The organism is Rhodococcus sp. 27YEA6 (assembly GCF_044908235.1).
Lineage (GTDB): Bacteria > Actinomycetota > Actinomycetes > Mycobacteriales > Mycobacteriaceae > Rhodococcus_F > Rhodococcus_F qingshengii.
The window spans coordinates 745,992-830,629 of record NZ_JBIYCY010000002.1 but is presented as its reverse complement, the minus strand read 5'-3'; the positions used below and the strand labels follow the sequence as shown (position 1 = coordinate 830,629).

Below are 84,638 nucleotides of genomic sequence, written 5' to 3'. Positions count from 1 at the left end.
TCGGTTGATGTTGATGTGGTGAAGGTGGGTGTGGGGGAGCGGTTGGCGTCGTATATGGTGCCGTCGCAGTTTGTGGTGTTGGATGCGTTGCCGCTGAATGCTTCGGGGAAGTTGGATCGGAAGTTGTTGCCGGAGCCGGTGTTCGAGGTTGCGGTGTTCCGGGCTCCCACTACCGAAGCTGAACTACTTGTCGCAAGCGTCTTTTCGGAGATTCTCGGTGTCGAGCACATCGGAGCGGACGACAGCTTCTTCGAGTTGGGTGGCAACTCATTGGTCGCAGCGAGGGTTGCTGCTCGGCTGAGCGCAGCAGTTTCCGTGGAGGTCCCACTGCGACTCATCTTCGCTACTTCGACGGTCAGCGAACTTGCAGAACGAATTGCACTCGGAATTCGGGTGGGCTTCGATGCGAAAACCGATGATGCACTACGAACGCTTCTGCCGCTGAGAACGACAGGGAGCGATGTGCCGTTGTTCTGTGTTCATCCACTCGTTGGACTGGCGTGGCCTTTTGCGCCGTTGGCGGCTGTTGTGGACCGTTCGATTCCGCTTTATGGATTGCAGAGCCCTGTTCTGACTGATGAGGCATTCCAAGGACGATCCCTTGACGATTACGCGGATCGCTACGTGGATGAGATCACCCGGGTTCAGCAGTCAGGCCCGTACCGAATTCTCGGTTGGTCGCTCGGCGCGATCATTGCTCAAGCGGTTGCGGCGAAGATGGAGGAGCGAGGCGAGATCGTTGAGGCGTTGATCTTGTTGGACGGTTCGCCGGAAACACGCGACGAATCAGAGCACGCTGTCCAGGTGCGCGCTGAGTTGGCTGCAATGGGGATTGTCTTCGGCGAGAACGAAAAGCTCGATGAATTGTCGGTCGAAAGGTCTGCAGAGATCTTGACGGCTGTCGACGGAGAGAGAATCGGACTCGATGCGTCTGCGATCAAGCGGTTGCTCACAAGCATTGCGATTTCGGCGAAGCTGATCAACGCCCATCGGCCGCAGTCGTTCGGGGGGCCGATCACCTTCGTGAGTTCGTTGGATCGTTCGGACGCAAAGCAAGCCGATAAGGTTTGGGGTCCGTACGCGCAAGGAGAACTGACGGATGAATTGGTCGACGTTCACCACCTGGAGATGATGTCTCCTGAAGGCGTTCGCGCTATCGGGCTAATCATTGAGCGTGTGTTGCGCGGTGGCGCCGCTGATTGATCAACCGGCGTATACGAGCCTGGTCGGGTGACGGCCAGGCTCGTATGCTTCGCTCTTCGTGATTGGCCTTGTAGGAGGTCATGTTCACCCGTGACAGCGCACGCTTGTCGATCGGAGTTTGTCGAGCGTGCGATTTCGACCGCTGCGGCTGACCATCTCGACGTCTGGGGTAGCTATGCGCAGGGGATCGGCGTGAATTCCGGATCGAGCGCGGATTTTACGAGGTCCAACGAATGCGCGTCACGAACCAGCCCCGCATGCGAGGCAGTGTTGCCTGGGCATCCATCCTGGACCCAGACGTTGTTTACAACGGAATTGGGGCCTGCGGTAAGGAACGAAGCTTCCGGAGGGGTTGAAATCTGGTCGTGAGCGGTCGCGATTACGGTATATGTAACTCCCGGTTGGGTTTCCGAGCCCGCATTGAGCTCAGTCAACAGCGGTGTCCCTTGAAGTTGTTGAACACCGGCTGGTCCCCAAATCGCCTGAACCAAGAGGTCTCCAGGAAGCCCCATATCTGAGAGTTGTTTGGCGTTTGCTTGCAAGCCGCCGAAGGTCGTTCCGTGGTTGGTAGCGCCGAGGGTGACCAGAGAATGGACGGCGTTTTTCGACGGATCTTCCGGAGTCGAACCACCGTCGAACTTCAGGTACTGGCGAGCGACGACTCCCCCTTGGGAGTGGCCTACGAGATCCACCTGGCCTGCACCCGTATGACGGCGAACTGAATCAACGAAGGTTGCAAGCTCTTTCGCTGAAGTCGCAATGTCCCTGATACCCCATTGGAGAGCGTTGGGATTGAAGATTTCCCGTGCCCCTCCATAATTGAGAGCAAATACGCAGTAGCCGAGATCAGCAAGTTGCGGGGAAAGTTCAGCCCAGGTATCAACCATGTTCGCGGTTGTTCCATGGATGAGAACTACCGGACGAGGATGATCGGCGCTCGGAACGCAATTCCAGTTGTTGGAGCCCGCCGGCGATGGACCCATAGTCGCGAAACCAGGGCTGGGTTCTCGATCATCCGCCAGGGCACTAACTGAGGTGCCAGACAGCAGGAAACACGTTCCCAGTACGACCAGCATGATCCGAATGAACCGCACCGCTGATTCCTCCTATGAAGCTAATCGGTGCCTCGTGCTGGAGTTGAAGCCAGCACGAGGCACTTGAATCAGACGCCCAGAGACTGTGCGATGAATGGCCAGGACTTGTGTAGATCGTCTTGCCAGTATCCCCATGAATGGGTACCTGTTGGTCGGAAATCCACTACTGCCGGAATATTCAGTTCGAAGAGCCGCTTCGCCATGTTGGAGGTACACAGGTTGGTTGCAAGCTCGATCGGACTGCCGACAACGATCTGGTCGAACATCGCAGCGCGGCCGTCCTGGATGCGCGGATTAGCAGGGGTGTCATTGGGGAAACCGGGGAGCCCGCTGCCGGTGCTCATGTAAATCTGTGTGCCACGCAGCTTCTCAGCGTTCACAAGGGGGTCGTGTTCCCGCCAACCGGGGCCGTCGAACGGACCCCACATGTTCTGCACGTCGTCAACGCCGCCGATCCACTCCGTGGTGGTCTTGACGAACTGCTGGCCGAGCGGATCGCTGGTCTGAGCACACCCGCTGAATGCGGCAACGGAGTTGTAAAAACCTGGGTACTCGATCGCCAGGTTGAGCACAGAAGTACCCGACATCGAGATTGCTGCAATCGACTGTTCGCCATTGCTGCCAAGTTGCTTGTTCAGCAACGGGGGGAGCTCCTTACCCAGAAAAGTGCTCCACATGTTCTTACCAAGTTTCGGGTCTTCCTTCTGCCAGTCGGTGTAGTACGACAGGCGTCCACCAACTGGCGTCGCGACGTTGACGTTCTTGTCCTGGAAGAAGTCGACGACATCGGTCTGGTACTCCCAAGTAGCGGAATCTTGTCCACCACCGGCTCCGTTGAGCAAGTACAGGATGGGACGGGGCGCGGAGTCATCGGCAGGAGTGATGACCTGAATTGGAACAACGCGGTCCATCGACGCCGCGTATACATTCACGATCTTTTGGCGATCGTTCACTTGCTCGACTGAGACGACGTAAGAACCACTCGTGACGGGCTCCACCGAATCTCCGCCGCCCTGGTGAGTGACAGGCGACGCAGTTGCGATACCGGCCGGAACCAGAGCGCACACCATCGTCACCGCGGCGACACCGGTAGCGCGCCTCCACATGGACTGCCTTGTACGCGTCAAGTTAGATACCTCTCGTTGCGTGGCACGGGTACATCGATGCTCATCCCTGGTGCCACTTGTTTCTCGAACTGTGAAGTCGGTTTGCGGTCTGTATTCGTTACGACATCGCCGCGGCGCGTCGGTATCCCCGAATTGCTGGGTAGACGAAGACCAGAATCATGCCGATGGACCAGATCAGCGTCTTGACGAGGGGTTCCGCCACAGGACCGCCCAACGACAGCCCTCTCATCGTGTCGATAGCGACGGACATCGGTTGCTCTGCCACCACTGGTTGAAGCCACTTCGGGTAGGCCATCACAGGGACGAATCCGGAATTGAAGAACATCAATAGTGTGCACGAGATGGATACGATTTCGACGAGCGGCAAGTTGTCGGAGACAGTGGCCAGGGCCGTCACCATCATGGCAAAACCGACGCCGAAAATGACGGGCAACGCCAAGATCGCGAAGGCCGCCAGCGGACCTTGATTGAATCGGAACCCCAGCAGATAGCCGACGCCGAGAATCACGATTGACGTGAGAAGAACTCGGACTGCTTCTGCGATCATGCGTCCGACGAGACTCGAGGCGCGATGCGCGGGGAGCGTCCAGAATCGACTCAGCAGTCCGGACGCGCGTTCACCTTTGAGGCCGACGGCGCTCGCAATCGACCCGAACATAGCGCCTACGAGGATGATCAGTGGAACTGTCCCGAAAATACTCGACTGGCCGGTTGCTGCTGTAATCGAATTGCCCAATACGACCCGGAACATGAGCAACATGAATGCTGGGTATATGAGGGCTTGAATGGCCGTCGACGGATCTCGCAGCCAGGTGAGCAGCAGGCGTTTGGCCTGAATCCCACTGTGCACGACCAGCGCCTTGAACGAGTTCTCGGGGAGCGCTTTATCCGGGTAAGGGAAGTTGAACCCCTCGACCGGGCGGACTACAGCCATGAATCGATCTGTCGGTTCGTTCATGACCGCCTCATACTTGCCCAGAACGCGAGTGGCGCGAACACGACGATCAACCCGATAGTCCACGCAACGACGGGAAACAGGACGCTCCAGGTGACTCCGCCTTGTGCAAGATCACGCATGGCGAATGAAAACTGCGATACCGGTTGATTGCGTACAAACGGCCGAATCCACTCGGGAAAGCCGGTCTCGGGCGCAAAACCGCAGGACAACATCCCCAGAATCAACTGTGGCAATGTCAGCGCTTGACTGGTGGCCTGCGGGCTCTTCGACAATGAGCCGATGGCGTCACCAGCGAAGGACAGGCAGGTGCTGAACGCCAGGGCGACAGCGCAGAACAAGACGGCCTGCCCGACTCCGGCTGAGAATCGAAAACCGATCAAGTGGCCGAACGCCAATGCGGCAGCAAGCGAGACTGTTGATCTGACGAACCCACTGGATTGACGGGACAGCAGCGGGATCGGGCCGACGACCGGCATGGTTTTCATCCGGTTGCTGAAGCCGGTGATCGATTCGGTCGAAGACATTTGAGCAGCCGAGATCGATGTGAATGCCATCGCCTGCAGGACAATGATCGGCATCAAGAACTGCGCGTAGTTGATCCCTTGAAGTTGCATGACGAACTTCAAGGGAAGGTAGAACCCGATCGTGAAGATCAGCGGTGCGATGACTGCAACGAGCAGCTCATAGCGCTTGACCATCGATTTGACGGTGCGTGCAGTCAGCACCCACCACTGATTGATCGCTGATGGATGCGGTCGGCGGTGCTTTCCAACGCTTAAAGCCTCGGGGACTGCAATCTTGCTGCGACTTTCCCCGCGGACAGTCACTTGATCGACCCCGAATTTTGTAGTTGTCGTCACGGCGTCTCGCTTACGTGCTGTTCACCTGTGAGTGAAAGAAAGACGTCATCGAGTGACGGGCGACGAAGCGCGATGTCTGCAAGCGGAATCCGTGCGTGGTCCAGACGACGCAGCGCTTCGGAGAGGGTTCCTGCGCCGACAGGTGCGGGGATAGCGATGCGACCGCTTTCTTGTGCCAGATCGAATCTGAAGTCGCGGGGGACCAGATTGCCCAGGGCATGGACCGCATGAGGCAGCTGTTTGAGATCTGCGGGCACAATCTCGCAGAAGCTTGCGCCGGTTCGCGCCTTCAGTTGGTCAGCAGTCCCCTCAGCAATGACTGCGCCTTTGTCGATGACGATGATGTTGTCGCTCAGTAAATCTGCCTCTTCGAGGTACTGAGTTGTCAGGAGCACGGTGATTCCCTGCTCCTTCAGTGACTGGACCAGCGACCAGACGCTCTGCCGACTGCGCGGATCCAAGCCGGTGGTCGGCTCGTCGAGGAAAACGACCTCGGGGCGAACAACCAGGCCACACGCGATATCGATTCGTCGGCGCATACCGCCGGAGTAGTTCCTCACTACTCGAGATCCTGCTTCGACGAGGTCGAATTGAGAGAGCAGGTCGGCAGCGCGCACCTTCGCCGACATTCGGTCGAGACCCATCAACCTGCCGAACAGTTCGATGTTCTCCCGGCCGGTGAGTGAATCGTCCAGGGCGGCGAACTGCCCGGTCATCATGATGGAGCGTCGAACCTCGGGAGCATTGCGCACTACGTCGTAGCCAGCCACCATCGCGCGTCCACTGGTGGGACGAATGAGCGTGGAGAGGACCTTCACCGTCGTCGTCTTGCCTGCGCCGTTGGGACCTAAGATGCCGAGCACTGTCCCACGTGGGGCGGTGAAGTTGATCCCTCGCAGCGCGTGCACGTTCTTGAAGGACTTGTGTACGTCCTCCACTAGTACCGCTGCGTCCGTGGAAAAGGGCATCAACACTCCGCTGTCTGCATTGTCGGAACGGGCACGCGCTCCCGACGGGCGCACAGATGCCTTCTGTCTTCTATCCGTGATCTCCGCTCAGATGTTACCGGAGGGTCAAACCGACACTCGGGCAATCGGACGCGTGAGAGGGAGTATGTGGCTCCTGCCAGCAACTCTCACCTTCGATTTCACCTTGTGGCAAGAATCACAAATATTCTTTGTAACGTAAAGATCTCTTCTAATTGAACGAATGACCAAATAGATTTTCAGCGCATCTGCGCAGGTGGGTATTCGGTTGCGCGGACCGGAGGTCTTTGATTTGACCGGTGACGAAAGTCCCCCGATTCCTTCCGGTTGGTCCCCTGGGCCCGCTGCTCGATGTCTTGTGGAGAGATTCGCGATACCGTTGGGAAATGGCGAACGCGACGTTGTCGGTGGTTGTTCCGGCTTTTAATGAATCTGAATACATCGAAACGTGCATCGAAGCGCTCATTGCTCAAGGTGAATATGTCGACGAAATCATCATCGTTGACAATAATTCCTCCGACAACACTTCCGAGTTGATCAAGAAGTATCAAAGTAGTTGTCCCAAGGTTCGGCTTCTCAAAGAATCCCGCCCCGGGGTGGTGCATGCGAGAAACAAAGGGTTTGACGCGGCGAGTGGAGAAATTATCGGACGTATCGACGCGGATACGATCGTGGGGGAAGACTGGGCCGTTGCGGTTCACGAATTCTTCGAGCGTCGCGACGATTTCTCGGGCGTAACTGGCCTGACTTACCTTTATGAATCTCCGATCGCCGGCCTTCAGCGCCGATGGACGAATTGGCGACTCGGTCGCGGGGCTCAGGGGGCGGTTCGGCCCGTTGTTGCAGTTCCAGGCAGTAACATGGCGATGCGTCGGTCGGCTTGGTTGGCCGTTAGGGGTGCGGTCAGCGATCGAACCGACATTCATGAGGATATCGATCTATCCCTCTGCATGGCGCATGTTCGTTGCGCAGTGGGGCAGATCTCGAGCATGGCCGCAAAGGTTTCGGGTAGACGTGGAGTTAGTTCGCCGCGAGTGTATGCACGATATAATCGAGCATCGAAGAAAACCCTCGAGCATCATGGTGTATCGAATTGGAAGTTAACATTCTTGATTGCAGCAGACAGTATTCTGCATGCAATCTTGTGGCCTCTTTATCGAATTTATGACAAGGATTCCGGACAACTCTCGTCTCGGGTCTTGGGTCGGAGGCAGCGGGCGCGGGATCTTCCCGTCTTTTCTTGATAAATCCGTCCGGTATTTATTCGAGAACGCTCGTGTCTAGCTGAAAAATCGGGAGTGCCCGATAATTGCGGACTATTGCTGGTTCTCGTTCGTTGCGAACTATTTCTTTTATTGCACGGGATTAACTGGCAGAATATTTATCTGCAGCGATTGTTACTTCTGATGTTACTTGTAGCTTTTGGAGCAGGGACGTTATTCCACTGTAGTCCTGCACGAACAGTTCGTTGTGCGGTTCCAATGCGACATCGTCGAGCATCTTCCGTCCTCCAGGTATGGCTTCAATTTCCATGATTGCTCGCCACGCGCCGAAGTCGGTTCCGCTGAAAGCGCGCATGGCGCCCTCGAAGCCTTCCAATAGATAGCTGCGATCTCCACGATCCAGGGAATCCCAGACCAGCACCGCCAGTTCCCCGGCAATCGAGGCATGGCAGTACTCGTCGCGAGCGTGCAACCGGATTGTCGCGCGGTTGATCGACTGAACGCCCGGATCGTCCGAGATCAGGTCGAGGTATGCGGTGATCGACACCTCGGCGACGGTCATGAACGCCAACTGTGTCAGGGCAATCTTGCGAGGCCCCTCGGCTGCGTCGAGGGCTTGCGCCCGGGTGCGGACCGTCAGGACGTCGGGCAATGCCTTGGCCGGCAGCCCCCAGCCCCTGCCTCGACGGGTCGCTGAACTGGCGTTGAAGTGCATGAGCGTGTGATATTGCTCGTCGACCATCGCCTGATTGACCGCCACTGCAGCCCAATCTCCGAGACCGACGTTAAGTCGGTCTTCGGCGAGAACGTCGAAGCCGGGATTGACGACGTACTTCTCGATGTCCATGACGTTCTTGTTGAACGCGATCCATGCCCAGGCTTGCAGGCGTTGCTTCTGCTCGGGGCTCAATGCCAGGTAGATCGGATGCTCCGCGAACGGGAGAAGTGCTTCGGGGTAGTCGGACAACGACGAATCGAAGAGATCGTCCAGTTCCGGCTCCGCCTTCTTCACGGTTGCCCGGCGCGCCCAATTGCTCGCAAGGCGGCGGACGATTGCACTCTCGACCGGATCGGAGGCGTCGTACTCCGGGAGGCTGGGCGGACTCACTCCAGGTCTCATCGTGCCCTACTCTCTGTGCCCTTCGGCGATCTCTCTGTGCCCTTCGGCAATGCGATCGAACAAGCTCTGGCACTCCGCGTTCAATTCGCCTGAGCGATTGTCGAGCGCTGCGTCGGCGGTTTTCATCAGCGTCGTGAAGTCGCCGAGGGTCTCGGCCGCCCTGTCCACCTGTGCGGTGGCATCGAACAGTGCTTTTCGTGTCGCACCTGCGTACGGATTGCCCGCTTGTACGTCCCAGTACACCTCCGGTTCGCCGCCGGCTACACGCGCCAGGAGCGCGAGCAAGGCCCGATGCGGGGGAGTGGCGACCGCGAGGAGATCGTCGGCGGAAACTCCGAGTTCGGCCAGGGCAACGCCGAAAGCCAGCACCGACGCGTGTGTCAGAACCTGGGTGGCCGCAGCCAACCGGTCGTGACGATCGGCGTCCATCACCGCGACCGACGCTCCCCACGAGCGCACGATGTCGAGGAATCTGTCGGACTGCGGACCGCCGACGTACGGCACTGCGATGACGGCCCGACCGCGTGGCCCGAGCGACGGACGGAACATGGGGTTGAGTCCGAGGAATTCCCCTTCTCGGCCGGCGTCGGCGATTGCTGCGTCCATCCGCGATTTGACCGACAGCGTGTCCACAACGAGAGCGCCGGATGTCCGAAGGCTCGGTAGTGCGGCTAGAGCGACCTGTTCGGGAACCGCGAGCACGATGATGCGCGAGGACTCCACGTGCGCGAGGACTTGCTCACTGGGTTTCGTGATGTCTCCGACGACTACATCTCCGTCGGGATCGCTGCCTGCTGGGTCGACGACGGTGACGGTCGACCCCCCGGCGCGAAGCAGTTCGACGAACATGGATCCGACGGCACCCAGCCCGCCGACAACCGTCGCTGTGCCTGATGCCGCCGTCATGGCTGGGTCTACCCGCCGTACTCGAGGACCCGCGAGGACACCGCGTCGAGCGCACGGAGCAGCGTGGACGCCTTGACCGTGGTCTCGTCGAATTCTTCTTCCGGATCGGACAACGCTGTGATGGCACCGCCGATTCCGAAGGTCACGCCGCTCTCGGTGCAGACCAGCGACCGGATCACGATCGAGAGGTCCGCGGCGCCACCGAGCGCGAAGTACCCGATCGATCCCGAGTAGACCCCACGTGGGCCTGATTCGAGGCGGTCGATGATCTCCATCGTCCGTACCTTCGGGGCGCCGGTCATCGATCCACCGGGGAACGCGGCACGCACACAGTCCACCGCCGACGACCCCGGACTCAGGTGTCCGCGCACCGTCGACACCATTTGGTGAACGGACGAGTACGACTCGATCGCGAACAGCCTCGGAACGTGGACACTTCCCGGAACGCAGACCTTGGTGAGGTCGTTGCGGGTGAGGTCCACGATCATCAGGTTCTCGGCGCGGTCCTTCTCGCTGTCGAGCAGGTCCTGCCGTAGGGCAGCATCACGCGCTCGGGTGACGCCGCGCGGGCGGGTCCCTTTGATCGGCTTGGACTCGACGTTGCCGGCCGAGTCGACACGAAGGAACCGCTCAGGCGAGGCCGAGACCACCGAGATACCGGTGAAGTCGAGAAGTGCGCTGTACGGCGTCGGATTGATCGAGCGCAGATACTCGAACGCCTGCTGTGCATCGATCGTCTCGTCGACGCTCGCCATGTTGGTCAGACACACCTCGTAGGACTCACCTGCCCGGATCTCCGAGAGGGCCGTTCCGATCAACGACAGGTACTGATCGCGATCATGCCGAAGGCGAGCCTGCGTCCAGACGGTGTCGCTGATCAGCGGAACGGGGGTGCGTTCCGGAAGGTCCGCGCCGATCCGCGCCAGGGTGTCGACGGTCGATTCGAACCAATCGTCATAGCCGGCGTCCCGGACTTTCTCGCGCAACCTCAAAACGTGAGTGCGGCCCGCGGTGTGATCGATGACGACGGCGCGATCGGCAAACACCAGAGCGGCATCAGGAGTGGGTGCCGGATGGACTGCCCTTCCTCCGGTCTGTGCTTTCAGTTCGTAGCCGAGGTAGCCCACGTAGCCGAGGTTGAAGTCGAGTTCCGGATGCGAGGGCACGAAGCGTGTCGAGAGTTGTGCGTCCAAGTAATCGAAGAAAGGAACTCGAATGTGCTCGTCGGACAAGCCTTTTCGGCTGACAGTCAGTACCTCGGCTTGCACGTCGTACGTGATGAACTCGGCCAGCGGCCCCGACGAATCGCCGAGAATCGAAAAGCGCGCACTCGGCTCTGCGGTTGCCGCGCGGTCCAGCCAGAACGCGTTCGGGCCGTCGGCGAACAGTGCTGCATAGGCCGCCGACGGGTCCACTGCAAAATCGAGAGTCACGTCGTCGACGTCGTAGTTGATCGCCGGCCGCAGGTCGGGTGTTTGCGGAACAGGTTCGGGTCGGATCACCGAATCCAGAGTGCGTCCGACGGACAGATCGCGGAAGTTCGCGAGCAAATCTATGCCGAACTCGGTGCTGATGGACTCCGGATGGAACTGAACTCCCCACATCGGCTTGGTCCGGTGCCGGACACCCATGAGCAGACCGTCGGACGTCCACGCGGTACGAACGAAGGCGTTCGGCAGATTCTCGACGGTCAACGAGTGGTAGCGAACAGCTCGGAACGGCGACGGAAGTCCGGCAAAGATGCCCGAACCGTCGTGATCGATCAGCGAAATTCGGCCGTGCATCGGGACGGGCGCAACCACCACGTCCGCGCCGAACAACTCGCACAGGCCCTGGTGGCCGAGACAGACACCGAGAAGTGGGAGAGGCGCTTCTTCGATGAAACGGCGGCTGATTCCGAAATCACGGTCGCGATCCGGCCGGCCGGGACCTGGGGAGATGACCACGTTGTCGTACGACGCGAGATCGAGGGAATCCCAATCCGCGTCGTTGCGGACCACGGTCGGCACAACCCCGTTGACCTCGGTCAACAGGGTGAACAGGTTGTAGGTGAACGAGTCGTAATTGTCCACCAGAAGGGTGCGGGAACTCATGTCGATGATCCTGATCTCGGTCCGACGGATTCCCGAACAGTGTCCTCCTCCTCAACAGGTGCGTTGATCACCAGGTCTTCGAGTCGACAGGTCTCGGCAATCATCAGCTCGTACAGGGCGTTGAAGAAGTCGGGGGAGAGGTCGTGTCTACGGGCGAATTCACGCGCCCGCTCCTGCACGAGGCGGACACGGCCGGGTTGCATCATCGGAACCTCGCGGGAGCGCTTCCACTCGCCGATGCGCAGGCAGAGTTCCAGCCGCTGCCGCACCGTCTCGAGAAGTAGAGCGTCGATGGCGTCGAGGTCGCGCCGGAAGCTGTCCAATCCCTCGGCCTCGTCCGGATATGACGAGGTCTGCGTGCCTGCTTCGGAACTCGTTGTGGTCAAGAACTCTTCCACGAGGCCTCCCGGTGCTCGGCGTGACGCGAGGTCGACAATGTGGTGCCCGGAACGCAACCCACCTCCGGACACCGGCACCCCGACCGACCATCGCCGTTCGGGGAGGTGTTCCACGATCGTCATTCGCCGAAACCTGCGGTGGTGCCTAATTCTGCGAAACCTGATTGGCGGGCGAATCAGGTTGCGATGCAGGCGGGTTCGTGAGTGCCTACTTGGGGGAGACCCAGGTGGTGATTTCGGCGTGGACTACTTCCTTGCCGCCCCGGTCGAAGATCGAGATGGGAACGAGAAGTTCCGTGCCACTCTCGATCGCCGCGAAGTCCGGCAAAGTCTCGAGTCGGGCGACCGCCCGCAGGCCGGTCTCGGCCTTGGCGAGGTAGTCGACCTTCATCGACTTGGGGATCCAGCGGTGCGAGTTCGGAACCGTCGCTTCGCTCAGCATGCCCATCGCGACCTCCGCGAGGTTGCAGGCAGCGATCGCGTGGAAAGTGCCGAGATGATTGTGGACGCCCCACCATTTGGGGGAGCGGACCTCGCAGAGCCCTGGTTCCAACTTGGTCACCCGGGGGAGAACAGAGGCGAAATAGGGCACGCGAATGGACATCGCCGCCGAGAAAACTGCATGTCCGAGGGCGTTGTCCGGCAATTTCTGCCATCCGCGGTAGGTAGGGCTGGAGGTAGTCATAGGCGTATCTTACTTCTGAGTAAGGTTGTTGTCGCGCAGCTCACTCGGAAAAGGTAGTTTGGGGGAGTTGAGGATTTGGGCCAGGTACGGCATACTGGTCGGGTTGCCTTGTCCGGGACGCGGTCGATTGCGGCCGTGATCGGGTAAGGGTAAGACGTCACAGACGATCGATCGCAGATCCCGTCAGGGTAATCGGGTCAACGACTGTGACCATGCAAGACGAGAAGTAATGCAGGACGGAAGCAGTACCTACTTTGTGTTCGACATCGAACACGTCCGGTACGCATCACGCGCCAGATAATCGAAAGATTGTCCGGCGCAGGATGAGTGAGAAGGCGACACGCCCGACCGCGTGTACCGGAGAACAATGACAAACGAACAGCGGCAGCAGATCCTGATCTCGATCCGAATCTCGGTACTCCCGAGAACTTGGACTTGGTCCCGATCGCTTCAGTGTTCGTCGTGTCATCGTCCAGGCAAGGACTGTGCAGACGAGGTAGCTCGAGCCTGACCAGGCGGGCTACGAAACGCGGCAAGAAAAGGACACTAAGCGTGGCGGGACAAAAGATCCGCATCAGGCTCAAGGCCTACGACCACGAGGCGATCGACGCGTCAGCGCGCAAGATCGTCGAGACGGTAACCCGTACGGGTGCCCGCGTCGTTGGACCTGTGCCGTTGCCGACCGAGAAGAACGTATATTGCGTCATCCGCTCGCCGCACAAGTACAAGGACTCGCGCGAGCACTTCGAGATGCGTACTCACAAGCGGCTGATCGACATTCTCGACCCGACGCCGAAGACGGTTGACGCGCTCATGCGCATCGACCTTCCGGCCAGTGTCGACGTGAACATTCAGTGACGGCGGAGACAAAAACAATGACTGATACCAAGATCAAGGGAATCCTGGGCACCAAGCTCGGCATGACCCAGGTCTTCGACGAGAACAACCGGGTTGTCCCGGTCACCGTCGTGAAGGCTGGGCCGAACGTCGTAACCCAGATCCGTACCGAAGAGCGTGACGGCTACAGCGCCGTTCAGCTCGCGTTCGGCGCCATCGACCCGCGCAAGGTGAACAAGCCGACTTCCGGCCAGTTCACCAAGGCTGGTGTGACCCCGCGTCGCCACGTAGTGGAGCTCCGCGTTGCGGACACCTCCGACTACGAGGTCGGCCAGGAGCTCACCGCCGAGGTCTTCGAGGACGGCGCATACGTCGACGTCACCGGAACCAGCAAGGGCAAGGGCTTCGCCGGAACCATGAAGCGTCACGGCTTCAAGGGACAGGGCGCGTCGCACGGTACCCAGGCTGTTCACCGCCGCCCGGGCTCCATCGGTGGCTGTGCAACTCCCGGCCGCGTGTTCAAGGGCATGCGCATGTCCGGACGCATGGGTAGCGACCGCATCACGACGCAGAACCTCTCGGTCCACAAGGTGGATGCAGAGAACGGCCTGCTGCTGATCAAGGGTGCGATCCCCGGCCGCAAGGGCGGCCTCGTGATCGTCAAGAGTGCAGTGAAGGGTGGTGCACGGGCATGACCAGCACCGAGACCAAGTTGACCCTGGACGTCAAGGTCGCCGGCGGCAAGACCAACGGCACCGTCGATCTCCCCGCTGAGATCTTCGACGCTCCGGCCAACATCGCGCTTCTCCATCAGGTTGTCGTCGCGCAGCTCGCAGCTGCTCGTCAGGGAACCCACTCCACCAAGACCCGCGGCGACGTCCGCGGCGGTGGCAAGAAGCCGTACCGCCAGAAGGGCACCGGCCGCGCACGCCAGGGCTCGACTCGCGCACCGCAGTTCGTCGGCGGCGGAACCGTTCACGGCCCGCAGCCGCGTGACTACAGCCAGCGCACCCCCAAGAAGATGAAGGCAGCCGCTCTTCGCGGAGCCCTCTCTGACCGCGCACGCAACGAGCGCATCCACGTCATCACCGAACTGGTTGCAGGGCAGACGCCTTCGACCAAGGGCGCAATCGCGTTCCTCGGCGAGATTTCGGATCGCAAGAAGCTGCTGCTCGTCGTGGGTCGCCAGGATGTAGCCGCTTGGAAGAGCGTGCAGAACCTGGAAGGCGTGCATCCCATTGCACCCGACCAGCTCAACACCTACGACGTGCTCAATGCAGACGATGTCGTGTTCAGCGTCGAGGCACTCAACGCGTTCATCCACGGGCCCGCAGAGAGCGCTCAGAACAAGGAGGACGCCAAGTGAGCACCATCGCTGACCCCCGCGACATCCTGCTCGCTCCGGTCATCTCCGAGAAGTCCTACGGACTGATCGAGGAAGGCACCTACACCTTCCTGGTGCACCCGGACTCGAACAAGACGCAGATCAAGATTGCCGTCGAGAAGGTCTTCGGCGTCAAGGTGACCAGCGTCAACACCGCCAACCGTCAGGGCAAGCGTAAGCGGACCCGATTCGGTTACGGCAAGCGCAAGGACACCAAGCGCGCGCTCGTGACCCTGTCCGCTGACAGCAAGCCCATCGAGATCTTCGGAGGACCGGTCGCGTAAGCGCCGGGACTTGACGAGACATAGAGGACGAGAAGACTCATGGCAATCCGTAAGTACAAGCCGACAACACCGGGCCGTCGTGGCTCGAGCGTCTCGGACTTCGCCGAGATCACTCGGTCGACCCCCGAGAAGTCGCTGGTTCGCCCGCTGCACGGTCGCGGTGGACGTAACGCACACGGTCGTATCACCACCCGTCACAAGGGTGGCGGACACAAGCGTGCATACCGACTGATCGATTTCCGTCGCAACGACAAGGACGGCATCCCGGCAAAGGTCGCTCACATCGAGTACGACCCCAACCGCACAGCAAACATCGCACTCCTGCATTACGCAGACGGTGAGAAGCGCTACATCATCGCCCCCAAGGGCCTGGTGCAGGGTTCACCGGTCGAGTCCGGTGCAGGCGCCGACATCAAGCCGGGCAACAACCTGCCGCTGCGCAACATCCCGACTGGTACCACCATCCACGGTGTGGAACTGCGTCCCGGCGGCGGAGCCAAGATGGCTCGTTCCGCAGGCGCCAGTATCCAGCTCCTCGGTAAGGAAGGCAGCTACGCCACGCTGCGTATGCCTTCCGGTGAAATCCGTCGCGTCGACGTGCGCTGCCGCGCATCCGTCGGCGAGGTCGGCAACGCCGAGCAGTCGAACATCAACTGGGGCAAGGCCGGCCGTATGCGTTGGAAGGGCAAGCGCCCGACCGTTCGTGGTGTCGTGATGAACCCGGTCGACCACCCGCACGGTGGCGGCGAGGGCAAGACCTCAGGTGGACGCCACCCGGTCAGCCCGTGGGGTAAGCCTGAAGGCCGTACCCGCAAGAACAAGGCAAGCGACAAGATGATCGTCCGTCGCCGCCGCACCGGCAAGAACAAGCGCTAGGAGGGAGTGAAGGATGCCACGCAGCCTTAAGAAGGGCCCGTTCGTCGATGACCACCTCCTCGCGAAGGTGGATGTACAGAACGAAAAGGGAACCAAGCAGGTCATCAAGACCTGGTCCCGTCGTTCGACAATCATCCCGGACTTCATCGGCCACACGTTTGCAGTTCACGACGGCCGCAAGCACGTCCCCGTGTTCGTTTCCGACTCCATGGTCGGACACAAGCTCGGAGAGTTTGCACCGACCCGCACGTTCAAGGGTCACATCAAGGATGATCGGAAGGCGAAGAGGCGATGAGCAACACCGAAACCGCCAACCCGACTGCCAAGGCTGTAGCGAAGCACGTTCGCGTTACGCCGATGAAGGCACGTCGAGTTGTGGACCTGGTCCGCGGGCGCTCGGTTGAAGACGCCCTGAACATCCTGAAGTTCGCGCCGCAGGCAGCGAGCGAGCCGGTCGCCAAGGTGATCGCCTCCGCAGCAGCCAACGCCGAGAACAACCTCGACCTCGACCCCAGCACGCTTGTCGTTGCTACGGCGTTCGTGGACGAGGGCGCGACCCTCAAGCGGTTCCAGCCGCGTGCACAGGGACGTGCGTTCCGTATTCGCAAGCGCACCAGTCACATCACCGTGATCGTGGAGAGCCTGCCGAAGACCGGAACATCGACCCGTAATCGCCGGAAGGGAAGTGCTCAGTAGTGGGCCAGAAAATCAACCCGCACGGCTTCCGTCTCGGCATCACCACCGACTGGAAGTCTCGCTGGTACGCAGACAAGCAGTACGCGGAGTACGTCAAGGAAGACGTCGCGATCCGTAAGCTCCTCGCCACCGGCATGGAGCGCGCAGGAATCGCGAAGGTCGAAATCGAGCGCACCCGTGACCGTGTTCGCGTGGACATCCACACTGCACGTCCGGGCATCGTCATCGGCCGCCGCGGCGCCGAAGCCGATCGCATCCGCTCCGAGCTCGAGAAGCTGACCGGCAAGCAGGTTCAGCTGAACATCCTCGAGGTCAAGAACGCAGAAGCTGAAGCACAGCTCGTCGCACAGGGTGTGGCCGAGCAGCTCTCGAACCGCGTTGCCTTCCGTCGTGCAATGCGCAAGGCCATCCAGTCGGCCATGCGTCAGCCCAACGTCAAGGGAATCCGCGTTCAGTGCTCCGGTCGTCTCGGCGGCGCCGAGATGTCCCGGTCGGAGTTCTACCGCGAAGGCCGTGTGCCGCTGCACACGCTTCGTGCGGACATCGACTACGGCCTCTACGAGGCCAAGACCACCTTCGGTCGCATCGGCGTCAAGGTCTGGATCTACAAGGGCGACATCGTCGGTGGCAAGCGTGAGCTCGCCGCCAACACGGCCGCACCGGCCGGGGATCGCCCGCGTCGTGAGCGTCCGAGCCGTCCGCGTCGTTCCGGTGCCACCGGTACCACTGCGACCAGCACCGAGGCCGGCCGCGCAGCGACCGCAACCGCCGATGCTCCCGTAACTGAACAGAATCAGGAGGGCTGACGCATGTTGATCCCACGGCGGGTCAAGCACCGCAAGCAGCACCACCCGAGCCGTTCGGGTGCCGCCAAGGGCGGTACCCAGGTGACCTTCGGTGACTACGGCATCCAGGCTCTCGAGCCTGCCTACATCACCAACCGGCAGATCGAGTCCGCTCGTATCGCCATGACTCGGCACATCAAGCGTGGCGGCAAGATCTGGATCAACATCTTCCCGGATCGCCCCCTCACGAAGAAGCCGGCCGAAACCCGAATGGGTTCCGGTAAGGGTTCGCCCGAGTGGTGGATTGCCAACGTCAAGCCCGGACGCGTTCTGTTCGAGATGACATACCCCAACGAGGAGATTGCTCGTGAGGCCCTGCGCCGCGCGATGCACAAGCTCCCGTGCAAGTGCCGGATCGTGACCAGAGAGGAGCAGTTCTGATGGCTACTGGAACCCCAGCAGCAGAGCTCCGCGAGCTCAGTGAAGACGAGCTGGTCACCCGGCTCCGTGAGTCGAAGGAAGAGCTTTTCAACCTTCGTTTCCAGATGGCTACCGGCCAGATGGACAACAACCGACGACTGCGCACCGTTCGTCACGAGATCGCGCGCATCTACACCGTCCTGCGTGAGCGTGAGCTCGGACTCGCTGTGGGTCCGGATGCAGGTGACGCGGCATGAGTGAGGAAAAAGCAGTGAGCACAGAAGAGCGCGCGAGCCGTAAGGTCCGTGTCGGATACGTCGTGTCCGACAAGATGGAAAAGACGATCGTGGTCGAGCTCGAAGACCGCGTCAAGCACAAGCTCTACGGCAAGATCATCCGCCGTACGACCAAGGTGAAGGCGCACGACGAGAACGGCGTTGCCGGCGTCGGCGACCGCGTTCAGCTGATGGAAACCCGTCCGCTGTCCGCGACGAAGCACTGGCGTCTGGTCGAGGTCCTCGAAAAGGCCAAGTAAGCCCGATCGAATCCTCGAGCTGATCGAGTATCACCGAATGGCCCGCTTCCCCTTGAGGGAGTGGGCCATTCGGCTTTCCGGGGGCTTTCGGGGCTTTCCGGGCGAAGGGTTCGAGTTGCGTCGAGTACGGCCGATTTGGTATTCGGCGAACCCTTCCCTACAATAGAACGGTTGCCTGTGGCAGAGGTGTGTCTTCACGTGCGCAGCTCGAACGGTGCTTGCAGTGATCGTCTCCCGACGTCAGTCGGTGGGATTGCAGCTCAGACACGACGCAGGTGGCAACAATGACCGCGCGCACCGGGTCGGTAATCCGTTGCGCACGAAATTCCAGGTCTAGGGAGATCAAGTGATTCAGCAGGAGTCGCGAGTTCGCGTCGCTGATAACACGGGTGCCAAGGAAATCCTTTGCATCCGCGTTCTCGGCGGTTCGTCACGTCGCTACGCCGGGATCGGTGACGTCATCGTCGCCACCGTCAAGGACGCAATCCCCGGTGGAAACATCAAGAAGGGTGAGGTCGTCAAGGCCGTCATCGTTCGCACGACCAAGGAGCGCCGTCGTCCGGACGGTTCCTACATCAAGTTCGACGAGAACGCTGCAGTGCTCATCAAGGCTGACAGTGATCCCCGTGGAACCCGCATCTTCGGACCCGTCGGCCGTGAGCTGCGCGAGAAGAAGTTCATGAAGATCGTTTCGCTTGCCCCGGAGGTGCTGTGATGAAGGTGCACAAGGGTGACACCGTTCTGGTCATCGCCGGCAAGGACAAGGGCGCGAAGGGCAAGGTCATTCAGGCCTACCCCGCGACCGACAAGGTCCTCGTCGAAGGCGTGAACCGAATCAAGAAGCACACCGCGGTTTCCGCGAACGAGCGCGGAGCATCCTCCGGCGGCATCGTCACGCAGGAAGCCCCGATCCACGTTTCCAACGTTGCAGTCGTCGACTCGGACGGAAACCCCACCCGCGTGGGCTACCGCACCGACGAAGAGTCCGGCAAGCGCGTTCGGATTTCCCGGAAGAACGGGAAGGACATCTGACATGACCTCCACCGAAAACAAGGTCCAGCCGCGCCTCAAGGCACGCTACCGCGCTGAGATCAAGGACGCGCTCAACAGCGAGTTCGACTACTCGAACGTCATGCAGATCCCCGGCGTCGTCAAGGTTGTCGTCAACATGGGCGTCGGCGACGCCGCCCGTGACGCCAAGCTGATCAACGGCGCTGTCCATGACCTGTCGCTGATCACGGGCCAGAAGCCCGAGATCCGCAAGGCACGTAAGTCCATCGCGCAGTTCAAGCTCCGCGAAGGTATGCCCATCGGTGCACGCGTCACCCTCCGTGGTGACCGCATGTGGGAGTTCCTGGACCGCCTCGTGTCTGTCGCTCTGCCCCGTATCCGCGACTTCCGCGGTCTCTCGGGCAACCAGTTCGACGGCAACGGCAACTACACGTTCGGCCTCAACGAGCAGTCGATGTTCCACGAGATCGACGTGGACAAGATCGATCGCCCCCGCGGCATGGACATCACCGTCGTGACCACCGCAACCAACAACGAAGAAGGCCGTGCACTGCTCAAGCACCTCGGCTTCCCGTTCAAGGAGAACTGAGCGCATGGCTAAGAAGGCATTGGTCAACAAGGCCAACAAGAAGCCCAAGTTCGCGGTTCGCGCCTACACCCGCTGCCAGCGGTGCGGTCGCCCGCACTCGGTGTTCCGCAAGTTCGGCTTGTGCCGTATCTGCGTTCGCGAGATGGCTCACGCCGGCGAGCTTCCCGGAGTTCGCAAGAGCTCTTGGTGATCTGAGGCCCTTGGGCTTCGTCACACCACGCATGTGAATGGGCGTGGGTTCCTTTGGAGCCCACGCCCATTCGTGGTTTTCATCGAGATGTGAATCGTGCCGATCCTGAAAAGAACTGCCCCGCTGCGACTCTGGTTGAAAGCGATCATCGTTCGTCGGTGTCGTTCTTCGGTGCCGAACGAGCAGTTCAGATTTCGGGGTGCGTCGATAGCTTCCCGATCGCATCCTTCGGGCGGCAGTGGGGGAGGCGACATGGGATCCCGGTGGACACCTGCGCCAAAGTTCCCTACACTAGAGCGGTTGCCGTGGCTGACGCATGCGTTCAGCTCGGTGCGGTAACTTACGCCGTCTGACACAAGTCGGACGGCCCAGCCGAATTGCTGGAGGCCCACGATCGGATTCGTCCGGTGTTGCATGGGAACCACAGCGAGAAAGGTGTCGAGGTCGACCTATGACCATGACTGACCCCATCGCAGACTTCTTGACGCGTCTGCGCAACGCCAACACGGCGTACCACGATGAGGTGAAGCTTCCCCACTCGAAGATCAAGGCGAACATCGCCGAGATCCTCAAGCGCGAGGGCTACATCTCCGATTTCCGTACCGAAGACGCAGAGGTCGGCAAGACCCTCATCGTCGATCTGAAGTACGGTCCCAGCCGCGAGCGTAGCCTCGCCGGCGTGCGTCGCGTTTCCAAGCCCGGTCTCCGGGTTTACGCGAAGTCCACCAACCTGCCCAAGGTCCTCGGAGGCCTCGGCGTGGCCATCATCTCCACGTCGTCCGGTCTGCTCACCGATCGCCAGGCGGCCAATCAAGGAGTAGGCGGGGAAGTCCTCGCCTACGTCTGGTAAGGGAGGCCACCACAATGTCGCGTATTGGAAAGATTCCGGTCACCGTCCCCGCGGGCGTTGACGTCACGATCAGCGGCCAGGATGTCACCGTCAAGGGTCCCAAGGGCACCCTCGCGCTGACCATCTCCGAGCCCATCGCAATCGAAAAGGCAGAGGACGGCTCGCTGAGCGTCACGCGCCCCGACGACGAGCGTCGTAGCCGCGCGCTGCACGGTCTGTCGCGGACCCTGGTTGCGAACATCATCACCGGTGTCACCGAGGGTTACACGAAGAAGATGGAGATCCACGGTGTTGGTTACCGTGTGGCACTGAAGGGCAAGGACCTCGAGTTCGCGCTCGGCTTCAGCCACCCGGTGCCGATCGAGGCTCCTGAAGGCATCACCTTCGTCGTCGAGTCGCCCACCCGGTTCTCGGTGTCCGGCATCGACAAGCAGAAGGTCGGGCAGATCTCGGCCAACATCCGTCGTCTCCGTCGTCCGGACCCGTACAAGGGTAAGGGCGTGCGTTACGAGGGTGAGCAGATCCGCCGCAAGGTCGGAAAGACGGGTAAGTGATATGAGCCAGACTGCAAACCAGAAAGCCAAGCGGATTCCGCTGGGCAAGGATGCGTCCACCAAGCGTCGTCTCTCGAAGACGCGTCGTCACTTCCGTCTCCGCAAGAAGGTCTCCGGCACGCCCGAGCGTCCCCGCTTGGTCGTCAACCGGTCCTCGCGCCACATCCACGTCCAGCTCGTGGACGACCTGGCCGGCCACACCCTGGCCTCCGCGTCGACCATCGAAGCAGACGTGCGCGTGGCAGAAGGCGACAAGAAGGCTGCGAGCGCGAAGGTCGGTCAGCTGATCGCCGAGCGCGCCAAGGCTGCCGGCGTGGAAGCAGTTGTCTTCGACCACGGCGGACACGGCTACCACGGTCGCATCGCGGCCCTGGCAGACGCGGCTCGCGAAGGCGGGTTGAAGTTCTGATGACCAACATTTTCAACGGAAGGACAGCCTGATGCCGGGACGTCAAAGGCGTGACGGCGGAAGCGGACCCGCCGGACAGAATGGCCCCAACAGCGGTGACAACAGCAACGCTCGTGGGGACAACCGTGGTGGCGGCCGTGACCGTCGCGACGGTGGCCGTGGCGGAAACGCTGCGGAGAAGTCACAGTTCATCGAGCGCGTTGTCACGATCAACCGCGTTTCCAAGGTCGTCAAGGGTGGTCGTCGCTTCAGCTTCACCGCTCTGGTGATCGTCGGAGACGGCAACGGACTGGTCGGCGTCGGCTACGGAAAGGCCAAGGAAGTTCCCGCGGCCATCCAGAAGGGTGTCGAGGAGGCTCGCAAGAGCTTCTTCCGCGTCCCGATGATCGCCAACACCATCACTCACCCCGTTCAGGGTGAGGCTGCTGCCGGCATCGTCATGCTTCGCCCGGCAAGCCCCGGTACCGGTGTTATCGCCGGTGGCGCTGTGCGCGCCGTGCTGGAGTGCGCTGGTATCGCGGACATCCTGTCGAAGTCGCTCGGTAGCGACAACGCCATCAACGTCGTGCATGCGACCGTTGCTGCGCTCAAGGGTCTGCAGCGTCCCGAGGAAGTTGCGGCTCGCCGCGGCCTCACCCTCGAAGAGGTTGCACCCGCCGGCATGCTTCGCGCTCGCGCACAGGCTGCTGGGAGTGTGAAGTAATGGCAGATCTCAAGGTCACTCAGATCAAGAGCATCATCGGGACCAAGCAGAACCAGAAGGATTCTCTGCGCACGCTGGGTCTCAAGGGCATCCGTCAGACCGTTGTTCGTGAGGACAACGCACAGAACCGCGGTCTGATCAACGTGGTGCGCCACCTCGTAACAGTTGAGGAGGTCTAACCATGACCATCAAACTGCACCACCTGCGCCCCGCTCCGGGATCCAAGTCCAACAAGATTCGTGTTGGACGCGGTGAGGGCGGCAAGCGTGGTAAGACCGCAGGTCGCGGTACCAAGGGCACCAAGGCACGTAACACCGTGCGCGTGGGCTTCGAGGGTGGACAGATGCCGCTTCACATGCGTCTGCCCAAGCTCAAGGGCTTCACGAACCCGTTCCGCGTCGAGTACCAGGTCGTCAATGTCGGCGACATCGCCCGTCTGTTCCCCGAAGGTGGAGCAATCACGGTCGAGGATCTCGTCGCCAAGGGCGCAGTCCGCAAGAACCAGCTCGTCAAGGTTCTGGGCGACGGCGAACTGACAGTTGCCGTTCAGGTGACCGTCGACAAGTTCACCGGTTCCGCCAAGGAAAAGATTGCTGCTGCCGGTGGTTCCGCCACCGAGCTGTGAGTGATCACGCGTAGCTAGTCCGATGGCCGCAGCGCAGCGTTTGCTGCGGTGCGGCCATCGGCGTCTACGAGGTCGTGTCACAGGTACGAGGTCGTGTCACAGATTGGTCGTGCATGCTCGGACGGGCCAGTATTCTGGTCACCGAGTGGCAAATGTATCTTCGGCTTACCCGGTTTTCGTGGTCTGCCCGCCTAGTTCCCAAATGCTCACTGTTAGAGTTCAAAAGTTCGACAGGTCAAAACGATCTGTCTCCCTACCGTCGTGCCAGGAGGATCTTTGCTTTCCGCCTTCGTCTCGGCCCTCAGGACCCCAGACCTGAGGCGGAAGATCCTCTTCACCCTCGGCTTGGTGGCTCTGTATCGGGTCGGCGCTCTCATCCCGTCCCCAGGTGTCGACTACGGCCGTGTGCGTCAGTGCATCGATATCGCCAACTCCGGTGACTCAGCAGGTATCTACTCGCTGATCAACCTGTTCTCCGGCGGCGCTCTGCTGCAGATGTCGATCTTTGCGATCGGCATCATGCCGTACATCACGGCGAGCATCATCGTGCAGCTCCTGACCGTGGTGATTCCGAAGTTCGAGGAACTTCGGAAAGAAGGCCAGTCCGGCCAGGCCAAGATGACGCAGTACACGCGTTACCTGTCCATTGCTCTGGCAATCCTGCAGTCGACCGGCATCGTCGCTCTTGCGGCACGCGGACAGTTGCTCCAGGGCTGTGACGACATCATCGCCGACAAGTCGATCTTCGGACTTGTCATCATCGTGCTGGTCATGACTGCCGGTGCTGCCATGGTCATGTGGTTCGGCGAGGTCATCACCGAACGTGGCGTCGGCAACGGTATGTCCCTCCTCATCTTCGCCGGTATCGCATCGCGTATCCCGAGCGAGGGCAAGGCAATCCTCGACAGCCGTGGTCCGCTGGTCTTCGCCTTCGTCTGCCTCGCAGCGCTGCTGATCATCGCCGGTGTCGTCTTCGTCGAGCAGGGTCAGCGTCGTATCCCGGTGCAGTACGCGAAGCGGATGGTCGGACGCAAGATGTACGGCGGATCCTCGACGTACCTGCCTCTGAAGGTGAACCAGGCCGGCGTCATCCCGGTGATCTTCGCGTCTTCACTGCTGTACCTCCCGAACTTGATTGCACAGCTGACTTCGGCCAGTACAGCGGTCGACCCCAGTTGGTGGCAGCGCCTCATCAACACCTACCTGGTGAATCCGGCCAACCCGGTGTACATCGCGATCTACTTCGGCCTGATCGTCTTCTTCACGTACTTCTACGTCGCCATCACCTTCAATCCCGAAGAGCGCGCCGACGAGATGAAGAAGTTCGGCGGCTTCATCCCCGGTATCCGACCCGGTCAGCCGACCGCGGACTACCTCAACTACGTGCTGAGTCGCATCACCCTTCCGGGTGCGATTTACCTCGGCACCATTGCTGTTCTGCCCAACCTGTTCCTCGACATCGGGAATGGCGGCGGCGCGCAGAACCTGCCGTTCGGTGGCACCGCGGTGCTGATCATGGTCAGCGTCGGCCTGGACACCGTGAAGCAGATCGAGAGTCAGCTAATGCAGCGTAACTATGAAGGGTTCCTCAAGTGAGACTTGTCCTCCTTGGTCCTCCCGGTGCCGGCAAGGGCACCCAGGCCGCTATCTTGTCCGAGAAGTTCGGCGTTCCCCATATCTCCACGGGTGATCTCTTCCGCGCGAACATCGGTCAGGCCACCGCTCTCGGTGTGGAAGCAAAGAAGTACATCGACGCCGGCGAACTCGTACCGAGCTCGATCACCAACGACATGGTGAAGGCTCGCGTCGCAGAACCGGACGCAGCAAACGGTTTCCTTCTCGACGGATTTCCGCGCTCGGTCGAACAGGCTCAGGCACTCGAGGGAATCTTGAAGGATCTCGACACCAAGCTCGACGGTGTCCTCTCCTTCGTCGTCGACGAGGACATCGTGGTCGAGCGTATGCTCGCCCGCGGTCGTGCAGACGACACCGAGGACGTCATTCGCAACCGACTCCGGGTCTACCGCGACGAGACGTCACCGCTGTTCGATTACTACAAGGACAGCATCGTCTCCGTCGACGCGATCGGCGAGGTCGAAGAGGTCAACGCTCGCGCACTGGCAGCGTTGGGTAAATAATGGTCTTCGGGCGCAAACGCAAGGTTGTTCCGTTCCGCTCCGCGGGCGAACTCGACGCGATGGCTGCTGCCGGCGCGATCGTGGGTTCGGCGCTGGTGGCGGTTCGCGCTGCGGCGAAGCCCGGTGTCAGCACTTTGGAATTGAACGCGGTCGCTGAATCCGTCATTCGTGACGCCGGCGCCGTGCCCTCGTTCCTCGGGTACCACGGCTTCACCGGCTCGATCTGCTCTTCGGTCAACGATCGCGTCGTTCACGGAATCCCTTCAGCTCAGGACATCCTGGCTGAAGGCGACCTGGTTTCCATCGACTGTGGCGCGATCCTCGACGGATGGCACGGTGACTCCGCTTGGACGTTCGGTGTCGGTGAGATCAGCGTCGCCGATCAGGAGCTCAGCGAAGCCACTCGGCTTTCCATGGAAGCCGGGATCGCGGCAATGATCGCCGGCAACCGTCTGACGGATGTTTCGCACGCGATCGAGGTCGGTACTCATGCCGCCGAGAAGTTGCACGGTCGTTCCTACGGCATCGTCGACGGATACGGCGGACACGGAATCGGCCGGGAAATGCACATGGATCCGTTCCTCGCCAATGAAGGTGCCCCGGGTAAGGGTCCTGAACTGGTTGTCGGATCTTGCCTGGCGATTGAGCCGATGCTCACGCTCGGCACCACCGACACGGTGATTCTCGACGACGACTGGACCGTTGTGACGACCGACGGGTCCCGTGCGGCGCACTGGGAACACACTGTCGCAGTGACCGAAGACGGTCCGCGGATTCTGACACTCCGGCCGGAGTAGTCGACACAGTCGCTGACAAGTGTTGGCAGCGAGCATGATTCATGTTCGAGAAGTCCCAGCCTCATTTCGAGGCTGGGACTTTTTCGGTGGGGGAGCGGTGTGTGTCGTCACCCTGCCCGGAGGCGCATTTGGCCTGGTCGTTTACATCGCGTAACATGGTTAGGCGGTGCGCTATGCGCGTCGATAGTTCGTGTGCCTACGCCTGGATCGCTCCGGGATCGGGCTTTCGAACTGCCGACGATCTTTCCATTGCGTGCCAATGTAACGGAAGCCGATGCACGAAGCATGCCAAACCAAACGGATCGCGGAGGATATGGCTAAGAAAGACGGGGCCATCGAGGTCGAAGGACGAGTAGTCGAGCCGCTGCCCAATGCGATGTTCCGCATTGAGCTCGAGAATGGCCACAAGGTCCTCGCCCACATCAGCGGAAAGATGCGTCAGCACTACATTCGCATCCTCCCGGAAGATCGCGTTGTCGTAGAGCTCTCGCCCTACGATTTGTCGCGCGGACGCATCGTTTACCGCTACAAGTAACGAACTTCCCGGACCTGACCTGGGTCAGGGAGAAGTATGTCTGCCGCGGTTCATCGCGGCGGGCTGCGACAAAACAGGAGATCAGAAGACGTGAAGGTTCAGCCGAGCGTCAAGAAGATCTGCGAGAAGTGCAAAGTGATTCGCCGTAACGGTCGAGTCATGGTGATCTGCGAGAACCTGCGTCACAAGCAGCGTCAGGGCTAGATCTAGCTTTTCGAAGATCTGCTTGGCAACAAGCAAAGAAGACCTCCCAGTACCAGCCATTGTTGACGAGACCCCACGCGATCGTTCACCGATCGCCAAGGTCGGACAATGGTTCACCCCCGGCACGGAGGCCGGGGCCCCACTGAGTTAGTTGATGAGATCATCTGCGCCTTCGGGCGTCGGTACTCGGCAAGAGGCACAGGGGAAGGGCTGGGAGCAGACCTCCGCACACCGATAAGGAAATGCCACCATGGCACGTCTCTCTGGTGTTGATCTTCCTCGCGAAAAGCGCATGGAGATCGCACTGACATACATCTACGGCATCGGCCGTACCCGCTCCAAGGAAATCCTTGACGCCACCGGCGTCAGCCCGGATCTCCGGAGCAAGGACCTCTCGGACGAGGACCTGGCAAAGCTCCGCGAGTACATCGAGGAGTCGCTCAAGGTCGAGGGTGACCTTCGCCGCGAGGTTCAGGCCGACATCCGTCGCAAGATCGAGATCGGCTGCTACCAGGGCCTGCGCCACCGTCGTGGTCTGCCCGTGCGTGGTCAGCGCACCAAGACCAACGCCCGTACCCGTAAGGGTCCGAAGCGCACCATTGCCGGCAAGAAGAAGGCGAAGTAATGCCCCCGAAGTCACGTAGCACCGGTCCGAAGAAGACCCAGAAGACGCGTCGCAGGGATAAGAAGAACATCCCGCACGGCGCCGCTCACATCAAGAGCACCTTCAACAACACCATCGTGTCCATCACGGACCCCGCCGGAAATGTCATTTCCTGGGCGTCTTCGGGACACGTCGGCTTCAAGGGTTCGCGTAAGTCGACTCCCTTCGCCGCTCAGCTTGCTGCTGAGAGCGCTGCCCGTAAGGCGCAGGAGCACGGTGTCAAGAAGGTTGACGTCTTCGTCAAGGGACCGGGATCCGGTCGCGAGACCGCAATCCGTTCCCTCCAGGCCGCTGGCCTCGAGGTCGGCACCATTTCCGATGTAACCCCCCAGCCGCACAACGGCTGCCGTCCGCCCAAGCGGCGTCGGGTATAGCGGGAAGGATAGGTAGAAGAAAATGGCACGTTATACCGGACCCATCACCCGCAAGTCGCGTCGTCTGCGCGTCGACCTCGTTGGAGGCGACCAGGCATTCGAGCGTCGCCCGTACCCGCCCGGACAGCACGGCCGCGCGCGTATCAAGGAGAGCGAGTACCTGCTCCAGCTGCAGGAGAAGCAGAAGGCTCGCTTCACCTACGGCGTCATGGAGAAGCAGTTCCGCCTGTACTACAAGGAGGCGAACAACCGCCCCGGCAAGACCGGCGAGAACCTGCTTCGCATCCTCGAGTCGCGTCTCGACAACGTCGTGTACCGCGCGGGCCTCGCTCGCACGCGCCGTCAGGCACGTCAGCTGGTCACGCACGGTCACCTTCTCGTGAACAACAAGAAGGTCGACATCCCGAGCTACCGCGTCTCGCAGTACGACATCATCGATGTCAAGGAGAAGTCGCTCTCCACGCTTCCGTTCCAGGTTGCGCGTGAGACCGTCGGCGATCGCCCGGTTCCCGGGTGGCTGCAGGTTGTCGGCTCGCGTCTGCGGATCCTGGTTCACCAGCTTCCCGAGCGCGCGCAGATCGACATCGCTCTGCAGGAACAGCTCATCGTCGAGTACTACTCGAAGTAAGGCGCTTCGCACCCCGTGAGTGGTTGAGGAGTCTCCGGACTCCTCAACCACTCACAGGGCCGCAGGCCCTTTCCCATCGTGGGCGTCAAATAGTGGACGTCCGTACAGGAGGAAATACCAATGCTCATTTCTCAGCGACCCACGCTGACCGAAGAGGTCATCGCTGATAACCGCTCGAAGTTCGTCATCGAGCCCCTGGAGCCAGGTTTCGGGTACACGCTCGGCAATTCGCTGCGCCGCACGCTGCTCTCGTCGATCCCCGGCGCTGCTGTCACCAGCATCCGTATCGACGGCGTTCTCCACGAGTTCACCACCGTCCCGGGCGTGAAGGAAGATGTCACCGACATCATCCTGAACCTCAAGGGCCTCGTCGTGAACTCCGAAGAGGACGAGCCGGTCACCATGTACGTCCGCAAGCAGGGCCCCGGCGCTGTTACTGCGGGCGACATCGTGCCCCCGGCAGGCGTCACCGTGAACAACCCTGATCTGCACATCGCCACCCTGAACGACAAGGGAAAGCTGGAGATCGAGCTCGTAGTCGAGCGCGGTCGTGGCTATGTCCCCGCCGTTCAGAACAAGGCGTCCGGCGCAGAGATCGGCCGTATCCCGGTCGACTCGATCTACTCGCCGGTGCTCAAGGTCACCTACAAGGTGGAGGCCACTCGCGTCGAACAGCGCACCGACTTCGATCGGCTCGTTCTCGACGTGGAAACGAAGAACTCCATCACCGCACGGGACGCGCTCGCTTCGGCGGGCAAGACCCTGGTTGAGCTCTTCGGCCTGGCCCGTGAGCTGAACGTCGAAGCAGAAGGAATCGAGATCGGACCCTCGCCTGCCGAGGCCGATCACATCGCTTCCTTCGGACTCCCCATCGAGGATCTGGACCTCACGGTCCGCTCCTACAACTGCCTCAAGCGCGAAGGTGTTCACACCGTCGGTGAGCTTGTCGGCCGTACCGAGTCCGATCTGCTCGACATCCGCAACTTCGGACAGAAGTCCATCGACGAGGTCAAGGTCAAGCTGCATTCGCTCGGCCTGTCCCTCAAGGACAGCCCCGCATCCTTCGATCCCACCACCGTTGCCGGCTACGACGCCGCCACCGGAACGTGGAGTGACACTGATGCCGGTTCCTTCGGCGATGCCGAAGGTACCGAGGACTACGCCGAGACCGAACAGCTGTAGCAGCTCAGGTCCTTTACTAGGAGATCATCATGCCCAAGCCCAAGAAGGGTGCCCGCTTCGGCGGGTCGGCTTCCCACCAGAAGGCGATTTTCGCCAATCTGGCTACCGCGCTCTTCGAGCACGGTCGCATCACCACCACCGAGTCCAAGGCCAAGGCATTGCGCCCCTACGCCGAGAAGCTCGTCACGCACGCAAAGGCCGGCACGCTGGCTCACCGTCGTGAGGTGCTGAAGGTCATCCGCAACAAGGATGTCGTTCACACCCTGTTCGCCGAGATCGGCCCGTTCTACGCGGACCGTAACGGTGGATACACCCGCATCATCAAGACGATCCCCCGCAAGGGTGATAACGCTCCGATGGCAATCATCGAGCTCGTCAAGGAAAAGACCGTCACCTCGGAGGCTGACCGCGCTCGTCGCGTCAAGTCCTCGCAGGAAGCTCCCGCCGCAGAGAACGTCGTCGAGGCCGTAGAGGCCGACGCGACCGACGCTGAGGTCGAGAACGCTGACGCAGTCGTCGAGGCCATCGAGGACGAGACCGCAACTGCGGCCGACGCTCCCGAGGCCGAAGAGGCCAAGAAGGACTAGTCTCCCTTGGTTTCGGCACACGCTGAATCGAACGAGCCCGCCGCCCCCATCGGGGACGGCGGGCTCGTTCGATTGCGGCTCGACATCTCCTACGACGGCACCGACTTCTCGGGTTGGGCCCGCCAGACCGATCTGCGCACCGTGTGCGGTGAGATCGAAGACAAGTTGGGAACGGTGCTTCGACACCCGGTTCAGTTGACCGTTGCCGGTCGAACCGACGCCGGTGTCCACGCCACCGGTCAGGTAGCGCACGTCGACGTTCCGGGAGAGTTGCTCCCGGACGATCCGTCGCGACTCGTGCGCAGACTTGCACGATTTCTGCCCAAGGACGTTCGGGTCAAACAGATATCGGTGGTTCCGGGTGACTTCGATGCGCGCTTCTCCGCGATGCGACGCTATTACGAGTACCGGGTGACCAACGCGGCGTTCGGAGTGGAACCACTACGCGCACGCGACACCGTCTCGTATCCCAAACCACTCGATCTCGGAGCGATGCAGGAAGCGTCGAATCGGCTGCTGGGTCTGCACAACTTCGCGGCATTCTGCAAGCGTCGAGAAGGCGCTACGACGGTGCGGGAGCTGCAGCGTTTCGACTGGACCCAAGAGGGCACGGTGTTCACGGCGTACGTGAATGCCGATGCGTTCTGCTGGTCGATGGTTCGCAGTCTTGTCGGCGCAGTCCTCTCCGTCGGTGAAGGACGGCGCACCGCCGACTGGGTGGCAGGGTTGCTCGACGAAACGTCGCGATCCAGTTCCATCCTCGTTGCTCCGGCGCACGGACTTTCGTTGGTCCGCGTGGACTACCCCGATTACTCGGAACTGGCTGCCCGCAACGCGATTACCCGTGAGACCCGCGAGATTCCGTCTTCGGGTGGATGCTGCGGCGACTGAACATCACCATGCAAAATGCCCTCCCACTCTGTGTGGGAGGGCATTCGTACCGGGGGGCTATCCCGCCAGTTGGCGCGCGATGACCAATCGCTGAATCTGGTTGGTGCCCTCGAAGATCTGCGTGATCTTGGCCTCGCGCATGTAGCGCTCGACGGGGAAGTCCTGGGTGTATCCGTACCCGCCGAATACCTGAACGGCGTCGGTGGTGACCTTCATTGCCGCGTCGGTGGCCACGAGCTTGGCGACGCTCGCGTTGCGTGAATACGGAACTCCGGCGTCGCGGCGGCGGGCTGCATCGAGGTAGGTGGCTCGCGCGGAGTCGACTGCGGCAGCCATGTCCGCGAGCACGAAACCGAGTCCCTGGTGATCGATGATCCGCTTGCCGAATGCCTTGCGCTCCTTCGCGTAAGCGACCGCGTCGTCGAGCGCGCCTTGAGCGATTCCGACGGCAACGGCGGCGATTCCGAGTCGGCCGGAGTCGAGAGCGCTGAAGGCGATCGGCAGCCCCTGGCCGCGCTGACCGATCAATCGCTCCTCAGGAATGAAGGCGTCGTCGTAGTTCGCGGAGGCAGTGGGGACCGCGCGTAGCCCCATCTTCTCTTCGGGTTTTCCGAAGCTGAGGCCTTCGGTGTCCTTGTCCACCAGGAGGCAGGAGACGCCGCGTGAACCGTCGTCACTGGTGCGTGCGAAGAGGTTGTAGAAGTCCGCCTTGCCGCCGTTGGTGATCCAGGCTTTCGAACCGTTGACGCGGTAGCCACCGTCGGTGGGCGTCGCCTTGCACGACAACGCGGCGGCGTCGGATCCGGCCTGCGCTTCGGACAGGCTGTACGCGCCGATGGTGTTGCCGCCCAGCATGTCCGGTAGCCAGCGGTTCTTCTGTTCGTCGGTGCCGAAGGTGAACAGCGGGAAGCACGACAGGCTGTGCACGCTCACCGCCACTGCAACCGCTGCCCAGCGTGAGGCGATCTCTTCGAGCACTTGGAGGTACACCTCGTACGGCTGATCGCCGCCGCCGAACTCCTCGGGATACGGAAGGCTCAGCAGACCCGCCTGTCCGAGTGCGGGGAACACTCCGTCTGGATACTTCTCGGCCTTCTCGTATTCGTTGACCTTGGGCGCGAGTACCTTGTCCGCGACATCACGCGTCAGTTCGATGAGATCGCGAGCTTCTTGGCTGGGCATCAGGCGTTCGACGGGCACGGTCGGCTCCTAGCTAGGTAATAGTACTGAGAACGATACTGCAGTACTGTTGTAGGTATGGCAAGGCTGGTTCACAAGACGACTGCGCGCAGGGCAGAGTTGTTCGATCAACTGGTCGAACTGTTCTTGAGCGAGGGTTTCGCCCACCTCACGCTCGACGAGATCTCAGCTCGTCTGCACTGCTCCAAGAGCACCTTGTACACCGTGGCGGCCGGTAAAGAGGATCTGGTGCGGGCGGTGACAGTGCACTTCTTCCGGGCGGCGACCGATGCAGTGGAGAGTGCAGTCGCCGCCGAAACGGCCCCGACTCGTCGAGTCGCGGTGTATCTCGAAGCAGTGGGTGATCGGCTGTCCGCGGCGTCCAGTCAGTTCATGGAAGACCTGGCCGAATCGGTGTCGGCGAGCCAGGTCTACGAGAAGAACACGTCGATCGCTGCTGATCGTGTGCGATCGCTCATCGTCGAGGGAGTCGATTCGGGCGCATTCCGGCAGGTACACGCATCATTTGTCGCCGATGCCGCTGCGGCGACGATGGTTCGGATCCAGCAACGCGCGGTCTACCGGGCAACTGGTCTGGACGATGCCAGCGCTTATCGGGAACTGGCAGCACTCATCACGGACGGGATCACTGCGTGATCAGTCGCTAGCATCGACGTTCATGGCACCTTTGAACGTCGAAGTCATCGTAGGTTCGGTCCGCGAGGGGCGAATGGGACGAGCAGTGGCGGACTGGTTTGTCGAGCGCGCAACCGCGAACCCGTCGTGGAACGTATCGGTGATCGACCTCAGAGAGCTGTCGTTGCCCCAGGATTTCTCGGATTCACCTGCCACGGAGGTTTTCCGCCGGCGAATCGGGCGCGCCGACGCTGTTGTCGCCGTGACCTCCGAATACAACCACGGGTATCCGGCTGCTCTCAAGACCGCATTCGATTCGGTGAAACACGAGTGGCGTGCCAAGCCGATCGGATTCGTGTCCTACGGCGGGATTTCAGGTGGTGTTCGGGCCGTCGAGCAACTGAGGCAAGTGGTGGCGGAGTTGCACATGGTCTCGGTGCGTCAAAGCGTGACCATCCACCGGGTGCGTAAGCAATTCGGACACGAGCCGTACGGCGTCGATTCGATTGCGATCGATGCAAGCGAGAAGATGATTCGTGAATTGGATTGGTGGGGAAGCGGATTGCGGATGCAACGTGCAAGTGATCCCTATCCCGGCTGATCTTGGACATACGCGATCACGCCATCTGGTGAGCGTCGCCGGCTCGTGGACGGCCGATGAACGATGTCTCGGAAGCGATGGTCACCAGAGTCAGGTCGACGCGTGTACGGCCGGTTTCGACCGTGATCTTGTCACCGAGTGCGAATGGCTGGACTATCGAGATTTCAGGGTCGACCCGAGGCCATTGGCGTGGATGTCCGTACACATAGATTGCGGTCACGCCGGCACGCGGAGATAACCCCTCGACGCCGTCGAACACGACAGTGTTGAAGGCGCCCTCAGGCCCACCGCCCTGCCCGGACACGCGGAGTCGGTCAGGCACTCCCATCGAGTCGGTGAGCGCGGTCCACGCTTGCGGTCGATCGGTGTGGACGAGTACCAGTGCGCCGGTCGCGATGGCTCGAAAGATCAACTGCTGAGCCAGATAGAGTTCGCCGGCGACAAGAACGGTGTTGACGCCCGGCCCCGAAATTCTGGCCGCGACACCGTGCCCGTTTCGGTCCGAGCCGATGAGTTGGCCGCACCCGGCAAGGGGTAGAGCGAGTGAGTCGAGTGTGCCCCCGTCCATGCGAACGCCCGGCGTGATGCCGTCCAGCGCGGCCAATGCGGTTGGCAAATTGGTCAGCAATCCGTCGCGCTGGCGCCCACGTAGCGAGACCAAACCGGCCAGCGGTGCGTTCTCAGGTGGATTGCGCGTGGTGAAGCGACATGTCGCACTGACCTTCGCCTCTCCGCGTTGTCCGGTGGGTCGTAACCGAATTGTCACGGACGTCCCGACCGTTGCCACTGCCCACACTCGGGTCAGGGTCGCAGTGGTGATGAAACGGGGTTCGATCCCAAATCCGACGTTGGACACGCCAGGCAAGGGGGTACTTCGCCACGTTTCGGTGACCTCGTGGCCGGCCACTCCTCTTGTCACCTGGGCAGTGGACGACGCGATCTCCGGTGCGGTCAGGATCCGCGCCTTGCACCCCGCTGAATCGAGCACCCGGATGACACGATTGGCGGCAACAGCTATCGCGCGGCCGGCGCCCTGTTCGCCCCCGCCCCGGCGTTCGACTGCTGCACCACCCTCCAGCGCGTCGAAACGTAGTGCAAGCCAAACACTTCTGGTGGCGGTGGCTGGTAGTGGTCCGATGAGACGTTCGTAGACTTCGGTGGCAGGCGTTCCCGACGCGGCGCGGTATCCGTGACTGACGATGTCGATGCCGGTGAGTGAGATGTCGTGCTGATAGAGACAATTGGCGAGGGCTGCCGTGGGCAGAAGGTGGGAAGCGTCGAACGAATGACGGCCGATCCTGGTCAGGTAGTCGCGTGGGGGAGCGATCTCGACGACAGCGACGAGCGAAGATCCGTCCACTCGGAGCCCGATGGACTGCTCGGAGGGAGTGTGAAAACTGACGATCGTGCTGCGGTCGACGTCCTTGCGGTGCAGATAGCGAAAGTACCTGACAATCCAGGACATTACCGACCAACCGCCCACATGAAGCAGCATTGATCCGGCAACCACACAACCGATTGCCAGCGCCCAGAACCAATCGAGCCCACTGGCCATCGCGATTCCGCCCGCACCGATTCCGAAAATCTGTGCCGGCACGAACTCGCGCGTCGAAATCCTGTGTGACGACGGCCAATGCTTCAACCGCGATCGGTCCACGGTTCCTCCCCGATACCTGACCTGCGAACTACCCGAAAATTTCCGCCCCAGCGGAACTGTACTGTGTCTTCGCAAGGGGATGTAAGGCACGGGGGGAATGATGGCTGCGACACCTACCACGCGCTGGCAGGTCAACGGGTACCGATTCTTGGTCAGGCGGATGGAACATGCGCTGGTCAGACGAGACGTGCGGATGCTTCACGATCCGATGCGATCACAGTCGCGCGCCTTCACCGTCGGAATAGTCCTCGCTGCACTGGGATTGGCGGGTTGCGCTGTACTCGCTCTGTTTCGGCCACAGGACAGAATCGGCGATGCAGAGATCGTCGTTGCAAAGGAATCGGGCGCGATGTTCGTCGCCATGGAGGGTACGTTTCGCCCTGTGCTGAACTTGGCCTCCGCACGACTGATTCTGGGTTCGCCAGGAAAACCGGCAATAGTCAAGGCATCCGAGGTCGAGGCGAAACCCCGGGGCGCGCTCGTCGGCATTCCCGGCGCACCGTCCGCGCTGCCGGAATCGGCCGACCCTACCAACGCCGCGTGGACGGTGTGCGATTCCGTCGGATCCGACGGGAGAAAATCGTTGACGACTTCGGTCCTGGTCGGCTCGTCCAATGTCGGCGAAAACACGACATATCTGACGAATGACCGTGCATTCCTGGTGAAGTCGGGTTCCGATCACTTTCTCGTGTACGACGGGAAGCGAGCGGAAATCGATGTGGACGATCCGGCGATCATGCGGGCTTTAGGCCTGGAAGGAGCACAGGCGCGACCGATCAGTATCGGATTCCTCAATTCGATTCCCGAAGTTCCGCGCATCGAGGCTCCGCGAATCCGCCAACTGGGATCGGCGCCCCGGTTTCCTCTGCAGAACAAGACTGTCGGCTCCGTCGTCCAGGTTTCGGTGGGTGCGGACCCGCAGTACTACGTGGTACTCGAGAACGGGATCCAGAAGATCGGTGCGGCGCTCGCCCAGCTGATCTACTTCTCGGATTCGCAGGGCGCCACCGGGATCGCGAGCGTCACCCCTGATGCCATCAGTCGTATTCCCTCGGTGAGTGAGCTGGCCGTCGACTTGTTGCCGCGGGTGGTTCCGGAGATCGTCGATGATCACGGCGCACCTGTCGGCTGTCTGGAATGGGCTCCCGCACCTGCAGTCGAGGGCGGCGAAAGTAGTTCTGCAACGCTGAAACTTGTCGCTGGATTGCAGGTTCCGATCCCGGAGGGTGGCAAGTTGGTGTCCTTGGCGCAGGCGGACGGATCGGGTGACAATCTCGACAACGTCCATGTCGAACAGGGATTCGGCGGATTTGTTCAAGCGACCGGAATCGAGACGAACAGCACCAGGCACGACGGAGTGTTCTACGTAGCCGATACCGGTGTGAAGTACGGCGTACCGGACGAAACCTCCGCTCGCGCGCTCGGATTGACGCGAACGCCTGATCGCGCGCCTTGGCAGATGCTCGACCTACTTGCATCAGGTCCCGCGCTCGAGAAGAGCAATGCACTGATAGCTCACGACGGAATCGCCCCCGATACAGCGCCGGCCGCTCCGGTGAACTGAACACTGCTGACGGTTCAGGGATCGATGTTCTGGCGTTCGGGAAGATGCCGACGAATTACTCGACGAAGAGGCATCGATGCCAACAGCGTCAGTAGGGCGAGGGTGCCGACCGTTCCGGCTCCGACGAGTGCCGTGTCGCGAGATCGGTTGTCGGGGGTCGGCGGCGTGGGTAGGGGATCGATCGACACCGACTGATGGTTGACCTTGACGCGTTCTCCTGGGGCCAATTCGCCCGTCACTGCCGCAAGTGGATCGATGACGCCGTGACCGACGTAGGGATTCCAACCCTGCGCCGGAGCGTGGGCGGTGGCTTCGATACGTTGCATGACCTGAAGCGCAGTCAGTTCCGGGTGAACCGACCGGACCAGTGCGGCGGTCGCCGCGACAAAGGGCGCAGCGAAACTGGTCCCGTTGAACGACTGTACGGCGCCGTCGGAGCCGTACACCCCGTTGGTCAGACCGGGCGACGTCGGGTGAAGTGAGGTGATTCCGGTGCCGGGCGCCGCCACGTCGACCCACGGACCGCCGAGGCTGAAGGAACTGGCGGCGCCATTGGGGTCTACCGACCCGACCGTGAGGACATAGTCGTCGTACCAAGCCGGACTGGCAATCGTCGCAACCGAGTTCCATGGATCGGCTAGGGGATCGACGGGATCCGGCGGCGGATTCTGGTTCTTGCAACCTCCGGATCCGACGTTACCTGCAGCTGCGACGACTACGACGTTCTTCGCGATCGTGGCGTATTCGATTGCAGCGCCGAGTCGTTGGTCGTTGATCCCGTCCCCGGCAGGCTTGCAGGCGACTTCGGAGATGTTGATGACGCTTGCACCCATGTCCGCAGCGTGACGGACGGCCGATGCCATGGTGTCGACGTTTCCGTACCCGGATGAGTTCTCGGCTACAGCAGGGTCTTCGCGTTGGCCGGCCACCGAGAAGGCGGCACTGGACTGCCTGATCGAAATTATCTGTGCGTCCGGCGCAGCTCCGGAGAATCCGGAACCCTCGACTTGCTGGGCGGCGATGAGACCGGCCACGACAGTTCCGTGTGCGTCACAATCGTCGGTGCCGTCGGAGGTACCGACGTAATCACCGCCGCCGTCGAGCGATGGCAGTCGGGGATGTCTGCTGACACCGGTGTCGATGACAGCAATTCGCTGTCCTGCCCCTCTGGTGATCGGCCACACAGAATCGAATCCCAGATCTCGTTGAGAACGTGGAATGTCCGCACCGTCACCACCTGCCACGGCTGGGACGCACAGGGTTCGTTGTTCGGTGGGTTGTGGAGGTGCAGGCGGACCGTCCTCCGGCAGCACGGCAGGATCGATGGGGGAGGGAACCGCGCTCGATGCGCCACCTGCCCCGACGAGAACGCTGAAGGCAACGATCACGAGACTGGCGCAGATGTTTGTTGCACGTCGAATCACCATCGATCACCGATCGCTCAGAGGCCACGCATGAGCGTGAAGAGGCCACTGACCCAGCAGATCAGCGGAACGATTGCTGCAATCGCAGCGAGGTCCAACAGCTCGGCAGCGCGTCGCATCACGGGGCTGAATGTGTTCTGGGGGGCAAGGATTCCCAGAACCAGTGCCAGGAGGAGAACGGTCATCGTGATGGCGAAGACGACCAATGCATGGTCGCGATGGGTCCATGCCATGTCGCCCAGGAGAACGAGAATCACCGAGATGCCTGCCGCGATGAGTGGCACAGCCTGCTGTGCGCCCGCGTAGGTGCGCCCGCGAAACATCAGCACGACGGCCGTCGCGAATGCGAGAGCAAGATTCGGCCAGACGATCCCCTGACCAGGCCAGGACCACGCGAGTGCGACGGCAGCGACGAGCGCGACCACTGACGTGGCCACGATCAGCCCGGTCAGATAGCTACGCGCCCGCCCTGCCCTTTCCGCCAACTCGGTCAGCCCGGGTAGTTCGGGTTCGGGCAGTCCGTCGCGGTCGTCGTCGAGGGGATTACTCGGCGTCGGAACAGGAGGAAGCGGTAGTCGCGCGAACAACATCGACAGTCGAGCGGTGAACGTGAGAACGATCAATGCGGCGGCAATCACCGCGCCGCTGACGGTCGCGGTGCGCGCCTCGGGAAGCGTGGTAGTGACGGCAAAGGTGCCCACCGCCGCGAGAAGGACGACGAGAAGTGCTGTGAAGACAGCTAATCCGGCGCCGCACAAGCGGAAGCAGATCAGAGTTACCGCAGCGGCAAATGCCGAACCGAGAAGCAGATGAGCCGAAAGAACAGTGCCGGGCACGCAGAGTGCGCCGGAGACGAACGCCAGTGGCACCGAAGCGCATCCGAGCGTGACGGAACTTCCAGAGTCTCCGTACACCCGCGCTGCCACGACGGCGGCGACGGTGAGCACCAAAGACGTCACTCCGCCGCAGACGGCGCCGATCAGTCCCGTGTCGCCGAGGACCAGGGCGAGGGCCGCGACGAGCGCAGCGACGAGGGCGGCGGTCGAGCCGACAATGCGCGCGGTGACCGGAGTCCAGCGTCGGTAGACGTCCGCATCCGTGGCCGCGACGGTGTACATGATGTCGTCGAAGAGTGGGGGCGGGGCAGCGGTGTCCGAGGCCTCGAGTACGAGCAATTCTCCATCGCGGATTCCGTGCTCGTGCAGCGACAGCGTCGGTGCCAGCGGTGCCCTGCCGACTTTCGACAGAGTCCAGTCGACGGGCTCGAATTGTTCGGTGGTGTGGTCGAACTCGTTGAAATTGCTGTGGTTGACAATTGTGTCCACAATGCCCGGAATGACCACGGTGAGTGGAACACGAAGCGGCACCGCAAGATCCACCTGCGAATGGGCTGAAAGTACCGTCAACCTGCACAGTTCGGCAGAATGACTCGCGCCTCGTCCGTTTCCGGTGTTCGCAGCGCTGGTTGTAGTGGTGCTGGTCAAGATCTGTCCCCTCCCATGACGCGATTCCCCCTTCGCGTCACCCCAGTTCACCCGAACAATACGACATGAACTGCGCGCCTGTATCGGAGACAGCGCCGACAACAGGTGGCACCGACCCGAGTGTCGGTGTTGTGATCTACTCTCTTGCAATTGCGCGAGTACGCCTTGGGGGGCCGGCGGTAGTCGGACGAGGCGTCTGGCGGCAACAGCTGCAGCACCGATGGGGGTGGGTGAATTGAGCACTGTCAGATTTGCGCGTCGAGCACGCCGTGAATCGCCGCGCACACCGGGCGGCGAGGTGACGCTTCAGGCCCCACCGGAGATACCTCGCGTCACGCCGGGAAACCTACTGACCAAACTACTTCCGGTGATCATGGTGGTTGCCATGATCGGCATGGTGGCGCTGATGTTCTCTTCCGGCATGGCGCGCAATCCGATGTCCCTGCTGTTTCCGGTCATGATGATGGTGTCGATGCTCGGAATGCTCGCCGGGGGCGGTCGTAGCGGTGGAGCAAGAGCGTCCGAAGCGAACGAGGACCGCAAGGACTACCTCCGGTACCTGGATCAGATGCGTAGTGATGTTGCTGCGACGTCTGGTGCGCAGCGTGCTGCTCTCGAGTGGAGCAATCCCGAGCCGTCGCTGCTCTGGACACTGGCCGGGACTGTGCGGATGTGGGAGCGTCAGATCACCGACTCGGACTACTGCCACGTTCGGGTAGGTCTGGGTACACAGCGATTGGCCACCAGACTCGTGTCTCCGGAGACCGGGCCGGTCGAGGATCTCGAACCCGTCGCTGCTGTCTCACTTCGGCGATTCGTCCGTGCACATTCGGTTGTGCAGGACCTGCCGACCGCCGTCTCGCTTCGCGGATTTGCTGCGATGTCCATCGAGGGGCAGAGAGATTCCGCTCGTGCGCTTGTCCGCTCGATGTTGATGCAGCTGTGCACATTCCACGGTCCGGACACGCTCCAAGTTGCGGTGGTGTGCGGTCCCGATACCGAATCCGAGTGGGAGTGGGTCAAGTGGCTCCCACACGTGCAACACCCGCAGTCTCAGGACGGCACCGGCACTGCACGCATGGTGTTCGGTTCGTATCTCGAATTCGAAAGTTCCCTCGGGGAACCGCTTTCGATGCGTGCTCGATTCGCTCGCAACACTTCAGCCAGTGCGGGCGTTCCGCATCTCGTGCTGGTCGTGGACGGTGGCTTACTCGAAGGTGACACCGGCCTGTTGTCCGAATCCGGGCTCGACTCGGTGACAGTCCTCGACCTCTGCGGGTTCTGCCCGCGGCTGGTGGCGACGCGTGGGTTGCGACTGGTCGTCGGTAGCGATCAGATCGGCGCGGTGAGCAGCGCAGGAGTTGAGAACTTTGCGAGGCCTGACGCTGCGACGACGAGCCTGGCGCAGGCGTTCGGCCGTCGCATCGCACCGTTCCGTGCGGCATCGCAGAATGCCGTCGACGCAGCTGACGACGACCGATCCCTTCGGACGTGGAGCCAGATGTTGGGGATAGGAAACGTTGCGAGGTTCAATCCTGAGCATGGCTGGCTTCCACGTCAGGGGCGCGACCGACTCCGTGTGCCGATCGGTGTCGGACAAGACGGAAACCCCGTCGAACTGGATCTGAAGGAGTCGGCCGAGAACGGTATGGGTCCGCACGGGCTGTGTATCGGAGCCACCGGTTCTGGCAAGTCGGAGTTCCTGCGAACCTTGGTGCTCGGCCTGATCGCGACCCACTCTCCCGACGCACTGAACCTCGTCCTGATCGACTTCAAAGGCGGTGCAACCTTTCTCGGCCTCGAGGAGGCGCCGCACGTTGCTGCGATCATCACCAACCTTGCCGAGGAATTGGCGATGGTCGATCGTATGAAGGACGCGCTCGCCGGCGAAATGAATCGTCGACAAGAACTGTTGCGTGCGGCAGGAAACTTCGCAAACGTGTCCGATTACGAGAAGGCGAGGCTGGCCGGCGCTGCACTAGATCCCTTGCCGGCACTCTTCGTGGTTGTCGACGAGTTTTCCGAACTGCTCAGTCAGCAGCCGGAATTTGCCGAATTGTTCGTGGCCATCGGGCGATTGGGCAGGTCACTTCACATTCACCTGCTGCTGGCCAGTCAGCGACTCGACGAAGGAAAGCTTCGGGGTCTCGACAGCCATCTTTCGTATCGCGTCGGGTTGAAAACGTTCTCGGCGAACGAGTCTCGTTCCGTCCTCGGCGTTCCCGATGCTTATCACCTTCCGGGCACACCCGGTGCGGGATACCTGAAGTCCGATTCTGCTGAGATCGTTCGCTTCCAAGGTGCGTACGTGTCAGGCCCGTACGAGGGCGAGCGGATCGTGCCCACTCGATTCTCGGTCGATTCCCCCGTCGAACTGGCGCCGCTGCCGTTTACCGCGAAGCCCGTGATCGGACCAGAGGCCGTTGTCGTTCCCGTCGAGCCCGACGTCGTCGACATGGGTGAAATCGGTGACGATGCACGTACTCTCATGGGAGTCCTCGTAGACCGCATGCGCGGTCACGGTCCACGTGCGCATGAAGTGTGGCTCCCGCCGCTCGAGTCATCTCCGACGCTTGACCAGTTGTTGCCGCGGTGGGCGACCGGTGATCAACCTCGCGGAAATCTGAGCGCACCCTTCGGCATAGTCGACAGGCCGTTCGATCAGCGCCGCGATCTACTCGTCGCCGATCTCAACGGATCGACTGGCAACCTCGCGATTGTCGGCGGCCCGCAGTCGGGAAAGTCGACGGCGTTGCGCACGTTGATCTTGTCTCTGAGCATGACGCACACGCCGGAACAGATTCAGTTCTACTGCCTCGACTTCGGCGGTGGAACGCTCCTCGGATTGAAAGATCTGCCGCACGTCGGATCGGTGGCAAACCGCTTGGATTCCGACCGCGTCCGGCGCACAGTTGCCGAGGTACTCGGTGTGGTCGCTAAACGGGAGCGACTGTTTCGTGACCTCGGCATCGAATCGATGGCCGATTTCCGTAGATTGCGAACAGCTGATCCCACCGGGGAAGGTGAGGCTGCGGGACTCCGAGAGGACCCGTACGGTGACGTCTTCCTCGTCGTCGACGGTTGGCCAAGCGTTCGTTCGGATTTCGAATCACTCGAGCCCCAGATCAACATGCTCGCCGGTCAAGGTTTGTCCTTCGGTGTACACGTGATCGTCACGACGTCGAGGTGGGCCGAGATCCGGCCGGCACTCAAGGATCAACTGGGTACTCGCATCGAACTTCGTTTGGGTGATCCGGGAGATTCGGATGCGGGTCGCCGGAAAGCCGGCCTGGTGCCGGAAGGTCGACCGGGTCGTGGCATCACTCGCGACGGACTCCACCTTCTCACCGGACTACCTCGAATCGACGGCCTACCGGGTAGTGAGAACTCGAGTACGGCTGTGGTGGCGACGGTCGAACGTATTGCAGCCATGTCGAATTCGCGTCCGGCACCCACCGTGCGGATGCTCCCGGATTCCTACTCGCGGGCAGAACTTCTCGAAGCTGTCGGGACCCGGTGGCCCTCAACGAGTGCGGCCGACGGTCGGTGCCTCACCGTGCCGATCGGGCTCGGTGAGACCGACCTCGCCCCGGTGTACATGGACTTCCGGGAACACCCGCACCTGTTGATATTCGGCGACACCGCGTGTGGGAAGACATCTCTCTTGCGTGGAATAGCCGAAGGGATCATCGCGTCGAACACACCGGCCCAGGCCAAGCTGATCATCGGTGACTATCGGCATTCCCTGCTGGGCGTGGTCGAAGGGAATCACCTCGGCGGGTACTCGGCGTCGTCGACGACCTTCGGTGAGTTGATGGTCGACTTGGCTCGGATCGTCGCTGCCAGAATGCCGAACGCCGGAACAACGCAGCAGCAATTGCGGGAACGATCTTGGTGGAGTGGGCCGGAGATTTACGTACTGATCGACGACTACGACCTTGTGGCCACACCGAGTGGAAATCCGGTGGCGCCGTTGCTCGAATACATTCCGCACTCCAAGGACATCGGTTTGCACCTGGTTATTGCCCGCCGTTCCGGTGGTGCGGCCAGAGCACTGTACGAGCCGGTCATTGCGAGAATTCGCGACATGGCGCCGGCCGGATTGATCATGAGCGGAAGTCGTGACGAGGGAAATCTCGTCGGCACTGTCCGCGCGTCGGCGATGCCGGAAGGCCGTGGGGTTTACGTTTCCCGCTCGCAAACCCAACTTGTCCAAGTTCCGTGGATGCCACCGCTGTGACCGCTCCGTCCGCAGTGTCGGTCTCGTTACATTGGGGTGCATCGAATATCTGGGTCGTATCGGGTCAACGCGAATTCTGTTGCAGTGCAGACCTCCGACGCGAACCGGCGTCGGGCCCCGGTGCGGCCGGCGAGAATGCGATCGATTACATCGACGACGATTATGTCGACGTGGATGGTCGGGTTGTCCCGACTGTCTTGGAGATGGCCAGGCTGATCTCCAGTGCGATGGACGGGTGCGGAATCGTCGACGCAGACATTCTTCATCTCAGTCATCCCTCGGATTGGGGTGCCCCACGCAGGCGGCGATTGCTCGATGCCGCACGTCGAGTGGCGCACGACGTCGTACTCGTTCCGACGTCGATCGCGGCGGCGAGGTCGGCTCATACGGCTTGGCGATCGCGGTGTGTCGTCCTCGAACTGCGAGGCGGAACGGTGGTCGCTTCTGTTGTCGCTGAGGTCGACGGTGAACTCCGAATCGACGGAACACAAAGTTCGGAGATCGCAGACGTTGCGGGGTTGTTTTCCGCAATCGGGGATCTATCGGTTCGGGACGCTGTGGTGTTGGTCGGGCCGAGCTCTCATGCTGTTGCGGCTTCGCTCGAACGGGGGTCGACGAATGTTCACGGCCACGCGAGCATCCGAATTCTGGACGAGAGCCGGGTGGCTGCGTCTCTGGTGGATCCTCAGACGCTCGTTCGCCAGACAACCGCGCGGGACAGTTCGGGACGAATCGTCGACAATTCGGCTTTTGGCGCCGGGTGGGTAGGCGATACGGATGGCGCGAAGTCGATTCCTGGCGCGGACTCGAATGCCTCTTCGCCGCGTCGCGTCGGCGGGCGGCGAAGAGGCCGTCGATGGTTCGCGGCGGCGCTTGCGGTGGTCGCCGTCGCCGGTGCGGTCGCAGCAACGGTCGTGGTGTCCACTCGCGATCGAGGCGATTCTCGGTTGGCGGGGTCGGTCGCAGCCACGGCGGAAGTCGAAGTCGAGATCGTGGAGGCGTCGAAAGAGCAGGAAACGCCTGCACCGAAGACTTCGATCTCGTCGATCGAGTCCGGGGCCACGCCGGAACTTACTCGTGTGGACGTGGGAAGCGTTGCGGCAGAAGTGCCTTCCGATTGGAAGCTTCTGTCGCGAGGGACCTCGAGCGGGCGTACCGATTTGGTACCCGGTTCGGGTGCGGATCGCAAGATCGTGGTCATCGAGAAACGTCTTGCGGAAGGTGTGGGATTCGATTCCGTCGAAGCTGTTTTGCGTCAGCAGTTTTCGACGTTCGAGGACCCATTGCGGTTCGCAGAGTTTGCTGTGCTCGACGATGCCGCAGGAAAACGGGCAGTGGTGTACGTCGAGTTTCCGGACGATTTCTCCGAGGTGCGTTGGCGCGTGTACGTCGACAACGGACGGCAAGTGAGTATCGGCTGCCAGTATCTGGTCGGTGAGTGGGGCAGTCTCGAAGCGGACTGCCTGCGGATGTGGCAGTCGGTCGAATTCACACCGTGACCGGATCGGTCGGTTCTGAAAATATTCTTCGGTCGGGCCGGAACCGTTGGTACGAAGGTCGCGTCAAAGTATGTGTAGCGCACATCAGGGAGTTCCGCTCGACCCCGGTGCACATCCGACGGACAAAGCCCGTTGTGTGTGATCGCCGATACCGAACGGTACTCACCGAATCCAGGGGGACGACATGGGCTTTACCGCAACTACCGCTGAATTGATCGATTCGGCGGGGACCATCGACGGACATCTCGGTGACATCAGGGGGCTGGTCAACGCTGTTCGGTCGGAGGCCGACGCTTCGCACAATTCGTGGAACGGTGCGGCGCAGGTCGAATACGCAGGAATCATGGAGCGATACAACAGCGCGGCCCTGAAGTTGGACACAGCTCTGACCGACATCTGCGAGCAGATCAAACAGGCCGCGGGAACCTTCGACTCGACCGAAGACGACAACGTCAGCTCGCTTCGCGGCGCGACGGTGAACATGTCCTGACCGCCAGCTCTTCATCGTCCGATCAAGCAATCCTCAGCCAGTAGTTCTCGCATGTTAGTTCTCACAATTTCTCTCCAGTCACACCGAACCGGGAGCAGTTATGTCCGACAGGATCAAGTACGACTTCGGCGGCCTCGCAATGCTGTCCGATCAGATGAAACAGCAGGCCAAAGCGATCAACGACAAACAGGGCGACATCAAGGTTGTCGTGGACAAGCTGCAAGCAGGCTGGGAAGGGGCAGGTTCCGAAGCGTGGAACGACGCACAGCGTCGCTGGGCCCAGGCTTCCGAAGAACTGAACATGGTTCTCGCGCAGATCGCCGGAGCGACGGCGAGCGGCTCGGAGAAGATGCAGGAAGCTGATCGGATCGCCGCAAACGGGTTCGGTCGCTGACAACATCCCATGCCGTGATGACACCCCGCCTGCCCCGGTACCGTCAGGTTGCCGGGGCAGGCGCATGTCGATCGCTCGCATCGCTGTGCTGGACGATGATGCTGTTGGCAGGAATGGCTGCGCTTTGACCTGGCAGCGGGTAGACCGGTATCGTCTATCGGTGGCGTGCCGTAGGGCTCCGGCAGAAATGCGTGGAGACCGGCGGTTCTCGGGTCTCAACTGGCCGCCGAGGATCGTTTACGCGATACGCACATGGTCAGCAGTGGAATGAAATAAGACGAGGAAGATCTGTGTCTACGTACACCCCGAAGGCCGGAGATGTGACCCACACGTGGCACGTCATCGACGCCACTGACGTGGTGCTCGGCCGTCTTGCCGTTCAGGCAGCGAACTTGCTGCGTGGCAAGCACAAGCCCACCTACGCGCCGCACATCGACGGTGGTGACTTCGTTGTCATCATCAACGCAGAGAAGGTTGCCATCAGCGGCAACAAGCTGCAGGGCAAGAACGTTTACCACCACTCCGGATTCCCGGGTGGCCTGAAGTCCCGCACTGTCGGTGAGGTCCTCGACAGGACTCCCGATCGTCTCGTCGAGAAGGCCATTGTCGGCATGCTCCCCAAGACGAAGCTCGGCCGCGCAATGAGCAGCAAGCTCAAGGTTTACGCGGGCCCGAATCACCCCCACACCGCGCAGCAGCCGGTGCCGTTCGAGATCAAGCAGGTCGCACAGTGACATCGCCGGAAGAGCAGAACGTGTCCGAAGAGAACATCGAAGCAGTGGAAGAGCTTGTCTCTGACGCAGTCGAGGTCGTCGAAGAGGTTGCTGCAGCTACGCTCGCACCGATCGTCCTCGATCGCCCGGTCCAGACCGTCGGTCGCCGCAAGGAGGCTGTCGTTCGCGTCCGGATGGCTCCCGGTACCGGTCAGTTCAAGCTCAACGGTCGTACGTTGGAGGACTACTTCCCCAACAAGGTTCACCAGCAGCTGATCAAGGCTCCGCTGGTGCTCGTCGAGCGTCCCGAGTCTTTCGACATCATTGCACTGCTGCACGGTGGCGGCCCGTCCGGTCAGGCAGGCGCACTGCGTCTGGCTATCGCGCGCGCACTCATCGAGGTAACCCCTGATGATCGTCCGGCCCTCAAGCGTGCAGGCTTCCTGACGCGTGACGCCCGCGCGGTCGAGCGTAAGAAGTACGGCCTGAAGAAGGCCCGTAAGGCATCGCAGTACTCCAAGCGCTGATGCTTTGCCGAGGTTGACCCGACGGGTCTGCTTCGGCACCTGTTCACCACAAGAGCGGGCGTCCATCGTTACCGGACGCTCGCTCTTGTGTTTCTCGGAGAAATTCCCTTCTCGAGTTCCCTTCTCGAGGTTCACAGGATTCAGGAGTCGTTCTATGGGTCGGTTGTTCGGTACTGACGGTGTTCGTGGACTTGCCAATTCGGATCTGACTGCAGATCTTGCATTGAGATTGGCAGTTGCCGCGGCGAGCGTACTGACAGCCGACACCTCGGACGCACGTCCGACCGCCGTGATCGGCCGCGATCCTCGCGCCAGCGGTGAGATGCTTCAAGCCGCGGTGACCGCAGGATTGAGTTCCGCGGGTGTCGACGTGCTCGACGTGGGTATTCTTCCGACTCCGGCAGTTGCATACTTGACGGCAAAGCTCGACGCCAGTCTCGGTGTCATGATCTCTGCATCGCATAATCCCATGCCGGACAACGGAATCAAGATTTTCGCAGCCGGTGGACACAAGCTGGATGATGCTGTCGAGGTGGCGATCGAGGATGCACTCGACGGCACTGCGCCGCCCGTCCTACCGACAGGTGCCGGGATCGGCCGCGTCCGTACGGTCGACGACGCCGCTCAGCTGTACCTTGCGCATCTGGCGAGCGCGGCGAGCGAGCCACTCGCTGGACTCACCGTTGTGGTCGACTGCGCCAACGGCGCTGCTTCCGCGCTCGCACCGGTTGCCTACGCGGCAGCGGGCGCTCGCGTCATCGCGATCAGCGCCGATCCCGACGGCCTCAACATCAACGACGGCTGCGGATCGACGCACCTGGAGAATCTTCAGAAAGCCGTAGTCGATCACGGGGCGGACCTAGGCCTCGCGCACGACGGCGACGCCGACCGCTGCCTGGCCGTCGACGAGACCGGAGCGGTGGTCGACGGTGACGCGATCATGGCAGTTCTGGCGATCGCGATGAACGACGCCGGTGAGTTGGTCGAGAACACTCTCGTCGCGACTGTCATGAGCAATCTCGGTTTGCACATCGCGATGCGCGAGGCCGGTATCAACATCGTGACTGCTGCCGTAGGCGACCGCTACGTCTTGGAGGAACTGCGCGCGGGCGGATACAGCCTCGGTGGCGAGCAGTCAGGCCATGTCGTGTTGCCGGCGTTCGGCACCACGGGCGATGGGATTCTCACCGGCCTCCGGCTGCTCGGACGCATGGCTCGCACGGGTAAGTCGGCATCCGCGCTGGCCGCAACGATGACAACCCTCCCGCAAGTTCTGATCAACGTGAAGGTTGGAGACAAGGCGACAGTCGCAGCATCGCCGTCGGTACTCGCAGCAGTCGCGGACGCAGAGCGCGTCCTCGGTGACGGTGGTCGCGTGCTCCTGCGCCCGTCCGGGACAGAGCAACTGGTCCGCGTCATGGTCGAGGCCACCGAACTTCCGCTCGCGCAGAAGCTGGCCGACGAGTTGGCCGAGATCGTCGGTTCGGTTTAGCCCCTCATTACGCGTTCGCGTTTTGAGGGAACGTAATTGCGCCCTGCTGCGTCCAAGGAGTCAAAGGCCGCTCGACGTTCGAGTGGTTCCGTTGAAACTTGGGAGCGCTCGTGGATGTCGACCGCGCTGGAACAGATGAATTGGCACGCCATGCGGTGTCGGTGGCCCAGGCTCTGCGCGATTCTGCCGAGCCGATCAGGCGTTTGCGATTCAGCGGTGCCGTTTCGGGCCGTGATTACGCCGAGCATGGAGCCGCGTTGGCGTCGGCATTGGCGGTCCTGAATTCTCGCTTGACTGGCCGTGCGGATCTTCTCGATGCGTTGGCGCGTCGGCTTTCCTCTTCGGCTGAGGTGATCGCTGAGGTGGACGGTCAGGGTGCGCAGCGATTGCGAGACTCCAGCGGGTCGGTCTCATGATACCGACGAGCGGTACCGCACAGGCAGTACCAAACAGCTACCATTGCGTCGAAGATATTCTTGCACTGCGTGATTCACGCGTGCGTCCTGACGAAATCCTGGATGCTGGTGCGAGGGGACTGCAGTTCTTCGATCGATTTCACGACCTGGCCTCTCGGTTGGGCTTCGAAGAACGGATGCTTACGTCCTACGAGGATGCGTATCGCGCAGAGGCTGGTATCGATTTCGATGCACTAATGCGAGATGCGTCGGACATGGCCGCAGCGGTGGACGGTTCGGTCGCCGAGATCGCGATGCTGACGACCCTGGCGGAGAATCTTCCTGCAGTGTGGAATGTTTCCCGCGTGGGTGCGGTCGTAGATCATGCCTTCGCGGCGCGGCGTGAAGCTCGGTCCGATGCGGATTCGGCGCCACTGTTGATCACGCTGGCCGACGAGTTCGCGCGGACGGTTCGAACGGCTTTGGCAGACAAGGCTTTCAAGGTGGCAAGCCTCGACCGGGCGACGATCGGCGGTCTGGGTGCGGGGGAGATCGACCAGCTGACTCACGTCGCTTCCACCGGTCGTGGTGCGGCGCCATGGCTGGACACGGTTTTTCGTTCGGCGTATCTCGATACTCGCGATGAATTCGACAGGGCGTGTGCGGAGTGCGCGAGCGCGGTTGGTCATGCTTTTGACGCCGCGACCCAGTGGGTGACAGACGCGTTCACGTCAACCTTTCCGATCGCCGAGCCGAGTGCATCAGGTGTCGCCGCCGCTCCTGTCTCTTTCTCGATCGGCGGCAACACTTGGGGCTTCTCGATTGCGTCCGACGGTCGTGGGGTGAGTCTGGATGTTGCAGGTGCTGACGGGAACTCTGTGTCGGCCACCCTGGAGTTGAGCGAAAATGGTTGGCCGAGAATAGTGCTCGATGCCGATCCGGAGATGTCGCTGCACGAGGCGCGCCCGCAAGAAGCGTCCCAGCCTGCGACACTCCAGCCCGAAACTCCCGACCCTGAGATTCGCGAGCACGAGGTGCCGGTCGAATCCAACGCCGAGTTCTCGCCCGCGCCGGACCCGGAGCCGCCTTCCACAGTCCCCGACGAGTCGATCGTGGCTCCCGACGGAGAGACGGGCGCTGAGTTGGCCGGAGCTGGTCCGCTGTGAAGTCCGTTCACGCGCCGTTCGAAGCGATCCGTCGAACCCTCGATTCTCAACTCGACGACTTCCGTGAGCGCAGAGTGGCCGCAGCGAGCGCGGAATCGCACCAGGAGCCGCCGTCCGAAACGACATCCGCCGAGAATGACACGGATGGGCCGGTCAGGTCCGGCCCGTATCTGCGATCCGCGTCAGAGCCGACGCCGACGCCGCCGTGCTCGCCGCCGGAGTCGGTGGCGAGTACGGACTCCTACTTACGCAACAGCTGGCTGGCCCGCGCGTCGGAGTGAGGTTCGACCGGCAGCAACGGCGCCGTGTGCGGAATCTCGACGTCAGGATCAGCAAAATCCTTGTACTTCTTGTCGCCGGTCAGATGGAACAACAGGAAGCCCGTGAGCAGGCACCGTGTGGCGGCCTGTGTCTTGCGCTCGGATCCACCGAGGCCCAGGGCGCCGAGGAGTCGGCGGCCTTCGATCAGTCCGGCGTCTTGGGCGTCATTCACGGTACGTGCGATGACAGGACCGCCCCACTCCACGCTCAGCGGCCGGGCATTGCTGGTCAAGGAATCGACGTCGTCTTCGCCGGCGAGGATCAATCCGGGCGCTGTGATCTTCGACGCGTAGTTCTCCGCCTTGGGTGCTGTCGGGGCCGGGAACAGTGCGGCTACCGCACCGACATCCCCGCGCTGCGCTGCGGCCAGTACCGCAGCGCCCGCGCCCATGCCGTGACCGGCAAAGGCGACCCGATCGGGTTGGACGCTGATCTGTCCGGGGCCGAGTCGCACGCCGACGCAGATGTCGAGCGTCGCTCGAAGATCTGCAGCCAATCCGAGATGTGACGGGACCGGACCGCGTTCGCTGTCGGGCGCCGCTGCGACAATTCCCCAGGAAGCGAGGTGCTGGAGTGTCTGCTCGTACTTGTGGGACCCGACCATCCACCCGTGCGCGAAGGCAACGGCGGGGAGATTGAAACCGGTTTCCGGCGTGTACACGACACCCGGCTGTCCGGCCAGGGCGAGGTTGCCGCGGAGAACTCGGTGCGGGCCGCGCTTGGACAGCTCACGGGTCAGTGTCTTCAGTTTCGGTGCCACGGTTGAAGACGTTATCCGATGAGCCGCCTCGTGTATGCGGAGCGGACGCCGCAACCAGGTGCGGGAACCGCAAAATGCGCCCACCGCCGATGTCCAAGTACCCTGAGTCACCATGTGCGGAATCGTGGGATACGTCGGCCACCGCCCAGCTCTGGGCGTTGTGGTGGAGGCTTTGCGACGAATGGAGTATCGCGGGTACGACTCGTCGGGAATCGCGATTCTCGACGGAACCGGTGGGGTCGAGATCGAGCGTAAGGCCGGTAAGTTGGCCAACCTCGAGGCGGAGCTCGGCGAGTACGGTGCGGATCACTTCGTCGGTACGTCCGGTATGGGCCATACCCGTTGGGCGACGCATGGGCGTCCGACGGACCGCAATGCGCACCCGCATCGTGATGCCTCGGGCAAGCTGGCTGTCGTTCACAACGGAATCATCGAGAATTTTGCCCCGCTGCGTGCGGAGCTCGAGGCTGCAGGCGTCGAACTGCAGAGCGACACGGATTCCGAGGTCGCGGTTCACCTCGTCGCCCGGGCGTACGCCCAGGGGCCGACGGCAGGTGATTTCATCGAGAGTGCGCTGTCGGTGGTTCGTCGGTTGGAAGGTGCGTTCACGCTCGTCTTCACGCACGCTGATCATGCGGACACGATTGTCGCCGCGCGCCGCTCGACACCGCTCGTAGTCGGTGTCGGTGAGGGCGAGATGTTCCTCGGCTCCGACGTCGCTGCATTCATCGAGCACACACGCGATGCGGTTGAACTCGGACAGGATCAGGCAGTGGTGATCACTGCCGACAGCTACCGGATCTCCGACTTCGCGGGTAACGAGGCAGAAGGACGCCCGTTCCGCATCGACTGGGATCTCGCGGCCGCCGAAAAGGGTGGTCACGATTACTTCATGCTCAAGGAGATCGAAGAGCAGCCGACCGCTGTCGCCGACACGCTCCTCGGCCACTTCGAGAACGGGAAGATCGTCCTCGACGAGCAGCGGTTGTCCGATCAGGAACTGCGCGACGTCGACAAGGTGTTCGTTGTCGCTTGCGGTAGCGCTTACCACTCCGGTCTGTTGGCGAAGTACGCGATCGAGCATTGGACGCGTCTACCTGTCGAGGTCGAACTCGCCAGCGAATTCCGTTACCGTGACCCGGTTCTCGATCGCTCGACGCTTGTTGTCGCAATCTCGCAGTCGGGGGAAACGGCCGATACGCTCGAGGCTGTCAAGCACGCCAAGGACCAGAAGGCACGCGTCCTGGCGATCTGCAACACCAACGGTGCACAGATCCCGCGTGAAGCCGACGCAGTCCTCTACACCCGGGCAGGACCGGAAATCGCGGTCGCGTCCACCAAGGCGTTCCTGGCGCAGGTGACCGCGAACTACCTCGTCGGTTTGGCTTTGGCGCAGGCTCGCGGAACCAAGTATCCGGACGAGGTCGCCCGCGAGTACGCCGACCTCGAAGCGATGCCCGCATTGGTCAGCAAGGTACTCGAGACGGCAGAACCGGTGCGCGCGTTGGCGCGCCAGTTCGCGCACGCGTCGACCGTGCTGTTCCTGGGGCGTCACGTCGGCTACCCGGTGGCGCTCGAGGGTGCGCTCAAGCTCAAGGAGCTCGCGTACATGCACGCCGAGGGCTTTGCCGCCGGTGAGCTCAAGCACGGCCCGATCGCCTTGATCGAGGAGGACCTTCCGGTCATCATCGTCATGCCGTCGCCGCAGGGCCGCGCTGTCCTGCACTCGAAGTTGGTGTCCAACATTCAGGAGATCAAGGCGCGCGGGGCGACGACTATCGTCATCGCTGAGGAAGGCGACACCGTCGCCGCGGCGCACGCGGATCACCTGATCGAGATTCCGGCGTCACCGACTCTGCTGCAGCCGTTGCTGTCCACGGTTCCGTTGCAGATCTTTGCGGCCGAGGTTGCCGCGGCGCGTGGCTACGACGTCGACAAGCCGCGTAACCTGGCGAAATCGGTTACGGTCGAGTAGCTTTCGCTAGAAAATCGGGCCCCGCAGTCGCAAGACTGTGGGGCCCGAGCGCGTTACGGCGTCTCGACGACGACGGTTCCGCGCATCTCGGGATGCGGTGTGCAGGTGTAGTCGTAGGTTCCGGGTTCGGTGAACGTGTAGGTGTAGGTTCCCGATTTCTTGAGCGGACTGCGGAGTTTGCCCTTGGCGTCCCCGAGGCCGTTGACGTCGTGGGCCATTCCGTTGTCGTCGAACACCCACGTGACCGTCTCGCCGACATTCACGGTGATGGACGCGGGGGAGTACGCCATCCCGGAGATGGTCACCACGGGTCCGCTGGCCGTCGTTTCCGGAGCCGGTGGTGTGGAGTCGGTGCCGGAACTGCACCCGACCAGACCGAGAGCGAGCACGAGACCCGCGATTGCCGGGCGAAGACGTGATTTCATGGTTTCGAGGGTAGCGACGGCAACTGAAGGGTTCCGACATGCGTGGGTACTACACAGCCGATCAGGTGCGAGCAGCTGAGGCGCCGCTGCTCGACAAGCTGCCCGACGGGGTGCTGATGCGTCGAGCGGCGTACGGTCTTGCGCGAGTAGTCGCGGACGAATTGCGTTCCCGTACAGGGTCGGTCGCGCATCGGTCGGTGACGCTGCTGGTCGGTACGGGCGACAACGGCGGTGATGCCCTGTGGGCCGGTGCGTTGCTCCGCAAACGAGGTGTGAGCGTGCGGGCCGTGTTGCTCGATCCGGCGCGCGCTCATCGGGCGGGCCTCGATGCTCTCTTGAAGGCCGGCGGCCGAGTCGCCGCCGAAGTCGGGTCGCCGGATCTGGTGATCGACGGCATCGTCGGGATTTCCGGGCACGGCGGTCTACGGCCTGACGCGGCCGATCTCGTCGGCCAGGTGGATGCACCGATCGTGGCGGTCGATCTTCCGAGCGGCGTCGACGCGAACACCGGCGCAGTGGACGGCCCGTCGGTGACCGCTGATGTGACGGTCACATTCGGTGCGCTCAAGCCGGTACACGTACTCGCGGCTCCGCTGTGTGGTCGTGTCGAACTCGTGGACATCGGATTGAGCGTCGGCGAACCCGAGTTCGGTTCGCTCGATCCGGCGGAGGTCGGTGCGCTGTGGCCGGTGCCCGGTCCGGAGGACGACAAGTATTCGCAGGGTGTGGTGGGCATCGTTGCGGGAAGTGAGCAGTATCCCGGCGCGGGCGTGCTCTGTACCGGTGCCGCGGTGACCGCGACCGCCGGCCTGGTCCGCTACGCCGGGCACGGCGCCACCGAGGTGCTCGCCCGGTTCCCGGAGGTGATTGCGAGTGAGACCTTCCAAGCCGCCGGGCGAGTTCAGGCGTGGGTGGTCGGCCCCGGTATGGGTACCGACGACGACGCCGCGCGACTTCTGGCGTCGGTGCTGGCTACTGATGTACCCGTTGTTGTCGATGCGGACGGACTTACCCTCCTCGCTCAGCGTCCCGAACTTGTCGCAGCCCGGACCGCGCCGACACTGTTGACGCCCCACGCCGGCGAGTTCGCTCGATTCACAACTCTTGGCGACGACAGGATCGCGGCCACGCGTGCTCTTGCCGCACGCCTCGGAGTCACGGTCCTGCTGAAGGGCCATACGACGGTGATCTCGGATCCCGGCGGTGAGGTGCTGGTCAACGACGCCGGCGGCTCCTGGGCATCGACGGCAGGTTCGGGTGACATCCTCTCCGGTGTGATCGGTGCGTTGCTGGCGGCGGGTCTGAGCCCTCTCGAAGCCGGGGCCGTCGGGGCGCGGGCTCACGCGTTGGCTGCGAACATCGCCGCTGCCGGCGGTCAGAGCGATTTCGCCGGAGCACCGATTTCGGCTTCACCCCTGCTGGGAGGTCTGCGGGAATCGGTGCGTGTGCTTCGCTCTTTTGCCCTCGATTGAGGGTGTTCAAACCCGAACACGTGTCCGATTCTGCGTGGGTGGCAGGATTGTCGCCATGACGCTTGCCCAGGGAAGAGCACCGAAGGAGCCTGCGGAGGGGAAGGCGAGCCGACTCGACGACGCAGTAGGGCCGCAGACGGAGGCAGTCGTCGATCTGGACGCGATCGCGCACAACGTGCGTGTTCTGCGTGAATTTGCCGGGGATGCAGCGTTGATGGCGGTCATCAAGGCGGACGGATACAACCACGGCGCAGTTGCGGTGGCGCGGACGGCGCTCTCGGCGGGAGCCGGGGAACTCGGCGTCACCACCATCGCGGAGGCACTGGTCCTTCGCGAGGCAGGCATCACCGCTCCCGTTCTTGCCTGGCTGCACGGCGTCGACGCCGATTTCGCCTCGGCGATCCGATCGGACGTCGAGATCGGCGTGTCCTCCCCGCGACACCTGGCCGCTGTCGTCGACGCGGCACGGGTTCTGGGACAACAGGCGACGGTGACGCTCAAGGTGGACACCGGTCTCAATCGCAACGGCGTATCGAGAACCGAGTGGCCGCAGATGCTCGACGACCTCGCCACTGCGCGGGACGAGGGCACGATCAGGCTGCGCGGAGTGTTCTCTCACCTCGCGCACTCGGACGAACCGCATCACGACGTCATCGACATGCAGAAGCAGCGTTTGATCGACGCGGTTGCCGACGTCCGCGCTCGCGGATTCGACCCCGAAGTCGTTCATCTTTCCAACTCCGCTGCTACAGTCACCCGTCCTGACCTGCGGTTTGACATGGTTCGGCCGGGAATCGCGATATATGGATTGTCTCCGGTGCCCGAACTCGGAGATTTCGGTTTACGACCGGCGATGACGCTGCGAGCGAAGGTGATTCTGGTGAAGAAGGTAGCCGCCGGAGAGGGCGTCTCCTACGGGCATCAGTGGGTCGCACCGCACGACACCACTCTTGCGCTGCTTCCCGTCGGCTACGCCGACGGTTTGTCTCGCTCACTGAGTGGCAAGTTCGAAGTGCAGTTGGGCGGTAAGCGTCGCCAGGCTGTCGGGCGAATCTGCATGGACCAGGTATTGGTGGACCTGGGTCCGGACGGTGACGGAGTTCGCGAAGGCGACACCGCGATCTTCTTCGGCAACGGCGATCACGGCGAACCCAACGCGCAGGCCTGGGCCGACGTACTCGACACCATTCACTACGAGGTCGTGACCGGGATACGTGGACGCACTGTGCGTACGTACATCGGGGGAGAGACGTCATGAAGACTGCAGGAAAGATGAGCATTCTCGGTGGCCTGCTCAGCGCCGTGGCGCTCGGCTCGATGGCCGGCGTGAACGCATTCAAGACCGCGACGCGTCCGGGCCGGGAAATCTACGCGGACGAGGACTTCGACCTCATGACGCGCGACCGCAAGAGCACGGTGCGCACCGAGGACGGTGTCGAGCTGGCAGTTCGCGAAGTGGGACCGGACGACGCTCCGCTGACGGTCGTTTTCGTGCACGGATACTGCCTGAGTGCGCTGTCCTGGCATTTCCAGCGCCGCCAGCTCGAAGAGCGATGGGGCAACAAGGTTCGCATGGTGTTCTACGACCAGCGCGGACACGGAGACTCGGGCATGCCGCGTTCGAAGAGTTGTACGGTTTCTCAGCTCGGCCGCGACCTCGCGACCGTCGTCGAGGCCAAGGTACCCAAGGGGCCGATAGTTCTCGTCGGTCACTCGATGGGCGGCATGACGGTACTCGCGCTCGCCGGTCAGCGACCCGAATGGTTCGAGGGCCGAGTCATCGGCGTGGGGCTGGTCGCGACGACGGCGGCAGGCCTGGCCGAGACCGGCCTGACCCGCAATCTGCAGAATCCGATCATCGACGGATTCCGGTTGGCAGTGCGCACCTCACCAGGAGTAGTTCAGCATGCCCGGGGCGCTGCGCGAGTATTGATCACGCCGATCCTGCGTGCGGCCTCGTACGGCACCGATGTCAGCCCACGGCTGCATGAACTCTCGGACGGCATGCTCGACCGGACCTCGGTTGTGACCATCGTCAATTTCCTGCGGACGTTGGAACTACACGACGAGTCCGCTTCTCTCGAGGTCCTCGCGCACACACCGGCAGTCGTGATCTGCGGCGATCAAGACATGATGATTCCGTTCATCAGCTCCAAGCGTCTCGCCGCCGATCTCCCCGAATCCGAACTCGTGCGAGTTCACGGGGCCGGCCATCTGGTGCAGCTCGAGTTCCCGGCGATCGTGACGGACGCAATCGACAAGTTGGTGCAGCGAGCGCAGATAGAAGAGCGGTCCGATGTCGGCTGAGAACTCCACGGGACTTCCCGTGTCCGGACAGATCACGTTGGAAACGGCCGAGGACACCGAGGCTTTCGGCCGACGCTTGGCGGCGGGACTTGTTGCCGGCGACCTGGTGGTGCTGGACGGTCCACTCGGGGCAGGCAAGACCGCGTTGACGCGCGGAATCGGCGCCGGGCTCGGGGTGCAGGGCCGGGTGACGTCCCCGACGTTCGTCATCGCTCGTGAGCATCGTCCGGGCACCCGCCCCGGCGGCGGAGTTCCCGTCGGCATGATCCACGTCGACGCATACCGGCTGGGAGACAGCGGACCGCATGCGCTCGACGAACTCGATGCCCTCGACCTCGACACCGACCTCACCGATGCAGTGGTGGTGGTCGAATGGGGTGGTGACGTCGTGGAAAGGCTCGTCGAACGGCACCTGCGAGTGCAGCTTCATCGGGAACCCGAATCGGATGTGCGGACTGCGAGTTGGTCCTGGACGTCGTGAAAGGGAGTTTGGTGTCACAGACGTCGTGAAACGGCGTTTCGTGTCACAGACGTCGTGACCCTCCCGGGCCGGAAGTAGTTCTTCACGTGCGGGTACCCTGAGAAATCGTGCTTGTTCTCGCAATTGACACCTCCACTCCGGCAGTCACTGCCGGAGTCGTCTCCCTGTCGGCTTCGTCACCGGACCCAGTGTCACCGGACGCAGAGTCACCGGACACAGTGGAGACGCTTGCCGTGCGTGTCACGGTCAATCCTCGTGCGCACGCCGAGGTCTTGACCCCTCACGTCCTCGAATGCCTCGCAGAGGCAGGGCTCACACCGGCCGACTTGAACGCCGTCGTCGTGGGTGTCGGGCCAGGGCCGTACACCGGACTGCGTGTCGGCATGGCGACGGGCGCTGCCTTCGGCGACGCACTCGGTGTTCCCGTGTACGGCGTGTGCAGCCTCGATGCGATCGCGGCTGCGGTACCGACCACACAGAGCCTGCTCGTCGTGACTGACGCGAGGCGTCGCGAGATCTACTGGGCGCGCTATGACGGAGGAGTGCGCGTCGAAGGACCGGCTGTGAATTCCGCCGGCGACGTCGATCCTTCGTCTTCGACGCTGATTGCCGGATCCGCTTCGCACGTGGACTTCTTCGATCTACCCGTCGACCCGGCGGAGACACCTTCACCGGCCGGGTTGGTGACAGTCGCTGCTCGCGAGATCCTGGCCGGCTCGGTTCCGGCCCCGCTGGAGCCGCTGTACCTCCGACGCCCGGACGCGAAGACCCTTGCAGAACGTGGCAAGTGAGACAGAGCAGATGAAGTACAGCATCGAGCCGATGAACGTCGATGACACCGAACGGTGCGCGGAGTTGGAGCGCGCGTTGTTCGCAGGCGACGGACCCTGGAGTGCACAAGCGTTCGTCTCGGAACTTGCAGGCGCACATAATCATTACTTCGTTGCCCGGGAGCCTGACGGTCACGTCCTCGGCTACGCCGGAGTCGCATTGTTGGGGGCGTCGCCGAACATGGAGGCCGAGGTTCACACCATCGGTACAGATCCCTCGGCTCAGCGACTCGGAATCGGCGGCGCGTTGCTCGATGCGCTTCTGACTCTGGCGGATTCACGGCAGTGCCCGGTGTTCCTGGAAGTGCGCACCGACAACGAACCTGCCATCGCGCTGTACCGGCGCGAAGGATTCGAGATCGTCGGAACACGAAAGAAGTACTACCAGCCCAGTGGGGCAGATGCGTACACGATGAGACGGCCTGCCGTGCTCGGTGTCCGCGAAATTGAGGAGCAGCAAGCATGATCGTCATGGGTGTCGAAAGTTCTTGCGACGAAACAGGTGTCGGTATCGTCCGCTGGAACGGTGACGGAACCTGCGAATTGTTGGCCGACGAGGTGGCATCGAGCGTGGATCAGCACGCCAGGTACGGGGGAGTGGTTCCCGAAGTGGCCTCGCGGGCTCACCTCGAGGCGATCGTGCCGACGATGCGCCGTGCCCTTGCTGCCGCCGGTATCGAGAAGCCCGACGCGCTGGCCGTCACCATCGGACCCGGCCTGGCCGGCGCGCTGCTGGTCGGTGTAGCCGCAGCGAAAGCCTATGCGGCAGCATGGAACATCCCGTTCTATGCGGTCAATCATCTCGGCGGTCACGTCTCGGTGGACACTCTCGAGCACGGTCCGTTGCCCTCGTGCGTCGCATTGTTGGTCTCCGGCGGTCACACACACCTGCTTCACGTCGAAGATCTGGGCAAGCCCATTGTCGAACTGGGCACGACTGTCGACGACGCCGCCGGTGAGGCCTTCGACAAGGTGGCCAGACTGCTCGGACTCGGCTTTCCCGGTGGACCGGCACTCGATGCTGCTGCGCAAGAGGGAGATCCGAACGCAATCGCCTTCCCTCGCGGCATGACGGGGCCGCGCGATTCGCGGCACGACTTCTCGTTCTCGGGGCTCAAGACGTCCGTCGCGCGCTATGTCGAATCGAAAGAGCGCGCAGGCGAGACCTTTTCGATCCCGGACATCGCTGCCTCGTTCCAGGAAGCGGTTGCAGACGTCCTGACGATGAAGGCAGTGCGTGCAGCCAAGGACGTCGGGGTCGACACGTTGGTTCTCGGCGGCGGCGCCACGGCCAATTCGCGTATCCGCTCACTCGCCGAGCAGCGCTGCGCCGAAGCGGGCATCACGTTGCGCATTCCGAAACCTCGACTGTGCACGGACAACGGCGTGATGATCGCATCGTTGGCCGCTCACCTGATCGGAAACGGCGCAGGCCCTTCGGAATTGAGTGTTGCGACGGACCCGGGGCTGTCGGTCTCCGTCAGCCAGCTGATGCACTGAAAATCGGCCGACTGAGAATCAGCCGACCGGGGCCGGTTCCCGATCCGGTGTGGTCGCGGGACCGTTTTCGGGCATCGAGGTATTCGGTTCACCGGGCTTCGTCGTCGGATCACCACCACCAGGGGTAGTGATTTCGGTTTCGGTGGAACCAGATCCAGGAGTCTCCGGCGTCGTCGGGTTCTCGCCGCCGCTCTCACCCGGGCCGAGACCGCCGCCGGGGTTTGCCTCGGTCGGATCGACCGGGGGCGTCGCCTCGGTGTCCGGTAGCGTCGGCCACCACGCCGGTGGATCGGGCAGCGTGATTCCGGGAATGGTCGGCCAATTCGGAGTGGTCGTTGTCGTGGTCGGCGGCGTGGTTGTCGTCGAGGTGTCCGGGATCGGCGCAGGCGGAAGTGTGTACTGATGCGTTGTGTACGAGTGCGTGTCGTAAGGCTGCGAGTCGAACGGGGTGGTGGGATACCCGTACCGAGGATACGTGCTGCCGGCTACCGAAGGCAGAGGATCATGAGACGGAATGATCGTCGATCCGGTGCTCGGTGTCGCTTCGGGGCTCACCGTCGTCGTGGTCGACCCGGTTCCGACGGGCGAGACCGCGGTGTCGTCGGTCGGAACCAATTCCTTTGCGCCGTAACCGAGTACCAGTCCGCCGACCACGAGCGCACCGATCAACGCTCCCGATACCTTGGCGGTGGATCCGGAGCGCTGGTCACTTCCGGAGCCCAGCAGCGGGAAACGAATTGCGGTGATCGAATCTGCCAGGAGTGCAGCACCTTTGGTTGCCGCAGTCTCGGGCTCGACGATCTCGACCATGGGGACGTCGACGGCAGCGGCGACGGCGGACCGCACGGCCGGAATGTGTGCGCCACCGCCGATGAGTACAACGGCACCGACGGGCCGCGGTGAGCCCTTCACGACTTCACGGATGAAGGTGACGGCGCGCTCGATATCCGGGGCGATGATGGCCTCGAACTCGTCGCGCGTGATCGCCATCGCGTCGATCGGAAGGTCGACGGTCACCTTGGTGGACGTGGACAGTTGCTCTTTGGCGACATGGCACCGGGCGGCAAGAAGTTCCGCGTCGGTGTACCGGCGCAAGTGCCCTGGCGCCTTCTCCGTCACGAAGTCGACCAATGCCCGGTCGATTCCGGCCCCTGCGAGGGCGTCGATACGGTCGGAGTGCAGAACTTCACCGGTGTGGTCGACGACGGACACCGTCAGACCTTGATCACCGACGTCCACCTGAGCTGTCGTGTCGTACCGCTCGGTTTTCCCTGTCTCGGCGAGATACGCGTGTACGGCGGCAGGTTCGGGGATTGCACGGACCTGCTTCGGCGAGCGCGAAAGAGATGACCTGATGCTCGCGAGTTGATCGTCCGTGCGATAGCTGACACCGATCGAGCGCGGCGCTTCAGATCCGTCCGTTACCTGCGTCGTCATCAGCTTGATGGATGCTCTGACAAGGTCACCGACGTTGGAATTGGCCTGATCCGCCGAGACGAAGCGAGTCTCGGCAGGCACGGCGCCTGGCGCGTTTGTGCTGGTATCGGTGTCGACGAGTGCTGAATAGACACCGGAAGATCCAGTGGAAATTCCCAGTGAACAACTCATCGCACACCTCCTCACAGTCAATACCGGTCAATGTTCAATCGACCGCCGTTATATGAACGTTACAGAAGGTTCGTGAGGATTGCTCAGTGCTTTTCGTCTCCGTGACGTCCTTTTCGGACCGAAAGGGTGGTTTTACCTGCGAAATTGTCGATCATTGATTCATGCGGAAAAAAGGCGATTCTCCCCACATCGACCGGGAACGACGACGCGCGCTGATCCGTGGTGCAGTGCTTCGACCCACGCTGACGGTGATCGCCTTCGGATGCGCGTATTTCTTTCTGCCGTGGATCGATGTACATACCGCCAGTGCAATCTTCCTCTTGATCGGTGGAGGCGCCGCGGTACTTGCCGTGACCACCTGGCAGGTGTGGCGAATTCTGCGTTCCGATGTGCCATCTCTGCAGGCGGTCGAAGCTGTGGCGGTGGTGATGCCGACGTACTTGTTGTTGGTGTCCATCACCTATTTTTCGGTCGAGCATGCAAGCCCTGGCAGTTTCACCGAACCGCTGTCGCGTATGGCGGCGCTGTACTTTTCGTTGTCCGTCTTCTCGACAGTCGGATTCGGTGACATCGCCGCGCAGACGGACCTTGCCCGGGGGCTCGTGAGCCTTCAGATCGTCTGCAATCTGGTGTTGATCGGATTCGGCGTTCGATTCGTCGTTGCCGCAGTGTCGTGGGCGAAAGCGCACCGCTCGCCTTCGAGCGGACCTGAAATCACCTAGGACACTGCGGCAATCGGAGTCATCGTCCGGTGTGGACCAACAATTCGACGTTCTGGTCGACGCCGGTACCCGTCAGTTTCGGGTCGCGGTGGATGTCGTTGAACGACAGTTCGCGGTACAGCGAGGCGAGCCCGGCTGCCGACTTGTCGCTGTAGTCGACGGAATTGGGACTCTCCGCCTCGAAGAGCGTCGCAAGCAACGACACCGTTCCGTCATGGTTGTCCGCGATCTCGATGATGCGTCCGAGTTGCGGGTAGTCGATGTGAGAGGCGGTGTTGATCTCCCAGAAGCCCTGCTCGGGGGTCGCGCCGGGCCACGGGGTGATCTTGTTCTCGTGGGTGTGTCCGTTGACCCAGGCAAGTACGTTCGGGAAACGATGCAGCAAGTCGAGAAGCTGTGAACCGCGCAGGCGTGGCTCGAGGACGTTCTCGGGGTCGGGAATGAGATTGTCCATCGTGTCGCTCGTGTGGTGACTGAACAGCACGAAATACGTGTCACCTCGCGACTCGGTGACGCGAGAGCCCGCGGCGTCGTAGTAGGTGCTGCTGCCGGCGCGCAGGGTGTTCTCGATCCACTGGAACTGAGCGGCGCCCAGCGAACCGTCGACGAGGCCCGCGCGGTTGGTGGAGTCCATGCTGATGCCGACGACGCCCGGTGCGATCTCGAACGAGTAGTAACCGATACCGGTGTCGCCGGCGTCGGGGGCGAAACCGTGTCCGACGGGGCCGGGACCGGTGTGCGCGGGATCAAGATGTGCGGCGATGAACTGTCGCGGTGTGAACGGCGCGCGCGACGGGTCGGGGGTGACCTGGCGCGGCGGCGTCGTGAAGGCGGACAGGATTCCGGGTATCGCACTGGGATCGAACTTGGTGGCGACGTCGATCTGCTTGGCCTGCTCCGGTGAACCGGGCACCTCGAACTTGAGAGATCCCGTGTACATCGCTTCGAGCGGCGGGATGCCGCTGGGCACCGTGCCGGACACCGAATCGTCGTGGTTGCCGAACACGCAGTACCAAGGGGTGTTCAGGCCGGGGCTCGACACGGGCGTGAAAGCGGCACCGAAGAAATCGGGGATCTCCGGGAATCCGGCCTTCTTGTACATGTCGAGCATCGGTGACTCGGGGTTCCAGTAGAGATCGGCACCCGAGTTCTGTACACCCTCGTAGCGGTCCTTGGCACCGGTATTGGCGACGACGGTTCCGCCGTTGAGTGAGGTGAGGAACCAGTCGAGTTCGGCGAATTCCTTGTTGTCCGTGTTGTCGCCGGTGGTGACGACGGCATCGAAGGGGCGCGACGTGTGCGGGCCACTGCCGATCGAATTGACCCGGCGGACAAGTGAAATCAGCCCGTGCGCCGTCAGGGTCTCCTGGGGACGGAACGCCGAGCCGGTGATCTGGTGGACGTACTCGAATCGCATGGGGGACTGGGCGTCGACGATGTGGACGTCGGTCAGCTGCACGAGTGAGGCGAGTGCGGTGCGTCGGTCCTCGCGTCCCGACTTCGGCTCGGCCAACTCGCTGCGCACGATGTTCGCCCAACCGGGTCCGGCGGTGAGCTTGGTGTAGCCGTTGCTGCTGACGGGGGTGGACACGGACTCGAGAGTGGTGCCAGGACCTGACGTCGGAATGGTCGACGCGCCTGCATATTGCAGGCCCCACGGCTTGCCAAGGCTGACCGCGCCGACGGCGCCGAGTCCGGCGAAGGTCAGAAAACTACGGCGATTGATGTTCGTCACGAAGTGAACAATAGGTGAACGTGGTGGACGGCTGTCCTGTTTCGCTCTGGACGAAGAGAAAAATGCGCCCAGTCCTTGAGGGTTGGCACTCTCACGTATAGAGTGCCAATTGGCGCTGATCGAGTTCCGGCACCCGCGACGACGGGACTGCAGTGACGCGCCGTAAACGGCATACCCAAACAGCTGTCCGAGGATCGCCTCGGACGCACATACCCCAAAGTGGAGGGCTCATCGTGGCGAGCGTCAACATCAAGCCGCTCGAGGACAAGATCCTCGTCCAGGCCAACGAGGCTGAAACGACGACGGCTTCCGGCCTGGTCATTCCTGACACAGCCAAGGAAAAGCCCCAGGAGGGCACCGTCGTTGCAGTCGGCGAAGGCCGCGTCAACGAGCAGGGCAACCGCATCCCGGTCGACGTCAAGGAGGGTGACACGGTCATCTACTCCAAGTACGGCGGAACCGAGATCAAGTACGCCGGCCAGGAATACCTGATCCTGTCGGCACGCGACGTGCTGGCTGTCGTCTCCAAGTAAGACACACGTGATCCGCCCCGGAGTCCACACAGGATCCCGGGGCGGAATGCGTTCACGCCCCGAAGATTCAGGAGCTGACAGAACAGATGTCCAAGCAAATTGCGTTCAACGAGACCGCACGCCGCGCTCTCGAAGCCGGAGTCGACAAGCTTGCCGACGCCGTCAAGGTGACCTTGGGCCCGCGTGGACGCCACGTCGTGCTCGCCAAGGCATTCGGCGGCCCCACCGTCACCAACGACGGTGTGAGCATCGCCCGTGAGATCGAGCTCGAAGATCCCTTCGAGAACCTCGGCGCACAGCTCGTCAAGAGCGTCGCCACCAAGACCAACGATGTTGCCGGCGACGGCACCACCACCGCGACCGTTCTGGCCCAGGCCATCGTCCGCGGCGGACTCAAGAACATCGCAGCGGGCGCGAACCCGATGGCTCTCGGCGTCGGCATCAACGCCGCAGCCGACAAGGTCGTCGAGGAACTGCTCGCCGCAGCCACCCCCGTCGAGGGCGAGAAGTCGATCGCTCAGGTCGCCACCGTCTCCTCGCGTGACGAAGAGATCGGCAAGCTCGTCGGCGAGGCACTCACCCGTGTCGGAACCGACGGCGTCGTGACGGTCGAGGAATCCTCCACCGTTGCAACCGAACTCGTTGTCACCGAAGGTGTTCAGTTCGACAAGGGCTACCTCTCGCCCTACTTCGTCACCGACATCGATGCGCAGAAGGCCGTCTACGAAGACGCGCTGATCCTGCTCTTCCGCGAGAAGATCAGCTCACTTCCCGACTTCCTTCCGCTGCTCGAGAAGGTTGCCGAATCCGGCAAGCCGCTCTTGATCATCGCCGAGGACGTCGAGGGTGAAGTTCTCTCCACCCTCGTGGTCAACTCCATCCGCAAGACCATCAAGGCCGTCGCCGTCAAGGCGCCGTTCTTCGGTGATCGTCGCAAGGCATTCCTCGACGACCTCGCAGTCGTCACGGCAGGCACCGTCATCAACACCGACGTCGGACTCTCGCTCAAGGAAGCCGGCCTCGACCTGCTCGGCAGCGCTCGCCGCGTTGTCGTCACCAAGGACGAGACGGTCATCGTCGACGGTGCAGGCACCGCTGACGACATCGCGACCCGCGTTGCGCAGCTGCGTCGCGAGATCGAGAACACCGATTCGGATTGGGACCGCGAGAAGCTCGAAGAGCGTCTGGCGAAGCTGTCCGGCGGCGTGGCCGTCATCAAGGTCGGCGCAGCCACCGAAACCGATCTGAAGGAACGCAAGTTCCGCGTCGAGGATGCGGTCAACGCAGCCAAGGCAGCAGTTTCCGAGGGCATCGTCCCCGGTGGCGGATCGGCTCTCGTTCAGGCTGGTACGGCTCTGATCGGGAACCTCGGCTTGACGGGTGACGAGGCCACCGGCGTTGCCGTGGTCCGCGAAGCCCTCAACGCTCCGTTGTTCTGGATCTCCAGCAACGCAGGCATCGACGGGTCCGTCGTTGTCAGCAAGGTCGCCGAGATGACCAAGGGCGAAGGCTTCAACGCTGCCACCCTCACCTACGGCAACCTGCTTGCCGACGGCGTCGTCGACCCGGTCAAGGTCACTCGCTCGGCAGTGGTCAACGCCGCTTCCGTCGCGCGCATGATCCTCACGACCGAGAGCGCCGTCGTCGAGAAGCCGACCGAGGAAGTTGCCGACACCGGACACGGTCACAGCCACTGACTCGCTGCTCGTAGTTTCGACAAAGAAGAGATCCCCCACCGGATTCCGGTGGGGGATCTTTTTTCGTCTGGCGATCAGATGAGCGGGATCGTTGCGAACGGCTCGCTCGTCGGCTGCTGCGATCCGCCGGGCGGTTCGACAGTGAACGCCAACTTCGTGTTCGGACCGATGCCGTCGAGCACCACCTGGGTAGTGGGTTTGACGTCGCCCGGAGCCATCGTCCCCATCGGGATCATCGTGGTGTCGTCGGTGTCGCCCGGCACCAGCCACATCTGGTAGACGGTATCCGGACTCGGGGGAGTCACATCGTTCATCACGAGGACTGCGGCGTCTTCGGAGGGCGAGAACAGCGTCGTGGCACTACCGCCGCCCGGGATGTCACGCGTCGTGGCATGAACGTCGGGTGCTGCCATGATTTCGGACGCGGCGTTCTGCGGCGGCGTGTTGTCGGACAGCGTGCGTCCGATTCCGATGCCGCCGACCAGGATTGCGACTGCGGCGGCCGCCGCAAGAGCCATGGTCCACGGGCGTCGACGGTTACGACGCTCGGCCAGCGAAACCGGGGCGTTGGGAGCCGCGGTCTGTTCTGCGATCGAGGCGAGGACGCTGCTGCGCAGCGACGGCGGGGGCTCGACGGCGTCGACGACGGTCATCGCGGCCATGGTTTCGGCGGTGAGCCGGACCTGGGCGTCGAATTCGGCGCGGGTCGCGGAGTCCGAAGCGGCAAGTCGTTTGTCGACCTCACGGCGCTCGTCGAGGTCCAACGCATCGATCGCGTAGGCGTACGCGTAGTCGATCAGCTCTTCGTCCATCTCACATCACCCCCAAACATCCACGTAGGCGCAGTAGTCCGTCGCGAATTCGCGACTTGATCGTGGGAATCGCCACGCCGAGATCTTCGGCCACCTCGCGGTACGTTCGGCCGCCGTAATAGGCGAGAGTCACCGATTGGCGCTGAGTGTCCGTCAGCGTTTCGAGACAGTCGGTGACAGCACGATGCTCGTCTCTTCGTGTCACTTCGTCGCTGACGACGTCGAATTCGGGAGTGGCATTGGTGGTGTCGTAGAGAGCCTGTCGATCCGAACTCGACTGTTCGGAGCGCACGCGATCCACTGCGCGCCGGTGGGCAAGTGTCAGGAGCCAGGAGAGCGCGGACCCCTTGGCGGGGTCGAAGCTGTCGGCTGATTTCCAGGCTTGGAGGTAGACCTCTTGGACCGCTTCCTCGGAGAAACCTGGATCACGGAGTACACGAAGAACCATGCCGTACACACGGGAGCTGGTTCGGTCGTAGAACTCGGCGAAGGCGCTCTGGTCGCCACCGGCGACGTTCGCGAGGATCACTGCCAGCTCGCGTGATTCCGCGATTCGCGCGGTGCGGGCCGCAGAATTGTCCGTCGGGCATGCGTCGGCCGCATCCGACGCATGGTCTGGCTCGCTCACGAAGAGTTGTCTCGCTTCATCGCGTACAACCGTAGCGTGCATGTCCGGTTCTTTTCTCTTGGCCCGCCGTTGGCCGCTGTGCGCCTTTATTAACCGCGGGGGGTTGATAAAGGCGCACAGCAGGTGGGGACTACTGCGGCATCAGCACCGAATCGATGAGGTAGACGGTGGCGTTTGCGGTCTTGACTCCACCGCAGACGACAGTTGCGTCGTTGACCTTGATGTTGTCACCGGATCCGGTGACGGTGACCGTTCCGCCCTCGGCGGTGGGGTGCGTTCCGTCGATCGCGTCAGGGGCGATCTGGCCGGGAACCACGTGGTAGGTGAGGATCTTGGTCAGCGTGGCGCTGTCCGTCTTGAGGCTGTCGATCGTCGCGGGGTCGATCTTGGCGAATGCCGAGTCGATCGGTGCGAAGACGGTGAACTCGCCGCCGTTGAGGGTGTCGACCAGGTTGACGTCCGGGTTGAGCTGGCCGGAGACTGCCGCGGTCAAGGTGGTGAGCAACGGATTGTTGGATGCCGCTGTGGCAACCGGATCCTGGGCCATTCCGCTGACCGATCCGGCGCCGCTCGGCACTGCGGCTGCATAGTCGGCACAACCGGCACCGACCAGATCGGAAGCAGGCTCCGCCATCGCGCTGCTGGGAGACATGCTCGATCCCATGGCAGAAGACGTCATGGCGGCGCTGGACGTGTCGGTCGACGAATCGTTGTCGTCGGAGGAGCAACCGACCACGCCGAAGACGGCGAAAGAGGCTGCTGCGGTGACTGCCAGAACTCGAGTAGAGGTGTTCATGGGTCTGCCTTCCTGAAGGGATGTGCTGAGGTGCACTGTCAGAAGGCATTCGGAGGCGGGCGTCGGTCGGATGGGTCGTGTCGGAAATTCTTTTCGACAGTGTCCCGTCCACACGCATTTTCGACGGTGTCCCGTCCACACGCAAAAGCCCCCGAAAACTCTCGGGGGCCTAGTGCGCTCTACCTACATGTATCAGGAAGCTATGCGGGTGGTGCGACGGTGGCGCGCGTGTAGTTCACGTTCGGTTTCCGACATTCCTCCCCAGATGCCGTACGGCTCGGCGACGGTCAGCGCGTGGCTGCGGCACTGCATCAGGACCGGGCACTGACGGCACATCTCTTTTGCGCGGGTTTCGCGCTGGGCACGTGCTCTACCGCGTTCGCCATCGGGATGGAAGAACATGGAGGAGTCGACTCCGCGGCACAGACCGTGCATCTGCCAGTCCCAGATGTCTGCGTTGGGGCCTGGAAGGTGATTCGGTGCAGGCATGTTGACTCCTTACTGCAAGCTCGCGTTGATCAACGAGCGGACCAAGTTGCCCGGAGGTTATCCGGGCCTTCTGAATCGTTCACGCTTGCTAACCGTAAGGGTGCTGAGTAAATCGCGTCAATAGGCTCGTTCAGTGGCGATCGGCATATATCGAAATGCGAGAGTTAACGAAGTATATATTTACATTTCGGGCCCCTCGTGCGTTGTTCTGCGCCGATGTCGAAATTGGGTCGATCGAGGTGGCGGCCGGCAAGCCTGGCAGCTCGAGATGCGAAACCCACAGATCAGGGATATGTTCGAGGCTGATCGCCCGGCGAAATCACTCGGTCATTCGGCTCGGTTTGCGTCATTTGTCCGATATTGCGTGGGCGGGGTTGCGCTCCATTTCGGGACTTAGTGCCCAAGTTTCAACTAGGACATCCGTCCAATAAGTAATGCGCAGTTAACGTCACGGATATATGCCCGTTAAATATCATTACGAGTACATTTGGCAAATCTCAGTTGAATATCTGATTAACTCCGACAAACTTGCCTTTTCGTGTTTCGTGCGACTTTTGGCATCGTTGGTGTGACGCCGGTCGTGCGAATGTCTGCTCGTGCTGCTGCGATGATCAACCTGTGTCGACACCTGCGCGCCCTCGATCACCTGTGCCCAACGAAACAACTGCACTTCCAGGGTCCCTCGAGTCTGCCGCGTTCGGTGCGGATCCGGATCTTGACCGCCTCCCGGCGCCTTGCTCTACCCGAGATTGGTGGACAACGGCAGTAGTGCTGGGTGGTCAGGGCCACTACGCAAGAGCGCGGGCTGCATTGGATGTCCTCGATCGGCTCACGGCCGGGTTCTCGACGCACTCGGATCGGGTTCTTGCCTCTCTGTCTGCCAGCACGAGGGCGTCGTTTCTTCGCCAGAGCGGACGCCATGCACTCGCGTCCACGTGGGACGGGCGCGCACTGGCGATCGTCGGCGGCCTGCCAGGTGATCCAGAGGCTGCCTGTGACGCTCTGACCGGTCTGGCCGCAGACGCCCTCGGCTGTGGCAGGCTCCCGCTCGGCTGGCGCCTGCTGGCGCAATGTCGGGCGCGTCTGGATGCCGAGGGCGGGCTGTGGCGGCAGGAAATTCGGATCGAATGGGTCTCCGCAGAATTGGCGTTGGCGGGAGGCGACTTCGCTCGTGCCCGCAGACACGCAGAACGCGCCGTCGAATTGTCAGCGGAATCGGAGTCTGTGCGGCACCGCGTGAAGTCGGATCTGCTGCGTAGCGCCGCGCTGACCGGAACAGACGCGAGCGCAGCCGTGAAGATGGCAGCAGATGTGTTCGCGCGGTGCCGGCAATACGGCCTGCTGCCCCTGGCCTGGGCGTCGTCTCTGTTGATCGAAGGTGTCAGCGGGGAGAGAACCTCACCGAGTGCCCGGGAGATCGGCGATCTGATTGCGATGCGTGGTGGATCACTCCTACCTTTGTCGTAACCACTCCACCGAAGTCTCCGGAGAACATTCCAGAAGGAGCTGTATCGATATCGCGACTGCTGGGCAGGTATGCGGAGACCAGTCGGTCCGGATGGTTACTCTTAGAGGGTTCCGCTGAGAGCGGGAGCACACCCGCTCGGGAGGTGCCACTGTAACGCCAGGATTTTCGCTGACGATGACAAATACGAGCGATGAGTTGGACACCGCGGTCGCCGCTGCTGCGCAGGGCGACCGTACAGCTCTAGCTTTGGTTCTGGAGAACATCCGACCGATGGTGGTGCGCTACTGCCGCGGTCGAGTGGGTGCGGCCGAGAGAGGACACCTGTCCGCTGACGACGTCGCACAGGAAGTCTGTCTGGCCGTGATGACCGCGCTGCCGCGTTATCAGGACCAGGGACGCCCGTTCATGGCCTTTGTGTACGGAATTGCCGCGCACAAGGTTGCGGACGCACATCGAAGCTCCGCCCGTAACAAGTCGGAGCCCGTTTCCGAAGTACCGGATGTAATAGCACTGGATGATGGTCCCGAACAGCGAGCTCTCGATTCGGAGTCCAGCAGACAGATGCACGAACTTCTCGGCACACTTCCGGAGAAGCATCGAGAAATCTTGATACTTCGCCTGGTGGTCGGGATGTCGGCCGAGGAAACGGCCGTCGCCGTCGGTAGTACCGCCGGAGCTGTACGAGTCGCTCAGCACAGAGCGATCGCGAAACTGAAAAAAGAAGTGACGAAAGCAGGTGAGAGCTTTGGCTAGAGACGAGGGGCATGACGCTTCGAATCTCGGTGATCTCGCCGACGACGGTACGCCAGTGGATTTGGCTGCGGTTCGGCGTGACGATGCGCTGATCGAATCCATTTCGAATGGTGGGCCGGTAGCAACCGATAGCACCGAACAGTACGAACTTGCGTTGATCCTCTCGCAATGGCGTGACGATGTCGTTGCGACTCCGATGCCCGAGGGTCCGTTATTGGACGATGTCATCGCTGCAATCACAGCGACGCCGTCCGGCTTCTCCGATCGTCAGCGTTCACGTTCCCGTTCTCGATTGCGTGTGGTTCGTCCGATCGCCGCCGCTGCAGCAGTTGCAGCAGTGGTCTTCGGTGGCGCCACGGCGATGGCGTACGACGCCCAGCCCGGCGATGCCCTGTGGGGCGTCAAGCAGGTCGTCTTCGCCGACGAGGCCAACTCGACAGTTGCGAAGATCGACACGACTTCCGAGCTGGAAAAGGCCGAGCGGCTGTTGGCTGCCGGAGACATTCCTGCGGCAAAGATGGTGCTGGACAACGCAGCTCACCGTGCCGATGCGGTCAAGGACTCGCAGGACAAGACCGACCTCGTCGAGCGTTGGGGCAAGTTGATGACGCAGGTCCAGGAGACCACGTCACCCGCAGTGCCGCCGTCGACGACCGACCAGCAGTCCTCGATTGCCACGTCTCCCACGGCGATTCCGGGGATCTCCGTCAATCCGGCGAACCCTCAGCTGCCTGGGGGTGTGACCACGACGACAACGCCCAATCCTGGAATCATGCAGGCGCCTGGTCCAAGCGCGGCGTCGTCGACACCGTCATCGTCGCCCACGGCAACGACCACGACAACAACGACGACAACCACGACAACGACGCCTCTGGCGCCGGCCTCGTCTCCGTCGGGTGATTCTTCTTCACCCCCGCCCTGATCGCACCGTTCCGATCTGAATTCAAACGAAAGTGGCCGACAAGCAATTGCTTGTCGGCCACTTTCGTACGAGCTTGGGTGAGGTTTCGCTCAGCTGTCGAAACCGTCGCCGTGCATCGCCTCGTTCATCGACGCATCGGCGTATCCACGGCAGTAGTCCCACGTGACATATGCCTCAGGCATCGGGTCGTAGGCAGGCTCGTGAGGGCGGACGGTTCCGTCCACGAGCAGCTGCAGCAGGTTTGCGCGCAGCATGTCCCAGTCGTGGTAGTGATCCTGTTGGCAGTCCTCGCAGCAGACTACGAGACCGCGGATACCGCGGTGAGCGAGGAGTGCCTCGTAAACAGCGAGGTCAGCGAGATCCTCCTCGACCGCTTGGCGTTCGTGGGGGTCGAGTGGTTGGCCCGGCTCGATGGCATCGAGAGCCGCGGAGGGGTCAGCTGGGTCGCCGGCGAAGGGATCTGGCGGCAGACCGGGGGGCAGTTGATCACGCACAGCACCACGGTACGCAGGTCAGGGGGGTCAGCGCCACTTGTTACGCGTACCCGCAGCGTGGGTGGGATGGTTCGGACCTTTGAGTGAGCCGATACCATGGTGTGCAACGCCGGGAAAAGGTGCCAGGAATTTCTTTCCGTGCAGGCGCCTTCTATCCGATATCCAGCTTTCGTAATCCGTTTCGAGGCGGCTGCTACAGCGGTCGCCCTGGGCGAATCTAGGTCCATGGAGGGTCCTGACCGCATGAGTAGTTCTGCAGGACATGTACACACCGGAGGAGACGACCCCAACAAGGTCGCGATGCTGGGACTGACATACGACGACGTGCTGCTGTTGCCGGCTGCGTCCGACGTCATCCCGAGCCAGGTCGACACGTCCAGTCAACTGACCCGCGACATCCGTCTGCGGATTCCGTTGGTCAGTTCTGCGATGGACACCGTCACCGAGTCGCGCATGGCAATTGCGATGGCACGCGCCGGCGGCATGGGTGTTCTGCACCGCAACTCGTCGGTTGAGGTCCAGGCAGGACAGGTCGAGACGGTCAAGCGTTCCGAGGCCGGCATGGTGACCGATCCCGTCACGTGTAAGCCGACCGACACGATGGGTGAGGTCGATGCGAAGTGCGCTCGTTTCCGCATCTCGGGTCTGCCTGTCACCGACGACGCCGGCCAGCTGGTTGGCATCGTCACCAACCGGGACATGCGTTTCGAGGTCGACCAGAATCGCCCGGTCGCGGAGATCATGACCAAGATGCCCCTGATCACCGCTCAGGAAGGCGTCACCGCTGACGTGGCACTGGGCCTTCTTCGTCGGCACAAGATCGAGAAGCTGCCGATCGTCGACGGCAACGGCAAGCTCACCGGTCTGATCACGGTCAAGGACTTCGTCAAGACCGAGCAGCATCCCGACGCCACCAAGGACCGTGACGGTCGACTGCTCGTCGGCGCTGCAGTCGGTGCCGGCGATGACGCCTTCCAGCGCGCGATGGCGCTCACCGATGCCGGTGTGGACGTACTCGTGGTGGACAGTGCGCACGGGCATTCGTCCAACGTTCTCGACATGATCGCCAAGCTCAAGCGTGAACTGGGCGAGCGGGTTCAGATCATCGGTGGCAACGTCGCTACGCGCGCGGGTGCTCTGGCACTGGTCGAAGCCGGCGTCGATGCCGTCAAGGTCGGAGTCGGCCCTGGTTCCATCTGCACCACCCGCGTCATCGCCGGTGTCGGTGCCCCTCAGGTCACGGCCATCCTGGAAGCGGTTGCCGCGTGCAAGCCTCTCGGTGTGCCCGTCATCGCCGACGGTGGACTCCAGTTCTCCGGTGACATCGCGAAGGCTCTTGCCGCAGGTGCGTCGACGGCCATGCTGGGTTCACTCCTGGCCGGTACCGCTGAATCGCCCGGCGAACTGATTCTGGTCGGCGGCAAGCAGTTCAAGAGCTACCGCGGAATGGGTTCGCTCGGCGCGATGCAGTCGCGTGGCGAGGCCAAGTCGTACTCCAAGGATCGGTACTTCCAGGACGACGTGCTTTCCGAGGACAAGTTGGTTCCGGAAGGCATCGAAGGACGTGTCCCGTTCCGTGGCCCGCTCTCGCAGGTGACGCACCAGCTCACCGGTGGTCTGCGCGCTGCCATGGGATACACGGGGTCGGCGACGATCGAGCACCTGCAGAACGCTCAGTTCGTCCAGATCACGGCGGCGGGTTTGAAGGAAAGCCATCCGCACGACATCACGATGACTGTCGAAGCACCCAACTACACCGCTCGTTAGCAACCAGTACACGAGAAAGGGGCGCGCGTGCGCGACCTCGTTGAGATCGGCATGGGTCGAACGGCCCGACGTACCTACGAGTTGGACGATGTGAACATCGTTCCCTCCCGGCGAACTCGTTCGTCGAAGGAGGTGTCGACTGCTTGGCAGCTCGACGCTTACAGGTTCGACATTCCTGTCCTCGCACATCCCACCGACGCGTTGGTCTCGCCGACTTTCGCGATCGAGTTGGGTAAGCGCGGCGGCCTCGGTGTCATCAACGGTGAAGGCCTGTGGGGCCGTCACCCTGATGTCGAGGAGAAGCTCCGGCGTCTCGTCGAGATCGCCGAGAAGGACGGTGGCGTCGACGCGGCCATCCGCTACCTGCAGGAGCTGCATGCGGCTCCGCTGCAGGCCGGTCTTCTGGCAGCTGCGGTGGCGCAGGTCCGTGATTCGGGGGTCACCACTGCCGTTCGCGTCAGCCCGCAGAATGCGCGCGCACTGACGCCGGAGCTGATCAAGGCGGGAATCGACCTCCTGGTCGTCCACGGCACGATCATCTCGGCCGAGCACGTCGTGCACACCGAGCAGGAACCGCTCAACCTCAAGACGTTCATCTCGGAACTCGACGTTCCGGTTGTCGCGGGTGGGGTCAGTGACCACCGCACCGCGCTGCACCTGATGCGTACCGGCGCTGCCGGTGTCATCGTCGGGTACGGGTCTACCGAGGGTGCAACCACCACCGGTGAGGTCCTGGGCATCGGCGTTCCGATGGCCACGGCCATTGCCGATGCTGCAGCAGCCAGGCGCGACTACCTCGACGAGACGGGTGGACGCTACGTCCACGTCATCGCCGACGGTGACATCGCAACTTCGGGTGATCTGGCGAAGGCCATCGCCTGCGGTGCCGACGCTGCCGTTCTGGGCACGCCGCTGGCCGTGTCCGCCGAGGCGCCGGGTGGTGGCTGGTACTGGCCGTCCGCTGCGGCTCATCCTTCGGTTCCGCGTGGAGCACTTCTTCCGGTTTCCTATGGTGAGCGTCCGAGTCTGGACCAGGTTCTGAGCGGCCCTTCGGACGATCCGTACGGTTCGCTGAACTTCGTCGGTGGTCTCCGTCGGTCGATGGCGAAGGCCGGATACTCCGATCTCAAGGAGTTCCAGAAGGTCGGGCTGACAGTCCGCGCGTAGTTTGTACCTTTCTGTGGCCCCGGTTCTTCGTGAACCGGGGCCACAGTTCGTTGTGCAGGACTTTCTCCCGTTCCTGATACTTGCGGTTACGCTTATGGGGCCCCTTGTGGTGGTAGTCACAAGGGATAGGTGCATACTGGCGGGTAACTACGGTTCACGGTGGAGGTGTCCTGATGGGCAAGCAACGGGCAACGGACTACGACGTACTGATCGTCGGATCCGGGTTCGGCGGAAGCGTGAGCGCGCTTCGTCTCGTGGAGAAGGGCTACAAGGTCGGCGTCATCGAAGCCGGCCGACGGTATGCCGACGAAGATTTCGCGAAGACCAGTTGGGATCTCAAGAAGTTCCTCTGGGCTCCGAAGCTGGGGTGCTTCGGCATTCAGCGCGTGCACCTGTTGCGCGACTGCCTCATTCTCGCGGGCGCAGGCGTCGGCGGCGGGTCGTTGAACTACGCCAACACGCTGTACCAGCCGCCGGAGCCGTTCTTCCAGGACAAGCAGTGGGCGCACATCACTGACTGGCGAAGCGAGCTCACCCCGTACTACGAGCAGGCTCAGAAGATGCTCGGCGTCGTGCAGAATCCGCACATGACGCCCGCTGACGAGATCATGAAGTCCGTCGCCGACGACATGGGCGTCGGCGACACGTTCATCCAGACCCCTGTCGGCGTCTACTTCGGTGAGCCGGGCAAGAAAGCGAAGGACCCGTACTTCGGCGGCGTCGGACCCGAGCGCACCGGTTGCATCGAGTGTGGCGAGTGCATGACGGGCTGCCGTCACGGAGCGAAGAACACGCTCCTCAAGAACTATCTGGGCCTTGCCGAGACAGCCGGCGCCGAGATCATTCCGATGACCACCGTGTCCGGGCTTCGTGAGGCTCGCGACGGTTCGTGGGACGTGTTCACCGAGCGAACCGGTGCATTCGGACGAAAGAACCGCCGCACCTACACGGCTGCGAACGTCATTCTCGCGGCCGGAACGTGGGGCACTCAGCATCTGCTCTTCGACATGAAGGACACCGGAGCGCTGCCCAAGCTCTCCGACAAGCTCGGCGAGCTGACTCGAACGAACTCCGAATCCATTGTCGGCGCAGGCAAGTACAAGGTCGATCCCGCACTCGACCTGACCCGCGGAGTGGCGATCACCTCGTCGTTCCACCCGAGCAGCGACACCCACATCGAGCCGGTCCGCTACGGCAAGGGATCGAACGCGATGGGCCTGTTGCAGACCTTGATGACGGACGGCGGCGGCAAGACGCCCCGATGGATCAAGTTCCTCGGTGTGGTTGCGAAGAATCCGTACCAGATGTTGCGCATGCTGACGGTCAAGGACTGGAGTGAGCGCACGATCATCGCGTTGGTCATGCAGAACCTCGACAACTCCATCACCACGTACACGAAGAAGGGCCTGTTCGGTCGACGCAAGGTCACCAGCAAGCAGGGCCACGGTCAGCCGAACCCGACGTGGATCCCGGAGGGCAACGAGGCGACGCGTCGAGTTGCCGAGAAGATCGACGGCGTCGCGGGCGGCACGTGGGGCGAGATCTTCAACGTTCCACTGACGGCGCACTTCCTCGGCGGTTGCGCTATCGCGTCGGATTCCGATCACGGCGTCATCGATCCGTACCACCGCGTGTACGGCTACCCGACGCTCAGCGTCGTCGACGGCGCAGCGGTCTCGGCCAACCTCGGTGTGAATCCGTCGCTGACCATTGCCGCTCAGGCCGAGCGCTCGGCCTCGCTGTGGCCGAACAAGGGGGAGACCGACCTGCGTCCCGCCCAGGGCAGCGGCTACGAGCGTTTGGCTCCGATTGCACCCAAGTCGCCTGTGGTGCCGGCGTCGGCTCCGGCCGCGCTGGTCCTGCCGATCGTGAAGATCACCGGCGGCAAGACAGCTACCGCTGTTCCGGCGGAGCCGGCAGCCGGATAGTTCGCCGCGAACGAAGATGGGGCGTGTCGTCGAGGATTCGACGACACGCCCCATCTCTGTTTCAGAGTGTCAGCCTCCTAGCGACCCGAACAGAGTGCCGAGGTCGAGGCTGCCGGTCCCGCCTCCGGGCCCGCCGTCCGTATCGCCGGGGACGGTCAGGGTCTGCGGCGCGGATGCGGAGGCCGTGTAGCCCGAAGCGCCCACGAATTCGGCGGTGACACTGTAGGTCCCGGAGTTGTAGAACGTCGCCGGTACCGTTGCGACACCGTTGACCACGTCGACCGGTCCACCGATGAGGGTGTCACCGACCTTGAACTGGACCTTGCCCGTGGCGCCGGACGGATCGACCGTTGCCTTGAGCGTCACCGGGGTGTTCTTCTGAACAGTTCCGACAGCGTCGAGAACCGTGGTCGTCTCGACGTCAGCCGGAGCCGGCGTCGTCACACTGACCGGGAATGCCGGGGCAGCGGACGGGGCGAATCCTGGTGAGCCCGTGAACTTCGCGACAACCTTGTGCGTTCCGGTCGAGGTGAAGGTGTACGGAGCGACGGCAACTCCGTCGGTTCCGACCGGAGCACTGACCGTTTCGGTGCCGTCGACGATGAAATCGACGGTGCCGCCGGTACCCTGCGGATCGACCTTGGCAGTCAGGTTGACGTCCTGTCCGACCTTCGCGGTCGACGGCGACACCGTGGCGGTAGTGGTCACGGCGTCCGGCGGTGCATCGGTCGTGACGGTCACGATCTTGGCCGACGCCGACGTCGACGCCAGGAACCCGGGGGCTCCGCTGTAGCTCGCGGTGATGGAGTGCGGTCCGTCCTCGGTGAAGGTCGGGGAGATGCTGGCCGACCCTCCGGTTACCGGCACGGCGTCCTCGAGTGGGTTGTCGCCGTCGAAGAACTGGACGGTTCCACCGTTTGCGCCGCCGCTCACGTTGGCTGACAGGGTGACGGGAGTTCCGTTCTTGGCGTTGGCCGGTCCGACGACTGTGGTGGTGGTTGCCTTGTCCGCCTCGATGATCCGCGTCGTGGCGAGGGGGCCTGCGCCGCTGTTGAGCGGACCGTTCTCGGCGTCACGCGGGGTGCATCGCGTGGGTGCCCAGGCGGTGATGACCAGGGTGGCCTTGGGGAGGAACGTGAGGAAGTTGCGATCGTTGTTCCACGCTCCCGCGCTGCCGCCGGTGCGTACCTTCATCGCGACGTCCCCTGAATCGCCGGCCTTGAGAACTGCCTTGACCTGGGGGAGCTGGAACTGCGTGTAGCCGTCGGCATTGTTGGAACCATCGACGTTCTTGCCGGTCGCCTTGACGACGATGCCGCCCTCGGAGTTGATGCTCGAGCTGGGGCTGTTTCCGATGACCTGGTTGTTTCCGGAGAGGCGCAGAATCGTTCCGTTGGGATCGACGTTGCCGTTCTCGTTGACGCGCAGGATGTTCGGCGCGACACCGCTGAGCCCAGCCGAGGTGCCGGGGACGATGGTGGCTTCCACCAGGGTGGCGTTCGCAGGAACGTCGACGTCGACCTTGATGCGGGAGACGTTCTGGACGGTCGCCCCGGAAGCGGAGCCGGGAAAGGCGATGGGGCCGGGTTGGATGGTGACCTCGAAGGTCTCACCGGCGCCGATGGATTCCGGTGCGTCGACGATGACCGAGCCGGACTGTGACTGCGTGGTCGGACCGGCGACAGCGGACGGGGTTGCCAGGCAACTCGTGCCGAAGGTTGTTGTCACGGGGGCCGCTGATGCGGGGATTCCCGCGAGGATGACGCCACTGGCGAGTGCCGTGGCGGCGATCGGCGCCGCGATGCGACGTCTGGAGTACACGAACATGGATTCTCCTGAGCTGGGTACGGGAGTGGTGTCCAAAGCTGATGTGGGGGACTAGCTTCCGAAGAGCGGGATGAGGCCGCTGAGCGAACCGGTATCCACGCTTCCGGTGCCGCCGCCGTCTGTCGGTGCGGTGCCGACCTGCACGACCGTCGGGCCGGAGACGGAGTTCTTCCAACCGGCGTCGCCGACGAAGTTGGCAGTGAGGCCGAACGTTCCCTCGTCGTCGAAGGTGTGCGTGAGTGTCGCGACGCCGTTGACGACGGCAACGGGTGCGCCGATGGGCGTCGTGCCCGACTTGAACTGGATCATTCCGTTTGCTGTTCCGGGTGCGACGGTGGCCTTGAGCTGCAATGCCTTTCCGACCTGAGCCGAGCCGCTGACGGTCAGAGACGTCGTGGTGTCGGCGCGAGCGGGTTCGGGATCGGTCACGTTCACCGTGAACGACGTGGACGTGGAGCCGATGAATCCGGTTCCGCCGGAGAACTCTGCCGTCACGGCTGCAGCGCCCGCTGATGCGAAGGTGTGCGGGAGGATCGCGACACCGTCACCCGTGCCGACCGGTGCGGTACCGATCTCGGCGCCGTCGACCTTGAACGTCACGGTTCCGCTGCTCGGGATGGGGGAGACGGTGGCCGAGAGGTTGGTCGGTTCACCGACAACGGCGGTGAGTGGTTCGACAACTGTGGTCGTGGTTCCCCAGTCGGGATCGCTGACGTCGAGTTGGGTTGCGGTGGAGACTGAATCGCCGTAACCGGCCTCGCCGGTGAACACTGCGGTGAAGCTGTGGGTGCCCGAAGCGTCGTAGCTGCGGGTCAGGGAAGCCGTCCCGTTGACTACAGCCACCGGTGCGCCGAGGTTGGTCTCGCCGTCTTTGAACTGCACCGTGCCCACGGCGTTTGCCGGTGTGACGACAGCGCTCACGGTGATGCTGTCACCTACCAGCGCGGCGTTCGGGGCCGAGATCGTGGTGGTGGTGTCCGCGGAGACGTCGACGGTCTGGACTCCGGAGGTCGAGCTGTGGAATCCCGGACCGGCGTTGTACGCGGCGGTGATGTCGTGGGCGCCGACGCTGTCGAAAGTGTGGGAGAGGGTGGCGCTACCGCCCGAAACCGGGACCGGTGAGCCGATGTCGTTGCCGCCGTCCTTGAACTGGACGGTGCCGCTCGCGTCGGACGGCGCAACTGTCGCGGTCAGGTCGACCGGCGTGCCGACCTTCGCCGTTGCCGGTGCAACCAGTGTGGTTCCGGTGGCGACAGACGGGTCGACTACCTGGACGTTGACGTTGATCGGGTTGAGGCCCTGCTGTGTGCTGAAGGCGTTGACGTCGAAGAGCATGCCGCTGTCGTACGTCCCGAATGCTGTGCCGACGGGGACCGTGTAGGTCGCTTCCAGTGTGACGGGTTGGTTCTTCTTGACGACGAATCCACCGACCAGGAAGGTGCAGCCGCTCGAGCACTTCGCGGAGACTCCGCCGTCTGATTCGTTGCTGATCGTGGCCCGGTTGGTCACACCCAGGTAGGTGGCCTTGGCGCTGCCCGGCACGAGGACGAATCCTGCGGGCGGGATGTCACGGATCTTTGCGATCGACCGTTCGATGCCGCTTTCGTTGTGCTTGATCTCGGTCTTGTACGTGACGGTGTCGCCTGGGTGAACTGCCGCGTTCCCGATGACACTCTTCGTGAAGATCAGGTTGTCGGTCGTGCCGGTGAAAGTGGTCGGCGGGGCTTCGTCAGCAGTGGCCGGCGTGCCGAGGACTAGAAGTCCGGCGGCAGCCGTCACAGCTGCGACAGGTATGGCGAGTCGTCGTATGAATCGACGCACAGGTCCTCCTCGAGGTGAGCGCCGTTCGGCGGCGCCGGCCGTTTGCGATCGTGATCCTGATCACTTGACGGGCGAGATTACCTTTACTGGACGTTTGGTTCAGGCGAATCGGTCAAACGTCCAGAAAATTCATCCTTCGTCCATTTCGGCTCTGGCCTGCGATGATGCTGCCGAATTGATTGCCGAAGCTAAGGTGCGGGTGATTGGGGCGCCGTTGACCTGGACAGTGGTCTAGATCCGCGCGAGGTCGCCGCGCAGTTCTGAGGGGCGGCCTTTGTAGTGACGTACCTCGCGCTCGCTCGGCCGAGTAGCGGGCTGAGTCCATGCATGCGCAGAAGCGCTGGCTGCGGCGATTAGACTGCACCTGTGGCAGATATCGAGCAGCAGAGACCAGTTCTTGTCGTCGACTTCGGGGCGCAGTACGCGCAGTTGATCGCACGGCGAGTTCGCGAAGCCAAGGTCTACTCGGAGGTGATTCCGCACACCACGACCGTCGAGGAGATCGTGGCCAAGAACCCCTTGGCTGTTGTGCTCTCGGGTGGGCCCTCGAGTGTCTACGCAGACGGTGCTCCCAAGCTTGATCCCGCACTGTTCGATCACGACATTCCGGTTTTCGGAATCTGCTACGGATTCCAGGCAATGGCAGGCGCCCTGGGCGGCACCGTCGCCGAGACCGGTACCCGCGAATACGGCCGTACCGACATCGCGGTATCCGGCGGATTGCTCCACGACGGTCTTCCCTCGACGCAGCCGGTATGGATGAGCCACGGTGACGCCGTCACCGAAGCGCCTTCCGGCTTCGAGGTGACCGCGACGAGCGACGGTGCTCCCGTCGCGGCGTTCGAGGACCGCGCCCGCAAGCTCGCCGGTGTGCAGTACCACCCTGAGGTTCTGCATTCCCCGCACGGTCAGCAGGTCCTGAGCCGCTTCCTGCACGAGATTGCCGGTATTCCGGCAGCGTGGACGGCGTCGAACATCGCCGATGCGCTGATCGAGCAGGTTCGCGAGCAGGTCGGAGACGGACACGCCATCTGCGGTCTGTCCGGTGGCGTCGACTCCGCTGTCGCTGCGGCTTTGGTTCAGCGCGCAATCGGCGACCGGTTGACATGCGTCTTCGTCGATCACGGTTTGATGCGAGCCGGTGAGCGCACGCAGGTCGAGCAGGATTTTGTCGCGGCAACCGGCGCTCGTCTGATCACCGTGGATGCCGCGGACACCTTCATCGGTGAGCTGGCAGGCGTCACCGATCCCGAGACCAAGCGCAAGATCATCGGCCGCGAGTTCATCCGCAGCTTCGAAGGCGCAGTCAGTGATGTTCTGGGCGAGAACGCATCTCATGGTGCGACCGTCGACTTCCTCGTCCAGGGCACGCTCTACCCGGACGTCGTGGAGTCGGGCGGCGGCACGGGAACTGCAAACATCAAGAGCCACCACAATGTCGGCGGGCTGCCGGAAGACCTGCAGTTCAAGTTGGTCGAACCGTTGCGTCTGCTGTTCAAGGACGAGGTCCGTGCAGTGGGCCGCGAACTCGGCCTGCCCGAAGAGATCGTCGGACGCCAGCCGTTCCCCGGTCCCGGACTCGGTATCCGCATCATCGGTGAGGTCACCCGCGATCGCCTCGAGATCTTGCGTCAGGCAGATTCCATTGCGCGCGAAGAGCTTACGTCTGCAGGCTTGGACGGAACCATCTGGCAGTGCCCGGTCGTTCTCCTTGCCGACGTCCGAAGCGTGGGCGTGCAGGGTGACGGCCGGACGTACGGTCATCCGATCGTGCTGCGTCCGGTCTCGAGTGAAGACGCGATGACCGCGGACTGGACGCGTCTGCCGTACGAGACCCTCGAGCGCATCTCGACTCGAATCACCAACGAGGTTGCGGACGTGAATCGCGTAGTCCTCGACGTGACGAGCAAGCCGCCGGGAACTATCGAGTGGGAGTAAAAACAACTGTGCGCCTTTATTAACCCCCCGCGGTTAATAAAGGCGCACAGCAGTTTTACTTCCGGTTGCGCCGATTCGGCAGAATCACCAGCAGTAGTCCTGCCACGACGGCGGCACCGACGAACAGCCAACGGAATTGAATGTTCGCTGCCGGCGCCAGGGAGAACGGCCCGACCAACGCCCACACACTGACCAGAAGTGCGGCCAGTCCGGCGATCAGCAGAAGTGCCGAGGGGCGCTTGGATTCTCGGGTCTCGTCGTGCTCTGTGGTCTCGTCGTAGTCGCTCATGATTGCGTCACCTTCAGACTGCCGAACGTAGCTTTGGCGTTGATGGTCAGTGTGGGCGAATCCGGTGTCACATCACGGCCCGGGTGTATTCCGCCGTCGAGGCAACCTGATCCGTCACCCATGACGACGGTGCAGCTGTTCTTGACGTTGACGGTTGGTGGCACCATGACGACGAACTCACCGAACGACGCCGCGACGTCGATGGTCTTGTCCTCGGTGAACTTGACCCCGTTGAGGTCGAGAGTGAAGCTTCCGAAGGCTCCCGAGTACGACGGCTCCAACTCGGAAGCGGTTGCCGGAGTCCATCTTTG

92 protein-coding genes (1 of these 92 only partly in view) are annotated in these 84,638 nt (G+C 62.3%); 65 read left to right on the top strand and 27 right to left on the bottom strand.

Going from position 1 to position 84,638, the window contains the following annotated elements:
* On the top strand, nucleotides 1-1,203 hold a 1,203-nt coding region (locus ABH939_RS10380; RefSeq protein WP_404649594.1), incomplete at its 5' end, for a thioesterase domain-containing protein.
* A 173-nt stretch (nucleotides 1,204-1,376) separates the two neighbouring features.
* Here ABH939_RS10380 and ABH939_RS10375 read toward each other — a convergent pair.
* The 5 genes from ABH939_RS10375 to ABH939_RS10355 form a co-directional block, all read right to left on the bottom strand.
* Nucleotides 1,377-2,186, bottom strand: coding sequence for a triacylglycerol lipase (locus ABH939_RS10375; protein WP_256082506.1), 810 nt, complete (start codon nucleotides 2,184-2,186; stop codon nucleotides 1,377-1,379).
* Between the two features lie 179 nt (nucleotides 2,187-2,365).
* Nucleotides 2,366-3,403 (bottom strand): alpha/beta hydrolase family protein, encoded by a 1,038-nt coding sequence (locus ABH939_RS10370; protein ID WP_058039005.1) that lies wholly within the window; start codon nucleotides 3,401-3,403, stop codon nucleotides 2,366-2,368.
* A gap of 118 nt (nucleotides 3,404-3,521) precedes the next feature.
* The gene (locus tag ABH939_RS10365; protein WP_058039006.1) at nucleotides 3,522-4,382 is read right to left on the bottom strand and encodes an ABC transporter permease; all 861 of its coding nucleotides are present in this window, start codon (nucleotides 4,380-4,382) and stop codon (nucleotides 3,522-3,524) included.
* A complete protein-coding gene (locus ABH939_RS10360) occupies nucleotides 4,379-5,242 on the bottom strand; it encodes an ABC transporter permease (protein WP_054781949.1) in 864 nt (287 codons plus the stop codon). The genes ABH939_RS10365 and ABH939_RS10360 overlap by 4 nt, the downstream gene beginning before the upstream one ends.
* Nucleotides 5,239-6,210 carry a daunorubicin resistance protein DrrA family ABC transporter ATP-binding protein gene (locus tag ABH939_RS10355; protein ID WP_020969036.1) on the bottom strand — a complete coding sequence of 324 codons (972 nt, stop codon included), beginning with the start codon at nucleotides 6,208-6,210 and terminating at the stop codon, nucleotides 5,239-5,241. The genes ABH939_RS10360 and ABH939_RS10355 overlap by 4 nt, the downstream gene beginning before the upstream one ends.
* A gap of 404 nt (nucleotides 6,211-6,614) precedes the next feature.
* Here ABH939_RS10355 and ABH939_RS10350 point away from each other — a divergent pair, with 404 nt between their 5' ends.
* Nucleotides 6,615-7,472 carry a glycosyltransferase family 2 protein gene (locus ABH939_RS10350; RefSeq protein WP_058039007.1) on the top strand — a complete coding sequence of 286 codons (858 nt, stop codon included), beginning with the start codon at nucleotides 6,615-6,617 and terminating at the stop codon, nucleotides 7,470-7,472.
* Between the two features lie 121 nt (nucleotides 7,473-7,593).
* On the opposite strand, the gene ABH939_RS10345 is transcribed toward ABH939_RS10350, so the two are convergent.
* From ABH939_RS10345 to ABH939_RS10325, 5 genes are all read right to left on the bottom strand, one after another.
* On the bottom strand, nucleotides 7,594-8,571 hold the full coding sequence (locus ABH939_RS10345; protein ID WP_165638181.1) for a diiron oxygenase: 978 nt from the start codon (nucleotides 8,569-8,571) through the stop codon (nucleotides 7,594-7,596).
* A 6-nt stretch (nucleotides 8,572-8,577) separates the two neighbouring features.
* Nucleotides 8,578-9,477, bottom strand: a complete 900-nt coding sequence (locus ABH939_RS10340; RefSeq protein ID WP_404649593.1) for a prephenate dehydrogenase dimerization domain-containing protein — start codon at nucleotides 9,475-9,477, stop codon at nucleotides 8,578-8,580.
* Nucleotides 9,478-9,485: 8 nt separating this feature from the next.
* Nucleotides 9,486-11,570 carry an aminodeoxychorismate synthase component I gene (pabB, locus tag ABH939_RS10335; RefSeq protein ID WP_404649592.1) on the bottom strand — a complete coding sequence of 695 codons (2,085 nt, stop codon included), beginning with the start codon at nucleotides 11,568-11,570 and terminating at the stop codon, nucleotides 9,486-9,488.
* Complete coding sequence (locus ABH939_RS10330) at nucleotides 11,567-12,091, bottom strand: chorismate mutase family protein (protein ID WP_019747551.1); 525 nt, start codon at nucleotides 12,089-12,091, stop codon at nucleotides 11,567-11,569. Before ABH939_RS10330 ends, pabB begins: the two co-directional genes overlap by 4 nt.
* Before the next feature lie 85 nt (nucleotides 12,092-12,176).
* Nucleotides 12,177-12,653 (bottom strand): hotdog fold domain-containing protein, encoded by a 477-nt coding sequence (locus ABH939_RS10325; protein WP_003940943.1) that lies wholly within the window; start codon nucleotides 12,651-12,653, stop codon nucleotides 12,177-12,179.
* 552 nt (nucleotides 12,654-13,205) lie between these two features.
* Here ABH939_RS10325 and rpsJ point away from each other — a divergent pair.
* The 32 genes from rpsJ (at nucleotide 13,206) to truA (ending at nucleotide 31,401) form a co-directional block, all read left to right on the top strand.
* Nucleotides 13,206-13,511, top strand: a complete 306-nt coding sequence (rpsJ, locus tag ABH939_RS10320; RefSeq protein ID WP_003938093.1) for a 30S ribosomal protein S10 — start codon at nucleotides 13,206-13,208, stop codon at nucleotides 13,509-13,511.
* A 17-nt stretch (nucleotides 13,512-13,528) separates the two neighbouring features.
* Nucleotides 13,529-14,185, top strand: a complete 657-nt coding sequence (gene rplC, locus ABH939_RS10315) for a 50S ribosomal protein L3 (protein WP_003940826.1) — start codon at nucleotides 13,529-13,531, stop codon at nucleotides 14,183-14,185.
* The gene (gene rplD, locus ABH939_RS10310) at nucleotides 14,182-14,856 is read left to right on the top strand and encodes a 50S ribosomal protein L4 (protein ID WP_003940723.1); all 675 of its coding nucleotides are present in this window, start codon (nucleotides 14,182-14,184) and stop codon (nucleotides 14,854-14,856) included. Before rplC ends, rplD begins: the two co-directional genes overlap by 4 nt.
* On the top strand, nucleotides 14,853-15,158 hold the full coding sequence (gene rplW / locus ABH939_RS10305) for a 50S ribosomal protein L23 (protein ID WP_003940990.1): 306 nt from the start codon (nucleotides 14,853-14,855) through the stop codon (nucleotides 15,156-15,158). Before rplD ends, rplW begins: the two co-directional genes overlap by 4 nt.
* Nucleotides 15,159-15,197: 39 nt before the next feature.
* Complete coding sequence (rplB, locus tag ABH939_RS10300; RefSeq protein WP_003940895.1) at nucleotides 15,198-16,034, top strand: 50S ribosomal protein L2; 837 nt, start codon at nucleotides 15,198-15,200, stop codon at nucleotides 16,032-16,034.
* A 13-nt stretch (nucleotides 16,035-16,047) separates the two neighbouring features.
* The gene (gene rpsS, locus ABH939_RS10295) at nucleotides 16,048-16,329 is read left to right on the top strand and encodes a 30S ribosomal protein S19 (RefSeq protein ID WP_003940820.1); all 282 of its coding nucleotides are present in this window, start codon (nucleotides 16,048-16,050) and stop codon (nucleotides 16,327-16,329) included.
* A complete protein-coding gene (gene rplV, locus ABH939_RS10290; protein WP_003940717.1) occupies nucleotides 16,326-16,730 on the top strand; it encodes a 50S ribosomal protein L22 in 405 nt (134 codons plus the stop codon). The genes rpsS and rplV overlap by 4 nt, the downstream gene beginning before the upstream one ends.
* The gene (gene rpsC, locus ABH939_RS10285) at nucleotides 16,730-17,536 is read left to right on the top strand and encodes a 30S ribosomal protein S3 (RefSeq protein ID WP_404649591.1); all 807 of its coding nucleotides are present in this window, start codon (nucleotides 16,730-16,732) and stop codon (nucleotides 17,534-17,536) included. The genes rplV and rpsC overlap by 1 nt, the downstream gene beginning before the upstream one ends.
* Before the next feature lie 3 nt (nucleotides 17,537-17,539).
* Nucleotides 17,540-17,956, top strand: a complete 417-nt coding sequence (rplP, locus tag ABH939_RS10280) for a 50S ribosomal protein L16 (RefSeq protein WP_003940899.1) — start codon at nucleotides 17,540-17,542, stop codon at nucleotides 17,954-17,956.
* Nucleotides 17,956-18,192, top strand: a complete 237-nt coding sequence (rpmC, locus tag ABH939_RS10275; protein WP_003940734.1) for a 50S ribosomal protein L29 — start codon at nucleotides 17,956-17,958, stop codon at nucleotides 18,190-18,192. The genes rplP and rpmC overlap by 1 nt, the downstream gene beginning before the upstream one ends.
* Complete coding sequence (gene rpsQ / locus ABH939_RS10270) at nucleotides 18,189-18,470, top strand: 30S ribosomal protein S17 (RefSeq protein WP_003941020.1); 282 nt, start codon at nucleotides 18,189-18,191, stop codon at nucleotides 18,468-18,470. Before rpmC ends, rpsQ begins: the two co-directional genes overlap by 4 nt.
* Nucleotides 18,471-18,816: 346 nt before the next feature.
* The gene (gene rplN, locus ABH939_RS10265; RefSeq protein ID WP_003940951.1) at nucleotides 18,817-19,185 is read left to right on the top strand and encodes a 50S ribosomal protein L14; all 369 of its coding nucleotides are present in this window, start codon (nucleotides 18,817-18,819) and stop codon (nucleotides 19,183-19,185) included.
* Nucleotides 19,185-19,502 (top strand): 50S ribosomal protein L24, encoded by a 318-nt coding sequence (gene rplX, locus ABH939_RS10260; protein WP_003941019.1) that lies wholly within the window; start codon nucleotides 19,185-19,187, stop codon nucleotides 19,500-19,502. The genes rplN and rplX overlap by 1 nt, the downstream gene beginning before the upstream one ends.
* A gap of 1 nt (nucleotide 19,503) precedes the next feature.
* Nucleotides 19,504-20,070: a 50S ribosomal protein L5 gene (gene rplE / locus ABH939_RS10255; protein WP_003940924.1), complete on the top strand. Its 567-nt coding sequence runs from the start codon at nucleotides 19,504-19,506 to the stop codon at nucleotides 20,068-20,070.
* A gap of 4 nt (nucleotides 20,071-20,074) precedes the next feature.
* Nucleotides 20,075-20,260, top strand: coding sequence for a type Z 30S ribosomal protein S14 (locus ABH939_RS10250; protein WP_003940698.1), 186 nt, complete (start codon nucleotides 20,075-20,077; stop codon nucleotides 20,258-20,260).
* A 451-nt stretch (nucleotides 20,261-20,711) separates the two neighbouring features.
* On the top strand, nucleotides 20,712-21,110 hold the full coding sequence (rpsH, locus tag ABH939_RS10245) for a 30S ribosomal protein S8 (protein ID WP_003940873.1): 399 nt from the start codon (nucleotides 20,712-20,714) through the stop codon (nucleotides 21,108-21,110).
* Nucleotides 21,111-21,124: 14 nt separating this feature from the next.
* Nucleotides 21,125-21,664, top strand: coding sequence for a 50S ribosomal protein L6 (rplF, locus tag ABH939_RS10240; RefSeq protein ID WP_003940970.1), 540 nt, complete (start codon nucleotides 21,125-21,127; stop codon nucleotides 21,662-21,664).
* A gap of 1 nt (nucleotide 21,665) precedes the next feature.
* Nucleotides 21,666-22,073, top strand: a complete 408-nt coding sequence (gene rplR, locus ABH939_RS10235; protein WP_003940996.1) for a 50S ribosomal protein L18 — start codon at nucleotides 21,666-21,668, stop codon at nucleotides 22,071-22,073.
* A 31-nt stretch (nucleotides 22,074-22,104) separates the two neighbouring features.
* Nucleotides 22,105-22,776 (top strand): 30S ribosomal protein S5, encoded by a 672-nt coding sequence (gene rpsE, locus ABH939_RS10230; protein WP_003940718.1) that lies wholly within the window; start codon nucleotides 22,105-22,107, stop codon nucleotides 22,774-22,776.
* Nucleotides 22,776-22,955, top strand: coding sequence for a 50S ribosomal protein L30 (rpmD, locus tag ABH939_RS10225; protein WP_003940751.1), 180 nt, complete (start codon nucleotides 22,776-22,778; stop codon nucleotides 22,953-22,955). Before rpsE ends, rpmD begins: the two co-directional genes overlap by 1 nt.
* A gap of 2 nt (nucleotides 22,956-22,957) precedes the next feature.
* Nucleotides 22,958-23,401: a 50S ribosomal protein L15 gene (gene rplO / locus ABH939_RS10220; RefSeq protein ID WP_003940829.1), complete on the top strand. Its 444-nt coding sequence runs from the start codon at nucleotides 22,958-22,960 to the stop codon at nucleotides 23,399-23,401.
* Between the two features lie 276 nt (nucleotides 23,402-23,677).
* Nucleotides 23,678-24,997, top strand: coding sequence for a preprotein translocase subunit SecY (gene secY, locus ABH939_RS10215; RefSeq protein WP_003940773.1), 1,320 nt, complete (start codon nucleotides 23,678-23,680; stop codon nucleotides 24,995-24,997).
* Nucleotides 24,994-25,539, top strand: coding sequence for an adenylate kinase (locus ABH939_RS10210; protein WP_003940868.1), 546 nt, complete (start codon nucleotides 24,994-24,996; stop codon nucleotides 25,537-25,539). The genes secY and ABH939_RS10210 overlap by 4 nt, the downstream gene beginning before the upstream one ends.
* On the top strand, nucleotides 25,539-26,336 hold the full coding sequence (map, locus tag ABH939_RS10205) for a type I methionyl aminopeptidase (RefSeq protein WP_003940806.1): 798 nt from the start codon (nucleotides 25,539-25,541) through the stop codon (nucleotides 26,334-26,336). Before ABH939_RS10210 ends, map begins: the two co-directional genes overlap by 1 nt.
* Before the next feature lie 313 nt (nucleotides 26,337-26,649).
* Nucleotides 26,650-26,871, top strand: a complete 222-nt coding sequence (gene infA / locus ABH939_RS10200; RefSeq protein ID WP_003418601.1) for a translation initiation factor IF-1 — start codon at nucleotides 26,650-26,652, stop codon at nucleotides 26,869-26,871.
* A gap of 90 nt (nucleotides 26,872-26,961) precedes the next feature.
* Nucleotides 26,962-27,075: a 50S ribosomal protein L36 gene (rpmJ, locus tag ABH939_RS10195; protein WP_003938068.1), complete on the top strand. Its 114-nt coding sequence runs from the start codon at nucleotides 26,962-26,964 to the stop codon at nucleotides 27,073-27,075.
* Between the two features lie 250 nt (nucleotides 27,076-27,325).
* Entirely contained in the window at nucleotides 27,326-27,700 is a 375-nt protein-coding gene (gene rpsM / locus ABH939_RS10190; protein WP_003940834.1) for a 30S ribosomal protein S13, read from the top strand.
* Nucleotides 27,700-28,113: a 30S ribosomal protein S11 gene (gene rpsK / locus ABH939_RS10185; RefSeq protein WP_003940683.1), complete on the top strand. Its 414-nt coding sequence runs from the start codon at nucleotides 27,700-27,702 to the stop codon at nucleotides 28,111-28,113. The genes rpsM and rpsK overlap by 1 nt, the downstream gene beginning before the upstream one ends.
* Nucleotides 28,114-28,135: 22 nt before the next feature.
* Complete coding sequence (gene rpsD, locus ABH939_RS10180; protein WP_003940769.1) at nucleotides 28,136-28,741, top strand: 30S ribosomal protein S4; 606 nt, start codon at nucleotides 28,136-28,138, stop codon at nucleotides 28,739-28,741.
* 120 nt (nucleotides 28,742-28,861) lie between these two features.
* Nucleotides 28,862-29,923, top strand: a complete 1,062-nt coding sequence (locus tag ABH939_RS10175; RefSeq protein ID WP_003941016.1) for a DNA-directed RNA polymerase subunit alpha — start codon at nucleotides 28,862-28,864, stop codon at nucleotides 29,921-29,923.
* Between the two features lie 29 nt (nucleotides 29,924-29,952).
* Nucleotides 29,953-30,510 (top strand): 50S ribosomal protein L17, encoded by a 558-nt coding sequence (rplQ, locus tag ABH939_RS10170; RefSeq protein ID WP_007728580.1) that lies wholly within the window; start codon nucleotides 29,953-29,955, stop codon nucleotides 30,508-30,510.
* A 6-nt stretch (nucleotides 30,511-30,516) separates the two neighbouring features.
* Nucleotides 30,517-31,401, top strand: a complete 885-nt coding sequence (gene truA / locus ABH939_RS10165) for a tRNA pseudouridine(38-40) synthase TruA (protein WP_007728581.1) — start codon at nucleotides 30,517-30,519, stop codon at nucleotides 31,399-31,401.
* A gap of 57 nt (nucleotides 31,402-31,458) precedes the next feature.
* Here the strand turns inward: truA and ABH939_RS10160 are convergent, their stop codons facing one another.
* Nucleotides 31,459-32,601: an acyl-CoA dehydrogenase family protein gene (locus ABH939_RS10160; RefSeq protein ID WP_007728582.1), complete on the bottom strand. Its 1,143-nt coding sequence runs from the start codon at nucleotides 32,599-32,601 to the stop codon at nucleotides 31,459-31,461.
* A gap of 57 nt (nucleotides 32,602-32,658) precedes the next feature.
* On the opposite strand from ABH939_RS10160, the gene ABH939_RS10155 reads away from it, so the two are divergent.
* Together ABH939_RS10155 and ABH939_RS10150 are read left to right on the top strand one after the other, a co-directional pair.
* Nucleotides 32,659-33,237, top strand: a complete 579-nt coding sequence (locus tag ABH939_RS10155) for a TetR/AcrR family transcriptional regulator (RefSeq protein ID WP_003940885.1) — start codon at nucleotides 32,659-32,661, stop codon at nucleotides 33,235-33,237.
* A 22-nt stretch (nucleotides 33,238-33,259) separates the two neighbouring features.
* The gene (locus tag ABH939_RS10150; protein WP_003940967.1) at nucleotides 33,260-33,817 is read left to right on the top strand and encodes an NADPH-dependent FMN reductase; all 558 of its coding nucleotides are present in this window, start codon (nucleotides 33,260-33,262) and stop codon (nucleotides 33,815-33,817) included.
* 16 nt (nucleotides 33,818-33,833) lie between these two features.
* Here the strand turns inward: ABH939_RS10150 and eccE are convergent, their stop codons facing one another.
* A complete protein-coding gene (gene eccE / locus ABH939_RS10145; protein ID WP_054188119.1) occupies nucleotides 33,834-35,474 on the bottom strand; it encodes a type VII secretion protein EccE in 1,641 nt (546 codons plus the stop codon).
* Nucleotides 35,475-35,571: 97 nt separating this feature from the next.
* Between eccE and eccB the strand changes: the two genes are divergently transcribed.
* The gene (gene eccB / locus ABH939_RS10140) at nucleotides 35,572-37,038 is read left to right on the top strand and encodes a type VII secretion protein EccB (protein WP_081377635.1); all 1,467 of its coding nucleotides are present in this window, start codon (nucleotides 35,572-35,574) and stop codon (nucleotides 37,036-37,038) included.
* A gap of 14 nt (nucleotides 37,039-37,052) precedes the next feature.
* Here eccB and mycP read toward each other — a convergent pair whose 3' ends face one another.
* Both mycP and eccD read right to left on the bottom strand, forming a co-directional pair.
* Nucleotides 37,053-38,465: a type VII secretion-associated serine protease mycosin gene (gene mycP / locus ABH939_RS10135; RefSeq protein WP_404649590.1), complete on the bottom strand. Its 1,413-nt coding sequence runs from the start codon at nucleotides 38,463-38,465 to the stop codon at nucleotides 37,053-37,055.
* A 14-nt stretch (nucleotides 38,466-38,479) separates the two neighbouring features.
* Nucleotides 38,480-39,946, bottom strand: a complete 1,467-nt coding sequence (gene eccD, locus ABH939_RS10130; protein ID WP_404649589.1) for a type VII secretion integral membrane protein EccD — start codon at nucleotides 39,944-39,946, stop codon at nucleotides 38,480-38,482.
* A 235-nt stretch (nucleotides 39,947-40,181) separates the two neighbouring features.
* On the opposite strand from eccD, the gene eccCa reads away from it, so the two are divergent.
* From eccCa to ABH939_RS10080, 10 genes are all read left to right on the top strand, one after another.
* Entirely contained in the window at nucleotides 40,182-44,186 is a 4,005-nt protein-coding gene (gene eccCa, locus ABH939_RS10125) for a type VII secretion protein EccCa (protein WP_404649588.1), read from the top strand.
* Nucleotides 44,183-45,685 carry a type VII secretion-associated protein gene (locus ABH939_RS10120; RefSeq protein ID WP_404649587.1) on the top strand — a complete coding sequence of 501 codons (1,503 nt, stop codon included), beginning with the start codon at nucleotides 44,183-44,185 and terminating at the stop codon, nucleotides 45,683-45,685. Before eccCa ends, ABH939_RS10120 begins: the two co-directional genes overlap by 4 nt.
* A 184-nt stretch (nucleotides 45,686-45,869) precedes the next feature.
* Nucleotides 45,870-46,175 (top strand): WXG100 family type VII secretion target, encoded by a 306-nt coding sequence (locus ABH939_RS10115; RefSeq protein WP_003940986.1) that lies wholly within the window; start codon nucleotides 45,870-45,872, stop codon nucleotides 46,173-46,175.
* Nucleotides 46,176-46,275: 100 nt separating this feature from the next.
* Nucleotides 46,276-46,569 carry a WXG100 family type VII secretion target gene (locus ABH939_RS10110; RefSeq protein ID WP_003940975.1) on the top strand — a complete coding sequence of 98 codons (294 nt, stop codon included), beginning with the start codon at nucleotides 46,276-46,278 and terminating at the stop codon, nucleotides 46,567-46,569.
* Nucleotides 46,570-46,859: 290 nt separating this feature from the next.
* Nucleotides 46,860-47,303, top strand: a complete 444-nt coding sequence (rplM, locus tag ABH939_RS10105; RefSeq protein ID WP_003940842.1) for a 50S ribosomal protein L13 — start codon at nucleotides 46,860-46,862, stop codon at nucleotides 47,301-47,303.
* Entirely contained in the window at nucleotides 47,300-47,809 is a 510-nt protein-coding gene (gene rpsI, locus ABH939_RS10100; protein WP_007728596.1) for a 30S ribosomal protein S9, read from the top strand. The genes rplM and rpsI overlap by 4 nt, the downstream gene beginning before the upstream one ends.
* Before the next feature lie 154 nt (nucleotides 47,810-47,963).
* Complete coding sequence (gene glmM / locus ABH939_RS10095; RefSeq protein ID WP_065352171.1) at nucleotides 47,964-49,301, top strand: phosphoglucosamine mutase; 1,338 nt, start codon at nucleotides 47,964-47,966, stop codon at nucleotides 49,299-49,301.
* Between the two features lie 110 nt (nucleotides 49,302-49,411).
* Nucleotides 49,412-49,717, top strand: coding sequence for a hypothetical protein (locus ABH939_RS10090; RefSeq protein ID WP_003941002.1), 306 nt, complete (start codon nucleotides 49,412-49,414; stop codon nucleotides 49,715-49,717).
* 80 nt (nucleotides 49,718-49,797) lie between these two features.
* Entirely contained in the window at nucleotides 49,798-50,862 is a 1,065-nt protein-coding gene (locus ABH939_RS10085; RefSeq protein WP_225320328.1) for a hypothetical protein, read from the top strand.
* Nucleotides 50,859-51,143 carry a hypothetical protein gene (locus ABH939_RS10080; protein WP_003940907.1) on the top strand — a complete coding sequence of 95 codons (285 nt, stop codon included), beginning with the start codon at nucleotides 50,859-50,861 and terminating at the stop codon, nucleotides 51,141-51,143. Before ABH939_RS10085 ends, ABH939_RS10080 begins: the two co-directional genes overlap by 4 nt.
* Here the strand turns inward: ABH939_RS10080 and ABH939_RS10075 are convergent.
* The gene (locus ABH939_RS10075) at nucleotides 51,104-51,943 is read right to left on the bottom strand and encodes a chlorophyllase/cutinase-like alpha/beta fold protein (protein ID WP_003941000.1); all 840 of its coding nucleotides are present in this window, start codon (nucleotides 51,941-51,943) and stop codon (nucleotides 51,104-51,106) included. The two genes, ABH939_RS10080 and ABH939_RS10075, sit on opposite strands and share 40 nt — an antisense overlap.
* A gap of 112 nt (nucleotides 51,944-52,055) precedes the next feature.
* On the opposite strand from ABH939_RS10075, the gene glmS reads away from it, so the two are divergent.
* Nucleotides 52,056-53,918 (top strand): glutamine--fructose-6-phosphate transaminase (isomerizing), encoded by a 1,863-nt coding sequence (gene glmS, locus ABH939_RS10070; protein WP_003940837.1) that lies wholly within the window; start codon nucleotides 52,056-52,058, stop codon nucleotides 53,916-53,918.
* Nucleotides 53,919-53,971: 53 nt separating this feature from the next.
* Here the strand turns inward: glmS and ABH939_RS10065 are convergent, their stop codons facing one another.
* On the bottom strand, nucleotides 53,972-54,343 hold the full coding sequence (locus tag ABH939_RS10065; RefSeq protein WP_003940908.1) for a plastocyanin/azurin family copper-binding protein: 372 nt from the start codon (nucleotides 54,341-54,343) through the stop codon (nucleotides 53,972-53,974).
* A 38-nt stretch (nucleotides 54,344-54,381) separates the two neighbouring features.
* On the opposite strand from ABH939_RS10065, the gene ABH939_RS10060 reads away from it, so the two are divergent.
* From ABH939_RS10060 to tsaD, 7 genes are all read left to right on the top strand, one after another.
* Nucleotides 54,382-55,815: an NAD(P)H-hydrate dehydratase gene (locus ABH939_RS10060; RefSeq protein WP_166502005.1), complete on the top strand. Its 1,434-nt coding sequence runs from the start codon at nucleotides 54,382-54,384 to the stop codon at nucleotides 55,813-55,815.
* A gap of 55 nt (nucleotides 55,816-55,870) precedes the next feature.
* Nucleotides 55,871-57,073, top strand: a complete 1,203-nt coding sequence (alr, locus tag ABH939_RS10055; protein ID WP_166502006.1) for an alanine racemase — start codon at nucleotides 55,871-55,873, stop codon at nucleotides 57,071-57,073.
* Nucleotides 57,070-58,122, top strand: coding sequence for an alpha/beta fold hydrolase (locus ABH939_RS10050; protein WP_054831462.1), 1,053 nt, complete (start codon nucleotides 57,070-57,072; stop codon nucleotides 58,120-58,122). Before alr ends, ABH939_RS10050 begins: the two co-directional genes overlap by 4 nt.
* Nucleotides 58,112-58,603 carry a tRNA (adenosine(37)-N6)-threonylcarbamoyltransferase complex ATPase subunit type 1 TsaE gene (tsaE, locus tag ABH939_RS10045; RefSeq protein WP_003940673.1) on the top strand — a complete coding sequence of 164 codons (492 nt, stop codon included), beginning with the start codon at nucleotides 58,112-58,114 and terminating at the stop codon, nucleotides 58,601-58,603. The genes ABH939_RS10050 and tsaE overlap by 11 nt, the downstream gene beginning before the upstream one ends.
* A 107-nt stretch (nucleotides 58,604-58,710) precedes the next feature.
* Entirely contained in the window at nucleotides 58,711-59,394 is a 684-nt protein-coding gene (gene tsaB, locus ABH939_RS10040) for a tRNA (adenosine(37)-N6)-threonylcarbamoyltransferase complex dimerization subunit type 1 TsaB (protein ID WP_083057644.1), read from the top strand.
* Nucleotides 59,395-59,404: 10 nt separating this feature from the next.
* Nucleotides 59,405-59,899 carry a ribosomal protein S18-alanine N-acetyltransferase gene (gene rimI / locus ABH939_RS10035; RefSeq protein ID WP_050655860.1) on the top strand — a complete coding sequence of 165 codons (495 nt, stop codon included), beginning with the start codon at nucleotides 59,405-59,407 and terminating at the stop codon, nucleotides 59,897-59,899.
* Complete coding sequence (gene tsaD / locus ABH939_RS10030; protein ID WP_054827677.1) at nucleotides 59,896-60,933, top strand: tRNA (adenosine(37)-N6)-threonylcarbamoyltransferase complex transferase subunit TsaD; 1,038 nt, start codon at nucleotides 59,896-59,898, stop codon at nucleotides 60,931-60,933. Before rimI ends, tsaD begins: the two co-directional genes overlap by 4 nt.
* Before the next feature lie 18 nt (nucleotides 60,934-60,951).
* Here tsaD and ABH939_RS10025 read toward each other — a convergent pair whose 3' ends face one another.
* Nucleotides 60,952-62,541, bottom strand: coding sequence for an Hsp70 family protein (locus ABH939_RS10025; RefSeq protein ID WP_042449735.1), 1,590 nt, complete (start codon nucleotides 62,539-62,541; stop codon nucleotides 60,952-60,954).
* Between the two features lie 161 nt (nucleotides 62,542-62,702).
* Here ABH939_RS10025 and ABH939_RS10020 point away from each other — a divergent pair, with 161 nt between their 5' ends.
* Nucleotides 62,703-63,263, top strand: coding sequence for a potassium channel family protein (locus ABH939_RS10020; RefSeq protein ID WP_007728612.1), 561 nt, complete (start codon nucleotides 62,703-62,705; stop codon nucleotides 63,261-63,263).
* A 19-nt stretch (nucleotides 63,264-63,282) separates the two neighbouring features.
* On the opposite strand, the gene ABH939_RS10015 is transcribed toward ABH939_RS10020, so the two are convergent.
* Nucleotides 63,283-64,998 carry a TIGR03767 family metallophosphoesterase gene (locus ABH939_RS10015; RefSeq protein ID WP_166502008.1) on the bottom strand — a complete coding sequence of 572 codons (1,716 nt, stop codon included), beginning with the start codon at nucleotides 64,996-64,998 and terminating at the stop codon, nucleotides 63,283-63,285.
* A gap of 233 nt (nucleotides 64,999-65,231) precedes the next feature.
* Here ABH939_RS10015 and groES point away from each other — a divergent pair, with 233 nt between their 5' ends.
* Together groES and groL are read left to right on the top strand one after the other, a co-directional pair.
* On the top strand, nucleotides 65,232-65,531 hold the full coding sequence (gene groES / locus ABH939_RS10010) for a co-chaperone GroES (RefSeq protein WP_003940763.1): 300 nt from the start codon (nucleotides 65,232-65,234) through the stop codon (nucleotides 65,529-65,531).
* 86 nt (nucleotides 65,532-65,617) lie between these two features.
* Nucleotides 65,618-67,228, top strand: a complete 1,611-nt coding sequence (gene groL / locus ABH939_RS10005) for a chaperonin GroEL (protein ID WP_065352178.1) — start codon at nucleotides 65,618-65,620, stop codon at nucleotides 67,226-67,228.
* Nucleotides 67,229-67,302: 74 nt separating this feature from the next.
* Here the strand turns inward: groL and ABH939_RS10000 are convergent, their stop codons facing one another.
* The 4 genes from ABH939_RS10000 to ABH939_RS09985 all read right to left on the bottom strand — a co-directional run bounded on the left by ABH939_RS10000 (nucleotide 67,303) and on the right by ABH939_RS09985 (nucleotide 69,953).
* Nucleotides 67,303-68,040 carry an anti-sigma factor domain-containing protein gene (locus ABH939_RS10000; protein WP_081557614.1) on the bottom strand — a complete coding sequence of 246 codons (738 nt, stop codon included), beginning with the start codon at nucleotides 68,038-68,040 and terminating at the stop codon, nucleotides 67,303-67,305.
* A 1-nt stretch (nucleotide 68,041) separates the two neighbouring features.
* On the bottom strand, nucleotides 68,042-68,710 hold the full coding sequence (locus tag ABH939_RS09995; RefSeq protein WP_007728615.1) for a sigma-70 family RNA polymerase sigma factor: 669 nt from the start codon (nucleotides 68,708-68,710) through the stop codon (nucleotides 68,042-68,044).
* Nucleotides 68,711-68,798: 88 nt separating this feature from the next.
* The gene (locus ABH939_RS09990; RefSeq protein ID WP_007728616.1) at nucleotides 68,799-69,464 is read right to left on the bottom strand and encodes a fasciclin domain-containing protein; all 666 of its coding nucleotides are present in this window, start codon (nucleotides 69,462-69,464) and stop codon (nucleotides 68,799-68,801) included.
* Between the two features lie 192 nt (nucleotides 69,465-69,656).
* A complete protein-coding gene (locus ABH939_RS09985) occupies nucleotides 69,657-69,953 on the bottom strand; it encodes a WhiB family transcriptional regulator (protein WP_003940939.1) in 297 nt (98 codons plus the stop codon).
* 768 nt (nucleotides 69,954-70,721) lie between these two features.
* Here ABH939_RS09985 and ABH939_RS09980 point away from each other — a divergent pair.
* The 3 genes from ABH939_RS09980 to ABH939_RS09970 all read left to right on the top strand — a co-directional run bounded on the left by ABH939_RS09980 (nucleotide 70,722) and on the right by ABH939_RS09970 (nucleotide 73,096).
* Entirely contained in the window at nucleotides 70,722-71,420 is a 699-nt protein-coding gene (locus ABH939_RS09980) for a hypothetical protein (protein WP_003940892.1), read from the top strand.
* Between the two features lie 175 nt (nucleotides 71,421-71,595).
* Nucleotides 71,596-72,174 (top strand): sigma-70 family RNA polymerase sigma factor, encoded by a 579-nt coding sequence (locus tag ABH939_RS09975; protein ID WP_003940953.1) that lies wholly within the window; start codon nucleotides 71,596-71,598, stop codon nucleotides 72,172-72,174.
* Nucleotides 72,167-73,096 carry an anti-sigma-D factor RsdA gene (locus tag ABH939_RS09970; RefSeq protein WP_063836274.1) on the top strand — a complete coding sequence of 310 codons (930 nt, stop codon included), beginning with the start codon at nucleotides 72,167-72,169 and terminating at the stop codon, nucleotides 73,094-73,096. Before ABH939_RS09975 ends, ABH939_RS09970 begins: the two co-directional genes overlap by 8 nt.
* Before the next feature lie 89 nt (nucleotides 73,097-73,185).
* On the opposite strand, the gene ABH939_RS09965 is transcribed toward ABH939_RS09970, so the two are convergent.
* Complete coding sequence (locus tag ABH939_RS09965) at nucleotides 73,186-73,590, bottom strand: DUF5319 domain-containing protein (RefSeq protein ID WP_003940777.1); 405 nt, start codon at nucleotides 73,588-73,590, stop codon at nucleotides 73,186-73,188.
* A gap of 243 nt (nucleotides 73,591-73,833) precedes the next feature.
* On the opposite strand from ABH939_RS09965, the gene guaB reads away from it, so the two are divergent.
* The 3 genes from guaB (at nucleotide 73,834) to ABH939_RS09950 (ending at nucleotide 78,452) form a co-directional block, all read left to right on the top strand.
* Nucleotides 73,834-75,357 (top strand): IMP dehydrogenase, encoded by a 1,524-nt coding sequence (gene guaB, locus ABH939_RS09960; protein ID WP_003940903.1) that lies wholly within the window; start codon nucleotides 73,834-73,836, stop codon nucleotides 75,355-75,357.
* 27 nt (nucleotides 75,358-75,384) lie between these two features.
* The gene (locus ABH939_RS09955) at nucleotides 75,385-76,524 is read left to right on the top strand and encodes a GuaB3 family IMP dehydrogenase-related protein (protein WP_003940976.1); all 1,140 of its coding nucleotides are present in this window, start codon (nucleotides 75,385-75,387) and stop codon (nucleotides 76,522-76,524) included.
* A gap of 173 nt (nucleotides 76,525-76,697) precedes the next feature.
* Nucleotides 76,698-78,452, top strand: a complete 1,755-nt coding sequence (locus ABH939_RS09950; RefSeq protein ID WP_003940689.1) for a GMC oxidoreductase — start codon at nucleotides 76,698-76,700, stop codon at nucleotides 78,450-78,452.
* A 69-nt stretch (nucleotides 78,453-78,521) separates the two neighbouring features.
* Here ABH939_RS09950 and ABH939_RS09945 read toward each other — a convergent pair whose 3' ends face one another.
* Together ABH939_RS09945 and ABH939_RS09940 are read right to left on the bottom strand one after the other, a co-directional pair.
* Complete coding sequence (locus tag ABH939_RS09945; protein ID WP_003940813.1) at nucleotides 78,522-80,279, bottom strand: Ig-like domain-containing protein; 1,758 nt, start codon at nucleotides 80,277-80,279, stop codon at nucleotides 78,522-78,524.
* Between the two features lie 51 nt (nucleotides 80,280-80,330).
* On the bottom strand, nucleotides 80,331-82,100 hold the full coding sequence (locus tag ABH939_RS09940; RefSeq protein ID WP_042926364.1) for an Ig-like domain-containing protein: 1,770 nt from the start codon (nucleotides 82,098-82,100) through the stop codon (nucleotides 80,331-80,333).
* A gap of 366 nt (nucleotides 82,101-82,466) precedes the next feature.
* On the opposite strand from ABH939_RS09940, the gene guaA reads away from it, so the two are divergent.
* The gene (guaA, locus tag ABH939_RS09935) at nucleotides 82,467-84,038 is read left to right on the top strand and encodes a glutamine-hydrolyzing GMP synthase (protein WP_007727510.1); all 1,572 of its coding nucleotides are present in this window, start codon (nucleotides 82,467-82,469) and stop codon (nucleotides 84,036-84,038) included.
* A gap of 55 nt (nucleotides 84,039-84,093) precedes the next feature.
* Here the strand turns inward: guaA and ABH939_RS09930 are convergent, their stop codons facing one another.
* A complete protein-coding gene (locus ABH939_RS09930) occupies nucleotides 84,094-84,327 on the bottom strand; it encodes a hypothetical protein (protein WP_042926362.1) in 234 nt (77 codons plus the stop codon).
* Nucleotides 84,324-84,638: the end of a PspC domain-containing protein gene (locus ABH939_RS09925; protein WP_338927807.1), read on the bottom strand. Its footprint extends 1,071 nt past the window's final position; the window shows 315 of its 1,386 coding nt (coding positions 1,072-1,386); the start codon falls outside the window, past its right edge; the stop codon is at nucleotides 84,324-84,326. Before ABH939_RS09925 ends, ABH939_RS09930 begins: the two co-directional genes overlap by 4 nt.

Excerpts from the sequence above, each read along its gene's own strand:
- ABH939_RS10375 (WP_256082506.1), bottom strand. The coding sequence starts at position 2,186 with ATGGGTCCATCGCCGGCGGGCTCCAACAACTGGAATTGCGTTCCGAGC.
- ABH939_RS10370 (WP_058039005.1), bottom strand. The coding sequence starts at position 3,403 with ATGTGGAGGCGCGCTACCGGTGTCGCCGCGGTGACGATGGTGTGCGCT.
- ABH939_RS10365 (WP_058039006.1), bottom strand. The coding sequence starts at position 4,382 with ATGAACGAACCGACAGATCGATTCATGGCTGTAGTCCGCCCGGTCGAG.
- ABH939_RS10355 (WP_020969036.1), bottom strand. The coding sequence starts at position 6,210 with ATGCCCTTTTCCACGGACGCAGCGGTACTAGTGGAGGACGTACACAAG.
- ABH939_RS10350 (WP_058039007.1), top strand. The coding sequence starts at position 6,615 with ATGGCGAACGCGACGTTGTCGGTGGTTGTTCCGGCTTTTAATGAATCT.
- ABH939_RS10345 (WP_165638181.1), bottom strand. The coding sequence starts at position 8,571 with ATGAGACCTGGAGTGAGTCCGCCCAGCCTCCCGGAGTACGACGCCTCC.
- ABH939_RS10340 (WP_404649593.1), bottom strand. The coding sequence starts at position 9,477 with ATGACGGCGGCATCAGGCACAGCGACGGTTGTCGGCGGGCTGGGTGCC.
- pabB (WP_404649592.1), bottom strand. The coding sequence starts at position 11,570 with ATGAGTTCCCGCACCCTTCTGGTGGACAATTACGACTCGTTCACCTAC.
- ABH939_RS10330 (WP_019747551.1), bottom strand. The coding sequence starts at position 12,091 with ATGACGATCGTGGAACACCTCCCCGAACGGCGATGGTCGGTCGGGGTG.
- ABH939_RS10325 (WP_003940943.1), bottom strand. The coding sequence starts at position 12,653 with ATGACTACCTCCAGCCCTACCTACCGCGGATGGCAGAAATTGCCGGAC.
- rplC (WP_003940826.1), top strand. The coding sequence starts at position 13,529 with ATGACTGATACCAAGATCAAGGGAATCCTGGGCACCAAGCTCGGCATG.
- rplD (WP_003940723.1), top strand. The coding sequence starts at position 14,182 with ATGACCAGCACCGAGACCAAGTTGACCCTGGACGTCAAGGTCGCCGGC.
- rplB (WP_003940895.1), top strand. The coding sequence starts at position 15,198 with ATGGCAATCCGTAAGTACAAGCCGACAACACCGGGCCGTCGTGGCTCG.
- rpsS (WP_003940820.1), top strand. The coding sequence starts at position 16,048 with ATGCCACGCAGCCTTAAGAAGGGCCCGTTCGTCGATGACCACCTCCTC.
- rplV (WP_003940717.1), top strand. The coding sequence starts at position 16,326 with ATGAGCAACACCGAAACCGCCAACCCGACTGCCAAGGCTGTAGCGAAG.
- rplP (WP_003940899.1), top strand. The coding sequence starts at position 17,540 with ATGTTGATCCCACGGCGGGTCAAGCACCGCAAGCAGCACCACCCGAGC.
- rpmC (WP_003940734.1), top strand. The coding sequence starts at position 17,956 with ATGGCTACTGGAACCCCAGCAGCAGAGCTCCGCGAGCTCAGTGAAGAC.
- rpsQ (WP_003941020.1), top strand. The coding sequence starts at position 18,189 with ATGAGTGAGGAAAAAGCAGTGAGCACAGAAGAGCGCGCGAGCCGTAAG.
- rplX (WP_003941019.1), top strand. The coding sequence starts at position 19,185 with ATGAAGGTGCACAAGGGTGACACCGTTCTGGTCATCGCCGGCAAGGAC.
- rplE (WP_003940924.1), top strand. The coding sequence starts at position 19,504 with ATGACCTCCACCGAAAACAAGGTCCAGCCGCGCCTCAAGGCACGCTAC.
- ABH939_RS10250 (WP_003940698.1), top strand. The coding sequence starts at position 20,075 with ATGGCTAAGAAGGCATTGGTCAACAAGGCCAACAAGAAGCCCAAGTTC.
- rpsH (WP_003940873.1), top strand. The coding sequence starts at position 20,712 with ATGACCATGACTGACCCCATCGCAGACTTCTTGACGCGTCTGCGCAAC.
- rplF (WP_003940970.1), top strand. The coding sequence starts at position 21,125 with ATGTCGCGTATTGGAAAGATTCCGGTCACCGTCCCCGCGGGCGTTGAC.
- rplR (WP_003940996.1), top strand. The coding sequence starts at position 21,666 with ATGAGCCAGACTGCAAACCAGAAAGCCAAGCGGATTCCGCTGGGCAAG.
- rpsE (WP_003940718.1), top strand. The coding sequence starts at position 22,105 with ATGCCGGGACGTCAAAGGCGTGACGGCGGAAGCGGACCCGCCGGACAG.
- rpmD (WP_003940751.1), top strand. The coding sequence starts at position 22,776 with ATGGCAGATCTCAAGGTCACTCAGATCAAGAGCATCATCGGGACCAAG.
- rplO (WP_003940829.1), top strand. The coding sequence starts at position 22,958 with ATGACCATCAAACTGCACCACCTGCGCCCCGCTCCGGGATCCAAGTCC.
- map (WP_003940806.1), top strand. The coding sequence starts at position 25,539 with ATGGTCTTCGGGCGCAAACGCAAGGTTGTTCCGTTCCGCTCCGCGGGC.
- infA (WP_003418601.1), top strand. The coding sequence starts at position 26,650 with ATGGCTAAGAAAGACGGGGCCATCGAGGTCGAAGGACGAGTAGTCGAG.
- rpsM (WP_003940834.1), top strand. The coding sequence starts at position 27,326 with ATGGCACGTCTCTCTGGTGTTGATCTTCCTCGCGAAAAGCGCATGGAG.
- rpsK (WP_003940683.1), top strand. The coding sequence starts at position 27,700 with ATGCCCCCGAAGTCACGTAGCACCGGTCCGAAGAAGACCCAGAAGACG.
- rpsD (WP_003940769.1), top strand. The coding sequence starts at position 28,136 with ATGGCACGTTATACCGGACCCATCACCCGCAAGTCGCGTCGTCTGCGC.
- ABH939_RS10175 (WP_003941016.1), top strand. The coding sequence starts at position 28,862 with ATGCTCATTTCTCAGCGACCCACGCTGACCGAAGAGGTCATCGCTGAT.
- rplQ (WP_007728580.1), top strand. The coding sequence starts at position 29,953 with ATGCCCAAGCCCAAGAAGGGTGCCCGCTTCGGCGGGTCGGCTTCCCAC.
- ABH939_RS10155 (WP_003940885.1), top strand. The coding sequence starts at position 32,659 with ATGGCAAGGCTGGTTCACAAGACGACTGCGCGCAGGGCAGAGTTGTTC.
- ABH939_RS10150 (WP_003940967.1), top strand. The coding sequence starts at position 33,260 with ATGGCACCTTTGAACGTCGAAGTCATCGTAGGTTCGGTCCGCGAGGGG.
- eccB (WP_081377635.1), top strand. The coding sequence starts at position 35,572 with ATGATGGCTGCGACACCTACCACGCGCTGGCAGGTCAACGGGTACCGA.
- mycP (WP_404649590.1), bottom strand. The coding sequence starts at position 38,465 with ATGGTGATTCGACGTGCAACAAACATCTGCGCCAGTCTCGTGATCGTT.
- ABH939_RS10115 (WP_003940986.1), top strand. The coding sequence starts at position 45,870 with ATGGGCTTTACCGCAACTACCGCTGAATTGATCGATTCGGCGGGGACC.
- ABH939_RS10110 (WP_003940975.1), top strand. The coding sequence starts at position 46,276 with ATGTCCGACAGGATCAAGTACGACTTCGGCGGCCTCGCAATGCTGTCC.
- glmM (WP_065352171.1), top strand. The coding sequence starts at position 47,964 with ATGGGTCGGTTGTTCGGTACTGACGGTGTTCGTGGACTTGCCAATTCG.
- glmS (WP_003940837.1), top strand. The coding sequence starts at position 52,056 with ATGTGCGGAATCGTGGGATACGTCGGCCACCGCCCAGCTCTGGGCGTT.
- ABH939_RS10065 (WP_003940908.1), bottom strand. The coding sequence starts at position 54,343 with ATGAAATCACGTCTTCGCCCGGCAATCGCGGGTCTCGTGCTCGCTCTC.
- ABH939_RS10060 (WP_166502005.1), top strand. The coding sequence starts at position 54,382 with ATGCGTGGGTACTACACAGCCGATCAGGTGCGAGCAGCTGAGGCGCCG.
- alr (WP_166502006.1), top strand. The coding sequence starts at position 55,871 with ATGACGCTTGCCCAGGGAAGAGCACCGAAGGAGCCTGCGGAGGGGAAG.
- ABH939_RS10050 (WP_054831462.1), top strand. The coding sequence starts at position 57,070 with ATGAAGACTGCAGGAAAGATGAGCATTCTCGGTGGCCTGCTCAGCGCC.
- tsaE (WP_003940673.1), top strand. The coding sequence starts at position 58,112 with ATGTCGGCTGAGAACTCCACGGGACTTCCCGTGTCCGGACAGATCACG.
- rimI (WP_050655860.1), top strand. The coding sequence starts at position 59,405 with ATGAAGTACAGCATCGAGCCGATGAACGTCGATGACACCGAACGGTGC.
- tsaD (WP_054827677.1), top strand. The coding sequence starts at position 59,896 with ATGATCGTCATGGGTGTCGAAAGTTCTTGCGACGAAACAGGTGTCGGT.
- ABH939_RS10025 (WP_042449735.1), bottom strand. The coding sequence starts at position 62,541 with ATGAGTTGTTCACTGGGAATTTCCACTGGATCTTCCGGTGTCTATTCA.
- ABH939_RS10020 (WP_007728612.1), top strand. The coding sequence starts at position 62,703 with ATGCGGAAAAAAGGCGATTCTCCCCACATCGACCGGGAACGACGACGC.
- groL (WP_065352178.1), top strand. The coding sequence starts at position 65,618 with ATGTCCAAGCAAATTGCGTTCAACGAGACCGCACGCCGCGCTCTCGAA.
- ABH939_RS10000 (WP_081557614.1), bottom strand. The coding sequence starts at position 68,040 with ATGGACGAAGAGCTGATCGACTACGCGTACGCCTACGCGATCGATGCG.
- ABH939_RS09995 (WP_007728615.1), bottom strand. The coding sequence starts at position 68,710 with ATGCACGCTACGGTTGTACGCGATGAAGCGAGACAACTCTTCGTGAGC.
- ABH939_RS09990 (WP_007728616.1), bottom strand. The coding sequence starts at position 69,464 with ATGAACACCTCTACTCGAGTTCTGGCAGTCACCGCAGCAGCCTCTTTC.
- ABH939_RS09985 (WP_003940939.1), bottom strand. The coding sequence starts at position 69,953 with ATGCCTGCACCGAATCACCTTCCAGGCCCCAACGCAGACATCTGGGAC.
- ABH939_RS09975 (WP_003940953.1), top strand. The coding sequence starts at position 71,596 with ATGACAAATACGAGCGATGAGTTGGACACCGCGGTCGCCGCTGCTGCG.
- guaB (WP_003940903.1), top strand. The coding sequence starts at position 73,834 with ATGAGTAGTTCTGCAGGACATGTACACACCGGAGGAGACGACCCCAAC.
- ABH939_RS09950 (WP_003940689.1), top strand. The coding sequence starts at position 76,698 with ATGGGCAAGCAACGGGCAACGGACTACGACGTACTGATCGTCGGATCC.
- ABH939_RS09945 (WP_003940813.1), bottom strand. The coding sequence starts at position 80,279 with ATGTTCGTGTACTCCAGACGTCGCATCGCGGCGCCGATCGCCGCCACG.
- ABH939_RS09930 (WP_042926362.1), bottom strand. The coding sequence starts at position 84,327 with ATGAGCGACTACGACGAGACCACAGAGCACGACGAGACCCGAGAATCC.